The organism is Paeniglutamicibacter sp. ZC-3 (genome assembly GCF_025847175.2).
GTDB classification, from domain to species: domain Bacteria; phylum Actinomycetota; class Actinomycetes; order Actinomycetales; family Micrococcaceae; genus Paeniglutamicibacter; species Paeniglutamicibacter sulfureus.
This window is the reverse complement of record NZ_JAOYTG010000017.1, coordinates 1-95,824: the sequence shown is the minus strand read 5'-3', so window position 1 is coordinate 95,824 and position 95,824 is coordinate 1. Positions and strand designations below refer to the sequence as shown.

Annotated in this window: 88 protein-coding genes, 3 tRNA genes and 2 riboswitches; of the genes, 50 read left to right on the top strand and 41 right to left on the bottom strand. The window is 64.6% G+C overall.

Annotated features, from left to right (window positions below; all coding sequences use genetic code 11):
* Positions 1 to 1,088 precede the first annotated feature (1,088 nt).
* The 8 genes from OIU93_RS15995 to rpmH all read right to left on the bottom strand — a co-directional run bounded on the left by OIU93_RS15995 (position 1,089) and on the right by rpmH (position 6,897).
* Entirely contained in the window at positions 1,089 to 2,300 is a 1,212-nt protein-coding gene (locus tag OIU93_RS15995; RefSeq protein WP_264271055.1) for a ParB/RepB/Spo0J family partition protein, read from the bottom strand.
* A 280-nt stretch (positions 2,301 to 2,580) separates the two neighbouring features.
* The gene (locus tag OIU93_RS15990) at positions 2,581 to 3,708 is read right to left on the bottom strand and encodes a ParA family protein (protein WP_372342950.1); all 1,128 of its coding nucleotides are present in this window, start codon (positions 3,706 to 3,708) and stop codon (positions 2,581 to 2,583) included.
* 65 nt (positions 3,709 to 3,773) lie between these two features.
* Positions 3,774 to 4,415, bottom strand: coding sequence for a 16S rRNA (guanine(527)-N(7))-methyltransferase RsmG (rsmG, locus tag OIU93_RS15985; RefSeq protein WP_264271054.1), 642 nt, complete (start codon positions 4,413 to 4,415; stop codon positions 3,774 to 3,776).
* 25 nt (positions 4,416 to 4,440) lie between these two features.
* A complete protein-coding gene (locus tag OIU93_RS15980; protein WP_264271053.1) occupies positions 4,441 to 4,989 on the bottom strand; it encodes a R3H domain-containing nucleic acid-binding protein in 549 nt (182 codons plus the stop codon).
* Positions 4,990 to 4,991: 2 nt separating this feature from the next.
* Positions 4,992 to 5,957, bottom strand: coding sequence for a membrane protein insertase YidC (yidC, locus tag OIU93_RS15975; protein ID WP_264271052.1), 966 nt, complete (start codon positions 5,955 to 5,957; stop codon positions 4,992 to 4,994).
* Between the two features lie 15 nt (positions 5,958 to 5,972).
* Entirely contained in the window at positions 5,973 to 6,332 is a 360-nt protein-coding gene (gene yidD, locus OIU93_RS15970; RefSeq protein WP_264271051.1) for a membrane protein insertion efficiency factor YidD, read from the bottom strand.
* The gene (rnpA, locus tag OIU93_RS15965; RefSeq protein ID WP_264271050.1) at positions 6,316 to 6,684 is read right to left on the bottom strand and encodes a ribonuclease P protein component; all 369 of its coding nucleotides are present in this window, start codon (positions 6,682 to 6,684) and stop codon (positions 6,316 to 6,318) included. The genes yidD and rnpA overlap by 17 nt, the downstream gene beginning before the upstream one ends.
* Positions 6,685 to 6,759: 75 nt before the next feature.
* Positions 6,760 to 6,897, bottom strand: coding sequence for a 50S ribosomal protein L34 (gene rpmH, locus OIU93_RS15960; protein ID WP_217390880.1), 138 nt, complete (start codon positions 6,895 to 6,897; stop codon positions 6,760 to 6,762).
* Positions 6,898 to 7,398: 501 nt separating this feature from the next.
* Between rpmH and dnaA the strand changes: the two genes are divergently transcribed.
* The 11 genes from dnaA (at position 7,399) to OIU93_RS15905 (ending at position 20,060) form a co-directional block, all read left to right on the top strand.
* Complete coding sequence (gene dnaA / locus OIU93_RS15955; protein ID WP_264271049.1) at positions 7,399 to 8,811, top strand: chromosomal replication initiator protein DnaA; 1,413 nt, start codon at positions 7,399 to 7,401, stop codon at positions 8,809 to 8,811.
* A gap of 966 nt (positions 8,812 to 9,777) precedes the next feature.
* Positions 9,778 to 10,908, top strand: coding sequence for a DNA polymerase III subunit beta (gene dnaN, locus OIU93_RS15950; RefSeq protein WP_264271048.1), 1,131 nt, complete (start codon positions 9,778 to 9,780; stop codon positions 10,906 to 10,908).
* Between the two features lie 171 nt (positions 10,909 to 11,079).
* Positions 11,080 to 12,276: a DNA replication/repair protein RecF gene (gene recF / locus OIU93_RS15945; RefSeq protein ID WP_264271047.1), complete on the top strand. Its 1,197-nt coding sequence runs from the start codon at positions 11,080 to 11,082 to the stop codon at positions 12,274 to 12,276.
* Positions 12,273 to 12,824: a DUF721 domain-containing protein gene (locus OIU93_RS15940; protein WP_264271046.1), complete on the top strand. Its 552-nt coding sequence runs from the start codon at positions 12,273 to 12,275 to the stop codon at positions 12,822 to 12,824. The genes recF and OIU93_RS15940 overlap by 4 nt, the downstream gene beginning before the upstream one ends.
* Positions 12,825 to 13,179: 355 nt before the next feature.
* The gene (gyrB, locus tag OIU93_RS15935) at positions 13,180 to 15,174 is read left to right on the top strand and encodes a DNA topoisomerase (ATP-hydrolyzing) subunit B (RefSeq protein ID WP_264271058.1); all 1,995 of its coding nucleotides are present in this window, start codon (positions 13,180 to 13,182) and stop codon (positions 15,172 to 15,174) included.
* 61 nt (positions 15,175 to 15,235) lie between these two features.
* Positions 15,236 to 17,926 (top strand): DNA gyrase subunit A, encoded by a 2,691-nt coding sequence (gene gyrA, locus OIU93_RS15930; protein ID WP_264271045.1) that lies wholly within the window; start codon positions 15,236 to 15,238, stop codon positions 17,924 to 17,926.
* Complete coding sequence (locus tag OIU93_RS15925; RefSeq protein ID WP_264271044.1) at positions 17,923 to 18,534, top strand: DUF3566 domain-containing protein; 612 nt, start codon at positions 17,923 to 17,925, stop codon at positions 18,532 to 18,534. The genes gyrA and OIU93_RS15925 overlap by 4 nt, the downstream gene beginning before the upstream one ends.
* A gap of 121 nt (positions 18,535 to 18,655) precedes the next feature.
* Positions 18,656 to 18,729, top strand: a tRNA-Ile gene (locus OIU93_RS15920).
* A 40-nt stretch (positions 18,730 to 18,769) separates the two neighbouring features.
* The gene (locus OIU93_RS15915; RefSeq protein ID WP_367281523.1) at positions 18,770 to 18,886 is read left to right on the top strand and encodes a DLW-39 family protein; all 117 of its coding nucleotides are present in this window, start codon (positions 18,770 to 18,772) and stop codon (positions 18,884 to 18,886) included.
* A gap of 51 nt (positions 18,887 to 18,937) precedes the next feature.
* A tRNA-Ala gene (locus tag OIU93_RS15910) sits at positions 18,938 to 19,010 on the top strand.
* Positions 19,011 to 19,154: 144 nt separating this feature from the next.
* Entirely contained in the window at positions 19,155 to 20,060 is a 906-nt protein-coding gene (locus OIU93_RS15905; protein WP_264271043.1) for a DMT family transporter, read from the top strand.
* 104 nt (positions 20,061 to 20,164) lie between these two features.
* Here OIU93_RS15905 and OIU93_RS15900 read toward each other — a convergent pair whose 3' ends face one another.
* Positions 20,165 to 21,070: a hypothetical protein gene (locus OIU93_RS15900; protein ID WP_264271042.1), complete on the bottom strand. Its 906-nt coding sequence runs from the start codon at positions 21,068 to 21,070 to the stop codon at positions 20,165 to 20,167.
* A 257-nt stretch (positions 21,071 to 21,327) separates the two neighbouring features.
* Here OIU93_RS15900 and OIU93_RS15895 point away from each other — a divergent pair, with 257 nt between their 5' ends.
* The 3 genes from OIU93_RS15895 (at position 21,328) to OIU93_RS15885 (ending at position 24,532) form a co-directional block, all read left to right on the top strand.
* On the top strand, positions 21,328 to 21,873 hold the full coding sequence (locus tag OIU93_RS15895; RefSeq protein WP_264271041.1) for a peptidylprolyl isomerase: 546 nt from the start codon (positions 21,328 to 21,330) through the stop codon (positions 21,871 to 21,873).
* A gap of 402 nt (positions 21,874 to 22,275) precedes the next feature.
* Positions 22,276 to 22,986: a rhomboid family intramembrane serine protease gene (locus OIU93_RS15890; RefSeq protein WP_372342949.1), complete on the top strand. Its 711-nt coding sequence runs from the start codon at positions 22,276 to 22,278 to the stop codon at positions 22,984 to 22,986.
* 580 nt (positions 22,987 to 23,566) lie between these two features.
* Entirely contained in the window at positions 23,567 to 24,532 is a 966-nt protein-coding gene (locus OIU93_RS15885) for a GNAT family N-acetyltransferase (RefSeq protein WP_264271039.1), read from the top strand.
* Between the two features lie 35 nt (positions 24,533 to 24,567).
* Here the strand turns inward: OIU93_RS15885 and OIU93_RS15880 are convergent, their stop codons facing one another.
* Positions 24,568 to 25,182, bottom strand: coding sequence for a LysE/ArgO family amino acid transporter (locus OIU93_RS15880; protein WP_264271057.1), 615 nt, complete (start codon positions 25,180 to 25,182; stop codon positions 24,568 to 24,570).
* A 75-nt stretch (positions 25,183 to 25,257) separates the two neighbouring features.
* Here OIU93_RS15880 and OIU93_RS15875 point away from each other — a divergent pair, with 75 nt between their 5' ends.
* A complete protein-coding gene (locus tag OIU93_RS15875) occupies positions 25,258 to 26,166 on the top strand; it encodes a LysR family transcriptional regulator ArgP (RefSeq protein ID WP_264271038.1) in 909 nt (302 codons plus the stop codon).
* A 50-nt stretch (positions 26,167 to 26,216) separates the two neighbouring features.
* Here the strand turns inward: OIU93_RS15875 and OIU93_RS15870 are convergent, their stop codons facing one another.
* On the bottom strand, positions 26,217 to 26,726 hold the full coding sequence (locus OIU93_RS15870) for a DUF3817 domain-containing protein (protein ID WP_264271037.1): 510 nt from the start codon (positions 26,724 to 26,726) through the stop codon (positions 26,217 to 26,219).
* Positions 26,727 to 26,798: 72 nt separating this feature from the next.
* Positions 26,799 to 26,860: riboswitch (guanidine-III (ykkC-III) riboswitch) on the top strand.
* Between the two features lie 22 nt (positions 26,861 to 26,882).
* On the opposite strand from OIU93_RS15870, the gene OIU93_RS15865 reads away from it, so the two are divergent.
* Complete coding sequence (locus OIU93_RS15865) at positions 26,883 to 27,197, top strand: multidrug efflux SMR transporter (RefSeq protein ID WP_264271036.1); 315 nt, start codon at positions 26,883 to 26,885, stop codon at positions 27,195 to 27,197.
* Here the strand turns inward: OIU93_RS15865 and OIU93_RS15860 are convergent.
* Positions 27,194 to 27,445: a cell division protein CrgA gene (locus OIU93_RS15860; RefSeq protein ID WP_264271035.1), complete on the bottom strand. Its 252-nt coding sequence runs from the start codon at positions 27,443 to 27,445 to the stop codon at positions 27,194 to 27,196. The genes OIU93_RS15865 and OIU93_RS15860 overlap by 4 nt on opposite strands.
* A 182-nt stretch (positions 27,446 to 27,627) precedes the next feature.
* On the opposite strand from OIU93_RS15860, the gene OIU93_RS15855 reads away from it, so the two are divergent.
* From OIU93_RS15855 to OIU93_RS15845, 3 genes are read left to right on the top strand one after another with little or no spacing between them, the layout of a single operon-like run.
* Positions 27,628 to 28,389, top strand: coding sequence for a class E sortase (locus tag OIU93_RS15855; RefSeq protein ID WP_264271034.1), 762 nt, complete (start codon positions 27,628 to 27,630; stop codon positions 28,387 to 28,389).
* Positions 28,390 to 28,400: 11 nt separating this feature from the next.
* Positions 28,401 to 28,568 (top strand): hypothetical protein, encoded by a 168-nt coding sequence (locus OIU93_RS15850; RefSeq protein WP_264271033.1) that lies wholly within the window; start codon positions 28,401 to 28,403, stop codon positions 28,566 to 28,568.
* Positions 28,565 to 29,215, top strand: coding sequence for an aminodeoxychorismate/anthranilate synthase component II (locus OIU93_RS15845; protein ID WP_264271032.1), 651 nt, complete (start codon positions 28,565 to 28,567; stop codon positions 29,213 to 29,215). Before OIU93_RS15850 ends, OIU93_RS15845 begins: the two co-directional genes overlap by 4 nt.
* A gap of 98 nt (positions 29,216 to 29,313) precedes the next feature.
* Here OIU93_RS15845 and pknB read toward each other — a convergent pair whose 3' ends face one another.
* Genes pknB through OIU93_RS15810 form a run of 7 tightly spaced genes read right to left on the bottom strand, consistent with a single transcriptional unit; the run spans position 29,314 to position 38,547 of the window.
* On the bottom strand, positions 29,314 to 31,305 hold the full coding sequence (pknB, locus tag OIU93_RS15840) for a Stk1 family PASTA domain-containing Ser/Thr kinase (RefSeq protein WP_264271031.1): 1,992 nt from the start codon (positions 31,303 to 31,305) through the stop codon (positions 29,314 to 29,316).
* A gap of 17 nt (positions 31,306 to 31,322) precedes the next feature.
* Complete coding sequence (locus tag OIU93_RS15835; protein ID WP_264271030.1) at positions 31,323 to 33,059, bottom strand: protein kinase; 1,737 nt, start codon at positions 33,057 to 33,059, stop codon at positions 31,323 to 31,325.
* The gene (locus tag OIU93_RS15830; RefSeq protein WP_264271029.1) at positions 33,056 to 34,498 is read right to left on the bottom strand and encodes a penicillin-binding protein 2; all 1,443 of its coding nucleotides are present in this window, start codon (positions 34,496 to 34,498) and stop codon (positions 33,056 to 33,058) included. The genes OIU93_RS15835 and OIU93_RS15830 overlap by 4 nt, the downstream gene beginning before the upstream one ends.
* A complete protein-coding gene (locus OIU93_RS15825) occupies positions 34,495 to 35,901 on the bottom strand; it encodes an FtsW/RodA/SpoVE family cell cycle protein (protein ID WP_264271028.1) in 1,407 nt (468 codons plus the stop codon). Before OIU93_RS15825 ends, OIU93_RS15830 begins: the two co-directional genes overlap by 4 nt.
* A complete protein-coding gene (locus OIU93_RS15820; RefSeq protein WP_264271027.1) occupies positions 35,898 to 37,319 on the bottom strand; it encodes a PP2C family serine/threonine-protein phosphatase in 1,422 nt (473 codons plus the stop codon). Before OIU93_RS15820 ends, OIU93_RS15825 begins: the two co-directional genes overlap by 4 nt.
* A 2-nt stretch (positions 37,320 to 37,321) precedes the next feature.
* Positions 37,322 to 37,804 carry an FHA domain-containing protein gene (locus OIU93_RS15815; protein WP_264271026.1) on the bottom strand — a complete coding sequence of 161 codons (483 nt, stop codon included), beginning with the start codon at positions 37,802 to 37,804 and terminating at the stop codon, positions 37,322 to 37,324.
* Positions 37,801 to 38,547: a DUF3662 and FHA domain-containing protein gene (locus tag OIU93_RS15810; protein ID WP_264271025.1), complete on the bottom strand. Its 747-nt coding sequence runs from the start codon at positions 38,545 to 38,547 to the stop codon at positions 37,801 to 37,803. The genes OIU93_RS15815 and OIU93_RS15810 overlap by 4 nt, the downstream gene beginning before the upstream one ends.
* 282 nt (positions 38,548 to 38,829) lie before the next feature.
* Here OIU93_RS15810 and OIU93_RS15805 point away from each other — a divergent pair.
* Positions 38,830 to 38,913, top strand: a tRNA-Leu gene (locus OIU93_RS15805).
* A gap of 249 nt (positions 38,914 to 39,162) precedes the next feature.
* Here the strand turns inward: OIU93_RS15805 and aqpZ are convergent.
* Positions 39,163 to 39,954: an aquaporin Z gene (aqpZ, locus tag OIU93_RS15800; RefSeq protein WP_264271024.1), complete on the bottom strand. Its 792-nt coding sequence runs from the start codon at positions 39,952 to 39,954 to the stop codon at positions 39,163 to 39,165.
* Between the two features lie 279 nt (positions 39,955 to 40,233).
* Between aqpZ and OIU93_RS15795 the strand changes: the two genes are divergently transcribed.
* Both OIU93_RS15795 and OIU93_RS15790 read left to right on the top strand, forming a co-directional pair.
* Positions 40,234 to 40,932 carry a dienelactone hydrolase family protein gene (locus OIU93_RS15795; RefSeq protein WP_264271023.1) on the top strand — a complete coding sequence of 233 codons (699 nt, stop codon included), beginning with the start codon at positions 40,234 to 40,236 and terminating at the stop codon, positions 40,930 to 40,932.
* Between the two features lie 61 nt (positions 40,933 to 40,993).
* A complete protein-coding gene (locus OIU93_RS15790; RefSeq protein WP_264271022.1) occupies positions 40,994 to 41,425 on the top strand; it encodes a universal stress protein in 432 nt (143 codons plus the stop codon).
* Between the two features lie 24 nt (positions 41,426 to 41,449).
* Here the strand turns inward: OIU93_RS15790 and OIU93_RS15785 are convergent, their stop codons facing one another.
* Positions 41,450 to 41,836: a DUF5997 family protein gene (locus OIU93_RS15785; protein WP_264271021.1), complete on the bottom strand. Its 387-nt coding sequence runs from the start codon at positions 41,834 to 41,836 to the stop codon at positions 41,450 to 41,452.
* Positions 41,837 to 41,865: 29 nt separating this feature from the next.
* Here OIU93_RS15785 and OIU93_RS15780 point away from each other — a divergent pair, with 29 nt between their 5' ends.
* The 6 genes from OIU93_RS15780 (at position 41,866) to OIU93_RS15755 (ending at position 47,121) form a co-directional block, all read left to right on the top strand.
* Positions 41,866 to 42,630, top strand: coding sequence for a substrate-binding domain-containing protein (locus tag OIU93_RS15780; protein ID WP_264271020.1), 765 nt, complete (start codon positions 41,866 to 41,868; stop codon positions 42,628 to 42,630).
* A gap of 127 nt (positions 42,631 to 42,757) precedes the next feature.
* Positions 42,758 to 43,567 carry an enoyl-CoA hydratase/isomerase family protein gene (locus OIU93_RS15775; RefSeq protein ID WP_264271019.1) on the top strand — a complete coding sequence of 270 codons (810 nt, stop codon included), beginning with the start codon at positions 42,758 to 42,760 and terminating at the stop codon, positions 43,565 to 43,567.
* Positions 43,567 to 44,439, top strand: coding sequence for a S9 family peptidase (locus OIU93_RS15770; protein ID WP_264271018.1), 873 nt, complete (start codon positions 43,567 to 43,569; stop codon positions 44,437 to 44,439). Before OIU93_RS15775 ends, OIU93_RS15770 begins: the two co-directional genes overlap by 1 nt.
* Positions 44,440 to 44,449: 10 nt before the next feature.
* Positions 44,450 to 45,361: a carbohydrate kinase gene (locus OIU93_RS15765; protein WP_264271017.1), complete on the top strand. Its 912-nt coding sequence runs from the start codon at positions 44,450 to 44,452 to the stop codon at positions 45,359 to 45,361.
* A gap of 15 nt (positions 45,362 to 45,376) precedes the next feature.
* Positions 45,377 to 46,207 (top strand): HAD family hydrolase, encoded by an 831-nt coding sequence (locus OIU93_RS15760; protein ID WP_264271016.1) that lies wholly within the window; start codon positions 45,377 to 45,379, stop codon positions 46,205 to 46,207.
* 74 nt (positions 46,208 to 46,281) lie between these two features.
* Positions 46,282 to 47,121, top strand: a complete 840-nt coding sequence (locus tag OIU93_RS15755) for a glycerophosphodiester phosphodiesterase family protein (protein ID WP_264271015.1) — start codon at positions 46,282 to 46,284, stop codon at positions 47,119 to 47,121.
* Positions 47,122 to 47,147: 26 nt separating this feature from the next.
* On the opposite strand, the gene OIU93_RS15750 is transcribed toward OIU93_RS15755, so the two are convergent.
* The 4 genes from OIU93_RS15750 to OIU93_RS15735 all read right to left on the bottom strand — a co-directional run bounded on the left by OIU93_RS15750 (position 47,148) and on the right by OIU93_RS15735 (position 51,797).
* Positions 47,148 to 48,140, bottom strand: a complete 993-nt coding sequence (locus OIU93_RS15750; RefSeq protein WP_264271014.1) for a hypothetical protein — start codon at positions 48,138 to 48,140, stop codon at positions 47,148 to 47,150.
* A gap of 83 nt (positions 48,141 to 48,223) precedes the next feature.
* Positions 48,224 to 49,177, bottom strand: coding sequence for a carbohydrate ABC transporter permease (locus OIU93_RS15745; protein WP_264271013.1), 954 nt, complete (start codon positions 49,175 to 49,177; stop codon positions 48,224 to 48,226).
* On the bottom strand, positions 49,177 to 50,310 hold the full coding sequence (locus OIU93_RS15740) for a carbohydrate ABC transporter permease (RefSeq protein WP_264271012.1): 1,134 nt from the start codon (positions 50,308 to 50,310) through the stop codon (positions 49,177 to 49,179). Before OIU93_RS15740 ends, OIU93_RS15745 begins: the two co-directional genes overlap by 1 nt.
* A 149-nt stretch (positions 50,311 to 50,459) precedes the next feature.
* Positions 50,460 to 51,797, bottom strand: a complete 1,338-nt coding sequence (locus OIU93_RS15735) for an ABC transporter substrate-binding protein (protein ID WP_264271011.1) — start codon at positions 51,795 to 51,797, stop codon at positions 50,460 to 50,462.
* 603 nt (positions 51,798 to 52,400) lie between these two features.
* Between OIU93_RS15735 and OIU93_RS15730 the strand changes: the two genes are divergently transcribed.
* On the top strand, positions 52,401 to 55,655 hold the full coding sequence (locus OIU93_RS15730; RefSeq protein ID WP_264271010.1) for an HAD-IA family hydrolase: 3,255 nt from the start codon (positions 52,401 to 52,403) through the stop codon (positions 55,653 to 55,655).
* A gap of 186 nt (positions 55,656 to 55,841) precedes the next feature.
* On the opposite strand, the gene OIU93_RS15725 is transcribed toward OIU93_RS15730, so the two are convergent.
* The 5 genes from OIU93_RS15725 to thiM all read right to left on the bottom strand — a co-directional run bounded on the left by OIU93_RS15725 (position 55,842) and on the right by thiM (position 62,348).
* A complete protein-coding gene (locus OIU93_RS15725; RefSeq protein ID WP_264271009.1) occupies positions 55,842 to 57,530 on the bottom strand; it encodes an alkaline phosphatase in 1,689 nt (562 codons plus the stop codon).
* A 418-nt stretch (positions 57,531 to 57,948) separates the two neighbouring features.
* On the bottom strand, positions 57,949 to 59,268 hold the full coding sequence (locus tag OIU93_RS15720; protein ID WP_264271008.1) for a uracil-xanthine permease family protein: 1,320 nt from the start codon (positions 59,266 to 59,268) through the stop codon (positions 57,949 to 57,951).
* Positions 59,269 to 59,347: 79 nt separating this feature from the next.
* The gene (gene thiD, locus OIU93_RS15715) at positions 59,348 to 60,877 is read right to left on the bottom strand and encodes a bifunctional hydroxymethylpyrimidine kinase/phosphomethylpyrimidine kinase (protein WP_264271007.1); all 1,530 of its coding nucleotides are present in this window, start codon (positions 60,875 to 60,877) and stop codon (positions 59,348 to 59,350) included.
* Positions 60,874 to 61,533 (bottom strand): thiamine phosphate synthase, encoded by a 660-nt coding sequence (gene thiE, locus OIU93_RS15710; RefSeq protein WP_264271006.1) that lies wholly within the window; start codon positions 61,531 to 61,533, stop codon positions 60,874 to 60,876. Before thiE ends, thiD begins: the two co-directional genes overlap by 4 nt.
* A complete protein-coding gene (thiM, locus tag OIU93_RS15705) occupies positions 61,530 to 62,348 on the bottom strand; it encodes a hydroxyethylthiazole kinase (protein WP_264271005.1) in 819 nt (272 codons plus the stop codon). Before thiM ends, thiE begins: the two co-directional genes overlap by 4 nt.
* Positions 62,340 to 62,440, bottom strand: a riboswitch (TPP riboswitch). Its footprint overlaps the gene before it by 9 nt.
* Before the next feature lie 127 nt (positions 62,441 to 62,567).
* Here thiM and OIU93_RS15700 point away from each other — a divergent pair.
* On the top strand, positions 62,568 to 64,031 hold the full coding sequence (locus tag OIU93_RS15700) for an aldehyde dehydrogenase family protein (RefSeq protein WP_264271004.1): 1,464 nt from the start codon (positions 62,568 to 62,570) through the stop codon (positions 64,029 to 64,031).
* A 188-nt stretch (positions 64,032 to 64,219) separates the two neighbouring features.
* Here OIU93_RS15700 and pgm read toward each other — a convergent pair whose 3' ends face one another.
* Positions 64,220 to 65,857, bottom strand: a complete 1,638-nt coding sequence (gene pgm / locus OIU93_RS15695) for a phosphoglucomutase (alpha-D-glucose-1,6-bisphosphate-dependent) (protein WP_264271003.1) — start codon at positions 65,855 to 65,857, stop codon at positions 64,220 to 64,222.
* 91 nt (positions 65,858 to 65,948) lie between these two features.
* A complete protein-coding gene (locus OIU93_RS15690; RefSeq protein ID WP_264271002.1) occupies positions 65,949 to 67,127 on the bottom strand; it encodes a M4 family metallopeptidase in 1,179 nt (392 codons plus the stop codon).
* A gap of 144 nt (positions 67,128 to 67,271) precedes the next feature.
* Between OIU93_RS15690 and OIU93_RS15685 the strand changes: the two genes are divergently transcribed.
* Positions 67,272 to 67,805 carry a DUF4190 domain-containing protein gene (locus tag OIU93_RS15685; protein WP_264271001.1) on the top strand — a complete coding sequence of 178 codons (534 nt, stop codon included), beginning with the start codon at positions 67,272 to 67,274 and terminating at the stop codon, positions 67,803 to 67,805.
* A 110-nt stretch (positions 67,806 to 67,915) separates the two neighbouring features.
* Here OIU93_RS15685 and OIU93_RS15680 read toward each other — a convergent pair whose 3' ends face one another.
* Positions 67,916 to 69,373, bottom strand: a complete 1,458-nt coding sequence (locus tag OIU93_RS15680) for a peptide MFS transporter (RefSeq protein WP_264271000.1) — start codon at positions 69,371 to 69,373, stop codon at positions 67,916 to 67,918.
* A gap of 52 nt (positions 69,374 to 69,425) precedes the next feature.
* On the bottom strand, positions 69,426 to 70,808 hold the full coding sequence (locus OIU93_RS15675) for an amidase (protein ID WP_264270999.1): 1,383 nt from the start codon (positions 70,806 to 70,808) through the stop codon (positions 69,426 to 69,428).
* 193 nt (positions 70,809 to 71,001) lie between these two features.
* Here OIU93_RS15675 and OIU93_RS15670 point away from each other — a divergent pair, with 193 nt between their 5' ends.
* Together OIU93_RS15670 and pheA are read left to right on the top strand one after the other, a co-directional pair.
* Positions 71,002 to 71,328 carry a rhodanese-like domain-containing protein gene (locus OIU93_RS15670; protein WP_264270998.1) on the top strand — a complete coding sequence of 109 codons (327 nt, stop codon included), beginning with the start codon at positions 71,002 to 71,004 and terminating at the stop codon, positions 71,326 to 71,328.
* Complete coding sequence (pheA, locus tag OIU93_RS15665) at positions 71,325 to 72,254, top strand: prephenate dehydratase (RefSeq protein ID WP_264270997.1); 930 nt, start codon at positions 71,325 to 71,327, stop codon at positions 72,252 to 72,254. Before OIU93_RS15670 ends, pheA begins: the two co-directional genes overlap by 4 nt.
* A gap of 54 nt (positions 72,255 to 72,308) precedes the next feature.
* Here pheA and OIU93_RS15660 read toward each other — a convergent pair whose 3' ends face one another.
* Positions 72,309 to 73,352: a diacylglycerol kinase family protein gene (locus OIU93_RS15660; RefSeq protein ID WP_264270996.1), complete on the bottom strand. Its 1,044-nt coding sequence runs from the start codon at positions 73,350 to 73,352 to the stop codon at positions 72,309 to 72,311.
* A gap of 38 nt (positions 73,353 to 73,390) precedes the next feature.
* Between OIU93_RS15660 and serS the strand changes: the two genes are divergently transcribed.
* The 3 genes from serS (at position 73,391) to OIU93_RS15645 (ending at position 76,310) form a co-directional block, all read left to right on the top strand.
* Entirely contained in the window at positions 73,391 to 74,677 is a 1,287-nt protein-coding gene (serS, locus tag OIU93_RS15655; RefSeq protein WP_264270995.1) for a serine--tRNA ligase, read from the top strand.
* A 181-nt stretch (positions 74,678 to 74,858) separates the two neighbouring features.
* Complete coding sequence (locus tag OIU93_RS15650) at positions 74,859 to 75,710, top strand: HAD family hydrolase (RefSeq protein ID WP_264270994.1); 852 nt, start codon at positions 74,859 to 74,861, stop codon at positions 75,708 to 75,710.
* A gap of 168 nt (positions 75,711 to 75,878) precedes the next feature.
* The gene (locus OIU93_RS15645) at positions 75,879 to 76,310 is read left to right on the top strand and encodes a hypothetical protein (RefSeq protein ID WP_264270993.1); all 432 of its coding nucleotides are present in this window, start codon (positions 75,879 to 75,881) and stop codon (positions 76,308 to 76,310) included.
* 22 nt (positions 76,311 to 76,332) lie between these two features.
* On the opposite strand, the gene OIU93_RS15640 is transcribed toward OIU93_RS15645, so the two are convergent.
* From OIU93_RS15640 to OIU93_RS15620, 5 genes are all read right to left on the bottom strand, one after another.
* Positions 76,333 to 76,749, bottom strand: a complete 417-nt coding sequence (locus OIU93_RS15640; RefSeq protein WP_264270992.1) for a DUF1761 domain-containing protein — start codon at positions 76,747 to 76,749, stop codon at positions 76,333 to 76,335.
* Between the two features lie 120 nt (positions 76,750 to 76,869).
* Positions 76,870 to 77,484 (bottom strand): hypothetical protein, encoded by a 615-nt coding sequence (locus tag OIU93_RS15635; protein WP_264270991.1) that lies wholly within the window; start codon positions 77,482 to 77,484, stop codon positions 76,870 to 76,872.
* Positions 77,485 to 77,574: 90 nt separating this feature from the next.
* Positions 77,575 to 78,258, bottom strand: coding sequence for a YitT family protein (locus OIU93_RS15630; protein WP_264270990.1), 684 nt, complete (start codon positions 78,256 to 78,258; stop codon positions 77,575 to 77,577).
* 96 nt (positions 78,259 to 78,354) lie between these two features.
* Positions 78,355 to 80,097, bottom strand: coding sequence for an HNH endonuclease signature motif containing protein (locus OIU93_RS15625; protein ID WP_264270989.1), 1,743 nt, complete (start codon positions 80,095 to 80,097; stop codon positions 78,355 to 78,357).
* 161 nt (positions 80,098 to 80,258) lie between these two features.
* On the bottom strand, positions 80,259 to 80,744 hold the full coding sequence (locus tag OIU93_RS15620) for an inorganic diphosphatase (RefSeq protein WP_264270988.1): 486 nt from the start codon (positions 80,742 to 80,744) through the stop codon (positions 80,259 to 80,261).
* A 131-nt stretch (positions 80,745 to 80,875) separates the two neighbouring features.
* Between OIU93_RS15620 and dacB the strand changes: the two genes are divergently transcribed.
* The 14 genes from dacB (at position 80,876) to panC (ending at position 94,366) form a co-directional block, all read left to right on the top strand.
* Positions 80,876 to 82,300 (top strand): D-alanyl-D-alanine carboxypeptidase/D-alanyl-D-alanine-endopeptidase, encoded by a 1,425-nt coding sequence (gene dacB / locus OIU93_RS15615; RefSeq protein ID WP_264270987.1) that lies wholly within the window; start codon positions 80,876 to 80,878, stop codon positions 82,298 to 82,300.
* Between the two features lie 91 nt (positions 82,301 to 82,391).
* A complete protein-coding gene (locus OIU93_RS15610; RefSeq protein WP_264270986.1) occupies positions 82,392 to 83,540 on the top strand; it encodes a zinc-dependent metalloprotease in 1,149 nt (382 codons plus the stop codon).
* A 26-nt stretch (positions 83,541 to 83,566) separates the two neighbouring features.
* Positions 83,567 to 84,616: a tRNA lysidine(34) synthetase TilS gene (tilS, locus tag OIU93_RS15605; RefSeq protein WP_264270985.1), complete on the top strand. Its 1,050-nt coding sequence runs from the start codon at positions 83,567 to 83,569 to the stop codon at positions 84,614 to 84,616.
* A 153-nt stretch (positions 84,617 to 84,769) separates the two neighbouring features.
* A complete protein-coding gene (gene hpt / locus OIU93_RS15600) occupies positions 84,770 to 85,321 on the top strand; it encodes a hypoxanthine phosphoribosyltransferase (protein ID WP_264270984.1) in 552 nt (183 codons plus the stop codon).
* Positions 85,322 to 85,555: 234 nt separating this feature from the next.
* On the top strand, positions 85,556 to 87,511 hold the full coding sequence (gene ftsH / locus OIU93_RS15595; protein ID WP_264270983.1) for an ATP-dependent zinc metalloprotease FtsH: 1,956 nt from the start codon (positions 85,556 to 85,558) through the stop codon (positions 87,509 to 87,511).
* Between the two features lie 30 nt (positions 87,512 to 87,541).
* The gene (gene folE, locus OIU93_RS15590; RefSeq protein ID WP_372342948.1) at positions 87,542 to 88,153 is read left to right on the top strand and encodes a GTP cyclohydrolase I FolE; all 612 of its coding nucleotides are present in this window, start codon (positions 87,542 to 87,544) and stop codon (positions 88,151 to 88,153) included.
* 11 nt (positions 88,154 to 88,164) lie between these two features.
* Entirely contained in the window at positions 88,165 to 89,082 is a 918-nt protein-coding gene (folP, locus tag OIU93_RS15585; RefSeq protein ID WP_264270982.1) for a dihydropteroate synthase, read from the top strand.
* Positions 89,083 to 89,104: 22 nt separating this feature from the next.
* Positions 89,105 to 89,473: a dihydroneopterin aldolase gene (gene folB / locus OIU93_RS15580; protein WP_264270981.1), complete on the top strand. Its 369-nt coding sequence runs from the start codon at positions 89,105 to 89,107 to the stop codon at positions 89,471 to 89,473.
* A gap of 5 nt (positions 89,474 to 89,478) precedes the next feature.
* A complete protein-coding gene (gene folK / locus OIU93_RS15575) occupies positions 89,479 to 89,970 on the top strand; it encodes a 2-amino-4-hydroxy-6-hydroxymethyldihydropteridine diphosphokinase (protein ID WP_264270980.1) in 492 nt (163 codons plus the stop codon).
* Between the two features lie 4 nt (positions 89,971 to 89,974).
* A complete protein-coding gene (locus tag OIU93_RS15570) occupies positions 89,975 to 90,475 on the top strand; it encodes a DUF3180 domain-containing protein (protein ID WP_264270979.1) in 501 nt (166 codons plus the stop codon).
* A complete protein-coding gene (locus OIU93_RS15565) occupies positions 90,456 to 90,968 on the top strand; it encodes a PH domain-containing protein (RefSeq protein ID WP_264270978.1) in 513 nt (170 codons plus the stop codon). Before OIU93_RS15570 ends, OIU93_RS15565 begins: the two co-directional genes overlap by 20 nt.
* Positions 90,965 to 92,503: a PH domain-containing protein gene (locus tag OIU93_RS15560; protein ID WP_264270977.1), complete on the top strand. Its 1,539-nt coding sequence runs from the start codon at positions 90,965 to 90,967 to the stop codon at positions 92,501 to 92,503. The genes OIU93_RS15565 and OIU93_RS15560 overlap by 4 nt, the downstream gene beginning before the upstream one ends.
* Positions 92,500 to 93,396 (top strand): Rossmann-like and DUF2520 domain-containing protein, encoded by an 897-nt coding sequence (locus OIU93_RS15555; RefSeq protein ID WP_264270976.1) that lies wholly within the window; start codon positions 92,500 to 92,502, stop codon positions 93,394 to 93,396. Before OIU93_RS15560 ends, OIU93_RS15555 begins: the two co-directional genes overlap by 4 nt.
* Positions 93,397 to 93,430: 34 nt before the next feature.
* Entirely contained in the window at positions 93,431 to 94,366 is a 936-nt protein-coding gene (panC, locus tag OIU93_RS15550; RefSeq protein WP_264270975.1) for a pantoate--beta-alanine ligase, read from the top strand.
* A 19-nt stretch (positions 94,367 to 94,385) separates the two neighbouring features.
* Here the strand turns inward: panC and OIU93_RS15545 are convergent, their stop codons facing one another.
* Positions 94,386 to 95,402 carry a nitronate monooxygenase family protein gene (locus OIU93_RS15545; protein ID WP_264270974.1) on the bottom strand — a complete coding sequence of 339 codons (1,017 nt, stop codon included), beginning with the start codon at positions 95,400 to 95,402 and terminating at the stop codon, positions 94,386 to 94,388.
* Positions 95,403 to 95,824 lie beyond the last annotated feature (422 nt).

The following is a 95,824-nucleotide window of genomic DNA, read 5'->3' as shown; positions in this document are numbered from 1 at the left end:
TGGGAATAAAACGAAGTTTGTCGGCGGTTCCACCTAGACTGCCGAAATGGCCTGGAACCGTGCTGAAGTGGCCTGCTTCTTAGCGCCGAAATGGCCTATTTCTAATCGACGAAACACACCGCTGGTTTCCTCCCAGGAAGGTACTTGCCCCCAACGTCAATAATGGGCGCTCCCCAAAGCGTCGGATACTCAGGAAGTTCGTGTCGGTATCTTTAAGGAAAATTTTCCTCTCCAGCATCCAACAAAAGAGACGTTGGAGACTACCTCGGAAAGACCAGAAATTTGTTCTTGGAATTCACCTGTAGCGTTCCTGGGTGCCACGCTGTCCCTGAGTACGCGGCGTACAAGGTGGTGATTGGTGTGGGGCCGCTCGATTGCCCCTCCAACGCCCTTCTCGGCGGGCTTCTGGCGCTCGCGGTTCACGCGGTGCTGACCTTCACGCATCATCAGCAGAAGGACTTACACCAGCGACTTGGTTTCGGCGTTCCTGTAGAGGCGATCATCCGCATCACGATTTCCATTGACCCCCAATCATGCAGCATCCGGGAGCAGACCAAGGCCGAGCTGGAACAGATAGGAACTTCGGTGGCCCCGTCTCCCCCAAAGAACGGGTGGCCCCCAGTGGCAATATCTGAAGGCCCAAACCCGCGGATACACATTGGAACGCAGGCTTCAGTCACGCAGCTTCCGGACGAATGCTTGATCATTTCCGGCCGGCGACGTGCCGAGTCAGATGCAACGCAGCGCAGCGCATAGGTAGATCGTCGTCCAGCCCATGCAGCATCACCTTGGTTCAGGTTCATCTCATGACCACGAAAGGATCCGATGTTGCGGATGTCGTACGACGATCCACGCGATTTGCCCCGCACGCTCCCTGCGGCCCAGACGCGCCCTAAGAGCCCCTCACCGCAAAGGTGGGCGGGTCGTGTCACCGTTGGGGCTCGTGGAGCCCATCAGCGGCTTCTGAGTGGTCTTGCGCGGAGTGGTGTCACGAAATTTCCGGCATGGTCATCGCGCGGGGCAATCCTGCCTTAAACAAAAGTTGGAGTGTTTCACGTGAAACACTCCAACTTCGCAAGTCTTGCTCCTTACTCCACTTGGGAATCCGGTGACAACACGCTCATGATGCGGTTCAGGTCGTCGACACTGGCAAATTCGATGCTTACCCGCCCTTTCCGAGCACCCAACGAGATCTTCACGCTTGTATCCAGTCGATCGGAGAGCGAGGTTGCCAGGAAATCCAAGCGCTCATGGCGCGGGGTCAGCTTCGGCGTTGCGCTCTTTCGAGGCTTTTCCTGTCCGTCACTCAGGGCTACGGCTTCTTCGGTGGCCCGGACGGACATGCCCTCGTTGACGATACGCTGGGCCAGCTGCTCGATCGCTGCAGCGTCAACAAGTCCCAGCAGTGCACGGGCGTGTCCGGCAGATATAACTCCGGCAGCCACTCTACGTTGCACGAGGGCAGGCAGTTTCATCAGTCGGATGGTGTTCGAGATCTGAGATCGTGAACGCCCGATTCGTTCTGACAGCACTTCCTGTGTGCAAGCAAATTCGCTCAGGAGTTGCTGGTATGCGGCTGCCTCTTCGAGAGGGTTAAGCTGCGAACGATGGAGGTTCTCCAGTAGTGCATCCCGGAGTAGATCATCGTCTTGCGTTTCCCGGACGATTGCCGGAATTGTTGTCAGACCTGCTGCCTGAGTTGCACGCCAGCGGCGTTCACCCATGACGATCTCGTAGGGTTCCTTGTCATTCTCCCGTGAAGGACGAACAACAATCGGCTGAAGCAAGCCCACTTCGCGAATGGAATGGACCAATTCGGCCATATGTTCTTCGTCGAAGTACGAACGCGGTTGCTTCCGGTTCGGGTGGATCTGATCGACGGAAAGCTCCGCAAAGCTGGCACCAGGAACCTCAACCAGACTACTGGAATCGACGTCGTTGGCGTCTAGCTCCCCCGCGCGTCCGGAGGAAGCAATGAGACCGGGCATCTGGGCCCTACGCTTTTTGGCCGCTGCAGAGGGAGCTGAAATCGATTTGGAATTCTCCGCGGCGACTTCTTCCTCGGTCTTCCCCGGCACGAAGAACATATCGACCGGCCGCGCTTTTTTGCCATTTGCCGCGCTCACGGCGGGCTTGCCTTTGGCAGCGGTCAGTTCCGGGCTCTTTGCAGACCTTGCGGTTGCCGGCTTCGATGTTCCACGTGAAACATTCTTCGGAGCATCCTCCTCGGTTTCCGCGACAGGGCTGCTCGAAATCAAGGCACCAAGACCTCGTCCTAAACCACGTCGCTTTTCCGACATTGGAAGTTACTCCCTTTCGACACCGTTGCTATTTGAACCCAAGGCAATTCTACTGGGTGGTGATTGATTGTTGAGGACGCGGCTCACGGGTGTGCCCCGCGGACGTCAAAAGCGGTCATCTGCACCCTACCTGACCCCGGGGCATACATCTAGCCGCCGCAAGAACGCTTTGTAGAAAATAACAGACAAAAACAACTGAAAAAGCCACTTATCCGACAGCTCGAACAGATTCGACACTATTTCACGGGCGCGGCAAGATTCCGGGCCGACATCGGCAACTCTACTTGGTGCCGCGCTCAGCGATCTCGGCGGCTGCTTCCAAATAGGAAAGCGCCCCCGTCGAACTCGAGTCATACGTGATGACCGTTTGCTGGTAGCTGGGAGCTTCGGATATGCGGACGCTCCGAGGGATCAAGGCCTGCAGCACCTGGTTTGGGAAGTGCTCCCGAACTTCGCTAGCAACCTGCGCTGCCAGGTTTGTCCTGCCATCGTACATAGTCAAAAGAATCGTCGAGACGGTGAGATCCGAGTTGAGATGCTTCTGGATCATTTCGATGTTCTTCAAGAGCTGGCTAAGGCCTTCAAGTGCGTAGTACTCGCACTGAATGGGAATTAGGACTTCGCGTGCGGCAACAAACGCATTAACAGTCAGCAGGCCTAGGCTTGGCGGGCAATCAATGAATACATAGTCCAAGCGGTCCATGCCATGCAGATCGCGATATTGAGCGTACTGCTCCAGTGCGCGTCGAAGCCGTTGCTCGCGGGCCACCAGCGATACAAGCTCGATCTCCGCACCAGCCAAATGGATGGTTGCAGGAGCTACCGTCAGGTTATCGATGTCAGGACAAATGGCCACGACGTCGGCTAGTGGAAGATCGTTGATGAGCACATCGTAAATGCTGTCAACATCAGCGTGATGCTCGATGCCCAACGCGGTCGAGGCATTGCCCTGTGGATCGATATCGATCACAAGAACATTCAGGCCCGCAATGGCCAACGCTGCAGCAATGTTCACGGTGGTGGTTGTCTTGCCTACGCCACCCTTTTGGTTGCTGACAGTCATGTAACGCGTGGTATCCGGCTTCGGCAGTTTTCGGCCGCTGAGCTTTTCCCGCCTTTTGTGTTCGCTAGCAAGCTGGCTTGCAAGTGGAGAACTGTCGTCAGTGGTATCGAAAACGTTTCGTGCCATCGCAGGTTCCTTCGCCACCACTGGGTCCTCTCCATCGGAATCCGTCAATTCCACTGCTTCGTTCTCGTCGAGAATCGTTGCAGTGGTAAAGATTGTTTCACGTGAAACATAGTCGGGCTCGGTTAAATCAATTGTTTTAGGTTGCTCTTGAGTGTTCGACGAACCAAAACTAGCAAAAAGCGCTGCAAACGGTGGAATCTTGTTGACGCTACGCTTCAAAACAGTTCTTTCTACTATCTCTGCCGGTGGCATCGAACCACCTGATACAGCCTATCGCTAAAGCGCTAGCCTACGTTGATACGCACCACGGTCGTCGGCTCGCGAAGAATATCTTCTCCCACGGTCACGACCTCAGTCTTTTTACCACCGAGACGACGAATCATCTTCGCTGCCTTCTCGACTTCCTCAGCAGCTGAACGCCCCTTGATGGCGAGGACGGTTCCTTTGCCATGAAGCAGAGGAATCGTGAGCCCAGCAAGGTTCGTAAGAGCCGAAACTGCGCGGGCTGTCGCGAAGTCGGCGTTCACGCTTTCAATCACTTGCTCGGCACGTCCACGCATCACCGTAACGTTTTCGAGCCCGAGATCCTCAACGACTTCGTGCAACCAAATGCACCGACGCTCCAATGGCTCGATCAAGGTCAATTCTAGGTCGGCCCGGGCTAGTGCCAGGGTCAGACCCGGTAGCCCTGCCCCGCTGCCAACGTCGGCCACATGAGCACCCTGGTCAATCAGGTTGGCAACGACGGCACAGTTCAAGACATGCCGGGACCACAAACGTGGGACTTCACGGGGACCCAGCAGGCCGCGCTCCATTCCGGATGTGGCCAAATGCTGAACGTATCGCTCTGCAAGCCCCAAGCGGTCGCCGAACACGGTTCGGGCCGCCTGGCTCTCTTCGGCGGTAAGTTCTACTTCGTTGCTCATAAAGTGTTGTTCCTTGGTTCCAGGCTCAGGCGTCAGCGGGAGAGACAACGATGTGGCGACCGGGACCCTCGCCCTCGGACTCACTCTGCATGCCCAGGGCGGCCACACAATCGTGTACAAGCTTACGTTCGTAGGCGCTCATGGGATCGAGCGCTACGCTTCCGCCGGTCGTCCCCACCTTGGCCACAGCTTCTTCGGCAATGCGCTTGAGATCGCCGGCACGACCTTGACGGTAGCCAGTGATGTCCAGAACGAGTCGCGAACGGTTGCCTGTCGCGGTCAGGACAGCCAGTCGCGTGAGTTCCTGCAAGGAGTCCAAGACTTCCCCATTGGAACCGATAAGGCGACGCAACGACTTTTCGTCTTCCGGCTCGCCTGCGATTGAAATGTAGGTCCGTCCACCACGAACTTCAATGTCGATGTCGCCATCGAGGTCGGCAATATCCAGCAGTTCTTCGAGGTAGTCGGCAGCGATGTCGCCTTCTTCCTCGATGTTCCTGGCTTCGTTGCGAACGTCGTCCTCCTCCACCGGGCTTACGGTCTCGGCAGCTTCGCTTTCCTCAACATTGCTCATGGCTACTTCTTCTTCCTGTTCTTGCGCTGGGGCTGGGCACGCTGCACCTTTGGCTCCTCAACTACTACCGCCGCGGCTTCCGCTTCTGCCTTCTTCTGGCCAACCGGAGGCAGGCCTTTGGCTGCACGGCGCTCATTGAGTTCGCGTTCTGCCTGGGAACCCGGAGTCGGGTTGTTGCGAATGACGTAGTACTGCTGGCCCAAGGTCCAAAGGTTCGTGGCGGTCCAGTAGATCAAGACACCGATCGGGAAGTTGATGCCACCAATACCGAAGACCAACGGAAGGATGTAGAGCATGATTTTCTGCTGCTGCATGAAGGGGCCCTCGAGGGCTTCCTTCGTCATGTTCTTGGACATGATCTGCTTCTGCGTAATGAACTGCGAAGCCGTCATGGCAAGAATCATGATGATGGCAACAATGATCACCGCGGCGCTCGGAGCCCCGGAATTCAAGGTGTTCAGGAAGGTGTCGGAAAGGCGAGCGCCAAAGATGGACGACGCGTCAAAGCTTTTGATGTGTTCTGCCGAAAGCGCGCCAACGGCCGAATTGCTCGCGCTGGCCTTGGAAGCGTTGTTCAAAACCGTAAACAGTGCGAAGAAGAACGGCATCTGCACGAGCATCGGCAGGCAGGACGACAACGGGTTCGTCTTGTGTTTCTTGAAGAGCTGACGCTGCTCCGCAATCATGGCCTGCTGCGAAAGCTGGTCTTTCTTGCCCTTGTACTTGGCCTGAAGCTTGCGCAGGTCCGGCTGCAGGGCCTGCATGGCGCGCTGTGCCTTGATCTGCTTGACGAAGACCGGGATCAAGGCCGTACGGATCAAGAGCACCAGGAAGATGATGGACAGCGCCCACGTCCACCCCGAGTTGGGATCAAGTCCTATGAGCGTGAACAATTCGTGGAAGGCCCAGAGGATCCACGAAACTACATACCGAAACGGGCTCAGCAGCAGGTCAAAGAAATTTGTCATTACCGGTCATGCTCCTCAGGCCGCATCTGCGGCGTCTTCGTCGGCGGGAATCGGAGGATGATTCATCACCATGATCTTGGGGGTCTTGCCTTCTGGCCAAATTCGCCGGCCTTCGGGAACGTAATCGATCCCGCCATGGCTAAAAGGATTACATCTTAAGACACGCCAGATGGTTAATCCGATGCCTTTGATGGTGCCATGTACCGTGACTGCTTCAAGGCCGTAGGCCGAACAGCTGGGAAAGTAACGACAGACGTCGCCGTAGACAGGCGAAATGATCTTGCGATACACCATGAGAAACCCGATGATGAGATTTCTCGGGATATCTATAAGGAACCAGATGAGCCCGGTTCTGGGCCTACGATCCTTTTTCATGCTTAGCACCCGCCTTACGGACAACCGAATCAAGCCCAGAACGGACTTGCTGGCCTAGCTCGTCCCATTCGATGTCGGCAGAACCAGGTAATGCCCGGAGCACGACGTCGAGGCCGGTGGCATCCGCAGCGAACTGCTGAGCCAATGCACGCATTCTTCGCTTGACGAGATTGCGGTGCACGGCATTGCCAACGGCCTTGGAAACGATGAAACCATAACGGTTATTGCCCCGGGGTTCTTCAGAGCGAACCCGTGCATATAGCACTACGTTCCGGCGCCCAGTTCGGGCGCCGGAACGTACAGTGGCTGTAAAGTCCTTCGAAAGGCGCAATCGCTGATTCTTTGGCAACACGACGTCACGCGTCGAGTCTGTAAAACAAAGAATCCACGAAAACCTGCGCTATTTCAGGACAGTAGTGCTTAATGGTTATGCAGAAAGTTCGACGCGACCCTTGCCACGGCGGGTTGCCAAGATGGCACGGCCTGCACGGGTACGCATACGAAGTCGGAAACCGTGCTTCTTGGCACGACGACGGTTATTCGGCTGAAAAGTCCGCTTGCTCACGGTAGTAACTCCAAGACGATCATGTGATGCGCCTTGCCCGTTGCTAATAAGTAGGGAAGAACAGGCCGACGCTCGTATTCAGGTGGCCCTCGTGGACTGCTCCGAGCTTTCGATAATCCGAAGACTTTCGAAGGCACCTCACAGTGCCAAAAGTGCACACATAGGACTACACAACGATAGGGGTGGAAGTGAGGGTACGTCAAATTGAACCGACCATGGCCCGGCAAGGACCACTGTGCGTGATGTGATGTTAATTGTGGATAGCCCGGTGGATAAACGCTTAAAACTAGCGAATATCGGGTCTGACACCATGGTCCTAGTTGTCAATTTTTACTTGCTAACACGCAGATTTGCAAGCCCTCGGGAGATATCCACCTCAAGTTATCCACCGTCTGTGCATAACGCTGTGGATGACGGCTAGAATCATTCCGTTGGGTCCGGTCGTTGCCGGCCCCATTCGTCGCCCGTTTGGTCGATGTAAGAAAACGAAGGGGCCTAACTGTGAGCACAGACGAGACCAATAGTGTCGGCAGTGCCTGGCGCCAGGTAGTTCGCCATGTCGAACAAGACGACCGTGTTACTCCCATGCAGCGTGCATTTGCCGCCTTGGCTCAGCCCCAAGGTCTGATCGGGACAACCCTGTTGCTGGCGGTACCCAATGAGTTGACTCGTGACGTTCTCCAAACACAGCTCAAGGATCCCCTGGAACAGTCTCTAAAGCTGGTTTTCCAGTCAGATATCCGCTGTGCGTTCAGCATCGACTCGGATCTGGTCCCGGAGGAGGCTCCGGCTCCCCCCGTCGAGCTGCCCCCGGTTCCCAAGGCGCGCATCAGCGATGTCCTTCCGCAGCCGTCGCCACCGTCCAATTCCCAGGAATTTGGCCGGCTGAACCCCAAATACATCTTCGACACATTTGTTATCGGTTCCTCGAACCGTTTCGCCCACGCCGCTGCGGTTGCGGTCGCAGAGGCTCCAGCCAAGGCGTACAACCCCCTGTTCATCTACGGCGATTCGGGTTTGGGCAAGACCCACTTGCTCCATGCCATCGGTCACTATGCCCGGCATCTCTATAACGGAATCCGCGTCCGCTACGTAAATTCCGAGGAATTCACCAACGACTTCATCAACTCCATCCGGGACGACGAAGGTGCCAGCTTCAAACAGACTTACCGGAATGTCGACATCCTTCTCATCGACGACATCCAGTTCTTGGCCAACAAGGACGCGACCCAGGAAGAGTTCTTCCACACGTTCAACGCGCTACACAATCACAACAAGCAGGTCGTGATCACCTCTGATCTGCCGCCAAAGCAGCTGTCAGGCTTCGAGGATCGGATGCGTTCACGATTCGAATGGGGCTTGCTCACCGATATCCAGCCTCCAGAACTCGAAACCCGTATTGCCATTCTGCGTAAGAAGGCCACTGCCGAGAATCTCTCCGCACCCGATGAGGTCATGGAGTACATCGCTTCCAAGATCTCCACGAACATTCGCGAGCTTGAGGGTGCGTTGATCCGCGTGACGGCCTTCGCCTCACTCAATAACCAAACCGTTGACATGAGCCTTGCTGAGACAGTCCTGAAGGATTTGATCACCGACGAGGGTGCGCAGGAAATCACCCCGGCCACGATCGTTGCCCAGACTGCCGAGTACTTCAATCTCACAATTGAAGAACTCAACAGCAAATCCAGAACCAGGACTTTGGTGACAGCACGGCAAATCGCCATGTACCTGTTGCGGGAACTCACTGATATGTCCTTGCCAAAGATCGGCCAAGAACTTGGCGGCCGTGACCACACCACGGTGATTCACGCCGACCGGAAAATTCGCGAACTCATGGCCGAGCGTCGGGCAATCTTCAACCAGGTCACCGAACTGACCAACCGGATCAAGCAACGTCAGCGAGAAGGCTAGGGGCACCTTGACCCAATAACCACAGGTGTGGATAAACCTGTGGACAGTTAAGTGGACTACGGCGATTACCTGCGGATAACCACAGGGGTCACTGTGGATCCCTTAATTTACGCAGAAAGTTATCCACCGGGGCGTGACACTCAGTGTCACGCCCAATCACATGTTGTGCACATGCATAATTGGTGCGTTCCCGCGGCGGAGGGTACTTATCCACAGTATCCACAGGGGTTATTAACACTACTAATCCCATCTTTCTTATTCATCCAGATAACAAGGCCTCTTTTCCGTCCCCGGGCCCCAAAGGCCCATATCGCCATCGTTTGCCTCGCTCCCATGGGATCCTTGCAGCCGAGTTGCCCGCCAAGATAGACGCCCGAATTTGTGCTTCTCCGATATGGAACATCCCACTCAGGACGCCACCATCGGGCCGGACTGGATTCGCCGTTGGAAGGAACTTGTGATCCGCTCCCCTTGGTCAAGACGAAGAAACCTGGATTTTAGCTAGCACTCCGTAAAACGCGTATCACTCCGGCCAAGACCTCGGATACCGAAACTTCATGCTCCTTCCGTCTGCGTTTTGTGCTCTTCAGATAGTCGGGCTGCCGAAAACAACCTGTGATATCGGCTGCCTCGATTGAGTGGCTTCTCTTGCTACAGCGCGCTTGTTCAGGACAGTGCACACCCCCGTTCGTTTCGTTGCTTCAGAGAAGCCACAGGTTTCCGGTTTCGGCTAAAGTCATCGCGTTTCACACACAAGCCACAGGCAGGATCATCGTTTGCGAGTCTCAAAAGCCGGTATGCTCGAAGGCTGTGCCGTAGTTCTGCCATCAGCTGCAGTCGGTTCAAAAGCAAGCGTGTCAACGCACGCCGGTCCAAGGATCGGTTCTGGGTTTGGATTTTTTCCGAGCAGCTAAGCTTGCTTTAAGTCAAGTACTGTCGACTTCGTCGTGAAAGGCGGACCACTTCGTGAAGTTCAGCGTTGAAAAGGATGTATTGGCCGAAGCCGTATCCTGGACCGCCCGTTCACTCTCTCAGCGACCGCCCTCACCGGTGCTTTCAGGCATCCTCATCACCGCGACCAGCGGCACTGTTTCGCTGGCAGGGTTCGACTACGAAATTTCTGCGAACCTCGAAATCGCCGCGGATGTCGCAACCGAGGGAACCATCCTGGTCTCAGGCAAGTTGTTGGCCGAAATTTGCCGGAGCCTTCCAAACGCCACCGCAGTCATCGAAACCGATGGCACCAAGGTCACTCTCACCTGCGGACGAAGCCGATTCCACCTGGCCACCATGCCGGTGGCCGAGTATCCGGAACTTCCAGTGCTTCCAGAGGTTACGGGCGTCGTCGATGGCGAGGCTTTTGCCCACGCGATCAACCAGGTCATCGTTGCAGCGTCCAAAGACGACACCCTCCCGATCCTCACCGGCGTCAAGATGGAAATCGAAGACGACCTGATCACGTTCCTGGCGACAGACCGGTACCGCCTGGCCATGCGCGAGGTCCACTGGAAGCCCTCACAGTCCGGTATTTCCACCTCTGCGTTGGTTAAGGCCAAGACCCTGAATGAGGTCGCTAAGACCCTTGGCTCCGCCGGCGAACTGAAGATCGCCCTGGGCGAAGGCAACGAACTCATTGGATTTGAAAGCGGAAACCGCCGGACGACCTCGTTGCTAGTGGACGGGGACTACCCCAAGATCCGCTCCCTCTTCCCCGAAAACACGCCGATTCATGCCACCGTGCGCACCTCGGACCTCATGGAAGCTGTCCGCCGCGTGGCGGTCGTTGCCGAGCGCAACACCCCGGTCCGGCTATCGTTCGCCGGCGGCCAGCTGTCCCTCGATGCCGGCACCGGGGAAGATGCCCAGGCCGAGGAATCCATCGAGGCGCAGATCGACGGCGAGGAAATCACCGTTGCATTCAACCCCGCCTACCTGAGCGAGGGACTTAACGCATTCGACAGCGAATTCGTGCGGTTCTCCTTCACCAGTGCCCCGAAGCCGGCCATGATGACGGCGCAGTCGTCCCTGAATGGACAGGACAGCGACCAGTACCGTTACCTGGTCATGCCAGTTCGCCTACCAAACTTGCCCAATTAGGTTGCTAGCGGGGGAAAACCTGGTTTTCTTCCCCGTTGCAATCCAGTGTTCGACCGCTCCACGTCCGCTCCAACCGGAGCGGTCGAACACGACTTTTCTTGGCGGTTTCCGCCAGGCCTTCATCACCCGATCGACGGCACCCGCCCCTTGAGCCCACCGCAGGACGTCTAGGTGTATATCTCACATGTCTCTCTCACCGACTTTCGCTCCTATGCGCAAGCCGATGTCGAGCTGGGGCCCGGCACCAATGTCCTGGTAGGTTCCAACGGCGTCGGCAAGACCAACATCGTGGAAGCCATCGGCTACCTGGCAACCCTTTCCTCACACCGAGTCACCAACGATGCGCCACTTCTGCGTTTTGGCACCGACCGGGCCTTGGTTCGGGCACGCGTCCAGCGGGCCAAGCTGGTGACCACCATCGAGGTGGAAATAACCGCCGGCAAGGCAAACCGTGCCCGCATCAACCGCGCCAACCCGGTGCGGGCGCGAGACATCCTGGGAATCGTCCGCACGGTGCTCTTTGCCCCTGAAGACCTGGCCCTGGTCAAGGGGGATCCGTCCAATAGACGCCGTTTCCTCGACGAACTGCTGGTCACCCTGCGTCCTGGCGAGGCGGCGACCCGCGGGGACTATGAGCGGGTGCTCAAACAGCGCAATGCCCTGCTGAAATCCGCCCGGGCAGGGGGAAAACCATCCACGGCCCACGAATCCACGCTCGATGTCTGGGACACGCATCTTGCCCGTGCCGGGGCACGGGTGCTGCGCGGGCGGCTCGAGGTGCTCCGCCTGCTTTCGCCCTACATGGGTGCTGCCTACGCATCGTTGGCCGACGCGAACAAGGAAGCCCGCGCGTACTACCAATGCACGGTCCTGGCCGATTTTGACGGCGAGGAATCCTCCTCCGGAGTGCCGGAGGAGGAAGCTTCACGGGTGGCACCCGCTGCGCTGTTGGACGCCACCACGGAGGAACTCGAAGAGATGTTCCTCGCGGCCCTGTTGAATACGCGCGCCAAGGAACTTGAACGCGGCATCACCCTGGTGGGTCCGCACCGCGACGATGTCCTGCTGACCCTGGGCGGCGCCCCCGCCAAGGGTTATGCCAGCCACGGGGAAACCTGGTCGCTGGCCCTGGCGCTGCGGCTTGCCGCGTACAAGGTCATGGGCGAGGACGACCCGCGGCCCGGGGCCGGCCCGATTCTGATCCTGGACGATGTGTTTGCCGAACTCGATGCCACCCGGCGCACCCGCCTGGCGTCCATCGTTGCCGGCGCGGACCAGGTGATAGTCACCGCCGCGGTCGCCGGGGATGTCCCCGGGGAGCTCGGCGGCACCTTCCTGAAGGTCAGTCCGGGAGCGGTGCACTCGTGAGCGAGGAAAAAGACCCGCACGCCCCGGAGGCATTGGACGCCGCCCGCGCCATCCTCAACCGCATGCGCGAAGCGGCACTGAGTCGGGGCGAGGCCCGGATCGACGCGGCGAAGGCAGCCAAGTTCGAAGAGAATGCCGCCGCGCGCAAAGCCAAGAGACGAGCGAGTTCCGCGCCGGCAAAATACTCTGACGGGCGCGACCCCCAGGAAATCGGCAACCTCTTCGGCAAGATCGTGCGCGACCGCGGCTGGAGCGCACCGGTGGCCGTGGGCTCGGTGCTTTCGCGCTGGAGCGAACTGGTGGGCCCCCAGATTGCTGCGCATTGCATCCCCGAGTCGTTCGAGGACTCCACCGTGGTGGTGCGCTGCGACTCCACCACCTGGGCCACGCAAATGCGGTTGCTTTCCCATGAACTGCTCAAGCACTTTGACAGGGAACTCGGCCCCGGAGTGATCACCGTGATCCGGGTCCTTGGACCGGCCGCACCATCCTGGCGCCACGGCGGACGCTCGGTCAAGGGCAGAGGTCCGCGCGACACCTACGGGTAGAAAACCAAAACGCGTAGCTGGCCGACTGGCGCACCGAGAGCGCGCGAACCACATAGCCCCCCACTCGAGGCGGGACAAATCGCTCCTGTGCATGATTGGTGGCCAATGACGGCATGTTGCTGCCCGTCAATGCCGGATAATATGGCGCAACACGGTAGAATTGATGAAGGTGTCTTGTCCGTGCGATGGGACGCTGGTTCATGATCGGGCACCTTCGGTGTTCGGCCTTCCACTGTTTGAGGAGTCTGTAGCACCTGTGTCTACCGATAACACCACACCCCAGGAACCCATCGATTCCGTAGAGGCCGGCGAATCCCCCGCGGCGCAGCCGGCGGATGAGAGTGTCAACGGCCGGGTGGAACACACCTATGGCGCCCAAGACATCACGGTTCTCGAGGGCCTCGAAGCGGTGCGCAAGCGCCCCGGCATGTACATCGGTTCCACCGGCCCGCGCGGCTTGCACCACCTGGTCTACGAGGTCGTGGACAACTCCGTCGACGAGGCCCTTGCCGGGTACTGCGACCACATCAAGATCACCATGCGGGCCGACGGCGGCGTCCGCGTCGAGGACAACGGCCGCGGCATCCCCGTGGACATCCACCCCACCGAGGGCAAGCCGACCGTCGAGGTCGTCATGACCATCCTGCACGCCGGCGGAAAGTTCGGCGGCGGCGGCTACGCGGTCTCCGGCGGACTGCACGGTGTGGGCATCTCCGTCGTCAACGCCCTTTCCTCGCGCGTGGAAACCGAGATCCGCCGTCAGGGCAGCGTTTGGCGCATGAGCTTCGCCGAGGGCGGCAAGCCGCAGGGCACCCTCGTCAAGGGCGAGGATTCCGACGCCACCGGCACCATGCAGACGTTCTACCCGGACGACAGCATCTTCGACTCGATCGACTTCGACTTCGAGACCCTCCGCGCCCGCTTCCAGCAGATGGCCTTCCTGAACAAGGGCCTGCGCATCACGCTCACCGACGAGCGCACCCTTGAGGTCGACGCCGACGAGATCGCCACGGAGGAAGACGAACTCAAAGACGACACCCCGAAGCACCGCGTCGTCGACTACCTCTACAAGGACGGCCTGCTCGACTACGTCAAGCACCTAAACTCCTCCAAGAAGGTCGAGCTTGTCCACGAAGACGTCATCGCCTTCGAATCCGAGGACACCTCCAAGGGCATCAGCGTCGAGGTCGCCATGCAGTGGACCAACGCCTACTCGGAGTCGGTGCACACCTACGCGAACACCATCAACACCCATGAGGGCGGCACCCACGAAGAGGGCTTCCGCGCCGCCATGACCTCGCTGATCAACCGCTATGCGCGTGAGAAGACGATCCTGCGAGAAAAGGACGAGAACCTCACGGGCGACGACATCCGCGAGGGCCTGACCGCGGTCATTTCCGTCAAGCTCGCCGAACCGCAGTTCGAGGGCCAGACCAAGACCAAGCTGGGCAACTCGATGGCCAAGGGCTTCGTCCAGGGCGTGGTCAACGAGGAACTCGGCGACTGGCTCGAGCGCAACCCGATCACCGCCCGCGACATCATCCGCAAGGCCCAGCTGGCCTCCCAGGCACGCCTGGCCGCGCGCAAGGCCCGCGACAACGCGCGCCGCAAATCGCCGCTGGAATCCTTCGGCATGCCCGGCAAGCTCTCCGACTGCTCCTCGAAGAACCCCGCCGAGTGCGAGGTCTTCATCGTGGAGGGCGACTCCGCAGGCGGCTCCGCCAAGCGCGGTCGCAACCCGCGGGTCCAGGCCATCCTGCCGCTGCGCGGCAAGATCCTGAACGTCGAGCGTGCCCGGCTCGACCGCGCGCTGGGCAATGCGGAGGTCCAGGCCATGATCACGGCCTTCGGCACCGGCATTGGCGAGGAATTCGACATGGCCAAGCTGCGGTACCACAAGATCGTGCTGATGGCCGATGCAGACGTCGACGGCCAGCACATCACCACGCTGCTGTTGACCCTGCTCTTCCGCTTCATGCGCCCGCTGATCGAAAACGGCTACGTCTACCTGGCGATGCCGCCGCTGTACCGCATCAAGTGGTCCAACGCCGCGCACGAATACGTGTACTCGGACAAGGAACGCGACGACTCGCTGACCACCGGCGCCGCCAAGAACAAGCGCCTGCCCAAGGACAACGGCATCCAGCGCTACAAGGGCCTGGGCGAGATGGACTATTCGGAACTCTGGGACACCACCATGGACCCCGAGCACCGCACGCTGCGCCAGATCACCATGGACGACGCCGCAGCCGCGGACCAGATCTTCTCCGTGCTGATGGGCGAGGACGTCGAATCGCGTCGAAACTTCATCCAGCAAAACGCCAAGGACGTGCGCTTCCTGGACATCTAGTCCTCGATCCCCGCACTCCCGAAGCGTTTAGACACAGACTTTTGACTAGAGGAAGAAATCGATGAGCGATCAGACTCCCGAAAACCCGCAGGACGGCACCGAACCCGCCAACGAGATCGTTGAGGGCGCGGTGATCGACGACGCCGTGGCGGTAAACCTCGGCGTCGACAAGATCGACCAGATCGACCTGCAGACCGAGATGCAGCGCTCCTACCTTGACTATGCCATGGCGGTCATCGTGGGACGCGCGCTGCCGGACGTGCGCGACGGCCTGAAGCCCGTGCACCGCCGCGTGATCTACGCAATGTACGACGGCGGCTACCGCCCGGAGCGCTCCTACAACAAGTGCGCCCGCGTGGTCGGCGAGGTCATGGGCCAGTACCACCCGCACGGCGACACCGCGATCTACGACGCCCTGGTCCGCCTGATCCAGGACTGGACCATGCGCTACCCGCTGGCCCTGGGCCAGGGCAACTTCGGCTCCCCGGGCAACGACGGTGCGGCCGCCCCGCGTTACACCGAAACCAAGATGGCCCAGCTGGCCATGGAGATGGTCCGGGACATCAACGAGGACACCGTTGACTTCCAGGACAACTACGACGGCAAGAACCAGGAACCCACCATCCTGCCGGCGCGTTTCCCGAACCTCTTGGTCAACGGCTCCTCCGGCATCGCCGTGGGCATGGCCACCAACATCCCGCCGCACAACCTGCGCGAGGTCGCCTCCGGCGTCCAGTGGTACCTCCAGCACCCGGAGGCCAACCGCGAGGAACTGCTCGAAGAGCTGATGCGCCACATCAAGGGCCCTGACTTCCCCACCGGCGCCATGATCCTGGGCACCAAGGGCATTGCAGATGCTTACCGCACCGGCCGCGGCTCCATCACCATGCGCGCCGTGGTTTCCGTCGAGGAGCTCCAGGGCCGTACCTGCCTGGTCGTCACCGAGCTGCCCTACCAGGCCAACCCTGACAACCTGGCGGTGAAGATCGCCGAGCTGGTCAAGGACGGCAAGATCTCCGGCATCGCCGATTTGCGCGACGAGACCAGTGGCCGCACCGGCCAGCGCCTGGTCATCGTGCTCAAGCGCGACGCCGTGGCCAAGGTGGTGCTGAACAACCTCTACAAGCACACCGAGCTGCAGTCCAACTTCTCCGCGAACATGCTCGCCATCGTCGACGGGGTGCCGCGCACCCTCTCGCTGGACGCGTTCATCCGCCACTGGGTCACGCACCAGATGGAAGTCATCATCCGGCGCACCCAGTTCCGCCTGCGCAAGGCCGAGGAGGAAGCGCACATCCTGCGCGGCCTGCTCAAGGCCCTGGACGCCCTGGACGAGGTCATCGCGTTGATCCGCCGCTCCAACACCACCGAGGCCGCGCGCGACGGGCTGATGGAAATGCTGGACATCGATGAGCTCCAGGCCCGTGCGATCCTCGACATGCAGCTGCGCCGCCTGGCCGCCCTGGAACGCCAGAAGATCCAGGACCGCCACGCGGAACTCGAAACGATGATCACCGAGTTCAAGGTCATCATCGCGGACCCGCAGCGCCAGCGCACCATCATCTCCGAGGAACTCGCCGAGATCGTCGAGAAGCACGGCGATGACCGGCGCACCAAGGTGCTGATGGGCTACGACGGCGACATGAGCGTCGAGGACCTGATCCCCGAAGAGGAAATGGTCGTCACCATCACCCGCGGCGGCTACGTCAAGCGCACCCGGAGCGACAACTACCGCTCGCAGCACCGCGGCGGCAAGGGCATCAAGGGCGCACAGCTGCGCGGCGACGACGTGGTGGAGCACTTCTTCGTCACCACCACGCACGACTGGCTGCTCTTCTTCACCAACCACGGCCGCGTCTACCGCACCAAGTGCTACGAACTGGCCGAGGCCGGACGCGACGCCAAGGGCCAGCACGTGGCCAACGTGATGGCCTTCCAGCCCGACGAGCGCATCGCCCAGGTCCTGGACCTGCGCAACTACGAGCAGGCCCCGTACCTGGTGCTCGCCACCCGCAACGGTCTGGTCAAGAAGACCCGCCTGTCCGACTACGACACCAATCGCACCGCCGGGGTCATTGCCATCAACCTGCGCGAGGGCGATGAACTCGTCTCCGCGCAATTGATCAGCGAGACCGACGACATGATGCTCGTTTCCCGCAAGGGGCAGTCGGTGCGCTTCACCGCCACCGACGAGGCACTGCGCCCCATGGGACGCGCGACCAGCGGCGTCACCGGCATGAAGTTCCGCGAGGAAGACGAATTGCTGGCCGCCGACGTGGTCACCGACGATTCCTATGTGTTTGTCGTCACCGAGGGCGGCTACGCCAAGCGCACCTCCGTGGATGAATACCGCGTGCAGTCCCGCGGCGGCATCGGCATCAAGGTAGCCAAGCTCGCCGAGGACCGCGGCGACCTCGTCGGCGCGCTGATTGTCCACGATGAGGACGAGGTTCTGGTGGTCATGGAGGGCGGCAAGGTGGTCCGCTCGGACGTTTCGCAGGTTCCCGCCAAGGGCCGCGACACCATGGGCGTCATCTTTGCCAAGCCGGACAAGAAGGACCGCATCATCGCCGTCGCGAAGAACACCGAGCGCGGCCTCGGAGAGAACGCCGAGGAAGATGCAGTACCGTTGAACGCGGAAAAGACACAAGAAACGGCCTCCGAGGCCCTTCCGGGTGATGAAAACCCGGCAGGAACCGAGGAAAACCTTGGGCACGACGACGAGGCCACCAACGACGGAGGTAACGCGTGAGCACCCCGAATACGCCCCGCCCGGCGGGCGGCACTGGTGGTACCCGTCCCGCACCGCCACGACAGGCACCCGTAGGGGCACAGCGCCCCGCCGGTGCGCCCCGGCCAGGAACCGCGCCCAAGCCCTCGGCAGCGCAGCGCCCGGCAGGCGCACCCCGCCCCGGGGCACCACGTCCCGGCGCACCGCGACCCGCCGGCGCGGCACAGGGACGCCCACAGCAGCTGGTCCGCCCGGCACCCAAGGCAAAGGTCCGCAAGGCACGCCTGCTCATTTCCAAGGTCGACCCCTGGTCGGTGTTGAAGATGGCGTTCCTGCTCTCGGTCGCCCTTGGCATTGTTACCGTCGTTGCAAGCGTCGTCCTGTGGTCGGTGCTTGACCTGACCGGCATCTTCGAGGCCATCAACGGGTTGCTGCGCGAAATTATCGGCTCCGAAACCGGGTTCGATTTGATGGAAATCGCATCGCTGGGCCAGGTTGCCTCGTTTGCCACCATCATCGCCGTGGTGAATGTGGTATTACTCACGGCCCTGTCGATGCTCTCAGCGGTGCTTTACAACCTCTCGTCGACCCTGGTTGGCGGCATTGGCGTGACCTTGACCGACGATTAATTCGCGGAAACACGCCAAAGTCGGCCCCCAACGCCCTTGATAAAGGGACGTTTGGGGGCCGATTTGTTTCTTTGGTGGTTTCTCGGGTAAAGTTTTATCTCGTTCCCGGCGGGAACATAGAGGGCGTATAGCTCAGGCGGTTAGAGCGCTTCGCTGATAACGAAGAGGTCCCTGGTTCAAGTCCAGGTACGCCCACGGATTCCCTCGTCCGAACGATAGGTGAAAGGAAATCTCCATGCGGAAATTTCTGGTGTTGGTGGCAGTAGCCGCGGGCGTTATTGGTTATCGTAAGTACAAGGGATCCACGGCTGAAAAGGCCACCTGGAGCCAGGGCACCGATAAGGTATCCTGAATCCGGGGCAGGGCAACCTGCCATGCAAGAAGTTGATGCACAACAAAATACGGGGACTTAGCTCAGTTGGTAGAGCGGTAGCTTTGCAAGCTTCAGGTCAGGGGTTCGACCCCCCTAGTCTCCACCGAAATAAAAGACCCGGGACGCAAGTTCCGGGTCTTTTATTCTTTAACACTCGCGCCCAGCCAGCCCCTTGAATTCTAGGGGTTGTCGGCTCCCCCGCTGCCCGCATTCGGTGGCCCGGCACGAGTAACCATAGAGTGGGCAGGTGACCTTTCTACTGGCCCTGGTGGGCGTCCTGGGAGTTGCCGCTTCAGGGCCGCTCATTGCCGCGTTCCCGGCCGTTCCCGCCCTCTCCATGGCCTTGTGGCGCAATGCCATAGGCACTGCAGTCATGGCCGTGCCCGCACTGGTGAATGATCGGCGCGGTTTCGGCCGGCTGCGCCGCCGGGAATGGGGATGGAGCGCCCTCGCCGCCCTCTCGCTTGCGCTGCATTTCGCCTTCTTCATGACGTCGATCCGAATGACCACCGTCGCTGCATCCACCGCACTGGTGTGCCTGCAAGCGGCGTGGATAGCGCTGTTCCAATCCCTGCGCGGAACAAGGTATGGCTGGAGGGTCGGTCTGGGAGTGCTGCTGGCTTTTGCCGGCGTTCTGGTGATCACGGGATTCGACATCGGGTCGGGCACGGAGGCACTTATCGGTGACGGGCTGGCCCTCATAGGCGGCGTCCTGGCCGCCGCTTACACTCTGGCGGGGTCCAAGGCCCGCGCGACCATGAGCACCAGTTCCTACACCACCATCTGCTACGGGCTGACTTCTGTCCTGCTCTTGGCAATGTGCCTGCTGGCCGGCGAACCGGTCTGGGGATTCGACCTCAATGGGTGGATCGGCATCCTTGCACTGGCTCTCTGCTCCCAGGTCCTCGGGCATTCGGCCCTGAACCATCTGCTGAGTTCGCTGGGCCCGCTCACCGTTTCCACCCTGATCTTGCTGGAAATCCCGGGGGCGGCCCTCCTGGCCGCATTGTTCCTGGGGCAGATATTGCCGGCCGGAACGGTGTTTGGGCTGGCGGTAATCCTTGTCGGCCTGTTTTTTGTCGTGCGGGGACAGGCGCACGCCCAGAGCAAGGCCCTCGCGGAACCGCTGAAAAAGGAACAGGGCACCACCTGATCCATCGCATCCCGGGTTGCCGGATGCAGTGAAGACCACGTGCTGCCCTGTTGCTCTATGTCTGCCCGGGGCATCCGTTGCGGATGTCCCGGGACCGACCGAAACTACTTCTTGGTGCGGGGACCCGGCTTTGGCGCGGTGTCCCCAGTGGAAGCCTCGGCTTCGGTGACCCTTGCTTCGCTGGAGTCCAGGCTTGCCTCTGCCTTGTGCTTGGCGGTGGTGGCCGCCTCCGAAATTTCCTCAGCCGATTCGGAAAGCTGCTTCTTGTTGTCTGCCACCGCTTCGTCGGCTTGAGCTGAGCTGTTCTCCTTGGCGGCGGCTGCCGATGCGGCCACTTCTTCGCGGACTTCCTCCACGCTGGCGGGGACTTCCACCGGGCCGCTTGCGCGCACGGTGGTCGGTTCCACCGGTGCCGGGGTCTTCCACGGGTCGTCGATGGGCTTCGAGGCACGCCAAGCAGCCACGGCCGCTGCGCCCGCGGCGGCAATGACGGCTACGACAAGCCATCCCTTTTTCTTCTTCGCAGGCTTCTGCACCTTGTTCAGCTCCTTGCTGACTCGGCCCACGGCAGCGCTTGCGCTGTTCTGGACACGTTCGACGGTTTCAGGACGCGGCGTGAGTTTTTCGGAAACCTGGTGAAGTGCTTCGGGGACCCTGGCCTGCTCAAGCTTGCGCGTGGTGAATTCGGCCGCCTGGCCGATCTTTTCATTGGCCGCCGGTAGGTAATCGTTGAGAACGACATTGCGCGCATGGGTGAGGGCAGGTGTCGCCTTCTCGAGCGCCTCGTTCAGCGCGGGAGTGGCACGATCAACGGCCTTCTGGACCCGGGGGGTGGCTTCGTCAATGGCCGCGGAGAGTCGTGGACCCACGCGCTCCAGGGACTCCTGGATCATGGGACTGACCCGCGCGACGGTCTCCGAAAGTTCGTGGGCGGCCCAGTTCAGGCTCTCCTGGATCTTCGGGGACGCCGTCTCGATGCCCTTTTCTATACGAGGAACGGCCCACTTCACGGCCGTGTCCACCTTTGGAGCTGCCCAATCCAATGCCTGCTCGGCACCAGTGGCAACACTTTCACCAAAGTCTCGAGCAATACGTTCTGACTTCACAGTGAACCCCTTCGATCGTTTCGTAAGCTTCGTCCTAGCCTACGACCTACGCTTGGCTTACAGCCATTACCTGACCGGCATATAAACAATCGTGTGGCCGTGTTCACTGAACGCGTAGCCATTCGCAACAGCGGTTAGAGCGCTCATGGAAGAATGACTGTATGACTGCAATCCCAACGCATACAGCCACCATCCACACCAACTTGGGCGACATCGTCGTAAACCTCTTTGGCAACCACGCCCCCAAGACCGTGAAAAACTTCGTGGGCCTGGCCACCGGCGAACAGACCTGGACCGACCCGCGCACCGGCGAGGAGAAGGTCAACACCCCGCTGTACAACGGCACGATCTTCCACCGCATCATCTCCGACTTCATGATTCAGGGCGGCGACCCGCTGGGCCAGGGCACCGGCGGACCGGGCTACCGCTTCGACGACGAAATCAATCCCGAGCTTGATTTCCGCGAGCCCTACAAGCTGGCCATGGCCAACGCAGGTATCCAGATGGGCCAGGGCACCAACGGTTCCCAGTTCTTCATCACCTCGATCCCGACCACCTGGCTGCAGGGCAAGCACACCATCTTCGGCGATGTCACCGACGAAGCTTCGCGCAAGCTCGTTGACCAGCTGAACGTCGTTCCGACCGACGGCCGCGACAAGCCGCTCGAAGACGTCTCCATCAGCAGCATCGACGTCACCGCGCTCTAGGCACGTGATCCGGGCGCGGTTCATGCGCCTTTAACCGTCGAAGGCTCCATCGGCCGCCCCGCCGCATCGTCCCTCACCTCGCTCTGCAAGGTGAGGGACGGCGGCGGGACGGATGGATGGGGCCTTTTGCTTCTGCCCCGCACGCACGTCTTGCAACGTGCGCATACCCGGTCCCGGCGCGTGGACCGCCGGGCCTGTAACCGTCCCGTGGCAACGGGGCAACGAACGTACTTACCCAGGAGCATCGATTCCATGTCGTATGGACTGTCCAACCCGAACCAGGCCGCGCAGGCACCCGTCTGCCCTAGGCACCCCGACCGGATTTCGTATGTCACCTGCCAACGCTGCTTGCGTCCGGCCTGCCCCGAATGCCAAGTCACGGCGGCGGTAGGAACCCAGTGCGTGGACTGCGTGCGCGAGGCCAACAAGCAGTTGCCAAGCACCCGTACGGTCTTCGGCGGCAAGGCGACGGACGGCCGCCCCTTGGTGACTTATGTGTTGATCGCCATTAACGTGGTCGTCTTCGCCCTGCAAATGATACTGCGCGACTTCAGTGACTACGTTGTGTACGCAGGGCTGTACACCAGCCCGTATCTGGAACCTGAGCCGTGGCGCATGCTCACCTCGATCTTTGCCCACTCCACGACTTTCATTGGGCACATTGCCTTCAATATGTACGCGCTGTACATCTGCGGACGTGTGCTGGAACCGATGCTGGGGCGGCTGCGCTTCCTGGCCCTGTACCTAGCCTCCGGTCTTGGCGGCTCCGTCGCCGTGCTCTTGATCACCGATCCACGGGTTCCCGTTCTGGGTGCCTCCGGTGCGGTGTTCGGGCTCTTCGCCGCGATGTTTGTGCTCCTCCGCGCACGCGGAGTCCAAACCATGCAGATCGTCATCTTGATTGCGATCAACCTGGCCATCGGCTTCATCATCCCTGGTATCGCATGGGAGGCCCACGTGGGCGGGCTGGTGGTAGGTGCTGCAACGGCAGCCGTCATGGCCCACGCGCCCAAGGGAAAGCAGCAGGCCCTGATGCAGTGGGCCGGCACTGCATTGTTGATTCTGTTGCTATGTGCGCTGACTTTTTACGGTGCCGCAAACATTCGACTCTGACAGCCAAATAGGACCGCTGGCCATAAAAGTTGTCCACATGGGTTATCCACATTGTTAATAACTCACAACCATGTAATTCATAAGAGACGGTCCGGCTCAAGCGCCCGCGCTGACGCCGGTCCGTCTCGTTTGTGGATAGTTTTTGGCAAGTATTCACAATTTCATCCACACCTGTGGATAACTTAGTGCACAACCTGTGAAGTGTTGGGGATCCGATTCGGAGGTCCAGCAGAGCGTACTTGTCGAAAATTTAACCGAATTCGTGAGATTGCGCGGAAATCCGGGCACTTCGAGGAGGGTTTGCCGTCCGTTGTCCACACGGCTTATCCACAGTGTTAATAACTTACGCACATGTAATTCACACCCCGCAAGACCGCCCAAACCGCGAAACTGGCGGTCCAAAAGGTTGAACCCACAGCTTTGTCCCCACCTGTGGATAACTTTCGTGCACAGCATGTTACTAAGTTTCGCGTCTACTCCCCCGCCCACTTCGCCCTGTGATTAGTGGGGGAAAACTGCAAAAATGGTGCTCATCAGGCTTCCGCACCCACCGGGTGCATCCCCATACCGGAGAGTCCCCATGCGCCAGGATTGGATCCACCCCGAGCATGTCGCTGCGTGGGCAGCCTTGACCAACCGCTTGGCAGCGTTCGATGAAACCGGGGAATTCTACGAAGTCGAGGATCTGGCAGAGGAACTGGACGAACCTGGCGTGGACCCCCTACAAGACACGATTGGACTCTGGGACGGCGATGCCATGATCGGGTTCGGTCAGCTCCGCCTCGGTGAGCAGCTGCGCGACGGCCGTGGGCGGGTTTCCATCGACGGGGGCATTGCGCCCGAGTACCGCCGTCGCGGCCACGGGTCCGGAATCATGGACACCCTTGAATCAAGGGCAGCGGAGAAGATGGCGGAACGACTCCCCAAGATCGACTTCACCATCGATGTGTGGGGGAATGCCCCAGGCCATGGTGCTGGCGCCATGGCCAGGAGCAGGGGGTACGAGCCGGCACGCTATTTCCAGGACATGTCCGTGTTGCCTGGCAGTTTCAGGCCCCGGGGACGCCCTGTGGCGGCCTATGGCGACGCGCGGCTGGTCGCATACTCTCCCAGCTCGTCCGAGTCGGTTCGGCTCCTGGACAATGAGGCCTTCGCCGATCATTGGGGCTCGACCCCGAAGAGCGTCAAGGAATGGGCGGCCATGACCGGATCCCGTTCCTTCCGGGGAGCTTACTCCCAGGTGCTGCTGCAAGCGGACGGCGGCTCGGTTCCGACCACCGCTCTCTGCTACGTCTTGGCGGCCGAATGGGTGCCGGGAGAACTGTACATATCTCGCGTGGGTACGGCACGTTCCTCACGCGGACGAGGGTATGCGGCTTGGGCGCTCTCTAAGGCTGTTCAGACGGCATTCGACGCCGGGTATGCAAAGGTGGACCTGTCGGTGGACGCGCAAAGCCCAACCGGTGCGGCGGGGCTGTACCGACTCTTGGGGTTTGAGCTGGTTCGGCAGGGAACGATGTATCGAAAGATCGTCCGGGCCCGTTGAATAACTACGATGCGCGGCGGGGCTCCAACCCGTTCTCAGCCAATGAGCGGGAACAGCAGCGAAATGGCCAGTACTGCCATGAGCGTCGCGATGACGGCATCTAGGATGCGCCAGGATCGGGGACTGGCAAAGAACCCGCGCAAGTAGCGTGCCCCAAAACCCAAGCCGACGAACCAGAGAATGCTGGCTAGCGTCGCGCCCGTGCCAAAGACCCAGCGCCCAGGGTCGCCTTGGGCTGCGGCTATCGAGCCGAGGAGAATGACCGTATCGAGGTAGACATGCGGGTTGAGCCAAGTCAAGGCCAGCGCCGTCAGGACGGCAGTGCGCCGCGGGGTTGGCGGCGTCGATGCGCTTGTGTCCATCCCCCGCGGGCTGAGGGCCCGCCGGGCAGCGAAGAAGGAATAAACGAGCAAGAAAGTGGCTCCACCGATCCGGGCCACGTCAATAAACCACGGGGCGATCGACAGCAGGGCGCCCAGTCCGGCGATCCCGGCAAAAATCAGGACGGCATCCGAGACGAGGCAAATCAACACGGCAAGGCCGACATGTTCCTTTCGGATCCCCTGTCGCAGGATGAACGCATTTTGGGCACCAATGGCAACTATCAAGGAGAGGCCAGTGGCCAGACCGGATATAAAGGGAATGAAGATCACCAATCGAGATTAGGCGAACCAGCAAAGACGTGTCGAGCTAAAGATTCTTAGGGTCCATTAGGATTTCTAACTATGGACTTTTCCACGGAGCAACTACAAACGTTCAAGGCCGTGATCGACGCCGGAACCCTGGAGCGAGCGGCAGGACACCTGAACATCACCCCGTCGGCCGTCAGCCAGCGTCTCAAAGCCCTGGAAAAACGGGCAGGCAGCGTGCTGTTCATTCGTTCGCGACCGATTCGCACCACCGGCAGTGGGGACGTGCTGCTTCGTTTGGCTAGGGAGATCCAAATGCTGTCCACGGAGGCGCATCGCTCACTCGGATTGGACGCAACGCCCGACCGTGTACCCCGTCGAACGGAACTCAGCATTGCCGTGAATGCCGATTCGCTGGCCGGTTGGTTCGCACCGGTTCTTGGAGGCTTGGCTGCCCAAGACGTCATGGACTGCGAGATCCTGCGCCATGACGAGTCCCATTCCACCGCCTTGCTTCGATCGGGACAGGTCATGGGAGCGGTGACGACGAAAAGCAACCCCGTGCAGGGATGCTCTTCGGTGTATCTGGGAACCATGCGCTATCGAGCCATGGCCAGTGCAGATTTCATGGATCGCTGGCTCCCGGGTGTCGATCCAGGGGCCGAGCTCGCGTTTGCGCCAATGGTGAGTTTTGATCGGACCGATGACTTGCAACGGGCGCTGCTCCGAAAGGTCGTGGGCAAGCGGATCGCCGAAGCGCCTGCGGAGCACTTCGTGCCGGACTCGAGGATGTACGTGGCAGCCGTGGTCGCGTCGTTGGGTTGGGGCATGATCCCAGAGGTCCAGGATCCTCGTGACGGATCGCTGGTATGCATCAACGAGGCGTGGACAAGCGATGTCGCTCTTTACTGGCAGCGGTGGAAGGTTCCCTCCGTGGCACTGGATCTGCTCACCGGTCTGGTGCTGGATGCTGCGGGGGCCGCCGGCCTGCGCCAGGAATTTTGAGTTTTCCGGCAGGAATGCGATCCGTGGTCCACCTCGGATCCTGAACGGCTCTAGCTTGTCCCGCCGGGAGGACCGATGACCAGAAGTGCTGCTGTGATGGCAGCGACCGCGACTAGACCAACAGCTGCCGCCAGCCAGGGGCTGCGTAGTGCCGTTGCCTGCAGTTTCTCGATGGGCCCCTGTGGTGCTTCCCCGCCAGGTGCCAGCCGCCAAGTGTCACTGAGCAGCCCCCGGCGCAGCATTGCCCGTTCGAATGGCAGAGTGGCAAAGGGAACGACCGCCGAGACCAAGCCCAGCACGCCACGGGTCACACTCCAGCGCTCATTGGCCCAGACAAAGAGCGTCACCAGGCCGTAGGCGATGAAAACCACGCCGTGGACCATTCCAAAAATGCGGACGTAGATTTCCGGCCCAAATCCATACTTGATGACCATGGAGATGATCAGCAACGCCCAGGTCACCATTTCGGCGACAGCCAGCAATCCGTACAGGCGCTTGGGTGATAATTTTGGCGCGGCGGCAACGGAGGAAGAACCTGGGGTGAGATCGGGGCGAAGCATGGGGACTGGCATGCCTTTCTGGAAGTTGGTTTGAACGGTGCGTTTTCGGGCCCACGCACATTGCTAGGCCGTCCAGAGCGCACCGGCGCCCCCGGACGAGGGAACCGTACCCGGACAGCGACAAGACGGGCACCGAAAGGAATCGGTGCTGACGACGTGTCGTGGATAGTACTTGTCATCTCCGGTCTCTTTGAGGCGGTCTGGGCAGTTGCCTTGGGAGCCTCCGAGGGATTCACCAGGCTCGTACCCACCGTGGTTTTCGCTGTGGGCATCCTTCTCAGCACGGCCGGCCTGGCTTGGGCAATGAAGGAGATCCCCACGGGAACCGCCTACGCAGTGTGGGCGGGAATCGGGGCCAGCCTTGCGGTGGCCTACGGCATGGTCTTCGGCGGTGAGACCTTCAGCGTGGTCAATGCCCTGCTAATGATTGGGTTGGTTGGCTGCATCGTCGGTCCGAAGGCCGTGAGCTAGCGCCACCCCGTGGTCATGAAGAAACCAATCATGGCCACGCCAAATCCGATCACGATGTTCCAGCCGCCGATGTCGGGGATCGGAAGCACGGTCTGGGAAATGTAGTAGACCATGATCCAGACCAGCCCGAGGATCATCAGGCCGAACATGACCGGTTTGTACCACTTGGGCAACGGCTTGTCATAGGTCTGGGAATGGTCGCCGTCATGTGGCTTGCGGTTTTTCCGACGTGTCTTGGATTCAGGCATTGCTGCTCCTAGAGTCTTCAGGGCGCCGACACGATCCAACGAGTACGTGTCCGAACGGTAGGCTGGTCACTGTGTGTCGGCGAGGTTTTCTCCTCACCGCCACGCTTACATCCAATACTATCCGCTCAAACTGGACGTCACAGGGTTTCCCGATGCTCCAAGTGACAGTGAGGGAAGTTCGCATGACACGATCCGCATTGCGGACGCGGGCCAAAGCCACGGCCGGCCAGCGACTCATGGGGATATTTGGCGAAGTCCTCATCACGCTCGGAATCGTTATGTTGCTCTTCGTCGGTTGGGAACTATGGTGGACCAACATCGATGCCGGTCGCACGCAATCCCAGCTGACCTCGGAATTCGTCCAGGATCTGACGGACGGGGGAACCGACGCGTTGAGTGCGCCGGCAATTGCGGATAAAGATTTCGGTCCCGCGCCGATCACCGAGATCCCCGATGGGGAAACCTTCGGGATCTTCTACATCCCGAGATTCGGCAAGGACTTCGCCCAGCCGGTGACCAACGGTGTCGGAATGGATGTGCTCAACACCGTCGGCATCGGCCACTATCCCCAGACGCAGGCCCCGGGCGAGCCCGGAAACTTTGCCGTTGCCGCCCACCGCCAGACCCATGGCCAGGTGTTCTGGAACATCGACAAATTCCAGGACGGAGACAAGATCTATCTCCAGACGCGCAAGGGGTTCTACACCTACGAGTGGCGCGACACCGAGATCGTTCACCCCTCGCAGAGCGAGGTGCTCCTGCCTGTTCCTAACCAGCCCGGTGTCGATCCGACGGCTTCCACTCTGACGCTGACCAGTTGCCATCCGCCATTCACCACCCGGATGCGCATCATCGCCTATGCGGAACTGGAGTCCTGGCGTCCGGCAGATGCAGGACCCCCGCCGGAAATCGCCAACCTGGTGAAAAAGACGATGGAAAACTAGGAACACCACACATGTATGCATGGATCTTCTCCAAACTCCCCGGACCGCTGTGGTCCCGCGTCATCCTGGCGGCGGCGCTGATCGCAGGCGTCGTATTATTGCTCATGACATATGTCTTCCCGTGGCTGAGCCAGTACAGTCCGTGGACCGAATCAACGATTGGCCTGATGCTGCTGTGACCACCCCCAAGATCCTGGTGATCGACAACTATGACAGTTTCGTATACACCCTGGTGGGTTACCTGCAAGAGCTTGGCGCGGAAACCACGGTGATCCGGAACGACGACCTCTCCGTGGCGGAGGTCATCGAGTTGGCCGAGGCCCGAGACGGAGTCCTGGTCTCCCCCGGCCCCGGCACCCCTGCCGAAGCCGGCGTCTGCATCGAGGTGATCCAGTGGTGCGGTGCGCAGATGAAGCCCATGCTCGGGGTCTGCCTGGGACACCAGGCCCTGGCAGAGGCCTATGGCGGTGTGGTCACGCACGCGCAGGAGCTCATGCACGGCAAGACATCTCCCGTTGTCCACACCGGGCACCCGATCTTTGCCCACATACCCAGCCCGTTCACTGCCACCCGTTACCATTCGCTGGCGGCAGTGCGCGCCAGCATTCCCGAGATCCTGTCGATCACCGCTGAGACGGAAAACGGCATCATCATGGGCCTGGCGCACCGAAACGCACCCCTCTGGGGCGTGCAGTTCCATCCAGAGTCTGTCCTCACCGAGGGAGGCTACCAAATGCTGGGGAACTGGCTGGAATCTCTCGGCCTGACCGGCGCCGCGCAGCACGCATCAACGCTGAGTCCGCTGATCCGCGAAGCCGGCGTTTAAGACACCTCAACAAAAAGGGTGCCGTGTTGCCGAAGATTTCTCTTCGGCAACACGGCACCCTTTGTCGATTCATCCACCTTGCGGTGATCTCCGGCGGGCTAGGGGCTTGGCACCGGGAGTACCGGGAGCGGAAGTCCCTGGTCCTGGCCCTGGCCCTTGCCGTTTCCGTTGCCTTTGCCCTTGCTGGAGGTTTCCGTTGGCGTGGGGGTCGGCGTGGAGCCGGTGGATTCCCCCGGGGTGCTGGGAGATTTCGTGGCGGGGTCGCTCGGGGTTGGTTCCTCGGGTTTCACGGCAACCACGACGCTCACGGTGCCACCCTGCGGAGTGGGCGATCCGCTGGTGGGGAGCTGGTCGATGATCGTGCCCGGTTCAGCCGCCGCGGTGGCTTCCTCGGTGGTCGTGATTCCCAGCCCGATGTCGGGATCCTCAAGCAGCTTGGTGGCCTCGGGAACCGTGAGATTAATGAGCTGTGGAACGTTGACCATGCCCGTGGACGTGACCAAATCGATCTTGGTGCCGACCTTGACCTTCTTGCCCAGCTTCGGCTCCGTGTTCACCAGCCAGTCGGAGGGTATCGAGGGATGGTTGACACGGGAAACCATGCCGATCTCGTATCCCAGGTCCTGTAATACCTGGCGGGCACCTGCCTCGGATTGTCCCGCCAGGCTCTCGGGCAGGACGCGGGCCTCCGGCCCCTTCGAGACCATCAGCCGCACCGTGGTGCCCTTGCGGACTTCCCTGGAAGCGGCCGGATCGGACTCCACGACCAGGCCGGAATCGATCTTGTCGTCGAAGACCGGTTCGACCTTCGGCACCAGCTGCAGCTGCGTGAGGGTTGCTTCCGCCTTCTCTTGTGTCATTTCCCCCAGCGCGGGGATTGCGACAGGTGCGTTGCGTTCGGCCTCCGCGCGCATCCAGTTGAAGAAGAACAGTCCGGAAACCGCCAGGGCCAGGACCAGGACCAGCGAAATCGCCACGGTCCAGTTGCGCTTGGACCTGGCACGATGCTCATTGAGCTCGCGCTGCAGGTTCTGTTCCCAGATCGGCGGAGTTTCCCAGTGGTCGTCTCGACCGACCGGTTCCAGGTATCCGGTCTGGTTGACCGAGATTGCCGCGGCGCTGTCGGGGCTTGACGGGGGGAAGGCCGCTGCTGGTGCGGCAAAGGGCGCAACGGAAGCCAGGTTTCCCCCGTTCGCCTGCGACTGCGGCATGGGTGCGGTGAGTTCCTCCGGGGCCAACGCAATTCCCTGGCGGGCGTTGTTCAGTGCCGCGGCAAACGCCGTGGCGTCCGCGTAACGGTCCTCACGGTCCTTGGCCAGGGCCTTGAGCACCACGGCGTCAAAGATGGGGTCCAGGTCCTGCACCAGCGTGCTGGGGGCCGGGGCATACTCGCCCACGTGCTGATAGGCAACCGCGACCGGCGAATCCCCCGTGAAGGGTGGCCGTCCGGTGAACATTTCATAGAGCAGGCAACCGGTGGAATACAAATCGGTGCGGGCGTCGACGGCCTCCCCGCGGGCCTGCTCGGGTGACAGGTACTGGGCGGTCCCCACCACGGTCTGTGTCTGGGTCATGGTGCTGGAAGAATCTGCCAAGGCCCGGGCAATGCCGAAGTCCATGACCTTCAAGTCGTCCCGTTCTGTGACCATGATGTTTGCCGGCTTGATGTCACGGTGCACGATTCCCATGGAATGGGAGTGCGACAAAGCCTCGAGCACGCCCAGGACGTACTTGATGGCCAGCTCGGTGGTCATTTCCCCGGACTTGATGAGGTCCCGCAGGGTGCGTCCGCGGACGTACTCCATCACGATGAAGGGCAGTTCAACGGTTGAACCGGAAAATTCCTGCTTTTCCTCTCCAGTGTCGAAGACGGAAACGATGTTGGGGTGATTCAGGCCTGCCACGGCCTTGGCTTCGCGCCGAAAGCGCGCCTGGACCATGGGATCGCGCGCCATTTCGGCCCGGAGCAGCTTGATGGCGACCTTGCGCCCCAAGATCTGGTCAACACCCAGGTGAACGTCGGCCATGCCGCCGCGTCCAATGAGCTCCCTTACGACATAGCGGCCGTTGAGAATTCGTTCCTCGGTCACTGTAATAACACCATCATCTAGTTGGTTGCCCCGGGCAGGCCCGGGGAAGAGGCGGTGCGGCTGGCCTCTGCGGCCGGCGACGAGGTGGAGGTTTCACTGGTCTCGACGTCCGCCGAAGGACTTGTCTGAGTTTCGCTGGGGGTTTCTGACGGAGTAGGCGTCGGAGAAGGCGTCGGGGTGGGCGTGGGCTCCGCGGGGCCAAGCGACAGGATGTAGGTGATGGTTGTGCCAGGCTCGACCTTCACTCCAACGCGTGGGCTCTGGTCGATCACGGTGCCGGCCACCAGGTTGCTTTCCTGGGCTTCGCCTTCGTTCGGCGTCAAGCCCAATTCACGCAAGGCCGCCGCCGCCTGTTCACCATCCATGCTGAAGAGGTTGGGCACGGCCACCGTGGTGACCGGGGGTGGAGTCGAACGCGTCGGCGTGGGGGTAGGCGTCGGCGACGGGGTCTCGGAAGGTGTCTCCGAGGTCGCCTCGCTGCTGGTTGTGCTTGATTCCGCAGAGATGCTGTTGCTGGGACTCTGGCTGGTTTCCGGATCGTTGGAGCCGGTCAGCAGGGGCAGCAACCAGGCACCGAGGACAGCAAGGAGAACCAGGACGATCAACGCAATCAACGGAATGGTCCAGGGGTTGCGGTTCTTCTTTTCCGGGGTCCGACTGTCAGCAAGGTCCTGATCGTAGTTGCCGGCGGATTCCTCTTCCCATTGCTGCGAGGCGCCGATGAAGGAATCGGCATCACCGCTTCCCGATCCCTCTACAGGGACCTGCGGCAGGGCGTTGGTGATGGGGGCGGGGGCCGCCACTGTCGGGTCGACAGGGGGCAGTGCAACGGTTTCGTTCCCGCGGGTCACCGGGGCGTGGTTGATGGCCTGGGTGGCGGCATCCGATCCCGAAAAGAGCAGCATTCCGGGCACGGCAAGTGTTGCCGTCTCCGGGTTGCCGGCGCGGATGGCGTCTGCGGCCACGGCCAGCGAATCTGCATCGGCCGGCCGGTCTGACGGGTCCTTGGCAAGCATCGACATCACCAGCGAACGGACCGGCACAGGGATGTTCTCCGGCAACGGCGGCGGCGTGTCATTGACCTGGGCCAAGGCGATCGCGATCTGGGACTCGCCGGTGAACGGGCGACGCCCGGCCAAAAGCTCGTAGCCGATCACCCCCAGCGCGTAGATGTCCGAGCTGCCGGTGGCCTGCTGGCCCGTGGCCTGTTCCGGGGCAAGATACTGGGCCGTTCCCATGACCTGCCCGGTTGCCGTAAGCGGAACCTGGTCGGCGATGCGGGCAATGCCGAAGTCGGTGATCTTCACGCGGCCGTCGGGAAGCATCAACAGGTTTCCGGGCTTGACGTCGCGGTGCACCAGGCCTTGCACGTGTGCAGCGGCAAGTGCCTTGGCTGTCTGCGAAATGATCGACAGGGTGCGGTCGGGCGAGAGCACCCGTTCGCGCTCGATGATGGTGGACAGCGGCTGTCCGGGCACCAGTTCCATGACCAGGTAGGCGGATCCCTCTTCCTCGCCGTAGTCAAAAACGCTGGCTATGCCATTGTGGTTCAGCAGGGCGGTGTGACGGGCCTCGACCCGGAAACGCTGGAGGAAGCCGGGATCGCCGGTGTATTCCTCCTTCAGGATCTTGATCGCCACCAGGCGGCCAAGGACCTGATCCCTGGCCCTCCACACCTCACCCATGCCACCAATGGCAATACGGTCGGTCAACTTGTATCGACCGCCCAGGGTGATACCGGAAATTGGCCTCACTGGTTGAACACCGCCTCTAGAATCTTCTTCAGGTTGGGACTGGTCAACGAGGAACCAGTCTTGAAATCAATCTTTTCAAACACAATCGTCACGGCGACCTGGGGGTCGTCCGCCGGGGCGAACCCGGTGATCCAGGAGTTCACCTTGTTGTCCTTGAGCACCGAGGTGCCGGTCTTCGCGGCAATATCCAGACCCGGTACCTGCGCCCGGACAGCGGTGCCCTTCTTGACGGGGCCGCGCATCATGTCGGTCACCTGGTCGGCGATCTCCTTGCTGGTCGCGGTGCTGAATTCCTTGGGCTCGTTTTCCGCCAGCACCCGCAGGTCCGGGGCGATGACCTGCTTGACCAGGTTCGGCTGCATGATCACCCCGTCGTTTGCAATGCCCATGGCAGCCATGTTCATTTGCAGTGCCGTGGCCTTCACATCGAATTCGCCGATGACCGACTGGCCAAGTTCCGCCGGGTTCAACTCGGCAGGGAAAACGCTGGGTACCACGCGCATGGGGATCTCCAGCTGTTGGCCGAAACCAAAGCGCTCGGTGACATCCTCAAATGGCTCCCTGCCCAGTTTCTCGCTGATGCCGACGAACGGGGTGTTGCAACTTTGCGCCACGATGTCGGCGAAAGTCGCCTCCGGAATCGCCGCGCAATTGCCGCCGAAGAAGTTGTTCAAGGGCGTTCTTGTTCCTGGGAGGGTCACGCTCGAGGGGTTTTTCAGGACCGTGTCTGCCTTGTACTCCCCCGATTCCAGGGCCGCGACCATGTCGAAGATCTTGAAGGTGGATCCCGGGGCCGTGAGGTTCCCAATGGCCGGGTTGCGGTACGGGCTCAGGCCCGGAACCGTCAGAAGTTCCTTCATGTTCGCGGCGGCCTGGCCGGAGCTGTGCACCGCCAGCTTGTTGGTGTCATAACTGGGCTTGGACGCCATGGCCAGAATGTTCCCGGTCTTGGGCTCCGACACAATGATGGTTCCGAGGGTTCCGTCGGGGATCAGGTCGTAGACGAACTCCTGCAGCTCTCCGTCGATGGTGAGCTCGACCGAGGCGCCCTCGGTTGCCTTGCCTGAGAAGAGGTTGATCATGCGGTCAAAGAACTGGTCCTGGCTTTGGCCGGTCAATTCCTCGTTCATCACCGATTCGAGTTGCGTTGAACCGTTGGCCAGCGAATAGAAGCCGGTCAGGTGGGAATAAAGTTCCGGATCGGTGTAGACGCGCTGGTATTTGAACTGCCCTTCGGAGGGTTCGGACTCGGCAATGGGCTTGCCGTCAACCAGGATGGCGCCGCGCGGAAGGTCGAATTCACTGAAGAGCTGGCGCTTGTTCAGCGCATTGTCGTTGAGGTCCTCCGATGCCAGGAACTGGACGTAGCTCAGCGCGCCGAGGCACAGCACGAACAGCAGCATGACGGCGATCCAGGTGTTGCGGATGGCTTGGTTCATCGCTGGGACTCCTTTCGCGGCCAGAGCAGGCCCGGGGAACGACGCGGCGCCTTGGTGGCCACCTCTGCCGTGGCCGAGACCCCTGAAAGCATGGGGCGGCGGGAATTATGCGAAATCAACAACAGCAAAGCGACAATGATCCAGTTCGAGAGCAGGGACGAGCCGCCGGCGGCCATGAACGGCGTGGTGAGCCCCGTGAGCGGGATCAGGCGCGTGACTCCGCCAATGACCACGAAGCACTGCAACCCAATGGTGAAGGAAAGGCCCGTGGCCAGCAGCTTGCCGAAGGTGTCTCGCGATCCGAGGGCAGCACGCATGCCGCGGCTCACCAGGATCAGGTAGAGCAGGACGATGGCGGTCAGGCCGATGAGCCCAAGTTCTTCGCCCAGCGAGGCGACGATCATGTCGCTGTTGGCCAGGGGAACCATATAGGGGGTGCCGTTGCCCAGGCCGGTGCCCATCAGTCCGCCGTTCGCGAGCCCAAAGAGGCCCTCGACGATCTGCCGGCTGCCGCCGCTGGCGTGGTAGATGTCGGGATCGAAGGCGTTGAGCCAACCATCGATGCGCCGGGTCACGTGACTCATGGTCAGGTAGGCAAATGTTCCGCCGCCGACCAACATCATTGTTCCGATGACGATCCAGCTCACGCGGGCGGTGGCGACGTAGATCATCACCATGAAAAGACCGAAGAAGAGTATGGAGGAGCCGAGGTCGCGCTGGACGACCAACACCCCGATGCTTACCAGCCACGCCACGACCATGGGGCCGAGGTCCCGAGACCGGGGCAGCTGCAGTGGACCGATTTTTCGGCCTGCCAGAAGGATCAGTTCCCGGTTCGAGGACAAATAACCGGCGAAGAATATGGCCAGCGTGATCTTGGCCAGTTCGCCGGGCTGGAAGGACAGGCCGAAGAAATGCACCCAGATCCGGGCGCCGTTAAGCACCACGCCGACCCCCGGGATCAGGGGCAGCAGCAACAACAGGACTGAGACCGCCAAGGCGATGTAGGTGAAGCGACGCAGCACCCGGTGGTCGCGGATGGCCCACAAGGTCACACAGGCCACGGCCATCGCCACCCCGGTCCAGAGGATCTGGCGGAATGCCTGGTCATCGTTGCGGGCCAGGTCGATCCGGTGGATCATGGCCAGGCCTATGCCATTGAGGGCAACAGTCACAGGAAGTATTACCGGATCGGCATATTTTGCCCAGATGCGCAGGAACACGTGGAAAACCATGGCAAGCCCGGCGAGGACCAGGCCCTGTGAGATGAATTCCTGGCTAAGCCCGGCATCACTGTTGATGCCCACCATATAGTAGGCACCCATGGCTACACCGAGGGCCAGCAGCAGCAGCAGCAATTCCATGTTGCGCCGGGGGACGGGCGCGGTTTCCAGCTCGCTCACGGTCTGATCTCCTGACAGTAAGGGGGCAGGATCGGAAGGGTGCCGGCCTCACCCGGGTTTTCCGGAACAACCACCGGGCAGCGTTGCTTGGCCGTCACCAGCAGCTCCCCGACAATTGTCTGGGCATGTGCCAGGTCCCGTGCCGGGAGTGCCGAATCAATGCGCTGTTGCGTGTACTCGGGAAGGGAATCAAGGGGAATCTCGGTGACAGTGTCAACATGCGAGAGTTTCAGTGGACCCAGGTCCTGTGAAACGCCCTTGAAGATTGCCACGCGCCCATCCTGGTTGCCCACGAAATACTGGGTCTGCGTCCACAGGTACCCCCAGACGCATACCGCGGCCAGGATCAAGGCCATGAGTGCTAGGAACGTGGGCACAAGCCAGCGCCGGGGTCTGCGGTCCAGCGCCGCGAAATCCTCTTGTTCGGCGGACGCCTGGCCGGCCGGAGTCTTGTGTGTGAGGATCGCCGCTGCACGTTTTTCGCCAGAGCGCTGAGTGACGACGGGAATCTTGCCGGTTTGTGTGGCGAGCTCGGCCGCGCCAACCAAGAGGTGGGGGCGCTTGGCCATTTCGTGGCGGATCAGTGCCGCACTGGCTTCCAGGTCGCCCTCGGCAGCGATGTTCAGCTGCCCGGTGTCCGGGGCCGGATCGTCGGCCGGGGCAATGTCCGTGGCGGGCACTGGCTCTTCGGCGCCGCTGTCCTCGACGACCTCGAAGACCACGATGGTCACGTTGTCTGGCGACCCGTGGGCAAGCGTGGTTTCAACGAGATCCTCGACGGTTTCGTCGAGGGAAGCGGTGCCGCGCATGATGCGTTCGGTGATGGAATCGGGCACGACGGCGTTCAGGCCGTCCGAGCACAGCATCCAGCGCTCCCCGGCCTCGACCGGGTACTGGCTGACATCGAGTTCCGGACTGGCGTCCGAATCGCCCAGGACCCGAAGCAGCACGTTCTTGTGGGGGTGCAGTTCGGCTTCCTCGGGTCGCAGGCGGCCCTCGTCGACCAGGCGCTGGACGAACGTATGGTCGTGGCTGATCTGCTCGAAGACGCCGTTCTTCAGGCGGTATGCCCGCGAGTCGCCGATGTGCGCGAATTGCAGTACGTCGCCGGTCAGTAGCATGGCAGTGACCGTGGTGCCCATTCCCGACAGCTTGGGGTTGGCGTTCACGAGTTCGTTCAGGACCAGATTTGCAGCCTGGATTTCATCGGGCAGCACCGTTTCGGCATCGGGGGTGTCTGGGACATCCAGGTGGACGAGGTCCAGGACGGTGGATGCACTGGCGACATCGCCGCCCACGTGTCCGCCCATGCCGTCGGCAACCACGGCCAGGTAGCGTCCCACATAGGCGGAGTCGTCATTCTTGGACCGCACCTTGCCAACATCGCTTCGCGCCGCAAATTTCAGCATCAACGCCATGTCTAGGGCCTCAACTCCATGACCGTCTTGCCGATCCGGATCTTCTGGCCAAGTTCAACCGGCTGGGCACGGGTGAGCTGGGCCTCGCCCAGGAACGTTCCGTTGGTCGAACCCAAATCTTCGATGAACCACCGGGTCCCCTGGGGGAACAGACGTGCGTGGCGGCCGGAGGCATAGTCGTCTTCCAGCACGATGGTTGCTTCTTGGGCGCGACCCAGCAGGATCGGGCTGGCCGTGAGCTGGTGCTGAAGGCCCGTAAGGGGTCCCTCGAGGATGGACAAGGTCTTGGCCTGCTGCTTGGCGGGGACCTCCGGTGGCGGTGCCAACGAGGGGTCCTTGCGAATCTGCCGGGACGACGGACTGCCGACGCCTGCCCTTCCGCCAATGGCAAGGTCGCGGCGAAGCGCGCCGACGATGCTCAAGACCAGCAGCCAGAGCAATATGAGAAATCCGAGCCGCAGCACGGTGAACACTAGGTCGTTCACGCACGGTCTCCTTGAGATTGGGGGAGGAGTCTGAAGATGATGCGTGTTTGTCCCATGGCGATGTTGGAGCCGTCGTGGAGCTCGGTTTCACCAACGATCTTCTGTCCGTTGACGAAGCTGCCGTTGGTGGAGCCCAGGTCAACGGCCCACGTCGCGGCGCCGCGCTGCTCGATCTTCAGGTGCCGGCGGGAAACTCCGGGATCCTCAATGGGGATGTCGGTCTCCGCGGAACGGCCCAAGACGATGTTGGGATGGTTCAAGGCGTATCGTTGGCCGGCAATGTCAAGCACCGGCTGCGTCTTGGGTACCCCACGCGGTGGAGAGGCGGGTGCCGGCGGAGCGGCGGGGGAGTTGCGCACCTCGGCGGCGGAGTCTTCGGAAAAGACCGAGTCGACCTCGAAGTCTCCGGGCTTGAGCTCGCTGTCTTTGCGAAAGTTGACCTCGACGGCGCCCTGCAGTGTGTATCCCTGGCTCTTGGCGTGATCCAGGGCTGTCGTGCAGAGTTCCCTGGCCAACGGCGCCCCCCATTCCCGTGCCCTGGCAAAATCGTCGTCAGAGAGGCGAATGGTGAAGAGGTTCGGCACCAGGGTGCGCGCCTGTGAAATGGTCAGCGACTTCGCATCCATCTGGTTGCGCATACGTGAAGCGATTTCCACGGGCTTGACCTCGGAACTGCCGGAGCCGCGGAAGACGCTGGTGACAAGCTTTTCAAGTCCGCGCTCAACATTGTCGATGAGGCCCATCGCTTCGCTCCCTTCCTGGTTCTAACTCGTGTCGTGGCACGGTTAGCGGCATTGCGTCGCAGGGCCTGGATGCCTTGCGCCTTGTTCGATACTACTTGGCTTGAAAATCATCTGGGGCGAAATGTGTTGAAAGCGGCCCCCTGTTCCCCAACGAACGACCGGTGCCATTGGTTGCCCGGACGTGGCACTGATCACAAAAGCACCCTCGATTAGTCGTTCAGGGCAACCTGTGTATATGATTGATCTCGCTGTTGAAGTCAATGACTGAAACGCAGTGAATATGCGCGAATGGCGGAATTGGTAGACGCGCTGGCTTCAGGTGCCAGTGCTCGCAAGGGCGTGGGGGTTCAAGTCCCCCTTCGCGCACATATGGAAACACCCCCCGGTCTGATGACCGGGGGGTGTTTTGTTTCTGGTTGGTGCCCAGTAGGCAAGCTGTATGGGCACCGTTGTCGGCCAATTAGCCGACCATGTCTAGCGCTGTGGCGGCTCCCGTCCGCCGCGCGGACGGGGATACCGCACGAGGGGTCCAATATCCCGGTCCATTGTGATTTGGGGTGGCCCTGCTCCTCGGGTCCGCAACCATTTGTCCGCACCAGGCGGCGGACGCGGGAACTACTTGGCGCCGTTTCCCGCTATGGCCTCGGCCTTGGTGGCGTCTTGCGTGAGGGTCGGATTCGGCTTGCCCTCCCCGGCTTGCAGGGCCGCATCAATCAGCGGCGAAGCAAACAGCAGGGGATAGGTCATTCCGGCAATGGCTGAACCTATCAGCGGTGCGGCGATGAACCGCCATACCAGCCCCAGTGCGTCCGGTCCCGCAAACCACGCCACACCCGGGGAAAGCGCCGGGTTCACGGAGGTTTTGGTGATCGGAATGGAAACCAGGTGGATCAGCGTCAGGGTGAGGCCGATGGAAATGCCGGCAAAACCCCGGGGCGCCCGCTCACCGGTGGACCCGAGGATGACATAGAGGAACACGGCGGTCAGGATGATTTCCGCCAGTAACGCCGCAAGCATGCTGTAACCGTCGGGCGAGCGGTCGGCATAGCCGGAGGAGACTGGATCAAATCCGTGCTTACCGCTGGCGATGGCAAAGAGGACCAAGCCGGCGGCGGACGCACCGACAACCTGGGTGACCATGTATGCGGGGACTGCTTTCCACTCGACCCGACCCGCCAATGCGGCACCCAATGTCACTGCCGGGTTGAAATGACCACCGGAGATGTGGCCGACCGCATAGACCATGGCCAGAACGGTCAGGCTGAAGGCCAACGCCACCCCGAGGAACCCGATTCCCATGTTCATGGTGTTCGAGGCGACGACCTTGGCTGAGAATATGGCAGCGCCGTAGCCTCCGAATACGAGTACGCCGGTGCCGAGAAACTCGGCGGTCAAACGCGATGACATGGGATGGGACATATCTGGCTCCACACGTGAAAACGCACGGCTATGCAACGTACACGGTATTCCGCAAGACGCGGCGACATCACCACCCGCTGCGAAAATTCATCACGAGAAAGGGGAAATTCATCTGGATTCCACGGTTTTGCCGTTCGTCGATCCGGCGTCGATGTGAGGAAACTACCGGCGATTCTTGGCGAGGAGCCCCATATCGGTGCATAGACTGGGAGAAGATCGGGCGTTTCCGCCGGCAATGAAGCATGTAGGACAGGAGCAGTCGGAAGTATGGCGTCCCAGACACCGCACCAAAACGTTTCGTTTCCCTCCGAGGGACAGCGTGCACACGGATATCTCGCGTTGCCAGAAGCCGGCCAGGGCCCGGGCGTTATCGTCATCCAGGAATGGTGGGGATTGACTGACCACATCCGGGACGTGGCCGACCGCCTGGCTGCCGAGGGTTTCGTTGCCCTTGCGCCGGATCTCTTCGGCGGATCGGTCGCCCACGACGGGGCAGAGGCCGCGGAAATGATGTCGAACCTGCCCGAGGAACTCGGTGCGAAGCTGCTGGCGGGCGCCGTCGACTACCTGCTTGGCCTCGAAGCCGTCACCAGTTCGACCGCGGGAACCATCGGATTCTGCATGGGCGGCGGTTTTGTGCTGGCCCTTGCCGCCCAGCAGGGGAAGAAAATCTCCGCCGCCGTCCCCTTCTATGGCGTCGGACAGGGTGTTCCACAGAGCTATGCAGGGGTGCGGGCCCAGGTCCAGGGGCACTACGCCAATGAGGACTCGTCCTACCCGGTGGCGAAGGCGCATGCCCAGGAAGCCCAGATCCGCGAGGAATCCGGTGCAGAGGTCGTGTTCCACTACTACGATGCCCCGCATGCCTTCCACAACGATGCAAACCCTTCGGGCAACTACCGGCCCGAGGCCGCGCGCCTGGCATGGGACCGGTCGGTGGACTTCCTCCGGCAGCATATTTCCTAACCAATTTTTCCCAACAAACCCCGGCCGCCGCAGGTGGCCACACCTAAAGGAGCGTCAGAACATGGCAGAAACCATCATCGTCGGTGTTGACGGCAGCGAAACCGCACAGCGTGCAGCAGAACGCGCGGCGCGCATCGCCACCAGCATGGATGCGGAACTCGTCGTCGTGACCGCCCACACTTCGGACAACACCGAGGTCGTGAAGATCGGCACCGACACCTGGATCCTTGACGACGCGGAGCAGGCCGGAAAGGTCGCCGAGCAGTGCGCTGCAGGCCTGCGCATCACCGAGCCGACCGCCAAGATCACCGCAGCCGCGGCGCACGGCAAGCCGCAGGAAGTATTGGTTGCCGAGGCCGAGCGCCTGAACGCCACGTTGATCGTTGTCGGCAATGTCGGCATGAAGGGCCTGGGGCGCGTTCTTGGCTCCGTGGCCACCTCAGTGGCACACGCAGCCCCATGCGATGTCTACATCGTCAAGACGGTCAAGTAGTCACCGCACGATAGTGAATCGTGGTTAGCTGCGGTCGCCCTTGGCGGCCGCAGCATCACGGACGCGCTTTTCCTCGGCGCGCACCGCGGCGAGTGAGGCACGCTCTTCCTGCAGCCACTCCGGACGATCAGCCAGCAACGCCTCGATTTCCTTGGTGGTCAGCGCCTCGGTGATTTCCGCCCGGGCCAGGCCGGAAATCGAGACATTCAACTTATGCGCCACGACCGGGCGCGGATGCGGGCCGTTGGCCCGCAAGTCCTCAAGCCACTCAGGCGGGTTCGCCAGCAATTCGTCGAGCTCGGCCCGGGACACCGGACCCTCCTGGAACTCGGCCGGAGCTGCGGGCAGGTAGATGCCCAATTTCTTTGCGGCAGTCGCCGGCTTCATGTTCTGTGGGGTTTTCTCGCTCATGTGAACAAGCGTACCGGTACGCTGGGGTGGTGACAGGACTAAAAATCGCCTATGTACCGGGTGTCACGCCCGGCAAATGGCTGAGCCGGTGGAACGAACGCTATCCACAAAACCCCTTGCTTGCCCTGCGCTACGACGGCGGGGAGATCTTGGCGCGCCTGCAGAACGGCGAATCGGACATCGTCTTCGTCCGCTTTGCCGCAGGCTCCTCGCCCAAGACCCCCGCGATCCACGTGATACCGCTCTATGAGGAGCAACAAGTCGTCTGTGCTCCAAAGGACCACGACATTGAGCTGCATGAAGATGTGGTTCCCCTCGCCGAGATCCAAAACGAGAACTTCTTGGACCTTGCCGACTACCCGGAAGCCGTTGGCGGGACGGCCATGGCCATGGAGGTGTGCTCCTCCGGGGCGGGCCTGCTGGTCCTGCCCCTGGGCGTGGCGCGACTGCACAGCCGCAAGGACGTCGTGCACCGGGAACTGTCCGGCGTCCCGCAAACCGCCATCGGCATCGCCTGGCTGGCCCCGGAGGGCGACGACCCCACGGACCCGGTGATCGAGGAATTTATCGGGGTGGTGCGCGGCCGCGGGGAAAATTCCTCACGGCAGGCATCGGTGGCCCAGAAGCAGCAAGAGCAAGCTGCAGAGGCGCGCAAGAAGCGGCAGGCCGCCGACTCCGAGGCCGCCAAAAACGCGAAAAGCACCAAGAACGCCCAGAAGAAGTCAGGCGCACGCGCGGGTCGCCGGGGTGCCAAGCGCGGGTCGAAGCCTGCCTCCCGGGGGCGCAAGCGCTGATCCGGCGCCCGGTCCCGCAACCGCCCGTCGTGCTGGCTTAAACACGGTCTCACCTGCGCGCCAACGGGGCGGTGCCGAGGCAAACATGAGACGCTGGTTTCGAGACGCCAATCACAAGGGAGTGCACATGGATTTCGGGACCTACGAGACATTGCTCGTCGAGCAGCGCGGCAATGCCCTGCTCGTGACCATCAACCAGCCGGCCTCGATGAATGCACTGGCCGCCGCCGTGGTCGAGGACCTGCATGCGCTGACCGGGGTACTGGCCGACATCGGCACCGATGCACGGTGGCCCGTGCGCGGCATCATCGTCACCGGCGCCGGGGACAAGTCCTTCGTGGCCGGCGCCAACATCGTGGAGATGAACGCCATGGACCCTCAGGCCGCCTTGGCCTACGGGCGGCGCATGCACGAGGTCACGTTGCGTCTGGAGGCGCTGCCGGTACCCGTGATCGCCGCCGTCAACGGCTTCGCCCTGGGCGGTGGCTGCGAGCTGGCCATGGCCTGCGATTTCCTCTACGCCTCGGCGAACGCCAGCTTCGGCCAGCCGGAGGTCAACCTCGGATTGGTTCCGGGCTTCGGCGGTTCCGTGCGCCTGCAGCAGCGCGTGGGCATCGGCATGGCCCGTGAACTGATCTACACCGGCCGCCGCATCAAGGCCGCCGAGGCCCTGCGCATCGGGCTGGTGAACCGGGTGCTTGAGGACAACGCGGCGCTGATTGCCGCCGCCGAGGAAACCATCGCGGAGATCGCCGGCAAGGCCCCGACCGCGGTGGCCAACGTGAAGAACGCGCTCAACGAGATTGCCGGGCTGAACGTGGTCGACGGGCTCGAGGCCGAGGCCCGCTCCTTCGTCAAGGCCTTCGAGACCGAGGACTCGGTGGTGGGACGCGCCGCCTTCGTGGCGAAGTCGGCCCCCGAGTTCCCGGGCCGCTAGTGCCTCCCGCGGCACAACCGGTGCTGCACGTCTACGGGCGGCACGCCAGCCAGTACGCCGAATTGTGGTTGCCGGAGACCCGGCTGCACGACGTGGTTGCCGTGATCGTGCACGGAGGCTTCTGGCGACAGGCCTATGGCGCCGAACTGGGCCGCCCGCTGGCGGCAGACCTGGCCGCCCGCGGCATCGTGGCATGGAACCTTGAATACCGCCGCATGGCCGGGGGAGACGGCGGCTATCCGGAGACCTTCATGGACGTCGCCACCGGCATCGACGCGCTGGGTGCAGCGCTGGCCCAGGCGGGCATCGAGGACGGCCCCCGGATCGGCATCGGGCATTCGGCCGGCGGGCACCTGGCGCTCTGGGCCGCGGGCCGCTCCCTGCTGCCCGCCGGTGCTCCCGGCGCGCTGCCGGAGGGCAGCAGGTCCCTGGACGGGGTGGTGTCGCAGGCAGGGGTGCTTGACCTGGGCCTTGCCCATCGGCTGTCCCTGGGCAACGACGCGGCGGGCGAGCTGATGGGCTGTTCCCCGGAATCCGGCGCAGAGGCCTGGCTGGCTGCCGATCCCGCCGCCCGCGACCTGCCCGCGGTGCCTCTGGTGATGCTGCACGGCCGGACGGATGCCGACGTGCCGGTGGAACTGGCCCGCTCCTTCGCCTCCCGGGCCTTGGCTGCCGGGGCGCGCGTCGACTACCGGGAGTACGACGGGGACCACTACGGGCTGATCTCCCCGGGCGACCCCGCCTGGGAGGCCACCGTGGAGGCCCTGCTGGAAGTCGGCGGCGGCGTTGCGCGGGGCGAGGAGCCTCACAAACTGCCTCTCCACCGGCTACCGACCGGTATATTGAAGTCGTCACCCCCGGAAAAACGATGAGGAGCCCGATGTGCTGACGGTCATAGGCGAGGCCCTGGTCGATGTGCTTTCCGGCGGCATCAGCGCGCCACGGACCTTCGTCGGCGGCAGCCCGCTAAACGTCGCGGTGGGCCTGGCCAAGCTGGGGCACCCCGTGACATTCATTGGACGCTGGGGGGACGACGAATTCGGCGCGAAGATCCTGCACGCGCTGGAATCGAACAACGTGCGGCACATCTGCGGACCCGACGACCACCCGACCTCCACCGCGCGCGGCATCCTGGACCCCGTGGGCGCCGCCAGCTACACCTTCGACGTGCACTGGGACCTGCCGGAGCTGCCCGCGGACACCCCTGCGCTGGCCGACGCCCAGTTGGTTCACACCGGTTCGCTGGCCACGCTCGTGGAACCGGGCGCGGGCAAGGTGCTGCGCCTCATCGAGGCGGCCCGTCCGCACGCCACCATCACCTACGACCCCAACATCCGGCCTTCGTTGATCACCGACCACGGCCAGGCCGTCGCGAACGTCGAGCGCTTCGTGGCGCTTGCCGACGTGGTGCGAGCCTCGGACTCCGACCTGGAATGGCTCTACCCGCACCGCAGCGTGGAGGAGACAGCGGCGGCCTGGCTGGCCTCCGGACCGGCAATGATCGTGGCCACCTACGGTTCGGCAGGCCCGTGGGGCCTGGTCGAGGCCGGCACCGCAAGCGCCAAGGCACCGGTTGTCGATGTCGCCGACACCGTGGGCGCCGGGGATTCGTTCATCTCGGCAATGATTTCCGCCCTTGAGGTCCGCGGGCTGCTGGGCAGCGCGCGGCGCGAGGCCCTGCACCAGCTGGACACCGCCACGCTCACCGAGGTCCTTGACTACGCGGCCAGGGCCGCAGCCATTACCGTCTCGCGGCCCGGCGCCAACCCGCCGACCCGGAACGAAATCCACTAACGGGGCGCTGCGGGCATGGATGTGCGGTTGGTCGCCAGCGACCTGGACGGAACCATTATTCGCGCGGACGGGACGATTTCCCCGCGCACCATCGAGGCCTTCAAGCACGCCCGCGAGTCGGGCATGCACATCGTGTTCGTCACCGGACGGCCGGTGCGCTGGCTCGAACCGGTCCGCGCGGCCTTCGGCCATCTGGGCACCGTGATCTGCTCCAACGGAGCGGTGCTCTACGACCTGGAGACCGAGCGGCTGCTGAGCGCCGAAACCATCGAGCCCGAGCTGCTCATCGAAACCCGCCGGATCATCCTGCACGCCGAACCAAGCGCCACCTTCGCCGCGGAAACCACCCGCGGCCTGCACCTGGGATCCGGCTTCGCCGACAGCGCCGAGACCTCCCGGCTTGAAACCTTTGACGCCCTTGACCTGCGCTCGGAGTCGTTGCGCGAGGAGGGAGTGGTGAAGTTCCTGGCCAAGTCGCGCACCCGGAATGCCGACGACTTCATGGCTGCCGTTGCCGCGGACCTTGACCACCTGGTCTCGGTGACCCACTCCGCGTTCGATGTCTCGCTGCTGGAAATGGCGCACGTGGATGTCAACAAGTCGGTGGCGCTGGCCGCATACGCCGCGGGCCTGGGGATCGACCCGGGGGAAGTCGTCGCGTTCGGGGACATGCCCAACGACCTGCAGATGCTGGCCTGGGCCGGTCACGGGTACGCGATGGCCTCCGGGCACGCATCGGCGCTGGACGCAGCCGCCTACCGGGCGCCGGGGGTAGAGGACGACGGGGTCGCCTGCATCCTGGAGGGCATCCTTGCGCGCAACGGCCACGTACCGGAACCGGGCTAGCAAATGGGGGCCCCGGGCCCGGCCGCTGCCAGGCGGCGGCGAACACCTCGATCCGAACCGATGAAGGGAACGCGATGGACACCGCACGGGTCGGCACCGCACCCTTCCTGCTGAACACCGTCGGTTCCGCGCTGGCCGGCTCCCCGCTGGCCTTCTCCCACCGCGGCTTCGCGCCCGACGGGGCGGAAAACACGCTGAAGGCCTTCGCCGCGGCACACGACCTGGGGTTCGGCTACCTGGAAACCGACGTCCGTTCCACCAGGGACGGGGTGCTGGTGGTGTTCCACGACGAGGATCTGGCCCGGCTTGCCGGGGAGAAGCGCAAGCTGGCCGACTGCACCATGGCCGAACTTTCCGGACTGCGGATTGCCGGCGAACCCATTCCCACCTTCGACGAGCTGCTCCGGGCGTTCCCGCAGGCGCACTTCAACGTCGATGTGAAAGATGCCGCCTCCGCCGCGCTACTGGCCGATGCCATTGCCGGCCATGACGCGCACTCGAGGGTGCTCGTCGCCTCCTTCGGCGGTCGGCGCCGGCGCAAAGTCCAGCATTTGCTCGCCCGCGAGGGGCTCCCCGGGCCGGCTGTCGCCGCCAGCCCGGGCGTGATGGGGACCGCGGCGGCCGTGCTGTTGGCCAAGCTTGGCCCGCCGCGGCTGCCGCGTGCGGCATTCCGGGAGCTGGCGGCCCTGCAGGTCCCCGAAAGTCGCGGACCCGTCCGCGTGGTGACGCCGAGGTTCATCTCCAAGGCCCACGCCGCCGGGCTGCAGGTCCATGTGTGGGTCGTCAACGAGGAATCGGACATGCACCGGCTGCTGGAAATGGGTGTCGACGGGCTCATGAGCGATCGCGCCGACACCCTGGCCCGGGTCATGGCCGAACGCGGCTGCTGGCCGCAAAACGGGCACGCCGGCTGAACGTGCACTGCGTGCCGGCGGGGGACTCAGGTGGTGGCTGTCGCCAGGGACGCCAGTGGCTCCAGCACCTTTGGCGCCCAGCGGCGCAGCTGCGGCTCGTCGGCGTCGGCCAGCAGTTGCAGCCAGGTCTCGTGGGTGTGCAACGGGGAAATCCGCAGGGCGGGGGCCACCAGATCGTAGAGCTCGTCGGGGGATCCGTAGTCGTCCCACGCGGAAAGGTACGCGCCGATGGCCGCAAGGATCCTCGGGTCGTCGGCCGTGGCACGGAAATCGATGCGCATCCGCTCAAGGGGCCGGGCCAGCGAGGCAAAGGGGTGCGCCCAGTGTGCGTCGCCCAGGTTCAGGATCCGCGGTGCGCTCTTGTCGTCGGTGGGCGCAAAGACCCGGCGGCGGTCGAAGGAACCGTGCTCCAGGCTCAAGGGGATCGGCCCTGCGATGAGCTCCGCGCAGGCCAGTTCGATGTCCTTGAGTGCGCCGAAGGCGTGGTCGGCGTCGCGGGCGGGAATGCCCAGCGGGTGATCGGCGGGAAGTGAAGCATGCAGGGTGAGCGCGTTGTTGAACTCCTCGGGAAGCCACGCCGGATCCTGGATCTGCAGGCCCGCGTCGAAGAGTGCCTCCTCGGAATCGACAACCTCGCGCTGCAGCGCGCCCAGGGCACCGAGCGCACGTACCCACAGCTCGGGGGTGGTGGCCAGCCCGTCCAGCGTTGCACCGTAGTCGGGGGAGAGCATCCAGCCGCGTTCCGGGTCGATCGCCAGGGGCATGACCAGCCGGTCCGGGACCAGGTTGGCTGCAGCGGCGGTGACCGGCGGCTCAAAAAGCTGCCCGGGGGCCACCGCCTTGAAGAAAAGTATTCCGGAGTCGGTGGGAACGCGCAGGTGCTTGGCGCGGAACGACGAAGTTGCGTCCTGAAGTGCTCCTATGCGCTTGAGGGAATATGCCTCACAGGCCATGTCCACCCAGGCGAGCACCTCGGTGCGCCATTCGCCATCCATCCAATTCTTAATCCACTGAGCCACGCCCACTATCCTAGCCAGTGAATCGTCGGCTTTCCTGTGAGGCCGAGGCAGCTGGCCAATGCTGGCCCGTCGAACCAGCCCCCCTAGCCCTTGGCGGATCCCGCCATGAGACCGCGGACGAAGTAGCGCTGCAGGGCGAAGAAGACCGTCAGCGGCACGATGATTGCCAGGAACGCCCCGGCTGTGAGAAGGTGCCAATCCTGCCCGCGGGTCCCGGTGATTTCCGCCAGCAACTTGGTGATCGGTGCGACGGGTCCGTCCGCGAAGATCAACGCGACCAGCAGGTCGTTCCAGACCCAGAGGAACTGGAAGATCGAGTACGCGGCGATGGCCGGGGCACAAAGCGGCAGCACGATCCGGAAGAAGATCTGCCCGTGGCTGGCCCCGTCCACCCGGGCCGCCTCGATGATCTCGTTGGGGATCTCGGCAATGAAGTTGTGCAGCAGGAAGATCGCCAGCGGAAGCCCGAAGATCGTGTGCGCGATCCACACCTGCGCGTAGCCGGCCTGGCCGAACGCCCCGATGACCGGGTAACCGAAGAGCTCCCCGGCCGCGAACAGCCGCAGCAGCGGCACCAACGCCATCTGGATCGGCACGATCTGCAGCGCGAAAACCAGGATGAAGAGCAGGTCCCTGCCGGGGAAGCGCATCCAGGCAAACGCATAGGCGGCCATGGTGGCCAGCAGCAGCGGGATCACCGTGGCCGGCAGGGTGATCGCGATGGAGTTGATGAACGACCCGGCCATGGTCAGCTGCGAGTTGCCGGCCTGCAGGACGTCGGTGTAGTTCTGGGTGGTGAAACCCGGGTTTTCAAAGATCGTCCACCAACCGGTGGTGCGCACCAGCTGTGCCGGCCGGAAGGAGGAGACCAGCAGGCCGATGGTAGGGATGGTCCACAGCGCGGCAATCACCAGCGCCGCGAGCGTGGCCCATTTATTCGTCAGCCGGGACTTGGCCAGCGAGGCGGTTCGGAGGCGCCGGGAAGTCCCGTTGGCCGGTTCGGGGGTCAATGGCGTGGCCTTGGCAAGCGTGGACATCAGCGCAGCTCCCTTTGCATCTTGATCTGCCGGGCGTTGTAGATGACGATGGGCAACACCATCACGAAGAGGATGACGGCGAACGCCGCGGAGCGACCGGCCTCGAAATTGCGGAACTGGGTGTACATTTCGTTCGCGATCACCGAGGTGTCGTTTGCGCCGGCAGTCATGGTCCGCACGATGTCAAAGACCTTCAGCGAGGCGATCGAGATCGTGGTCAGCACGACCACGAGCGTGGAACGGATGCCTGGCAGCGTGACGTTGGCGAAGCGCTGCCACGCACTGGCCCCGTCGATCTCGGCAGCCTCCAGTTGCTCGACGGGCACCCCCTTGATCGCCGCGGAGAGCAGCACCATTGCGAAGCCGGTTTGTACCCAGATCAGCACGACGATCAGTGCCACGGTGTTGAATGGCTCGTTTTGCAGGAACCGGACCGGTTCCCCGCCCGCCCAGACGATCAGCTGGTTCAGCAGCCCGATCTGTTCGGCGTCGGCAGGTCGATCGGTGTAAACAAAGCGCCAGATGATCGAGGCACCGACGAACGAGATGGCCATCGGCATGAACACCAGGACCTTAAAGAACTTCTCGCCGCGGGACTTGTCGATGAACACCGCGTAGGCCAGTCCGGCGATGGTGGAGACCACCGGGGCGATCAACACCCACAGCACGGTGTTCAGCACCGTGCGGACGCCCGACGGCTGGGTAAAGATCCAGGCGAAGTTCTCCAGCCCCACAAATTCGGTGCCACGGGAATTCATGAACGAGGCGATGGTGGTCTGGATGGTCGGAATGACCAACCCGGCAGCCAGCAGGATCAGTGCTGGGGCGAGGAACCCCACGAGTGCGAAGACGTACCCGGCCCCGTGCCGCGATCGAAGGTCAAGCCAGAACAACAGCAGGCCCAGGAAGCCGGCGGCGATGATGGCCCAGGTGTAGGAATCCAGGATCGCGACCATCGCCAGCGGGAACACGACGCAGGCAACTGCGCGGATGATGGTGTATTTGCGCCCGCGTCGCGGCGCCAGCTCGATGAGGAAGAGCAGTAGCACCACCACGGCCAGGAACACCCCGATGACGATGGGGATCTGCGCCAGTGTGGGCAGGGTGCTGAGCCATAACAGGAACATTGTCATGATCCGGTTGCGCCTTTCGGAAAAGTTCCGGTGCCGGGTCCGCCGCACCGGGCGGCTGACCCGGCCAGGGAAGCGGGACGGAAACGCTTGTGGCGGTGGCGCCGGTCAGGGTCGGGTCGGACCCGTCCCTGACCGGGCGCTCGTGCCAGCTAGCTCGAGGGCCAGCCGTTCTCGATTTGATTGAGCACCGTCTCGGAATCCGAGCCGTTGATCCAGTCGACCATGCCCCTGAAGAACGTGCCGACACCCACGGAGCCGGGCATGAGGTCCGAGGCGTCAAAGCGGAACGTCGTTGCCGGATCCTGCAGGATCTTCACCGCTTCCTCAAGCAGCGGATCCGAGGCATTGGCCGGATCCAGGCCCTTGTTGGCACTGAGCACACCGCCGAGTTTCACCCGGGAGTTGGCCCATTCGGGGCTGGAGAGGTACTCCTGCACCTTCACGACCGAGGGATCGTCGTTGAACGCGCCGACGATCTCGCCACCGCCGGTGACCGAGTTGCCGGCCCCGTCCATGGACGGGGTGACGAAGCCCCACACATCTGCATCCGGTCCGACTTTTCCGCCCGCATCGGTGATGAAGCCACTGAAGAACGACGCCTGGTGGGTCAGCGAGCAATCGCCGTTGACCATCACGTCGGCCACGTCGCCGAAGGCGGTCGAATTGATGGAGGTGATATCGCCGTAGCCGGCGTTGACGTACTTCGGGTCCTTAAGGATCTTGCCGACCTCGTCCAGTGCCGACTTGATCTGCGGATCGGTGAACTTGACCTCGTTGGCGACCCATTGGTCGTAGACGTCCTTGCCGGACTGGCGCAGCACCAGGTCTTCTACCCAGTCGGTGCCCGGCCAGCCGGAGGCATCGCCTGAACCGAAGCCGGCGCACCAGGGAGCCTCCCCCTTGTCCTGCTCGATCTGCGCGGTCAAGTCCAGCAAACCCTGCCAGGTGGTGGGGACTTCCCAGCCGTTTTCCTTGAACTCGGCCGGCGAATACCAGACCCAGCCCTTGACGCTTGCCATGAGCGGCGCCCCATACAAGGTCCCGTCGACGGTGCCGTACTTGGCCCAGTCCTCGGACCAACCGGATGCGACATTCGCCTTGACCCCCTCGGAAGCGGGCTTGAGGAATCCGCGGGTGGCCAGGTCGCCCAGCAGCCCCGGCTGGGGGAAGATGGCCAGGTCCGGGGCGTTGCCGCCCTGGGCGCGGACGGCGATCTGCGTTTCGAACTCCTTGGAGGATTCATACCTGATCGTGATGTTGTTCTCCTTCGACCAATCGGCCCAGGATTCCTCGAGCAGCTTGGCCTCCGCATCGGCGATGGTGCCGTAGAGGGTGACCTCCGACTTGCCGGTGGCAGTGGCACCGCTGGTGCTCGCCGGACTGGTTTCCGGGGCTCCCGGTCCGCCACCGCAACTGGTGAGAACCAATGCGGCTACGCCGAGAGCCGCCACGGAGGCGTACGCCTTTCCCCGTCGTAATGTTTTCATCATTCCTCCTGCTCGGTCGGGTGGCAGTTGCCGCCCGGTACATTTGGGACGGGGGAAGAGTACGATCCGCCGGCCCCTGCCTCCGCGGCAGCACCGGCAGGCGGGGACGGACGTCCCCCCGGCAGGATCACCGTGAAGTCCCCCATGAAGGTGAAGCGCCCCTGGATGGTGAAGTTCTCGAGGCTCTTCTACTGCTCATCTTGTAGAGCCGGTAGATGGTTTTCAAGGGTTGGGACCATAAAAGCTGGGTAACAATTGCGAATTGACTTGAAGTTTTGGGCACGAATACCGAACCATCAGGTTTGTTTCCTCCTTGTCCCGCCCGACGACGGCCGAGGCGGGCGCCCCCGCCGCGGGGGTGATCCTTGCCCGGCGTCGCGCAGGCACGTGCGAAACCGTCTTATTGTCCCGCGCGCTTCACGCGCGAGTTGATCGGTGACTAGGCTGGAGCGTGTAAGGCCCGCCGGCGCGAACCGGGGGGAGCACATACGCCCCCCTATCCGCGGCCGCGGGAATAGCCGTTGTGGCGGCGCCGCAACCGATCGCCCCAGCACGCGCCGGGGTCCGGAAGCCGCCACGAGACAGAGAAGGGAATTCAACACCATGCGTGAAGCCCTCGCCACCGGCGCCGCCTATCGGCGCCGGGATTTCAAGGCCGTGCTCTTTGACCTGGACGGTGTGCTGACCCCCACCGCCGAGGTCCACCGCGAGGCTTGGCAACAACTCTTCGACGGCTTCTTCGCCGAGGCCGGGGTTCAGGGACCCTACACCGAGGCGGACTACTTCGCCCTGGTCGACGGGCGGCCCCGGTACGAGGGCGTCGCGGCGGTGCTGGCCGACCGCGGCATCGAACTGCCGTGGGGCCAGGACACCGATGCCGCCGGGACCAACAGCGTGTGCGCCCTGGGCAACCGAAAAAATGTGGTCTTCCGCGCGATCCTGCACGAAGCGGGGATCGAGCCCTACCCGGGGTCCCTGGCCTACCTGCGGCAAATCCAGCAGGCAGGGCTCGAGGTGGCCGTCGTCTCCTCCTCCCGCAATGCAGAGGAAGTCCTGGAGGCCGCCGGGCTGCGCGGTGAATTCAGCGTGGTGATCGGTGGCCACCAGGCGGCCGCGCGCAACCTGCCGGGCAAACCCGCCCCCGACACCTTCCTGGCCGCGGCCAGCGACCTCGGCTGGTCGGTCAACGAATGCATCGTCATCGAGGACGCGATCTCCGGGGTCCAGGCGGCGGCTTCGGGCGGCTTCGGGCTGGTGGTGGGAGTGGCCCGGGACCAGCCGGAAGCGGCACTGCGGGCGGCCGGGGCAGACATCGTGGTGACCGACCTTGACGACCTGGTCAACCAGCAGGCACGCGACGACTGGGAACTGGACACCTGGTCCTACACCCGGGTGCACCCGCGCCCCATCGACCCCTCGGTGGAACAGACGATTTTCTCCCTGGGCAACGGTTTCCTGGGAATGCGCGGCGATTCGCTGGGCATCGGCGAATGCACCGACGGGATGTTCATCAACGGGCTGCACGAGACCTGGAAGATCCGCCACGCCGAATCGGCCTTCGGGCTCGCGGAGGCCGGACAGACCATGGTCCCGGCACCCGATGCCCGGACCGTGCGCGTCTACATCAACGACGAGGCACTGGAGATCGGGCGCACCGAGATCCTCAAGGACGAGCTGCGGCTGGACTTCAAGGACGGGACGCTGATTTCCGACACCCTCTGGCGGACCGCCGAGGGCCACCGCGTGATGGTGCGCACCCGGTCCATGGTCTCCTTCTCCGAACGGCACCTGGCCCTGTTCCGGGTCACCGTGAGGTTGCTTGACGCCCCTGCGCACGTCTTCGTGCAGTCGGCGCTGATTGGCCAGCCGCGCGCCAGGCCCGTGCCCACCGCCGCCGAGTCGGACGCCGGCGAGGTGCCCTTCGACCCGCGCAAGTCGGCCGGCAGCGGCGAGGAATCGATGCTGCCGGGCGGCACCTACGAACAGGACGGAATCTGCGCGCTGAGCTACTACGTGCGCGGTTCGCACATGTCGGTGGCCGCCGCGATCTCGCATGTCACCCGTATCGCCGGGGACACCCGCGACTTCGACGAGCGCTCCTCCGTCCTGCCCGATCGCGTCGAGCACACCGTCTCCGCCTACCTGGAGAAGGACGAGGCCCTGCACATCGACAAGTTCGCCTCCTTCCACTCCTCGCGGCGGCACGACACGCAGGAGATGGTCAACCGTTGCGTGCGCGCGCTGAACCACCTGGTCCCGCGCGGAGCCGATGCGCTGTTCTGGGCACAGCGCGAATTCCTCACCGATTTCTGGAAGCACGCCGACGTGCGGGTGCGCTCCCACCCGCTGCTGCAACGCTCGATCCGCTGGAACCTCTACGCCCTGGCGCAGGCCTCCGCCCGCGCCGACGGGCTGGGGATCTCCGCGAAGGGGGTCTCGGGCAACGGCTATTCCGGCCACTACTTCTGGGACACCGAGATCTATGTGCTGCCGTTCCTGACCTATACCAACCCGCAGTGGGCGCGCAATGCGCTGCGCGCGCGGGTGTCGATGATCCCCGCGGCCAGGCGCCGCGCGGCGACGCTGAACGAACACGGCATCCTCTTCCCATGGCGCACCATCAACGGCGAGGAGGCCAGCGCCTACTACCCGGCAGGCACCGCGCAGTACCACATCAACGCGGACGTGGTGTATTCCCTGGCCCGCTATGTGGGCGCCAGCGGGGACACCGGGCTGCTGTTGGGCGGCGGGGCGGAAATCGTGGTGGAGACCGCCAGGCTGTGGAATTCGCTGGGGTTCTGGCGCGAGACCAAGACCGGGCGCAGCTTCCACATCCACGGGGTGACCGGTCCGGACGAGTACACAGCGGTGGTCAACGACAACACCTTCACCAACGTGATGGCGCGCTTCAACCTGAACTACGCGGTGAACCTCATGGGCTACCTGAAGGAGGAATTCCCCGAAGAGCATGCGCGCATCGTCGAGGAGCTGGACATCGGTCGGCGGGAAGTCCGTGACTGGTCCGACGCCGCGCTGGCCATGCACATCCCGTTCTCCGAGAAGGTGGGGATCCACCCGCAGGACGCAGGGTTCCTGAACCGGGAGGTCTGGGACGTGCCGGGCACCGGCCCGGAGCACCGCCCGCTGCTGCTGCACTTCCATCCGCTGGTGATCTACCGCTTCCAGGTGCTCAAGCAAGCGGACACGGTGCTGGCCCTGTGGCTGCGTTCCTCGGACTTCACGCCGGAGCAGAAACGTGCCGACTTCGACTACTACGACCCGCTGACCACAGGGGACTCGACGCTCTCGGCCACGGTGCAGGCGATCCTCGCCGCGGAGGTCGGCTACCAGGACCTGGCCTACGACTACTTCGAGCACGCGCTGAACGTGGATCTGCTGAACCTGCACGGCAATGCGGCCGACGGGGTGCACGTGGCCTCCACCGGCGGGGTGTGGGCGGCACTGGTCTACGGTTTTGCCGGGTTGCGCGACGACACCGGGGAGTGGCTCTTCGACCCGCGGCTGCCCGCGGAGTGGGACGAGCTGGAGTTCTCATTGCGCCGCAACGACTCCTCCGTGCACTTCCGGCTCGAGGCGCGGTCCCTGACCGCGTCGTTGCGCGAAGGCGCTGACGAGGCCTCGTTCAGGGTGCGCGGGGTGCAATACACGGTGTCCCCGGGCAATCCGGAGGTGTCTGTCGCCCTGGACGGCCAGGGGCCGGTGCTGGAGGGCGAGCCGTCCATCGACGCGGTCTTTGCGCTGCAGCGCGAGGACGGCTCCCCGCTGACCTCCAACATGAAGAAGCTCACGCGCGAGGAGGAGCTGGAGAACGAACCGCCGATCAGCATCATCGGATAACGGCCCCGCGATCCGGCCGCGACCCAATGGCGGCATGAAAGAACGGGCGGGGAACCCCCATGAAAGGGTGCCCCGCCCGGTCTTTTTTTGGTGCGGATTGGGGGGCTTGCGCGCACTAGCCGGGCGTTGGGCGCGGAATTCCCGGGCCCTTGCCTTTCCGCTGCTGCCGCGAGGGCCGCGCCGGGCTCATCCAAGGATTCCTTCCCCTGTGCGGCGGACTTTCTGTGTACCGGCAGCCACTGTCCAGGACGCCGTCCGCTGCGCCGGCGACGCGGCGTCCGTACGGTCTGCCAACCGATACCAGTCCATCCGAACTTCGGCCGGCGTCACCTCGAGTACCGAGAATCCGTGCGAATCAAAATCCAGGTACTTGATGTGCGGGTTCAGCGCCCTGATGGCGGATTCGACGGACAGGGAGGCGGTGCGCTCCGGAACCCGAAGGATGTCGTCCATGTTGTCGCTGGTGACGGACGTGCACACCAGTTCCGTGCCGAGGGAACGGCCGGTGAGCGGGTAGGTCAGCGGGTCGGCCGGAAGATCGCAGGCCCAGCCCGAGTGGATGTCACCGGTCAGGAAGACGGTGTCTGTCACGGCGTTGTCCCGCAGATGCCCCAGGACCCGGTTCCGGTCGGCGACATAGCCGTCCCATTGGTCCACGTTGTAGGGAACGCCGTCGATATTGCCGTCCCCCATCAGTTCGCCCAAGGCATGCAGCTCCTGCGCGTTCAGCGTGGAAGGGATCCGGACCGGGGTCATCATGACCGGGTTGCCCACCAGCTTCCACTGCTGCGTGTCATTGCCGAGCCCGGCCAGCAGCCAGTGAATCTGCTCCGTGCCCGTCATGGTCCGGTCGGGATCGTCGATGGCGGGCTCTGCCTGGCTGTCGACCTGCCTGCTCCGGTAAGAGCGCAGGTCCAGCATCGATAGGCTCGCCAACGACCCGAACTCCAGCCTGCGGTATAGCTGCCCGTCGGTTTCGTAGCGAACCGGCATCCACTCCGCGTAAGCCTGCCTGGCGTGCCCCGAACGCGTTGCCCAGCTTCCTTCGGCACCCTCGGTGTGGTTCGCGGCGCCGCAGGAGAACGCATCGTCGGCGAATTCATGGTCGTCCCAGGTCACCACGAACGGCGCGGCGGCATGCAGTGCCTGCAATTCAGGGTCCGTCTTGTACTGGGCGTGGCGCCGACGGTAATGCTCCAACGTGGTCATCTCCACGGCCGGATCGTGGGGACGAACAACGATGTCACGCGCCTGGTACTCGCCGGGTGCGTACTCGTAGACGTAATCGCCCAGATGGAGCACCAGGTCCAGGTCGCCGCGGTCGGCCAGGTGCCGGTAGGCGGCGAAGTGGCCGGCCTGGTAATTGGCGCATGAGACCACGCCCATCCGCAACCGGTCCACGGCCGCACCGGCCGCCGGAGCAGTGCGTGTCCGGCCCACCGGGGAGTACTCCTGGCCGAACTTGAACCGATACCAATAGGTCGTACCCGGCGACAGCCCGGCGGCCACCACCTTGAGGGTGTGGTCCCGCCAGGCACCCGTCTGCGCCCATCCGCCTGCCACCACCCGTCGGAAATCGGAATCGGCGGCTACGTCCCAGCGGATCCGGGCATCGCCGCCGAGTCCCGAGCCGGGCGTCGCGACTGCCTCCGGAGTCAGCCGCGTCCACAGCAGCACCGACTCCGGATAGGGATCGCCCGAGGCAATCCCGTGCTGGAAGTGGCCAGTGGCGCCATGCGCCGGCAGAGCGGTGGAAAAAATACCTGTGAGGGTGGCGCCAGCGGCAATAATGCCGGCTGACCGAAGCACTTGACGGCGCGGAAGCGCCGTAGCTGTCGACTGGGATGGCACGAAGGATCCGGTGGATGAAGTCACCTTGTCCATTCAACCCCATCGTCGCGCCCATGGGTACGGATCGCGGCCGGTCGCGGGCTCGGGGTGCCATGCGCCCAGGAGCCAGGGTTCGGGGATGGCGCCGTGCCGCCACTTGGTCCACGCCCGGGCAGCCGGCCACCGGACGCATCGACCTACGGCGCCCGGCTTCAGCCCCGAGGATGGAGGCAGCCTTCCGCCGCACTGGTCCTTGGGATTCGGCGACGGGACCGGGCAACGGGATTCGGCGACGGGACCGGGCAACGGGATTCGGCGACGGGACCGGGCAACGGGACCGGGCGACGCCAAGGGCTGCCTCCGTGAAGTCCTCCAGCTCGGCCCGGACGCCCCCGGCGGTGATGCGCACAGGCATGAATCAACAGGATTGGGCGCCGGTTGAAGGAGTCCAACCGAAAACGTCCTAGCCGAGCTTGGAGTGCGTGGCTCCGCCGACGGCCTCGACGTCCGTCGGCTCGGTGCCCCGGGCCCGGGCAATGGTGCGCATCAGGTGGAAGATCACCAGCGTGGCGATGGTGCCCAGGGCGATGCCGCCGAGCTTGACCTCGCCGAAGGCCAGTTCGCTGGTGACGGCGATGGCGATGATCAGCCCCGTGCCTGCGGTCATCAGGTTGATCGGGTTGGAGAAGTCGACCTTGTTCTGCACCCACAGGCGCGCCCCGATGATGCCGATCATGCCGTAGAGCACGATGCCCGCGCCGCCGGAGACCCCGGCCGGGATGGTGTTGATGACGGCGCCGAACTTCGGGAAGAACGCCACCAGGATCGCCACGATGCCCGCGATCCAGTAGGCGGCGGTGGAGTAGACCCGCGAGGAGGCCATCACCCCGATGTTCTCTGCGTAGGTGGTGGTGCCCGAGCCGCCGCCGAAGCCGGCCAGCAGCGTCGCGGCGCCGTCGGCCATCAGCGCCCGGCCGTTGACCGCGTCCAGGTCGCGCCCGGTCATCAGCCCCACGGTCTTCACGTGGCCGATGTTCTCGGCGATCAGCACGAACACCACCGGCAGGAACACCAGCAGCGTGTCCAGGTGGAAGGTGGGGGCGGTGAACACCGGCAACCCGATGACCGGGGCGTCGGCGATGGGCTGGAAGTCGACCTGGCCCTGTGCCAGTGCCACCAGGTAGCCGATGACCAGGCCCAGCAGGATGGACAGCCGGCCCAGCAGGCCGCGGAAGAGCACCGCGGAGACCACGATGGCCAGCACCGTCGCGAAGGTGGTCAGCGGGAATTCCTGCATCGGCTTGAGCGTGGCCGAGGCCAGGTTCAAGCCGATCAGCGCGACGATGGTGCCCATGACCACCGGCGGCATCAGCGCGTGGATCCACCCGGTGCCCGATTTCTGCACGATCAGCCCGACGACGAACAGCGCCGCACCGGAGACCACGATGCCGCCCAGCGCGCCTGCCATCCCGTGCCCGGCCATGGCCGCGGAGACCGGGGCGATGAACGCGAAGGAGGAACCCAGGTAGCTGGGCACCCGGCCCGCGGTGATGAGCAGGAACAGCAGGGTCCCCACGCCGGAGAAGAACAGCGTAGTGGTGGCCGGGAACCCGGTGATCGCCGGAACCAGCACCGTGGACCCGAACATCGCCATGACGTGCTGCACGCCAATGGAGATGGTCTGCGGCCAGTGCAGCCGCTCGTTCGGGGCCACCACCGTTCCGGGGGAGATGGACTTGCCGTCGCCGTGCAGGTTCCAGCCAATGCCGAATCGGTTGCTCATGGGTGCCTTCCGGGCGCAGGGTGGGAAAAAATGCCGGGGGGCGCGCACGCGGCGCGCAAAACCCCCGTGTGCATTTTACTCACCCCACGGGCAGTGCGACACCCGCGGTGATGGAACCCACCCCGTCCCCGGCGCCGGGCGCATCGGCGGCCGTCTGCGCGAAGAAGTCCAGCTCGTGCACGGACGAGGCCTCGAAGGCGCGCCACATGGCCGCCCGCGTGGACTCGTCGGCCCGTGCGTGAACGCCCCGGACCAGTTCGATGGCCCGCGCCGTGACGTCGTCGAACTGAACCGAGGAATAGGTGGCCAGCCAGTCCGCGTAGGGGTGTGCCGGGTGGTTGGCCGCCGCCAGCCGCTTTCCCACGTCCTGGTAGATCCAGAAGCAGGGCAGCAGCGCGGCCGCAAGCACCGGGTAGTCGTCGCTGCCGGCCCGCAGGTGGTTGAGGTACGCGGTGGTGTCGTTCGAGGGCTCCGGGACCTGATCGGCGAGCCGGCCGCGGTGCAGCGTCATTTCCTCCTCCAGGCAGCTGGCGGCGCTTCCCGCCCAGAAGCGCTGCTCCTCGGTGGTCGGGGCGAGTTCCGAGGCCCGCGACATGACCCGCGCATAGCTGCGCAGGTACAGGGCGTCTTGGCCCAGGTAGTCCTCGAAGTCGGCGGGGGCCAGCGACCCGTCCTTGAGCCGGCGGATGAACGCCAGCTCGTCGATGCCCGCGCGGATGCCGGCGATCGCTTCCCACCAGTGCGCCAGCGGGTCCCGGGCCGGTGCCGGGCGCACCCCGTCCCAGAGTGCTGCCAGGTGGTTCACCGGGCCGTGCCCGCCGCCGACCGCCAGCTCGTCCGCCCGGGCAATCGCCTCCGACAGCCAGGCCTTGGCCTGGCGCAGCGCCTGGGCCCAGTCGCCGCCGCGGGCGTAGAAGGTCGCCAGGGCGGAGGAGAGCGAGCAGCCGGTGCCGTGGGTGTTGGGGGTGGCCAGCCGCGGCGAGGCGACCTCGAAGAGCACGCCGTCGGGAGAGATGAGGGCGTCCCGGCAGGTTTCGCCTTCCAGGTGTCCGCCCTTGGCCAGCACCAGGACCTGGTACTCGGCGGCAACGGAGCGCGCCTGGGCCACCGCCTGCTCCCAGTTCCCGGCCACGGGGCCGCGCCCCAGCACGGCAAGTTCCGGGATGTTGGGGGTGATCACGTCGACGTGGGCAAAGAGGCGCCGCAGCGCGTTGGTTGCCTCTGCATCCAGCAGCGAATCCCCGCTGGTGGCGACCATGACCGGGTCCAGCACCACCGCCGGGGCATCGGAGCCCGCGGCGGTCCGGATCCCGGCCAGCCAGCCGCCGAGCTCGTCGATGACCGCCGCGTTGGCGAGCATCCCGATCTTGATCGCGTCGATGGCGATGTCCTCGGAAACCGCGCGCAGCTGCGCCAGCAGGAAGCCGGCCGGCGGCACGTGCACGGCACTGACGCCGCGGGTGTTCTGCGCGGTCAGCGCGCTGATGGCAGCCATTCCGTAGCCGCCGGCGGCGGCGATGGATTTCAGGTCTGCCTGGATCCCGGCGCCGCCGGAGGGGTCGGAGCCGGCGATGGACAGGATGTTCTTCACGGTGTTCGGGGTGCTCATGGCTTGCTGCCCTCCCAGAGGGTGCGTAGGTTCCTGGATGCTTCGCGCGGGTCATCGGCGGCGCAAATGGCGCGGACCACCGCCACGCCGGAGGCCCCGGCGCGGGCCAGCGGGGCAACATCCGCGGCGTCGATGCCGCCGATGGCGATGACCGGGAGGTCGCTAAGTCCAACGGCGCGGGCCAGGCCCGCGTGGCCCAGCGGCTCGGGGTGGTCCTTCTTGGTGGGGGTGGCGTGCACGGCGCCGACCCCCAGGTAGTCGATGGTCCCCGGGGCAAACGCGTTGAGTTGGTTCGCGGTGCGGATCTCGCCATCGCCGGCCGCGGAGAGTCCCAGCACGGAGCCGGGGCCGATGAGTTCGCGCACCAGGTTTGCCGGCAGGTCGGATTGGCCGATGTGAACCCCCTGCACGTCGGCGCCGGAGGTGCGGGCGGCCAGGAACACGTCGACGCGGTCGTTGACCAGCAGTGCCGCACGCCCGGCGGTGTGGTGGGCGCATTCCATGACGAGGTCCACGAATTCTCCGGCCGGCATGTCCTTGCAGCGCAGCTGCACCGTCGTGATGCCTCCGTCGACCGCGGCCTTCACAATGTCGACCAGCGGACGTCCGGCGGTGGAGGCCGAGTCCGCGACCAGGTACACGCCGTAGCCGCTCATGAGAGCACCGCCGCGGCGCGCAGCTCGGCGGGGGAGATGGCTGCCAGCGCGTCCAGGAAGAGCGGGGCGAAGGTGCCGGGTCCCGCCGCGTGCTCTGCGGCGCGTTCGGCGGCGGCGGAGTAGAAGGCGTGCGCGGCCACCGTGGCCACCAGCGGGTCGGGGCCGGTGGACAGGAAGGCGGCGCAGACCGCGCCCAGCGCGCACCCGCCGCCGGTGATGCGGGTCAGCAGCTCGCTGCCGCCGTGCACGTACACGATGCGCACCCCGTCGGTGACGAGGTCAGCCTCCCCGGAGACAGCCACGACAGCTCCGCTGCTCCTGGCCAGCTCCCTGGCGGCGTCGGCCGCGGCGGCAACCGAATCGGTGGACTCGACCCCGCGCCCGCCCCCCGAGACGCCGGCCAGCGCCAGGATCTCCGAGGCGTTCCCGCGGATCACGCTCGGTCCGGCGGCGGCAAGTTCGCGGGCGAGCGAGGTGCGCACGCGCAGCGACCCGATCGCCACGGGGTCCAGCACCCAGGGCGTCGAGGCGGCGCCGGCGCCGGTAACGGCCTCGCGCATGGCGGCCGCCTGCTCGGTGTTCGGGGTGCCCAGGTTCACCAGCAGGGATGCCGCCACCGCGGCAAAGTCGCCGGCCTCCCCGGGGACGTCCACCATGGCCGGGGACCCGCCGACGGCCAGCAGCACGTTGGCGGTGAAGTTGGTGACCACGGTGTTGGTCAGGCACTGGACCAGGGGCGAGGAGGCGCGCAGCGCGCCCAGGGCACCGGCGAGCTCGCCGGGTGTTACAAGTCTTGAAGGCGCCATGGATTCCATGAGCAACATCCCTCCGCTAGTACGAACTAGATCAGGTTCTACGGGTTTCATCTCAGCCGGTCGCGTGCGCGCCGACACCCCGTGTCACTATGCGTGAGCCTATCCCACCGGGCCACGGGGCGGGAAAGCCGAGTCCGCGTCCTTCCTGCGCGAGGCGCCACCCCGCAACCAGGGCGCGGCGGCCTGTTGGAGATGCCGCGCTGGTCGTAGGCTCGGGACATGGGCACATCCGACACTCCACACAAATCAGCTGCGTCTCGCGAGTCGACGGCGCTGAACGAGCTCGAGCTTCCCGAGGTGGTGCCCGAACTCCCGGAAAACATCGTGGAGATCGTCGCCTCCATGCACGACGTGGTCGCCACCGGGCTGGCCCACCCGCGCCGCTTCCGGGCCTCGCAGCTCAAGGCGCTCGAACGGATGCTGGATGCCCACGAGCAGGATTTCACCGATGCGCTGGCCGACGACCTGGGCAAGGGCACCGTCGAGGCGAAGCTGACGGAAATCGACATGGTGCGCGCGGAAATCGACCACGCGCAGCTTCACCTCTCCGAGTGGATGGAGTCCAAGGCGGTGAAGATCCCGTTGGCACTGCATCCGGCGGCAGCCAAGATCGAGCCGCAACCCCTGGGGGTGGTGCTGGTGATCGGCGCCTGGAATTATCCGCTGCAGTTGATCCTCGCCCCGCTGGTTGCCTCCATCGCGGCGGGCAACGTCACGGTGCTCAAGCCCTCGGAGCTGGCACCGGCGACCTCCGCGGTGCTGGGCAGGCTGATCCCGAAGTTCCTCGACCACCGGGCCTGCGCCGTCGTCCAAGGCGGCGCATCCACCAGCAAACACTTGCTGGAACAGCACTTTGACCACATCTTTTTCACCGGCGGTGAGCGGGTTGGCAAGATCGTGGCCCGCGCCGCCGCAGAGCACCTGACACCCGTGACACTTGAGCTGGGCGGAAAGTCCCCGGCCCTGGTGATGGACGGATCCTCCGCCACGGTGGCGCGCAGGCTTGCCTTCGGGAAGTTCATGAATTCCGGGCAGACCTGCGTGGCGCCCGACTACGTGCTGGCGGTCGGCGATGCCGCCCGGGACCTGGAAAAACAGCTGGCAAAGGCGATCACCGGGTTCTACGGGAAGAATCCGCTGTCCAGCCGCGACTACGGCCGCATCGTGAACACCGCCCACTTCGACAGGTTGGTTTCCTACCTGGACCACGGCGAGATCCTCATCGGGGGCGGGTACGATGCCGACACCCTGAAGATCGAGCCCACCGTGATGGCCAACGTGGATCCGGACTCGCCGCTGATGCGCGAGGAGATCTTTGGCCCGATACTGCCGATCATCGCGGTGGAAAGCTTCGATGCGGCCGTGCGCTTCATCAACGCACGCCCAAACCCGCTGGTCGCCTACCTCTTCAGCGAGAACCCGCGGCTGCAGTCGGCCTTCGGGGACCAGGTGCGGGCGGGGGCCATCGTGCACAATGCGCCCAATGTGCACCTCTTCGTCCCGGGTCTTCCCTTTGGCGGCGTTGGCGCATCCGGCATGGGTGCATACCACGGGCGGCATGGGTTCGAGCGGCTATCGCAGATGCGCGCGGTGATGGGCAAGACGACAGTAGTGGACACGCTCAAGGCGCTCTACCCGCCGTACACGTGGGCGAAATCCAAGCTCATCGACAGACTCATGTAAGCATTCCGCAATCCGCATATTCCCCTGTGGAAGCCGCTTTTTGGCAGAACGTCCGGAATGCCGCAGTCAACCATGTAGGCCCGCGGGGCCCTCCCGCAGGGGGCGGCTCGCAGACCTCCATCCGTGCCACGCCGTGGTGCTTTCCGGGTGGCAACGCACCGGGAACACAACGGAACCTGCGGCCCCCTCTATCCGAGCACCGCGGAGACAATGTCCTTCGCCTCGGCCTGCACCCGGGCCAGGTGCTCGTCGCCCAGGAACGACTCGGCGTAGATCTTGTACTTGTCCTCGGTGCCCGAGGGGCGCGCGGCAAACCAGGCGTTCTGCGTGGTGACCTTCAGCCCGCCGATCTTCGCCCCGTTGCCCGGCGCCTCGGTCAGCCGTGCGGTGATCTCCTCTCCCGCCAGCATCTCGGCGGCCACGTCGGTGGCCGCGAGGTTCCCCAGCCGCGCCCGCTGCTCCCTGTCGGCCGGGGCGTCGATGCGCGCATAGCTCGGGGAGCCGTGCTCGGCTGCCAGCGCGGCATAGTGCTTCGAGGGGGAAGAGCCGGTGACGGCGGTGATCTCGCTGGCCAGCAGCGCCATCAGGATTCCGTCCTTGTCGGTGGTCCAGGTGCGTCCGTCGCGGCGCAGGAAGGATGCGCCCGCGGATTCCTCGCCGCCGAACGCCCCGGAACCGTCCAGCAGCCCCGGCACGAACCACTTGAAGCCCACCGGGACCTCGACCAGGGTGCGGGCCAGTGAGGCGGCAACCCGGTCGATCATCGAGGAGGAGACCAGCGTCTTGCCGATGCCCGACTCCGCGGACCAGCCGGTGCGGTGGGTGTAGAGGTACTCGATGGCCACGGCCAGATAGTGGTTGGGGTTCATCAGCCCGGCATCGGGAGTGACAATGCCGTGGCGGTCCGCATCGGCGTCGTTGCCCGTGGCAATGTCGAAGGAGCTGCGGGCGGCGATCAGCGAGGCCATCGCATCGGCCGAGGAGCAGTCCATGCGGATCTTGCCGTCGGTGTCCAGGGACATGAAGGCAAAGCGCGGGTCCACGCCCGGGTTGACCACGGTGAGGTCCAGCTTGTGGGTTTCGGCGATCGCGCCCCAGTAGTCGACGGCGGCCCCGCCCATCGGGTCGGCGCCGATGCGGATGCCGGCATCGCGGATCGCGTCCAGGTCCAGCGCGGAGGGCAGGTCGTTGACGTAGGAGGCCATGAAGTCAAAGGAGCCGATCTTGCCGCCCAGCCGCGCGGCGCCCAGCGGGATCCGCTTGACCCCGGCCAGCTTGGCCTCCAGCAGCTCGTTGGCGCGGTTCGCGATCCACGAGGTGGCGTCGGTGTCGGCCGGCCCGCCGTGCGGCGGGTTGTACTTCAGCCCGCCGTCGGCGGGAGGGTTGTGCGAGGGGGTGATGATGATGCCGTCGGCGCGCGGAGCGGCCGGGTCGGCGTTGTGCGCCAGGATGGCGTGGCTCAGGGCCGGGGTGGGGGTCCACCCGGTGCGTGCATCGGCCAGGATCGACACGTCGTTTCCGGCCAGGACCTCGAGCACGGTGTCCTGTGCAGGATCCGAGAGCGCATGGGTGTCCTTGCCGACGAAGACTGGTCCGGTGATCCCGGCGCCGCGCCGGTATTGGACAATGGCCTGGGTGATGGCGGCGATGTGGTCCTCGTTGAAGGAACCGTTCAGCGAGGTGCCGCGGTGCCCGGAGGTGCCGAAGGCCACGCGCTGGGCGGGGTCGGAGGGATCCGGGTGGATGTCGAAGTACGCGTCGCGCACCGCTGGGAGATCGATCAGGTCTTGGGGCAGTGCCGGGGTCCCGGCGCGAGGATGGGCCATGCCCCCCAGTTTCTCATTGATTGCGTTGCCGTGGCCGAAGACGCCGCGGTGCGGGTTCATGATTTCGTGTCGGGACCCGCTGTGCGTCGGGTCATCCCTGCTCGGCATCCTTCACCCGGGGGACCACGCCGACGGTGTCCCAGGCATCGGCCAGCGCAAGCTCCACATTGGAACCGGCACCGTGGTCGCGGCGGGCTTGGAGCAGGGTCTGTTCGGCAAAGGTGCCGAAGTCCGCATCCTCAGGCAGCGCGCGCGTGGCGACCACGTTGAACCACAGGGAACCGGCGGTTTCCCAGGCGTTGCCGCCCAGGGCCGTGGCAAAGAGATAAAACGCGTGGTTGGGGATGCCCGAGTTCAGGTGCACCCCGCCGTGGTCCTCGGCGGTTTCCACGTAGCCGGACATGGTCGCCGGCTGCGGGTCCCTGCCCAGGATCGGATCGTCGTAGGCGGTTCCCGGGGCCGCCATGGAGCGCAAGCCCAGCCCCCGGACCTTGTCGGTGAACAGCCCCTCGCCGATCAGCCAGCTGGCGCTCGCCGCGTCCTGGCCGGCGGTGAACTGCTCCACGAGTGCGCCCAGGACATCGGCAATCGACTCGTTCAGCGCACCGGATTGGCCCCGGTAGGCCAGGTTGGTGGTGTGCTGCAGCAGGCCGTGCCCCAGCTCGTGGGCGATCACCGACAGGGAGGACGTCAAGGACTCGAAGATCTCCCCGTCCCCGTCGCCCATCACCATTTGGGTGCCGTCCCAGAACGCGTTGGCGTAGTGCAAGCCGTAGTGCACGGTGCCGCCCAGGCCCAGTCCTGCGCCGTCCAGCGAGTTGAGCTTGAGCATCTCGACCAGGAACGCGTGGACCGCGCCCAGCCCGTCGAAGGCGCGGTTCGCGTCCTCATCCGCCACGGGGTCCAGGCCCTCGGTGCGGGCGTCGGTGCCGGGGGTGGTTTCGGCGCCCTGTGCGTCGCAGATGGTGCGGATCAGCCGCCCGGATGGTTCTATCAGCCGATCGAGGTCGGTGGTTGTGGTGGCCCGGTCGTGCAGCAGGGCCTGGTCCAGCAACAGGGTCCGGCGTGCCCGGGTGGCGATCCGTGCACGGGTTTCGGCCCCGGGCCCTTCCGCTTCCCCGGGTTCCGGGGGCGGGGCGATGAACTCGCGCATGCCCTCGGATGCTTCCCAAGCACCGTCGCAGGCCGCCATCGACATCAGCAGGTACGGGGGTACGGCATGGTGCCGGGGGTGGGGGTCCGTATCCGGAAGGTATGTTGCCTTGTGCATGGTGCCAACCCTCCCACCGGTTCCTGAGCGGCGAATGTGAGCATGCTGTGCCGGGCAATCGTGGCTAAACTGAGGGCCAGAGACGGTGCCGGGCCGGTGCATGAAGGTGCATGGGCAGGCGGGCACAAGTGAGGAACAGGAACCATGGGGAATCCCGAGGACGCAGCGCACGATCCAGAGAACCGGCCGTCGTTTGGGGATCCCAGCGACCCGCGCTGGTCGCACAACCCGCATGCGGCTCCGCCGCGCAATCCCTATCTGGACCAGCCACTGGATGGCCCGCCGATTGGGCTGAACCGCAGTCCTGGCAATGTGGGCCAGGCGGGCCAGAACGGTAACGGGCAGCCCGGCTACACGCGGCAGGGACCTGCCCAAACGGGGTCACCGCAAGCCGGTTATCCGCAGCCCGGCTACCCGGTGCAGGCCCAGCGCCCGGCCGGCGTGTTGGCCATTGTTTCGCTGGTGACCGGAATCATCGGGTTGGTCAGCGTCGGGCTGTTCTTCTTCCCCCAACTGGCGGCGATTATCTGCGGCCACCTTGCCCTGCGCCGCGAACCGCACATGCGCGGTGTCGCCATTGCCGGCCTGGTCACAGGCTACCTGGGAGCCGCGATCTTCCTGCTGTGGATGGTCGTGCTCATCTTCCTGGGCAGCACGCTGGGGGCGTACGCCTACTAGGTCAGGATCCGCGGGCAAAAAGACAGCGGCCGCAACCGGCAAGAATGCCGGCTGCGGCCGCTCTCTGCGTTCGTGGCCCGCCCACCTCGTGGGAGCGGGATGCCGAGGGTCTAGCGGACCTCGCCCATCAGCCTCTTGAGGGCCGGGGTGGCCAGCAGCAGGCCAACGCCCAGCACGATCGCGGTTCCTCCGAGGGCAAGGAAATAAGTGATCTCGTTGCCCTCGGTGTAGAAACCGGCCAGGATGCCTGCCAGCGTGGTGCCCAGTGACACCGAGAGGAAGAACAGCGCGATCATCTGCGTGCCGAAGGCCGCCGGGGCCAGCTTGGTGGTGACGGACTGGCCGATGGGGCTCAGCAGCAACTCGGCCAGCGTGCAGAGCAGGAGGATGCCGACGAGCGCCGGCAGCGGCGTCTTCTCCAGCGAATTCATCGGGATGAAGACCAGGAACGCCAGGCCCACGAGAACCAGGGCCAGGGAGAACTTGACCACGGTTCCCGGCTGGCGGGTGCCCATCTTGGTCCACAGGGCGGCGAAGATGCCGGCCAGCACGATGATGAAGACAGGATTGATGGATTGGACCCAGGAGGCGGGCATCTCCCAGCCGAAGAGCGAGCGGTCCAGGCGTTCCTGCGAGTACACGGCGATGAACGTGAACTGCTGCTGGAACAGCGCCCAGAAGGCGGCCGAGGCGATGTATAGCGGGATGAAGGCGAGAACGTGCTTGCGCTCAACCGCGGAGACGCGCTTGGAACGCAGCATCAGGGTGAAGTAGATGACCGAAGCCAGGATGACGGCGTACGCAATGGTGCGTGCCAGGGACTCGGCGGTGACGATCTTCAACGCGAATGCCGCCACCACGACGACGACAAAGGCAAGGAAGCCGATCAGGTACTTCTTGCGCTCGTTGGCGGGCAGCGGGTTGCCGACCAGCTTGACCGAATCGGGCAGGTTCTTGCGGCCGCTGAGGTAGATCGCAACGCCAATGGCCATGCCGATGGCCGCTGCGGCGAAACCGATGTGGAAGCCCCAGCGCTGCTGCAGGAATCCGGTGAGCAGCGGGCCAAGCAGGCCGCCGATGTTCACTCCCATGTAGAAGATCGAGAACCCTGCATCGCGACGGGTGTCTTCCTTGGAGTACAGGGAACCGACCAGTGCGGTGGCGTTGGCCTTCAACCCGCCCGAGCCCACGGCAACAAGGACCAGGCCGACGGCCAGCCCGGTCGCGCCGGGAAGGGCTGCCAGCGCAATGTGTCCGCCCATGATCAGGAAGGCGGAGCAGAGCAGGACCTTTTCGGATCCCAGCAGGCGGTCCGCGAGCCAGGCGCCAAGAATGGTGCTCAGGTAGACGGCTCCGCCATACGCGCCGACCAGCGACAGCGCCAGGTCCTGGGGGATCCCGAGTCCGCCATCGGTGACGGAGAAGTACATGTAGTACGCGAGGATCGCTTGCATCCCGTAGAACGAGAATCGTTCCCACATCTCGATGCTGAACAAATTCGAAAGCGTTTTGGGGTGGCCAAAGAAACCGGTCGAGGACGGATCCTTCAGCGAGGTGGATATAGACATGTCATCAATTTTTCGCCCGTGACGCGCGTCATGCCCACTTTGTAGATCAATCTCACATTTCGGACAGTTGTTGCGCCAGGGCCAGGAGCTGGCTTTCCGACCCCGCCCGGCCAATCAGTTGCACGCCCATTGACAGGCCGTTGGCCGTCGTGAACGTGGGTACCGTGATCGCCGGAAGGCCCGAGACGTTCACCATGGATGTGTAGGGGGTGTACTGGCATTGGCGCATGTAGTCGGTGTCTGCGTCCTGCGAGGTGTAGAAGCCGATTGCCGGGGGAGTGAATGCCATGGCGGGAGTCAGCACCACGTCGTAGCGGCCCCACTGCGTGCGGAAATCCGCGGCAATCTCCGTCAGGCGCCGGGCCGCCGCCACGGAGGTCTTCAGGTCGCGGTCCGTGGCGCGTTCGCGGAACGACCGTGCCAGGGTGCCCAGTTTCGCCTCACTGCCCGCCGGGATCGGAGCCGCCGCAAGGCCGCCGGTCCACACCGTGGAAAACGTCTCGGGGTAGGCCGCATCGTAGAAGATCTCGGCTTCCTCAAGATGGTGGCCCCGGGCGCCGAGCACCCTGATCCCATGGTTGAGCGCCGCGTGGGCGTCGGGAGCGAGCTTGATTTCGTACGCCGAGGCAAAGGGGCTGTCGGTGCTGACCCCGATCCGCAGGCCGCGCAGGGCATCGACGGCACCGTCTCGCAGGGCCTCCAGATAAGTTTCGCGCGTGGGGTCGACCATGGCATCCATGAGCAGTGCCGCATCCAGGGCGGTGCGGGCCAAGGGTCCGGAAACGGTGAGCCGAGGTGCACCGAAGGCGTCGAGGGTGCCGTCCAGGACGTCGCTGGGGATGGTGCCCATGCCGGGCTTCAGCCCAATCAGGGCGCAGGCCGAGGCCGGAATGCGGACCGAGCCCCCGCCGTCGCTGCCCGGACCAAAGGGCAGCATCCCTGCCGCCACGGCCGCCGCTTCTCCGCCGCTGGAACCACCGGCGGACAATGCCGGGTTCATCGGGTTCCGGGCAGGCGGCGCCACATCGTTTTCCGAATGGCAGCTCAACCCGAACTCGGGCACCTGGGTCTTGCCCAGCGAAATTGCGCCAGCCCGAGACAGCGTGGCCACCAGGGGCGAGTCCTTTGCGGCAACGGCGGGGCCGAATGCGGCGGTTCCGAAGCCGGTCGGCACGCCCGCCACGTCCAGCAGGTCCTTGTAGGCCAGCGGCATCCCGTTGAGCATCCCCACGGGCTCCCCGGCGGCATAGAGCGCATCGGAGTTAGCGGCCGCGGTCATTGCCTGCTCCCCGGTGACGGTGACGAACGATCCCAGGACGGGGTTGAGTTCCTCGATCCGCCCCAGATAGTGCCCGACCGCATCGCGTGCAGACAGATCCCCGCGGCGCAGCGCATCGCGAAGTTCCAACGCGGTCATTTCGGCAATCTCGGACATCAACGACTCCTTCTGTGGTGATGGAGCGCCAACGCCTTCCGGCAGCGGTCCCCACCACCGATCGTAGTACGGCTCGATGCCCGCCAACGCGGGTGCGGTGCGGCGCAACATCCGCTTCACCGAATCCGTGGCCCATCACGCCCGGGCGCTAGGCTGTTGGGCAACACAACAACTGGTGAGCCAAAGGAGAGTCATGAGTGATTTTGAAACGGTATCGGTCGATCAGGTTCCCGCCGACGCGTTGATCCTTGACGTCCGCGAAGAGTACGAATGGGTCGAGGGACACGCCACGGGCGCCGTTCACATCCCGCTCGCCGACCTGCCGCTGCGCCTCGAGGAACTTGACCCGGACACCGACGCCTACATCATTTGCCGCACCGGCGGCCGTTCGGCACAGGCCGCGGCGTGGCTGGTCTCCCAGGGATACTGCGCCTTCAACATTGCCGGCGGTTCAGGTGCCTGGCTCGATGCCGGGCTGCCTCTGGAGAGCGAAAACGGGCAGGAGCCCACCGTCCGATGATCTACACCTATTTGGGTCCTGCGGGAACCTTCACCGAGGCCGCCCTGCTGCAGGTTCCCGGTGCCCGGGACGCCGAACGCATCCCGTCGGCCAACGTCAACGCGGCACTTGACAAGGTCCGCAGCGGGGAAGCCGACGCGGCCATGGTGCCCATCGAGAACTCGGTGGAGGGCGGGGTGTCCGCCACGCTGGATGCCATAGCCACGGGGGAGGCCCTGCAGATCATGCGCGAGGCCCTGGTGACCATCAGCTTCGTGCTGGCGGTGCGCCAAAACATCGATTCCCTCGAGCAGATCCGCTCCGTTTCCACGCACGGCCATGCCTGGGCACAATGCCGCGGCTGGGCCGAAGCGAATATTCCCGGAGCGGAATTCGTTCCCGCCTCCTCCACGGCAGCAGGTGCGCTCGCACTGCTGGACGATGAAACCGGACACGATGCGGCGATCTGCTCGCCCCTGGTGGCCCGGGAACGCGGACTGAAGATCCTGCGCGAAGGCATCGAAGACTACCAGGGAGCCGTCACCCGGTTCGTCCTGGTCGCCCGCCCGGGGCCGATCCCGGCGCCGACCGGAGTGGACAAGAGCACCGTCATCTTGCCGCTGGCCGAGGACCGGCCCGGCGCCCTCATGGACATCCTGGAACAGTTCGTGGTGCGCGGAGTCAACCTCAGCCGCATCGAGTCCCGACCCACGGGTGAGGGCATGGGAAAGTATTTCTTCTCCGTGGACGTCGACGGGCATCTGGCGCAGGAACGCGTTGCCGACGCACTGGCCGGCCTGCACCGGGTCTGCCCGGACCTGCGGTTCCTGGGTTCATACCCGGCGGCCGAAGGGCTCTCCTCTTCGGTGGATGCGCACAACTCCGACAACGCGTTTTCCAAGGCGCACGCGTGGGTTCACGGCCTCAAAACGCGTCTGGCCACCTAGGTTCGAGGATTTCCGGCGCGGGCGATGCCCGCCCCGGAAACCTTGGGCGGATCGCTAGCCCAAGCGCATCTTCAGCGACGCGGGTTTCACCTTGACTTCGAGCCCGGTCACCAGCCCCGTCGCGTCACCGTCGATCTGGGTGTTCATGGGCTCGTGGCAACGGACGTTAAGCGTTGCGGTCGGATAGAAGCCCATCACCGGGATTGCACCGCGGGCACGGAATGCCGTCTTGAGGAAAATCCAGCCCCACCCGGCGGCGCTGCGTGGGCTGAGAACGACCACGTCCAAGACGCCGTCGTCGATCTTTGCCTCCGGAACCAGGTCCAGGCCCTGCAGCTTCCCGCAATTGGCAAAGAGCACCGAACGAACGCTGCGGGTTTGCTCGGACCCACCGTCCAGGGCGATGGAGATCTTTTTGCGCTTGCCCGGGAGGTGCCGGAAACCGGCCTCCGAATAGGCCAGCCAGCCAACCTTGGCCTTGAGTTCCTCGTTGGTGTCGTCCATGACATCGGCATCCGTGCCAACGCCCGCGATCACCAGGAATGCATGCTCGCTGGCGCTTCCGTCGAGGTGGTTCAAGGTGATCGATCCGGTGTCAATGGTGCGCACGGGTCCCCGAACGGCCCCGAACGCCGCGGTGTCAATGTCCTCGAGCGGCACGTCCACGTTGCGGGCCAGCAGGTTCCCCGTCCCCAGCGGAATCAACCCGAGGGTGGCATCGGTGTCACGAAGGACCTCGGCCACGGCGCGGACGGTGCCGTCGCCTCCTGCCGCAATGACAACGTCACAGCCGGCTTCCAGGGCCTCTCGGGCGGCGCCCTGTCCCGGGTCGTCAACCGTGGTCTCATAGACCAAGGGATCCACGAGGCCAGCCTCGGCACACACATGATGCACGGCGGCTATCGCTTCGTCCATTCCCAGCTTGCTTGGATTCACCACCAGCGCAACCTTGAGTGCGGACGTGGCGATGCCCGCGACGGGGGCCAGGGATGCCGGCCGATTCCGGTCCACGAGCCGGCGCACGGAGAGCCAACTAATTGTTGCCGCCGTGCCCGCGGCACCCGCGCTGATCAGGGCAAAGAGTCGATTACGTTGCATAGTCTCCCCAGACTAACGGGGATTGCTAGGCTTAGGACGTGATCGACGTAAAAGTACTCAGTGAAAATCCAGATACCTTCCGCGCATCGCAGCGCGCCCGCGGGGCGGATGAGTCCCTGATTGATGCGATTTTGGCCGCAGATACAGCGCGCCGCGAGTCGATTGCATCCTTTGAGGCGCTGCGTGCCCAACAGAATGCCTTCAGCAAGAGGGTCGGCGCGGCCAAGGGCGAAGAAAAGCAGGCGCTGCTGGCCGAGGTCAAGGACCTGGCCAGGAACGTCAAGGAGGCACAGGCCGCCTCGGACGCCGCCGCAGAGACCTACACGAAGCTGCAGCGCTCCATCCCCAACCTGATCCTGGACGGCGTGCCCTCCGGCGGCGAGGACGACTTCACCGTCGTCAAGCACGTGGGAACACCCCGCGACTTCGCCGCCGAGGGCTTTGAGCCACGCGACCACCTCGAGCTCGGCGAGCTGCTCGGTGCCATCGACATGGAACGCGGCGCGAAGGTCTCCGGTTCCCGTTTCTATTTCCTCAAGGGCATTGGTGCCCGCCTGGAAATCGCACTGATGAACATGGCCCTGGACCAGGCCGTGCAGAACGGCTTCATCCCCATGATCACCCCGACGTTGGTGCGCCCTGAAACCATGCAGGGCACCGGCTTCGACGTCGAGCACGACGACGAGATCTACAAGCTCGAGCGCGACGACCTGTACCTGGTGGGCACCTCCGAGGTCGCCCTGGCCGGGTACCACGCCAACGAGATCCTCGACCTGTCGGACGGTCCGACGCGCTATGCAGGTTGGTCCTCCTGCTACCGCCGCGAGGCGGGCTCGGCGGGCAAGGACACCCGCGGCATCATTCGCGTCCACCAGTTCAACAAGCTGGAAATGTTTGTCTACTGCTCCCCGGAGCAGTCCGAGGCCGAGCACGCCAAGCTGCTGGCCTGGGAAGAGGAAATGCTCGCCAAGGTCGAGCTGCCTTATCGCGTCATCGATACCGCGGCCGGGGACCTGGGCATGAGCGCTGCACGGAAGTTCGACTGCGAGGCATGGGTCCCGACCCAGGACGCCTACCGCGAGCTGACCTCCACCTCCAACTGCACCACCTTCCAGGCCCGCCGCCTGAACATCCGCGAACGCGAAATTGGCGCCGACGGCAAGCCGGGCAAGACCCGTGCTGTGTCGACGCTCAACGGCACCCTGGCGACCACCCGATGGATCGTGGCCATCCTTGAGCACCACCAGAACGCCGACGGCTCGGTCAACGTGCCGGTGGCGCTTCGCCCGTACCTGGGCGGAATGGAAGTTCTTCCTCTCCTGTAAGCCAAGGAACGAAGGCGCGAACCCTCCCGTTGGGAGGAGGCACATGCCTCCTCCCAACGGCCGTTAACCACCGGAAACGCTGGCAGGGAACCCGGCGGTTCGGAAGACATTCATGCATCGTTCACGACACATTGTGGGCTGGCTCATCCCCAGGAAGTGATTTTGATGCTTCACTGGATAAATGACAGTTATGACAAGAACCGGCATCGAAGACCGGTCAGAAGCAACCGAAACCTACATGATCTGCCTTGATGTCGACGGCACCCTCGTCAACCACGTCGGGGAGATGAGCCCGGCGGTCAAGGATTCGGCCCGCGCCATCGTCGCGGCCGGACACGAGGTCGTCATTTCCACGGGGCGCTCCCTCGGCGCAACACTTCCGGTCATTCAAATGCTCGGCATCGAGAACGGTTATGCCGTCTGCTGCAACGGCGGCGTCACTGTGCGCATCGACACCACCCTGGAAGACGGCTACGAAATCATCGAACGCAAGACCTTCGACCCGGCTCCCGCATTGCGTGCACTGCTCAAGGCGCTGCCCACAGCGAAGTACGCACTAGAAGACGACAAGGGGCAGTTCCTTTCCACAGAGCGCTTCGAGGATGCCAGCTTTGGCGTCGTCGCAACCCCGGTGACGCTGGACAAGATGCTTGAAGCCACGGCCGTTCGTCTGGTGGTCTTCTCCACCGACGCCACCGCCGAGGAATTCGGCGATGCAGTCGGCACGCTCGGACTTTCAGGAGTCACCTATTCGGTGGGCTGGACGGCGTGGCTGGACATCGCCGCCGAGGGCGTCACCAAGGCCAGTGGCCTCGAGGCGCTGCGCATGGCGCGCGGGTTCGACATCGAGCGGACCATTGCCGTGGGCGATGGCCGCAACGACATCGAGATGCTGTCGTGGGCAGGTCGGGGCGTGGCCATGGGCCAGGCCCCAGACGAAGTCAAGGCCGTGGCAGACGAAATCGCAGCCGGCGTGGACGATGACGGACTGGCGAAGGTCCTGCAGGATTTCCTGATGCCCAAGGCAGCCTGAGGTCTCGGCTGAGACCCAGGACGTCCGCCATGGCACCTTGCCGTGGCGGACGTTCAACTTAAGCCGCCTTAGGTTCCGGAGCAATCACATGGATTCCCCTGGCCGTTCCCTGGTGCAGGTGATGGGCCGCTGGCACGTGCATCCGATTCACTGGCTATGCTTAAACCCATGAAACGCGCCGGAATCCTTGCCCTGTCCCTGTTCGGTGCCGGGGTTTTGGTGACAGGATGCACTTCTCCCGACGCCATCTGCAACACCGGAAAACCCGACATTGAACAGGCCATGGACCATCTGGTGGACTCGACCCTTGCAGGGGACCAAATCGAGGCGTGCAGGGTGACCACCACGGGCGGGACCGATACCGTCGGCGAACAATTCGACAGGCTGGGCGCAGAGTTCGAGCGGCTCGGCGTTGCCGCCGGCTATAGCGTGGAACCCGTGTCGAATTCGACCATGGGTCACTGGTCCCAACTGACCCTGAGTACCCCGAGCCACCCCGAGGGCGAGCGTTTTGACGTGTTCGAGCGCGGCGGAAACTACACGATCGGATGGCTCGAATTCGAGCAGGAACCGCTGCCCTCGCCGACCCCGAGTAAGTAATCCCGCGGGCTACGGCTTCCGATCAGACGCCGAATAGCCCGATGATCAAGCCCATCACCATGAACGTCACCAGCTCGTGGAGGCAGTTCAGCGCGGTGAGTCCCACGGGTCGGCCCTCGAAGGCATCATGGGTGATGAAACGCGTCGCTGTGAAGCCGCCCCACAGGATCAATGCAGTCAACAGGGCGTTGGTGAGGTAGGAACCGCCGTAGAAGTCGAAGGACAGATACGTGGCACCGGCCAGGACCCAGGCGCTGATGAAGCTGACGATGAGAGTCACCACGATCGGGATAACGGCGCCCTTGGCCTCACCCGGGGTTACCTTGGCCGCCTTCATCCAGTAATTCCCGAACACCTTCGGGGTGTACCAGATGCTGCCAACCACCATGGTCGAAAGTGTGGCAAGAACTACGGCAATCCAATTGATTTCGGGAACCATCGTTTGCTCCTCATGTCATCGTGCGGGGCGGAATCCCTCCCCTCGTATGGGACATCAATATCGCCGATACTACGTCCAAAACCGCAGGGTGACTAGGGAACTGGAAAAACCTGACATCGTCTAGAGGTCGGCGGCCGCGTGGGGCGAATCAAGCCAGCGCAACAGCCTGGCGGCCGCCGGGCGCGCCGCCCATTCCTCGACCCATGCGGATCGGACCACGGCCTTGGAGACTGCTTGGGCGGTGATGCCCAGCTCCGTCGCGACATGTTTTTGCTGGCCGCGAGCCCCTGGGGTCAGCAAATCGAGCACCGCCCACTCGGCACTGCTGCGGGTGCTGACAATCTGTCCGAGCAGGCGCAGCACCGCCTCGGCTTCGGCGGCGACGGAAGCCTCGGGGCCAACGACACTCAGCGGTACCCGTTCCCCGGTGTGTCCGGAACGCTCGACGGCGGTGTGGGCGTAGCCCAGCGCTGTGCCCTGGAGGTATTGCGCCTCGCGCGGCACCGGTTCGTACAGGCTGCCGACGCCAAGGCCGACCAGCCATTGGTTGCTGCGCAGCGCGCGAAGAGCCGCCTCGACGGCGTCTTCGGCGCGTTCGGGGACGCCGACGAGCAGGGACGGCCCGGAGCGCTGGAACGGGGCCAATGTGGCAATTCCGGCCAGGGTGCGGAGCATTTCATCGGTGAGATCGCCGTCGGAACGCCGGTCACGTTGTCTGAGGGTTACGAGGTACACAGTCCCAATTATGCAGCGAAACGCCGACTCCGTCCGGATAAACGCCGGTGAGAGTGCCCTGGCCAGGTGACCGCCGGGTCGCCTGGGAGCCTAGGGTGTGGCCGCGGGGGCTTGGGCGGTGGTCCTTGCGGGCAGCAGCTCGATGATGCAAAAGCGCAGGAAAAATTGGGTAACCGGGCCGATGGCGAGCGCGTACAGGATGGTGCCGAAACCGACGATCCCGCCCAGGAACCAGCCGATGACCAGCACAGTAAACTCGACGCCGGTGCGCGCCAACCGCAGGCTGACTCCGGTGCGCGCATGCAGCCCGGTCATCAATCCGTCACGCGGGCCAGGGCCAAGCTGGCTGCCGATGTACATCCCTCCGCCGAGTCCGTTCACCAGCAGTGACCCGGCAAAGAGGGCCAGCTGTGCGGGCAGGCCGTGGACTTCGGGAAGGAGCGCCAGCCCAATGTCTGCCGAAACGCCGATCCAGACGACGTTGGCAATGGTGCCCAGGCCAGGCATCTGCCGCAAGGGGATCCACAGCAACAGCACCAGGAATCCGAAGACGATCACCACGGTCCCCAGGCTGAGTCCGGTGTGCAGGGTGACGCCGTAGTGGAGCACGTCCCATGGGGCCAAGCCGAGCCCCGACCGGACGAACCCGGCCATGGCTGCGCCAAAGAGTGTCAAGCCCGCGAACAGCTGAACCAGGCGCAACGGGAGCCGTCCGGCGCGTAATTGTTCGATGGGGGTTAGCTGGGCTAGTTCACGTGGTGCGGCCTTGGTCATGCCATCAGCATCTCCCACAATCCGTGCCCGAAAAAATCCTTCGTCATGGTGTGGGCCCTGGCCCCGGGAACCGGGGGGGGTGCCGGATGTCCGTCCCTAGAAGAGAGCGGCCTGGTTCTGCGGCCAATAGGTGTTGCGACGCGGTAGCTGTTCGGGGTCGAGGTGCTGGGGCAATAAGACGTGCGGGATGCCGTTGTGGATGACTAGTTCGAGCAGTCCGTTGTCGGCCATGTGGTGGTGGCTTGTGCAGCCGGGGGTGAATTTGTGGACGCTCGTGTGCCCGCCTTGGGCAAAACCGTCGATGTGGCACATTTCCAGGTGTTCGGGCGGGACGGTGCAGCCGGGGTAGAAGCATCCGCCGTCGCGGGCCAGCACGGCCCGTCTGATGTGGTCCGGGGCGAAGCGCATTTCCTGGCCGACGTCGAGGATTTCCCCTTGGCCGCCCAGGACCAGCGGAATCGTTCCGTCGGTGGCCAGTCGTCTTCGGATTTCGCTGATCGGGATTTCGAGTCCGTGGGCGCTCCAGCCGTTGCCCGTGGCTAGCCCGAGGAGGGTGTCGAGGCGGCAGTGGATGATCAGTTGGGCGGTGGGCAGCCCGGTGGCTCCCTTGCCCGGAGGTTTGGTTGGTGCGCGCATGAGGTTCAGCACGGTTTGCAGGTGGCGTTGGGGAGGGGTTAGCCCGTCCTGGCCGGGAAAGAGGCTATTGGGGGAGTCTGCGAGGTTCGGATCGAAACCCGGCGGCGATCCGGAGCCGGTTGCCGGGCCGTCGAGGGTTTCGACGGCGACTCCCTCGGGACGGGTGAACCAGTCAGGGCCATCAGTGGCTCCGGAGGTGCCTTCCGCGGTGCCCTTGTCAGCGGAATCAGGGGTAGCAGATGCACCGCCTGCAGCGGCGGCGGGGTTCATTCCGGTGGCTGCGGCCGCCAGGGCGTCACGGTTGCCGGCCAGCGTGCGGGGATTGTCGGAGGCCGCGAAATGGGAAAGGAAGACTTCGGCGTCGGTGTTGAGCAGGCACAGGGACATATACGTGAAGTGGCGGGTGCGTTTGGTGATGAAGATGCCGGTTTTCGCCTGGATTTCCTGCGGGGTGGGCAGCTGGTCGGCGGAGGTGGCGTTCTCGAGTTCATCGGACAGGGCAGTGAAGAGACGCCGGGTGTCCTGGGGGATGCCGGCGGCCACGGAGCCGGCGACCCTTTCCTCGATCCTCTCGGCGAGCCGGTGCGGCGCGGGTTGGGCGGCGATGGCCGGTGCAAGGGCATCGAGATTGCGTGCTGCGGCGGCCGTGGCGCCCAGGCACGCGGTTCCGGCGTGGAGCTGTTCGGCGAGCTTCGGGTAGCGCGGTGCGCACTGGTTGCCGTGGACATCGGCGTGCGGGAGCAGGGCGTTTGCGGCGTGGAGCCGGTTCCGGGCGGCGAAGCGGGGCAGGTGCAGTGAATGCTGCAGGAAATCGCAGGTGTCCTTGAACGGCATGATCCCGGTTGGGACGGTGGCCGGGTCCGGGGGCAGGGCCCGCTCCCCGCGGATGAACGCTGCGGGATCCGCCGCGGTGGCACGCGCCCATTCAAGGTTTTCAGCGGGCAGGTCTTGTACGAGGGTGCGTTGGGCGGTATGTGCAGCCCGGATCTGCGCGATTTCGGCCTGGCGGTGGGTGCGCTCGACGTCGTGGGCAAAAAGGGCGGCCTCGGTGGGGGAGGAGATCTCCGTGGCCAGTTCGGCGGCAAGTTCCGCGAGTCGCAGGGACAGCGCGGAAAACAGGCGCAGCTTCCGGGCCGGCGGCACTCGGTGTCCCGGATCGCCACCATCGCCGGTGAGGGCCTCAATGAGCCGCCGCGTGTCCATGTTCTCCAGTGTGCGACGCCGGGGCCGTGGCGGGGCAAGGGTGCGCGGGGATGTGGACAACCGCACAGGCACCGCAGGAAACAACGCGGGGCCGGGTCCGGAGATCGCGCCGGTGGCGCAGCCTTCGGACCCGGCCCCGCGGGTGTGGTGTGGTGGAGCGGTTAGGCCTGGGCCTTGTAACGCTCGATCGAGCGTTCCAGCTCGGCTTCGGCCTCGGCGCGGCCCATCCAGCCCTCGGCCTTGACCCACTTGCCCGGCTCCAGGTCCTTGTAGCGCAGGAAGAAGTGCTCGATTTCCTTGACGAGCCACCCGTCGAGGTCCTCGAATTCCTGGATGTGGTCAAAGCGCTTGTCCGCCGGAACACACACGAGCTTGGCGTCTCCGCCGCCGTCGTCGGTCATGTTGAACACGGCGATCGGGCGGGACTCCACCACGACGCCCGGGAAAAGGTCGACGCCCGGGATGAAGACCAGTGCGTCCAACGGATCGCCGTCTTCGCCCAGCGTGTCATCGAAGAAGCCGTAGTGCGTCGGGTACTGCATGGACGTGAACAACACGCGGTCCAGGCGCAGGCGGTGCGTCTCGTGGTCGATCTCGTACTTCACGCGCGATCCGGCGGGGATCTCGATGGTGACGTCGTGGCTCATAAAAAGTCTCCTCGACTCTCGTGACCAGCGGCATGTGCGGACGCGGGCGCGTCCGATTGCCGTCTAGTCTTAGGTAGCTGCGCTTAAGGGTATATGGCGCACGCAGACTACGACGATTTCGGGGATGTTGAATGAAGCATGCGAGCCAAATCCAGCGTCTGGGCATCACCTCGATCGTTGCCGGCGTGCTGCTGGGGCTGCTGGCGTTCTACCTCATCCCTGTCATGGCCTCGGGTGCCGCGTCGAAGCCGTCCGCCGCGCAGCCGGTGGCCCCGGACCTAGCCGCCGTCGGCGCCCTGGCTCTGCCGCCGCTTGATCCCACGGCCCCTGCACCCGTTGCCGGAGCGCTTGCCGCGACACTGGATCCGATCCTGTCTTCTTCCCCGGCCGACGTCTCGGTCAGCGCCGGCGTCCTCGACGTGGCAAGCGGCGAGGAACTGTATTCGCTTTCCGGCAACCAGCCGGGCATCCCGGCCTCGAGCCTGAAGGTGTTCACGGCCATCGCCGCCACCCACGTCTTCGGCGAGGGCCATCGTTTCACCACCAAGGCCGTGCTCAAGGACCCGGACACCGTCGTGCTGGTGGGCGACGGAGACGTGCTGCTGGGATCCGGCACTGGCTCGGCGTCCATCAGCGGCAGGGCAGGTCTCGAAACCCTCGCAAAGCGGGTCGCGACCTCGCTGCGCCAGGCCCACGCGGCCGGGGAAACCGGGGATGCCTTGTCCGTCGAGCTCGACGACTCGCTCTTTGCCGGCCCCTCGCTGAACCCCGACTGGGACGCATCGCTGGTCAGCACCAACAACATCGCGCCGCTTTCCCCCGTCGCCATGTACGGGGCGCGCGCCAATGCCAATCCGAAGGCGGAACGGGTGGGCGACCCGGGCATGGATGCGGCGAGGACCTTTGCCAAGGCATTGCGCGCGGCAATGGGCGCGGCGGACGGAGGCCCGCAGGTCGCCACCGAGGTCACGCGCGCCGACCCCGGGGTCCAGGGCACCGAGCTGGCCGCCGTCAGCTCCGCCACGCTGGGTGAACAAACCAGGTTCATGCTGGAGGTCTCGGACAACTACGTGGCCGAGGCGCTCGGCCGCCTCGTCGCGGTGGAGCTGGGGCAGACCGGCGACTACGCGCACGGCGCCGCCGCGGTGACGCAGGTGATCGCGGACCTGGGCATCGACACCACGGGGATTGAGCTGAGGGACACCTCCGGGCTGGCCAACACCAACCGCGTAGCACCCCTGGCCCTGGCCCGGGCACTGGCGTATGCGGCCACCTCCGAACATGCGTCGCTGCGCAACCTCAGCTACGGCCTGCCGGTTGCAGGCGCCACCGGGACCCTGTCCACCCGGCTGGGTGCCGCGCAGACGCGCGGGCTGGTGCGCGCCAAGACCGGGTCGCTCATGGAGGTCTCCAGCCTCAGCGGGCTCACCGTGACCCGGGACGGCCGCTTGCTGGCCTTCTCGTTCTTCGTGAACACCAGCGACCGGTCCATCGGGCCAAACCGGGCAACGCTCGATGCCGCGGCCGCGGCGCTCACCGGCTGCGGATGCCGCTAGTCCCGCCGGCCGGGCCGCCGGGCGGGCACAAGTTTTTTGGCCCAGCGCGCAATCACGCCGTGCGGGACAAAAGCGTGATGGGATGGAAGGCATGGACACCACCGAATTCCGGCTGATCAATTGGGACCTCGCCGCCGGCACAGCGGCCAAGCTGGTCGGTGCGGGCCCGAGCCTCACCGGCACCGAGATTGCGGCAGTGGTCGCCGACCTGCGAGCCAAGGCCGACGAATCGGTCGAACACGTGCACCGCATCACCGGGCTGGAGGCGGCTGCGGACCTGCGCGACTCGCAGGTGCTCATCGTCGATCGGCCCGGCTGGGCCAAGGCGAACACCCAAAGTTTCGAGGCGATGCTGGGACCCGCCATGGAACACCTGGCCGCCACCCGCGGCGAAAAGATCAGCGAAGCCGCACAGGTGCTTTCCTCCACGGCCACCGGCGTGGAAATGGGCGCCATCCTGGCCTTCATGTCCTCCAAGGTGCTGGGCCAGTACGACCCCTTCGCGGGCCTGCTGCGCGCGGACCTGCCCTCCGGCGGCCGGCTGATGCTCGTGGCGCCGAACATCGTGGCCATCGAGCGGGAACTGAAGGTCGACACCGACGACTTCCGGCTCTGGGTCACCCTGCACGAGCAGACCCACCGGGTGCAGTTCGCCGCAGCCCCCTGGCTGCGCGAGCACCTGCAGTCAAAGATCGCGGAGCTGTTGGCCTCGCTGCTGGCAGAACCCGAGGCCCTGGGTGAGCGGCTGCGTGCCGCCGCGTCCGAGGTCATCCGCGGCAAGAAGGACCTGGAAGCAGCGGACGCCGGCCGACCCTCAAGCGGGGACACCGGGCTGCTGGCGGGCCTGCGCACCGGCGAGCAGAAGGCGATCCTCTCGCACATCACCGCGGTGATGTCGCTGCTGGAGGGACACGCCAACGTGGTGATGGACGCCGTGGACTCCTCGATCGTGCCCTCGGTGCGCACCATCCGCCAGCGTTTCGGCGCCCGCGGCAAGGACCGCGGCATGGTGGAGAAGTGGCTGCGCAAGCTGCTGGGCCTGGATGCGAAGATGCGCCAATATGCCGACGGGCAGCGCTTCGTCTCCCGTGCCGTGAAGCTCATGGGCATGGAGGGCTTCAACCGGGTCTGGGAGGGTCCGGAGAACCTGCCCACCGAACACGAACTGCACCACCCCGCCGCGTGGGTGGCGCGCATGGGCGGATCACCTGCCGGGGACCAGACCCCGGCAGGCAACTAGCGGCAAGCCCCACGGGAAGGACGACGATGGGCGGAAAGCTGCCGCGCGTGCTGGCCGATGCCCGCAACGCGATCCGGGCCATGGTGCCGCCAGGCGGCAAGGTGCTGGTGGCCTGCAGCGGCGGGGCCGATTCGCTGGCGCTTGCTGCCGCGACGGCCTTCCTGCACCGGGCGCGGGAGATCGACGCGGGGGCGGTCGTCGTCGACCACCGGATGCAGCCCGGCAGCGCCGAGGTGGCACAACGGGCAGCAGCCCAATGCCGGGCCCTGGGCCTGGGCGAGGTGCTGGTCCTCCCGGTGGAGGTGGACGGCGGCAGTGAACAGGCGGCGCGCACCGCGCGCTATGCCGCCTTTGCCCGGGCGCTGGAGGACAGCGGCGCCGGCCACGTGCTGCTCGGCCACACCCTCGACGACCAGGCCGAACAGGTGCTGCTCGGCCTGGCGCGCGGCTCCGGGACGCTCTCGCTGGCAGGGATGCCGGCGGCCCGCGGCCAGTACCTGCGCCCGCTGCTGGGCCTGGCACGGGTGGATGTCGAGGCGATCTGCCGGCACGAAGGGCTCGAATACTGGAGCGACCCGACCAACACCGACCCGCGCTACCTGCGCAACCGGGTGCGCCACGAGCTGATGCCGGTGCTGCGCTCGGTGCTGGGGGACCAGGTGCCCGCCGCGCTGGCACGCACCGCGGCCCTGGCGCGCGCCGACGCCGAATACCTCGACGGGCTGGCCGCCAGCGCGCTGCACGACGCCATCCTCGCCCCGGAACCGGCGCTCGCCGACGGGGCCTCGGTGGCCGCCTCCGCGGTGTCCTCCATCGACCTGGCCCGGCTGCGGGCCATGCCCGAGCCCCTGCGCTCCCGCGCCTTGCGCCTGTCCGTGGTGCGGTTGGGCGCACCGGCACCGGACTTCGAACGGCTGCGGGCATTGAACGCGCTGGTCCTCGGGTCGAAATCCGCCGGCCCCATCCAGCTGGAGGGCCCGGTGGAGGCCACCCGGATCGCCGGAACCAGGATTCCCGCCGGCGCCGCGCCCTTCCTGCGGCTGGACGCCAGCGGCGTGCGGCCCGGCGACGGGTGAGAATTGCCTCACAATCCCGGGCCGCCAGCCCCAAGGCCGCGGCAACACCGGGGTGCCGCGCTCCCCACCGCAAGCCAGACTGTGGCACTCTAGTTCGTGGGTGGAAAACCCCCTTCGACCGGTATATCGCCGACCCCAGAACCAGGAGCCCTCGTGGATTCGAAAGATGTCAGCGCCGATTTGGCGCATGTCCTCTACACCAAGGAAGAAATCCAGGCCAAGATCAATGAGCTTGCCGCCCGGATCGACGCCGACTACGAAGGCCGGGACATCCTGGTTGTCGGCGTCCTCAAGGGCGCCGTGATGGTCATGGCCGACCTGGTCCGCGCGCTGCACAGCCACGTGACCATGGACTGGATGGCGGTCTCGTCCTACGGTTCGGGTACCCAGTCCTCCGGCGTCGTGCGGATCCTCAAGGACCTCGACACCGACCTGCTGGGCAAGGACGTGCTGATCGTCGAGGACATCATCGACTCCGGCCTGACGCTGTCCTGGCTGCTGGCCAACCTGCACTCCCGCGGCCCGGCCTCGGTCGAGATCTGCACCCTGCTGCGCAAGCCGGAGGCCGCAAAGGTGGAGATCGACGTGAAGTACGTCGGCATGGAGATCCCCAACGAATTCGTTGTCGGCTACGGCCTGGACTTCGACGAGAAGTACCGCAACCTGGACTTCATCGGCACCCTGGCACCGCACGTCTACCAGTAGCCGGCGGCACCAGCCCGCTCCAGCATCCCTTGTGCGGTGTGCCATGGCCGTTTCCGGTTCCCGGGGGCGGCCATCGGTGTTCTTACGCCCAAAGGGGAACTTATCGCCTTGCCCATCCGTGGGTATCACATAGGGCGTTTACTTAATGAGCGTGTAGCAAGATTACCGGCGTCGCCCAGGCGCCCGGGCCGCCAGTGCCCGAAAGCAGGAGGGATGGGGCGGGACCCCCAATCAATGAACGCGAAAAAGATCTTCAACAGCTGGATCGTATGGGTGCTGCTTGGCGCCGCGGTGCTGCTGATTTTCCTGCCGACGCTTCTGGGCGGCAACTCCGGGCGCATCGACACCTCCGTTGGCATGCAATTGCTCAAGGACGACAAGGTCACCGAGGCGAAGATCTTCGACGGCGAGCAGCGCGTGGACCTGACGCTGAAGGAACCGCTGAACCTCGACGGCGAGGACAAGGGCAAGAACGTCTCGTTCTTCTACTCACAGCCGCGCGGCACCCAGGTGGTGACGGCGGTCAACGAGGCCAACCTCTCCGGCTACACCGACCAGCCGGTGCAGAGCAACTGGTTCACCTCCATGCTCGGCTTCATGATCCCGATGATCCTGATCGTGGGCCTGTTCTGGTTCATCCTCTCCCGCTCCCAGGGCGGTGGATCCAAGGTCATGCAGTTCGGCAAGTCCAAGGCGAAGCTGATCACCAAGGACATGCCGCAGGTGACCTTCGTCGACGTTGCAGGTGCCGAAGAGGCCGTGGAGGAACTCCACGAAATCAAGGAGTTCCTGCGCGAACCGGGCAAGTTCCAGGCCGTCGGGGCCAAGATCCCCAAGGGCGTGCTGCTGTACGGCCCTCCGGGCACCGGCAAGACGTTGCTGGCCAAGGCCGTCGCCGGCGAGGCAGGCGTCCCCTTCTACTCGATTTCCGGCTCGGACTTCGTGGAAATGTTCGTCGGCGTCGGCGCCTCGCGCGTCCGCGACCTCTTCGAGCAGGCCAAGACCAACTCCCCCGCCATCATCTTCGTCGATGAGATCGACGCCGTGGGTCGCCACCGCGGCGCCGGCATCGGAGGGGGCAACGACGAGCGCGAGCAGACGCTCAACCAGCTGCTGGTTGAGATGGACGGCTTCGACGCGACCACCAACGTCATCCTGATCGCCGCGACCAACCGCGCCGACGTCCTTGACCCGGCGCTGCTTCGCCCGGGCCGCTTCGACCGCCAAATCCCCGTCGAGGCCCCCGACATGATCGGCCGCGAGCAGATCCTCAAGGTCCACGCCCAGGGCAAGCCGATGGCCACCAACGTCGACCTCAAGGCCGTTGCCAAGAAGACCCCCGGCTACACCGGCGCCGACCTGGCCAACGTGCTTAACGAGGCGGCGCTGCTCACCGCGCGCTCCAACGCCCAGCTGATCGACGACCGCGCCCTGGACGAGGCCATCGACCGCGTCATGGCCGGCCCGCAGAAGCGCAGCCGCCTCATGAAGGAACACGAGCGCAAGATCACCGCGTACCACGAGGGCGGACACGCGCTGGTGGCAGCCGCCATGCGCCAGACCGCACCGGTCACCAAGGTGACCATCCTGCCGCGTGGACGCGCACTGGGCTACACCATGGTGGTGCCCGACGACGACAAGTACTCGGTGACCCGCAACGAGCTGCTGGACCAGATGGCCTACGCCATGGGCGGGCGCGTGGCCGAGGAAATCGTCTTCCACGACCCCTCCACCGGTGCCTCCAACGACATCGAGAAGGCCACCGCCACCGCACGCAAGATGGTCACTGACTACGGCATGAGTGAGCGCGTGGGAGCCGTGAAGCTGGGCTCTTCCTCCGGGGATGCCATGTACGGCCAGGCGGCCAGCCGCGACTACTCCGACGCCATGGCCAACGTGGTCGACGAAGAGGTCCGCGCGCTGATCGACACCGCGCACGACGAGGCCTACGCCGCGCTGACCGAGAACCGCCACGTGCTTGACCGCCTGGCCCTGGCACTGCTCGAGCATGAGACGCTGAACCAGAAGGAGATCGAGGAAATTTTCCACGACCTCACCAAGCGTCCCGAGCGCGACGTCTGGCTGAGCAAGGACAGCCGCCCCGTCCACGCGGCCGGACCTGTCCTCTCCGCGAAGGAAATCGCCGCCGATGCGGCAGCTGCAACGTCTGGCGACGTCACCGGCGAGTAACCCATCGCACACACACGCTAGGATCTGAGGGTGAACGAGATCGATCAGCTTGAAGACGACAACGTCCAGCGCGCCGGCGGCGTGGACCTGGTCCGCATTGAAAACGCCGTGCGCGAGATCCTGCATGCCATTGGCGAGGACCCCCAGCGCGACGGCCTGCTGGAGACGCCCAAGCGCGTGGCCAAGGCCTATGCGGAGTTCTTTGCCGGGCTCCACGAGGACCCGGCGGACCTCCTGGCCACGACCTTCGACATCGAACACGATGAGTTGGTCCTGGTCAAGGACATCCCGTTCTACTCGACCTGCGAACACCACCTGGTGCCGTTCCACGGCAGCGCCCACGTTGGCTACATCCCCGGCCCGGAGGGCAAGGTCACTGGCCTGAGCAAGCTGGCCCGGCTGGTGGAGGTCTACGCCCGCCGCCCGCAGGTCCAGGAACGACTGACCACGCAGATCGTTGACGCACTTGTCGCCCACCTGAACCCGCGCGGCGCCATGGTCGTCGTCGAATGCGAACACATGTGCATGTCCATGCGGGGCGTCCGCAAACCGGGCGCCAAGACCGTCACCAGCGCCGTGCGTGGCCAGCTACGCGAACCGGCCACCCGCGCAGAGGCCATGAGCCTCATCCTCGGAAAGTAGGTAACACCCCCATGTCACTTGGAGCAATCCCCGGAACCGGTCCGGCCACCAGCCCGCTGCCGGTCATCAAGAAGATCACGGCCCGCACCCTGGCCGACCTGCCCGCCGACCGCACCCTGGTCATGGGCATCCTGAACATCACCGAGGATTCCTTCTCGGACGGCGGGAAGTACAAGAGCGCCGACGACGCCATCTCCCACGGCCTGCGCATGTACTACGGCGGGGCGGACATCATCGACGTCGGAGGGGAATCCACCCGCCCCGGCGCCGAGCCCGTGGACCCCGACGAGGAACAGCAGCGCATCCTGCCGGTCATCACGGCACTGGCCAAGGCCGGGGCGATCATCTCGGTCGACACCATGCACACCTCCACTGCCCGCGCCGCCCTGGCGGCCGGCGCGCACATCATCAACGACGTCTCCGGGCTGACCCACGAGCCGGACATGCCGGCTCTCATGGCCGAGACCGGCGCCCCCTACGTGCTGATGCACCGCCGCGGGGACGCCGCCACCATGGTCACCGAGGCGAACTACACCGACGTGGTCTCCGAGGTCATCGAGGAGATGCTCGCGCTGCGCGAGCGCTTTGTTGCCGCCGGCGTCAAGCCCGAGGCATTGATCCTGGATCCGGGGCTGGGCTTCGCCAAGGACCACGAGCACAACTGGGAACTGCTCAACGCCCTTGACCGCTTCACCGCGCTGGGTCACCGCGTCCTGGTGGGCACCAGCCGCAAGCGCTTCCTGGGCGCCCTGCTGACCGTCGACGGCAAGCCCGCCGCACCGACCGAACGCGACGCAGCGACCGCCGCCACCAGCGCGCTTGCTGCCGCCAACGGCGCCTGGGGCGTGCGCGTGCACGACGTTCCCTCGTCCCTCGACGCCATCAAGGTCGCCCACGCCTGGTCCGCGGCCCGCGTCCCGGCACTCTAGGAAGCCCGGCCGGGGGAACACCATGCGCAGCGACACCATCACCCTGAGTGGCATCACCGCCATCGGGCACCACGGCGTCTTTGAGCACGAGAAGCGCGACGGCCAGCCCTTCACGCTCGACGTCGTGCTGCACACCGATATCCGGAAGGCGGCGGCCAGCGACAACGTCGCCGACACCGCGCACTACGGCGAACTCGGCGAGCTCGTGGTCGCCCAGATCCAGGACGGACCCTGGGACCTGATCGAGACGCTGGCGGAAAAGACCGCCGCGGCGATCCTCGGTTCCTTCCCCACCGTCTCGGGGGTCGAGGTCATCGTGCACAAGCCCAAGGCCCCGATCACCGTGACCTTTTCCGACGTCACGATCCACATTTACCGCGAACGGGAGTGAACCGAATGGTTTCCTGCATCCTTGCCCTGGGTTCCAACCTGGGCGAACGTGCCGGAACGCTCCAGGCCGCGGTTGCCGAACTGGCCGCCACACCGGGAATCGAGGTGGTGTGCGTCTCCGACACCGCGGTGACCAAGCCCGTGGGAGGGCCCGCAGGCCAACCCGACTTCCTGAACCTGGTGCTGCGCATCAACACCGACCTGGCCCCGCTGGGGCTCCTGGCAGCCTGCCAGGCCATCGAGCAGGCACACCACCGCACCCGCGAGGTGCGCTGGGGCCCGCGCACCCTCGACATCGACGTGATCACCTACGGCGGGCAAACCAGCGAGGACCCGGTGCTGACGCTGCCGCACCCGCGGGCCGCGACGCGCGGCTTCGTGCTGCTTCCCTGGTCCTGGATGGAACCCGACGCCACGCTGGACGGGACGCCGGTGGCCGAGCTGGCCGCCGCCGCGGCGGACACCCCGGGCATCAAACGTGCCGAAGCGGAGGCCTAGGCCGATGAACTCGCTGCGGCCCCTGTGGGTCTTCACGGTGCTGGTGATCGGCGTCGTCGCCGGCTACGCCTTGCAGATCCTTGCCACCACCCGCGGCTATCCGGTGCCGGTGCTGCACTGGACCTCGCTGGTGTCGATGGGCGCTGCCTGCCTGATCACCCTGGTGATGGGCATCCGCATCAAGCTCTACACCTCCGGGCGGACCAAGAGGCGGGTGGACCCGATTGCCGCGGCCAGGACCCTGGTGCTGGCCCAGGCCAGCGTGTATGCCGGGTCCATCATCGCCGGATGGCACGGCGGGATCCTGTTGGGGCTTCTCACCGCGGCAGGATTGGGCAGCGAGGCGGTGAAATCATCCTTGGTGATGATCGGCGGTGCGCTGGTGATGGTTATCGTGGGATGGGTTGTGGAACAGTTCTGCAAGCTGCCCCCGGAAGATCCTTCGGACCCGGCGGCCAAGACCGAGGGCGAGGACGAGGAAGGCTATGCAGCAGGAACCAATTGATCCGGCCGGGATCCACTGGACCCGGGTGTCCCCGAGCTACGCAAAGGTCCGCATGGTGGGCTGGGGCATTGGCGCGCTGGTGACGCTGGCGGTGCTGTGCATGCCCCTGGTGCTGAACCGGTTCGGGGTGTGGACCGGCTTCCCGCTCTGGCTGGCCATTGCCATCCCCGCGGTGGCGGTGGCCATCGACATCATTCGCCTGGTGCTGATTCCGCGCCAGGTTGCAGCGATCGGCTATGCCGAGCGCGAGGACGACCTGCTGGTGCGCCAGGGGCTGATGTTCCAAAGGGTGCTGGTGGTTCCCTACGGCCGGATGCAATTCGTCGACGTGGCCGTCGGACCCATCGACAGGATGCTGGGACTGTGCAAGGTCAAGCTGCACACCGCCGCGGCCGACGCCACCGCCGAGATCCCCGGCCTGCCCCTGGCAGAGGGCACGCGCCTGCGCGAGCAGCTTGCGGCCCGCGGCGAATCGCGTTTGGCCGGGCTGTGAACCCCCCACCCGCACCGGAGCCCGGTGCACCCGAGGTGCCGTGGCACCGGGTCCACCCGGTCTCGCCCTTGGTGCGCGGCTGGCTCGCCGTGGTGGCCATCGCCTTCGTCTACGGGCAAAACACCCTTTCCTCCTTCTTCGGCGAGGAGGAACCAAGCCGCGGACCCGATTTTGTCTCCGGCGCCCCGCTGCTGGTTTCGCTGCTCATCGGCGGCGGCATCCTGCTGCTGATCCTGCTGGGCTTCTTCGGCTCCTGGTGGTTCACCAAGTACCAGATCACCGAGCGCCACGTGAACGTGAACTCCGGCATGGTCTTCCGCCAGCAGCGCCAGGCACGCATCGACCGGGTGCAGTCGATCGACATTGCCCAGCCGCTGGTCGCCCGGATCTTCGGGCTGGCCGAGCTGCGCTTCGACGTCGCAGACTCCGGCTCCGCCGCCATGAACCTGGCCTTCGTGAAGCTCTCCGAGGCCCACGAACTGCGCAACGCCATCCTGGCCCGCGCCGCAGGGCTGCAGGCAACCAATGATTCCCCGCCACCGCTTGAACCGGCCGGCGAGCCGGGGCCCGCCGGTGGCCAGTCTCCGGAACCCGGGCAAATGGCGGATGTGCGGTTCCCGCCCGCCGTCACGGCGCCGCGCGGCCCCCGGGCAGCGAGCGAACGCGTGGTCGCCAGCGTCCCGCTGGGCCGGCTGGTCGGTTCCATCCTGTTGCGCCCGTCCACGGTGTTCATGGTGCTGGGCCTTATCGGGCTGGCCATCGCCATGTCCAACATCGAGGGTTTCGCGCCGTTCTACCTGCTCCCGGCGCTGCTGGGCATGGCCGGCGCGCTGTGGAACAACCTCAACACCGGCTACAACTTCAAGGCCGCCACGAGTGCCGATGGATTGCGCGTGGGCTACGGGCTGCTGGACACCCGCCACCAAACGGTGCCCCCGGGGCGGGTGCAGGCCATCAAGGTTTCCGCCCCCTTCTTCTGGCGTCCGATGGGCTGGTACAAGGTCGCGGTCAATGTCGCGGGCATCGGGGGAGGGGCCGCGAACGACGCGGAGCAGCGCAGCGTGCTGCTGCCGGTGGGCACCTACGAGGACGTGCTCGCGGTGCTCTCGGTGGTGCTGCCGTCCCCCGGGGTGGAGGCGCCGCGCGAATTCTTTGCCGCCGCCATCAACGGCAGCGGCACAGCGCACGGCTTCGTGGTTTCCCCTCCCCGGATCCGCCCGCTCGCGCTCCTGGCCTACCGCCGGCAGGGCTACGCGCTGACCGACACCGCGTTGGTGGCACGCAACGGCGCGCTGCACCGCACCATCGCCATCGTTCCGCACGCCCGCACCCAAGGGCTTTCCCTGCGCCAGGGCCCCCTGGCCCGGCGGATGGGCGTGGTTGACCTGGCCCTTGCCACGATCCCCGGGCCGGTGGTGCCGGTGGTGCGCCAGCTCGACATCGATGCGGGACGGGACCTGTTCCTTGAACAGGCAGACCGAGCCGCCGCGGCACGGAAGCAAACGGATTCGAACCACTGGCTGGGAGACGCATGAGAAACAAGGGCAAGCCGGGACGGCTGGGAGTGGGCGTCATCGGCGCCGGCAAGGTCGGCGCCGTGCTGGGTGCGGCGCTGCGCGCGGCCGAGCACCAAGTCATCGGGGTCCACGCGGTCTCCGAGTCCTCGCTCGAACGAGCGGAGCTGCTCCTTCCCGATGTCCCGGTGCTGCAGATCCCGGAGATCCTGCGCCGCGCCGAACTGGTCATCCTGGCGGTGCCCGACGACGCGCTGGCGGACCTGGTCTCCGGGCTCGCCGCGGCCGGACATTGGCAGGTGGGCCAGCTGGTGGTGCACACCGCCGGGCGCTACGGCACCGAGGTGCTGGCTCCGGCAATGGCAGCCGGTGCCATTGGGCTGGCCATCCATCCGGCCATGACCTTCACCGGGATGAGCATGGACCTGGAGCGGCTCGGCGATTGCGTCTTCGGGGTCACCGCCTCGAACATGGTTCTTCCCATCGCCCAGGCGCTCGTGGTGGAAATGGGCGGCGAGCCGGTGGTCATCGCCGAGGAAGACCGTGTCAAGTACCACGCGGCCCTGTCGCACGCCTCCAACCACCTGGTGACGGTTGCCGGGCAGTCGGCGGGCATCCTGGCGGGCATCGGCGTCGAGCATCCCGAGCGGGTGCTGTCGGCGCTCATGCGTGCCTCGCTGGAAAATGCGCTGGCCTCCGGGGAGGGCGCGCTGACCGGGCCGGTGGCCCGCGGGGATGTGCAGACGGTTGCCGCGCACCGGGCCGCACTGGCCGGGGAGGACATCGGCGAGGACACCCGGGAGGGCTACCTGGCGATGAGCCGGGCGACAGCGCTGCGCGCCCATGCCCGCGGGTTGATCAACCGGGGGACCCTCGACGGGATCCTGGCCGCATTGGGCGAACCGACACACTAGGGCCATCGGCGGAACCCGCGGATAAACTGGGCCGGTGAGCACACCAGCAGATTCAGCCGGCCGCACCCCCCGCATCGTCCGCACGGCGGCCGAACTTTCGGCGGCGATTGCCCGGGCCATCGAGTTCAATGCCCCGGAGCAGGGCACCGCAACCTTGGGACTGGTGCCCACCATGGGAGCCCTGCACTCGGGCCACGAGTCCCTGGTTTCCACCGCCCGGGCGCACAACGACGTGCTGGTGGTCAGCATCTTCGTCAACGAGCTGCAATTCAACGATGCGCAGGATTTTGCCAGATATCCGCGCACCCTCGAGGCCGACGTCGAGATCCTGGCCCGCGCCGGTGCCGACATCGTCTTTGCCCCCCAGGTTTCGACGGTCTACCCCGACGGCCGCCCACTGATCAAGATCGATTCGGGGGAACTGGGATCGAAGTTCGAGGGCGCTTCGCGACCGGGCCACTTCGACGGGATGCTCGCCGTGGTGGCCAAGCTGCTCCACTTTGCCATGCCGCCCGCCACGCTTGGGGTACCAGTTTCCTATCGCGCATATTTTGGACAGAAGGACGCGCAGCAGCTGGTGCTCATCAGCCGCATGGTGGCCGACCTGAACTACCCGGTCGAAATTTGCTCGGTGCCCATCATCCGCAGCGCCGAGGGACTGGCCCTTTCCAGCCGGAACCAATTCCTCACCGCGGAGCAGGCCAAGGCGGCCCTGGTGATCCACCGGGCATTGAGCTTGGTCAAGGAACGGGCCGAACGGCACGAACCGCTGTATCTGGAGGACGCCGCGGGACTCTTCGAGATGGAACCCCTGGTGGAGCTCGACTACTTCGAACTGGTTGACCCGCGCACCTTGCAGGAGCTGGCCTTCAATTGCCAGGACACCCCGTTCACCGGCGAGGGGTTGCTGCTGGTGGCGGCGAGGGTCGGCGAGGTCCGGCTGATCGACAATATGCCGCTGGGCTACTGAGCCTGCCGGCCCGGTTGGCCTACTTCGTGTCCCATCGGCGGGCAGCCTGCCGCAACAGCGACCGGAAACGTGAAAGGTCCGCGATGATTTCCGCGGCACTTTGCCCCGTAGTCGAAAGCCCTGCAGACTGGCCGGCATAGACCGGAGCAAGGGAGGTGTCTCCCTCAGCGCGGGCGCCGTTGATCGATGTGGTCAGGGAGTCGTCTGCCTTCACCGCGGCACCGAGGGCCTCGAGGTTCTCGGCCCAGGTGTCGCTGAAGTCGTTGCGCAAGGCCCGGCCGCCGTATTGAACCGGCCAGTCAATGCGCTGGGCAATGTCAAAGGCGCGGGTGTAGATGGTGTCATCCAGGCCGGCCGCCCCGATGGAATCCTTGATGTTGCGGTGGCTGGTCGATTCCGTCGCGGCGACGAAACGCGTTCCGATCCATGCGGCCGATGCGCCAGCACCCAGTACGGCGGCAACCCCGGCGGCCGTGGCCAAACCTCCCGCGGCAATGACGGGCTTGCCGGTTCGTTCCAGTGCCAGCTGAAGCAGGGGAAGGGTGGACACCTCATTGCGTCCATGACCTCCTCCCTCATTCCCCCGGCAGATCACCACATCGATGTCGTCTTCCAGTGCGCGGGAAAGCTCTGCTGCATTCCCGACCTGCATGCCCACCAAGGCACCGGACTCATGTGCAAGGGAGGCGGCGGGTCCGGGTTCCCCAAAGCTGATGCAGACGAAGGAAGGGCCGTGATCCAACACCTGTTCCAGCGGTTCAAGGTTCTTCGCCAGGACCCAGGCCATGAGTCCGGCGCCCCACCCCCGACCGGATGACGCGGCAAGTTTTGCCTCGTTGTCGATCCACTCCTTGGTGGCATTGCCACCGATGCCCAGCATGCCAAAGCCTCCGGCGGCAGAAACAGCTGCAGCCAGTGCGCCGCCGGCCGCACCGGCCATCGATGCGTTGAAGATTGGCTCGGTGTAACCGAGTATCTGCTGCAATGGGTTGAGGGATTGCTGAATGGGCGATGCGTTTACGGGAAATTCAGGCATGTTTTCAGTCTATGGCCGACCCCTGACGCTGTAGTGATGCAGGGCTCAGTTGACGCTTTTGGCCGAATGGCCGAAAAACGTAGCCGCAGCAGGGTCTTGGCCCCGTATTTCCGGGGGTTTTGGTCTTCCGGTGGTGAGGGTTCCTGCCGTTTGGACATTTGGGCCGGATGCGCGTACAGTTATTTCTCGCACCGAGCACCGCAACGTAGCCCGAAAGGGTGAAGCGCGGAGCCGATTGCAAAGAATTCCAAATGAACTTCGGAAGTCGATTTGACGCTGAGTTTGTTTGGGTCTAGGATAGTAAAGTTGCTCCAGAGCGAAGCGCCGGTAGGAATTGTTAGTCCGGTTGTGGGTGTTGGAAGTGTCTGTTGTTTGAGAACTCAATAGTGTGCCAAGTTTGTTGATACCAATTTATTTATTTT

Excerpts from the sequence above, each read along its gene's own strand:
- folB (WP_264270981.1), top strand. The coding sequence starts at position 89,105 with ATGCGCAGCGACACCATCACCCTGAGTGGCATCACCGCCATCGGGCAC.
- OIU93_RS15875 (WP_264271038.1), top strand. The coding sequence starts at position 25,258 with ATGGACTTTTCCACGGAGCAACTACAAACGTTCAAGGCCGTGATCGAC.
- OIU93_RS15830 (WP_264271029.1), bottom strand. The coding sequence starts at position 34,498 with ATGAACCAAGCCATCCGCAACACCTGGATCGCCGTCATGCTGCTGTTC.
- OIU93_RS15915 (WP_367281523.1), top strand. The coding sequence starts at position 18,770 with ATGCGGAAATTTCTGGTGTTGGTGGCAGTAGCCGCGGGCGTTATTGGT.
- ftsH (WP_264270983.1), top strand. The coding sequence starts at position 85,556 with ATGAACGCGAAAAAGATCTTCAACAGCTGGATCGTATGGGTGCTGCTT.
- thiE (WP_264271006.1), bottom strand. The coding sequence starts at position 61,533 with ATGAGCGGCTACGGCGTGTACCTGGTCGCGGACTCGGCCTCCACCGCC.
- yidC (WP_264271052.1), bottom strand. The coding sequence starts at position 5,957 with ATGACAAATTTCTTTGACCTGCTGCTGAGCCCGTTTCGGTATGTAGTT.
- OIU93_RS15895 (WP_264271041.1), top strand. The coding sequence starts at position 21,328 with ATGACTGCAATCCCAACGCATACAGCCACCATCCACACCAACTTGGGC.
- folP (WP_264270982.1), top strand. The coding sequence starts at position 88,165 with ATGTCACTTGGAGCAATCCCCGGAACCGGTCCGGCCACCAGCCCGCTG.
- thiD (WP_264271007.1), bottom strand. The coding sequence starts at position 60,877 with ATGAGCACCCCGAACACCGTGAAGAACATCCTGTCCATCGCCGGCTCC.
- OIU93_RS15690 (WP_264271002.1), bottom strand. The coding sequence starts at position 67,127 with ATGCACAAGGCAACATACCTTCCGGATACGGACCCCCACCCCCGGCAC.
- OIU93_RS15565 (WP_264270978.1), top strand. The coding sequence starts at position 90,456 with ATGCAGCAGGAACCAATTGATCCGGCCGGGATCCACTGGACCCGGGTG.
- OIU93_RS15810 (WP_264271025.1), bottom strand. The coding sequence starts at position 38,547 with ATGGGCCTCATCGACAATGTTGAGCGCGGACTTGAAAAGCTTGTCACC.
- OIU93_RS15555 (WP_264270976.1), top strand. The coding sequence starts at position 92,500 with ATGAGAAACAAGGGCAAGCCGGGACGGCTGGGAGTGGGCGTCATCGGC.
- OIU93_RS15620 (WP_264270988.1), bottom strand. The coding sequence starts at position 80,744 with ATGAGCCACGACGTCACCATCGAGATCCCCGCCGGATCGCGCGTGAAG.
- OIU93_RS15650 (WP_264270994.1), top strand. The coding sequence starts at position 74,859 with ATGACAGTTATGACAAGAACCGGCATCGAAGACCGGTCAGAAGCAACC.
- tilS (WP_264270985.1), top strand. The coding sequence starts at position 83,567 with ATGGGCGGAAAGCTGCCGCGCGTGCTGGCCGATGCCCGCAACGCGATC.
- OIU93_RS15675 (WP_264270999.1), bottom strand. The coding sequence starts at position 70,808 with ATGTCCGAGATTGCCGAAATGACCGCGTTGGAACTTCGCGATGCGCTG.
- OIU93_RS15625 (WP_264270989.1), bottom strand. The coding sequence starts at position 80,097 with ATGGACACGCGGCGGCTCATTGAGGCCCTCACCGGCGATGGTGGCGAT.
- yidD (WP_264271051.1), bottom strand. The coding sequence starts at position 6,332 with ATGAAAAAGGATCGTAGGCCCAGAACCGGGCTCATCTGGTTCCTTATA.
- OIU93_RS15685 (WP_264271001.1), top strand. The coding sequence starts at position 67,272 with ATGGGGAATCCCGAGGACGCAGCGCACGATCCAGAGAACCGGCCGTCG.
- OIU93_RS15855 (WP_264271034.1), top strand. The coding sequence starts at position 27,628 with ATGACACGATCCGCATTGCGGACGCGGGCCAAAGCCACGGCCGGCCAG.
- pgm (WP_264271003.1), bottom strand. The coding sequence starts at position 65,857 with ATGGCCCATCCTCGCGCCGGGACCCCGGCACTGCCCCAAGACCTGATC.
- OIU93_RS15640 (WP_264270992.1), bottom strand. The coding sequence starts at position 76,749 with ATGGTTCCCGAAATCAATTGGATTGCCGTAGTTCTTGCCACACTTTCG.
- OIU93_RS15870 (WP_264271037.1), bottom strand. The coding sequence starts at position 26,726 with ATGCTTCGCCCCGATCTCACCCCAGGTTCTTCCTCCGTTGCCGCCGCG.
- aqpZ (WP_264271024.1), bottom strand. The coding sequence starts at position 39,954 with ATGTCATCGCGTTTGACCGCCGAGTTTCTCGGCACCGGCGTACTCGTA.
- OIU93_RS15610 (WP_264270986.1), top strand. The coding sequence starts at position 82,392 with ATGGACACCACCGAATTCCGGCTGATCAATTGGGACCTCGCCGCCGGC.
- OIU93_RS15700 (WP_264271004.1), top strand. The coding sequence starts at position 62,568 with ATGGGCACATCCGACACTCCACACAAATCAGCTGCGTCTCGCGAGTCG.
- OIU93_RS15860 (WP_264271035.1), bottom strand. The coding sequence starts at position 27,445 with ATGCCTGAATCCAAGACACGTCGGAAAAACCGCAAGCCACATGACGGC.
- OIU93_RS15850 (WP_264271033.1), top strand. The coding sequence starts at position 28,401 with ATGTATGCATGGATCTTCTCCAAACTCCCCGGACCGCTGTGGTCCCGC.
- OIU93_RS15885 (WP_264271039.1), top strand. The coding sequence starts at position 23,567 with ATGCGCCAGGATTGGATCCACCCCGAGCATGTCGCTGCGTGGGCAGCC.
- OIU93_RS15645 (WP_264270993.1), top strand. The coding sequence starts at position 75,879 with ATGAAACGCGCCGGAATCCTTGCCCTGTCCCTGTTCGGTGCCGGGGTT.
- folK (WP_264270980.1), top strand. The coding sequence starts at position 89,479 with ATGGTTTCCTGCATCCTTGCCCTGGGTTCCAACCTGGGCGAACGTGCC.
- OIU93_RS15740 (WP_264271012.1), bottom strand. The coding sequence starts at position 50,310 with ATGACAATGTTCCTGTTATGGCTCAGCACCCTGCCCACACTGGCGCAG.
- OIU93_RS15660 (WP_264270996.1), bottom strand. The coding sequence starts at position 73,352 with ATGCAACGTAATCGACTCTTTGCCCTGATCAGCGCGGGTGCCGCGGGC.
- OIU93_RS15630 (WP_264270990.1), bottom strand. The coding sequence starts at position 78,258 with ATGACCAAGGCCGCACCACGTGAACTAGCCCAGCTAACCCCCATCGAA.
- OIU93_RS15545 (WP_264270974.1), bottom strand. The coding sequence starts at position 95,402 with ATGCCTGAATTTCCCGTAAACGCATCGCCCATTCAGCAATCCCTCAAC.
- pheA (WP_264270997.1), top strand. The coding sequence starts at position 71,325 with ATGATCTACACCTATTTGGGTCCTGCGGGAACCTTCACCGAGGCCGCC.
- OIU93_RS15720 (WP_264271008.1), bottom strand. The coding sequence starts at position 59,268 with ATGAGCAACCGATTCGGCATTGGCTGGAACCTGCACGGCGACGGCAAG.
- OIU93_RS15775 (WP_264271019.1), top strand. The coding sequence starts at position 42,758 with ATGGATTTCGGGACCTACGAGACATTGCTCGTCGAGCAGCGCGGCAAT.
- OIU93_RS15760 (WP_264271016.1), top strand. The coding sequence starts at position 45,377 with ATGGATGTGCGGTTGGTCGCCAGCGACCTGGACGGAACCATTATTCGC.
- OIU93_RS15745 (WP_264271013.1), bottom strand. The coding sequence starts at position 49,177 with ATGTCCACGCTTGCCAAGGCCACGCCATTGACCCCCGAACCGGCCAAC.
- OIU93_RS15730 (WP_264271010.1), top strand. The coding sequence starts at position 52,401 with ATGCGTGAAGCCCTCGCCACCGGCGCCGCCTATCGGCGCCGGGATTTC.
- dacB (WP_264270987.1), top strand. The coding sequence starts at position 80,876 with ATGAAGCATGCGAGCCAAATCCAGCGTCTGGGCATCACCTCGATCGTT.
- OIU93_RS15795 (WP_264271023.1), top strand. The coding sequence starts at position 40,234 with ATGGCGTCCCAGACACCGCACCAAAACGTTTCGTTTCCCTCCGAGGGA.
- OIU93_RS15820 (WP_264271027.1), bottom strand. The coding sequence starts at position 37,319 with ATGGCGTTGATGCTGAAATTTGCGGCGCGAAGCGATGTTGGCAAGGTG.
- OIU93_RS15670 (WP_264270998.1), top strand. The coding sequence starts at position 71,002 with ATGAGTGATTTTGAAACGGTATCGGTCGATCAGGTTCCCGCCGACGCG.
- thiM (WP_264271005.1), bottom strand. The coding sequence starts at position 62,348 with ATGGAATCCATGGCGCCTTCAAGACTTGTAACACCCGGCGAGCTCGCC.
- OIU93_RS15570 (WP_264270979.1), top strand. The coding sequence starts at position 89,975 with ATGAACTCGCTGCGGCCCCTGTGGGTCTTCACGGTGCTGGTGATCGGC.
- rsmG (WP_264271054.1), bottom strand. The coding sequence starts at position 4,415 with ATGAGCAACGAAGTAGAACTTACCGCCGAAGAGAGCCAGGCGGCCCGA.
- OIU93_RS15995 (WP_264271055.1), bottom strand. The coding sequence starts at position 2,300 with ATGTCGGAAAAGCGACGTGGTTTAGGACGAGGTCTTGGTGCCTTGATT.
- OIU93_RS15785 (WP_264271021.1), bottom strand. The coding sequence starts at position 41,836 with ATGAGCGAGAAAACCCCACAGAACATGAAGCCGGCGACTGCCGCAAAG.
- OIU93_RS15755 (WP_264271015.1), top strand. The coding sequence starts at position 46,282 with ATGGACACCGCACGGGTCGGCACCGCACCCTTCCTGCTGAACACCGTC.
- OIU93_RS15980 (WP_264271053.1), bottom strand. The coding sequence starts at position 4,989 with ATGAGCAATGTTGAGGAAAGCGAAGCTGCCGAGACCGTAAGCCCGGTG.
- OIU93_RS15680 (WP_264271000.1), bottom strand. The coding sequence starts at position 69,373 with ATGTCTATATCCACCTCGCTGAAGGATCCGTCCTCGACCGGTTTCTTT.
- OIU93_RS15790 (WP_264271022.1), top strand. The coding sequence starts at position 40,994 with ATGGCAGAAACCATCATCGTCGGTGTTGACGGCAGCGAAACCGCACAG.
- gyrA (WP_264271045.1), top strand. The coding sequence starts at position 15,236 with ATGAGCGATCAGACTCCCGAAAACCCGCAGGACGGCACCGAACCCGCC.
- OIU93_RS15735 (WP_264271011.1), bottom strand. The coding sequence starts at position 51,797 with ATGAAAACATTACGACGGGGAAAGGCGTACGCCTCCGTGGCGGCTCTC.